The organism is Yoonia sp. R2-816, from assembly GCF_046762905.1.
GTDB lineage: Bacteria > Pseudomonadota > Alphaproteobacteria > Rhodobacterales > Rhodobacteraceae > Yoonia.
In genome coordinates this window covers 1-114505 of sequence record NZ_JBKQXN010000177.1, presented here as the reverse complement: position 1 = coordinate 114505, position 114505 = coordinate 1, and the positions used below count along the sequence as shown (strand labels likewise).

At 57.5% G+C, this 114505-nt stretch carries 106 protein-coding genes, 3 tRNA genes, 3 rRNA genes, 3 pseudogenes and 1 riboswitch (1 of these 116 cut by a window edge); of the genes and pseudogenes, 79 read left to right on the top strand and 36 right to left on the bottom strand.

Features of this window, described 5'->3' with window-relative positions:
- Positions 1-276, bottom strand: partial view of an ABC-F family ATP-binding cassette domain-containing protein gene (locus ACFWW2_RS07405; RefSeq protein ID WP_393927234.1) — the 5' end (the start) only. Its footprint begins 1239 nt before the window's first position; only the first 276 of its 1515 coding nucleotides appear in the window; it begins with the start codon at positions 274-276; its stop codon lies beyond the left edge, outside the window.
- Between ACFWW2_RS07405 and ACFWW2_RS07400 the strand changes: the two genes are divergently transcribed.
- Positions 275-436 carry a hypothetical protein gene (locus tag ACFWW2_RS07400; RefSeq protein WP_393927232.1) on the top strand — a complete coding sequence of 54 codons (162 nt, stop codon included), beginning with the start codon at positions 275-277 and terminating at the stop codon, positions 434-436. The genes ACFWW2_RS07405 and ACFWW2_RS07400 overlap by 2 nt on opposite strands.
- Before the next feature lie 55 nt (positions 437-491).
- On the opposite strand, the gene ACFWW2_RS07395 is transcribed toward ACFWW2_RS07400, so the two are convergent.
- The gene (locus ACFWW2_RS07395) at positions 492-1745 is read right to left on the bottom strand and encodes a DNA polymerase IV (RefSeq protein ID WP_393927230.1); all 1254 of its coding nucleotides are present in this window, start codon (positions 1743-1745) and stop codon (positions 492-494) included.
- 25 nt (positions 1746-1770) lie between these two features.
- Between ACFWW2_RS07395 and ACFWW2_RS07390 the strand changes: the two genes are divergently transcribed.
- Positions 1771-2208 carry an NUDIX domain-containing protein gene (locus tag ACFWW2_RS07390; protein WP_393927228.1) on the top strand — a complete coding sequence of 146 codons (438 nt, stop codon included), beginning with the start codon at positions 1771-1773 and terminating at the stop codon, positions 2206-2208.
- 159 nt (positions 2209-2367) lie between these two features.
- Here ACFWW2_RS07390 and ACFWW2_RS07385 read toward each other — a convergent pair whose 3' ends face one another.
- A complete protein-coding gene (locus tag ACFWW2_RS07385; protein ID WP_393927226.1) occupies positions 2368-3078 on the bottom strand; it encodes a cyclic nucleotide-binding domain-containing protein in 711 nt (236 codons plus the stop codon).
- A 244-nt stretch (positions 3079-3322) separates the two neighbouring features.
- Here ACFWW2_RS07385 and ACFWW2_RS07380 point away from each other — a divergent pair, with 244 nt between their 5' ends.
- The 11 genes from ACFWW2_RS07380 (at position 3323) to ACFWW2_RS07330 (ending at position 19254) form a co-directional block, all read left to right on the top strand.
- A complete protein-coding gene (locus ACFWW2_RS07380; RefSeq protein WP_393927224.1) occupies positions 3323-4732 on the top strand; it encodes an MFS transporter in 1410 nt (469 codons plus the stop codon).
- Positions 4733-4790: 58 nt separating this feature from the next.
- Positions 4791-6407, top strand: a complete 1617-nt coding sequence (locus ACFWW2_RS07375; RefSeq protein WP_393927222.1) for an antiporter — start codon at positions 4791-4793, stop codon at positions 6405-6407.
- A 63-nt stretch (positions 6408-6470) separates the two neighbouring features.
- Positions 6471-10211, top strand: coding sequence for a nitrate reductase subunit alpha (locus ACFWW2_RS07370; RefSeq protein ID WP_393927220.1), 3741 nt, complete (start codon positions 6471-6473; stop codon positions 10209-10211).
- Complete coding sequence (narH, locus tag ACFWW2_RS07365; protein WP_393927218.1) at positions 10208-11731, top strand: nitrate reductase subunit beta; 1524 nt, start codon at positions 10208-10210, stop codon at positions 11729-11731. Before ACFWW2_RS07370 ends, narH begins: the two co-directional genes overlap by 4 nt.
- 1 nt (position 11732) lies before the next feature.
- The gene (narJ, locus tag ACFWW2_RS07360; RefSeq protein WP_393927216.1) at positions 11733-12452 is read left to right on the top strand and encodes a nitrate reductase molybdenum cofactor assembly chaperone; all 720 of its coding nucleotides are present in this window, start codon (positions 11733-11735) and stop codon (positions 12450-12452) included.
- A 12-nt stretch (positions 12453-12464) separates the two neighbouring features.
- Positions 12465-13214, top strand: a complete 750-nt coding sequence (gene narI / locus ACFWW2_RS07355; RefSeq protein WP_393927214.1) for a respiratory nitrate reductase subunit gamma — start codon at positions 12465-12467, stop codon at positions 13212-13214.
- 5 nt (positions 13215-13219) lie between these two features.
- Positions 13220-14017 (top strand): peptidylprolyl isomerase, encoded by a 798-nt coding sequence (locus tag ACFWW2_RS07350; RefSeq protein ID WP_393927212.1) that lies wholly within the window; start codon positions 13220-13222, stop codon positions 14015-14017.
- A gap of 489 nt (positions 14018-14506) precedes the next feature.
- A complete protein-coding gene (locus ACFWW2_RS07345; RefSeq protein ID WP_393927210.1) occupies positions 14507-14719 on the top strand; it encodes a DUF2945 domain-containing protein in 213 nt (70 codons plus the stop codon).
- Entirely contained in the window at positions 14716-15675 is a 960-nt protein-coding gene (locus tag ACFWW2_RS07340) for a DNA topoisomerase IB (RefSeq protein ID WP_393927209.1), read from the top strand. The genes ACFWW2_RS07345 and ACFWW2_RS07340 overlap by 4 nt, the downstream gene beginning before the upstream one ends.
- A gap of 536 nt (positions 15676-16211) precedes the next feature.
- Complete coding sequence (gene gdhA, locus ACFWW2_RS07335) at positions 16212-17561, top strand: NADP-specific glutamate dehydrogenase (RefSeq protein ID WP_393927207.1); 1350 nt, start codon at positions 16212-16214, stop codon at positions 17559-17561.
- Positions 17562-17604: 43 nt separating this feature from the next.
- On the top strand, positions 17605-19254 hold the full coding sequence (locus ACFWW2_RS07330; RefSeq protein WP_393927205.1) for an acetolactate synthase large subunit: 1650 nt from the start codon (positions 17605-17607) through the stop codon (positions 19252-19254).
- 231 nt (positions 19255-19485) lie between these two features.
- On the opposite strand, the gene ACFWW2_RS07325 is transcribed toward ACFWW2_RS07330, so the two are convergent.
- Genes ACFWW2_RS07325 through ACFWW2_RS07315 form a run of 3 tightly spaced genes read right to left on the bottom strand, consistent with a single transcriptional unit; the run spans position 19486 to position 22630 of the window.
- The gene (locus ACFWW2_RS07325) at positions 19486-21141 is read right to left on the bottom strand and encodes an HWE histidine kinase domain-containing protein (RefSeq protein WP_393927203.1); all 1656 of its coding nucleotides are present in this window, start codon (positions 21139-21141) and stop codon (positions 19486-19488) included.
- Complete coding sequence (locus ACFWW2_RS07320) at positions 21111-22064, bottom strand: GAF domain-containing protein (RefSeq protein WP_393927201.1); 954 nt, start codon at positions 22062-22064, stop codon at positions 21111-21113. The genes ACFWW2_RS07325 and ACFWW2_RS07320 overlap by 31 nt, the downstream gene beginning before the upstream one ends.
- The gene (locus ACFWW2_RS07315) at positions 22061-22630 is read right to left on the bottom strand and encodes a biliverdin-producing heme oxygenase (protein ID WP_393927199.1); all 570 of its coding nucleotides are present in this window, start codon (positions 22628-22630) and stop codon (positions 22061-22063) included. The genes ACFWW2_RS07320 and ACFWW2_RS07315 overlap by 4 nt, the downstream gene beginning before the upstream one ends.
- A gap of 213 nt (positions 22631-22843) precedes the next feature.
- Between ACFWW2_RS07315 and ACFWW2_RS07310 the strand changes: the two are divergent.
- The 4 genes and pseudogenes from ACFWW2_RS07310 to ACFWW2_RS07295 form a co-directional block, all read left to right on the top strand.
- Positions 22844-23011, top strand: a pseudogene (locus tag ACFWW2_RS07310) (transposase); the annotation flags it as partial.
- 447 nt (positions 23012-23458) lie between these two features.
- Positions 23459-23556, top strand: a riboswitch (glycine riboswitch).
- Between the two features lie 118 nt (positions 23557-23674).
- On the top strand, positions 23675-24916 hold the full coding sequence (locus ACFWW2_RS07305; RefSeq protein WP_393927197.1) for a D-amino acid dehydrogenase: 1242 nt from the start codon (positions 23675-23677) through the stop codon (positions 24914-24916).
- A 42-nt stretch (positions 24917-24958) separates the two neighbouring features.
- A complete protein-coding gene (locus ACFWW2_RS07300) occupies positions 24959-25852 on the top strand; it encodes an SPFH domain-containing protein (RefSeq protein ID WP_393927195.1) in 894 nt (297 codons plus the stop codon).
- Positions 25852-26124: an NfeD family protein gene (locus tag ACFWW2_RS07295; protein ID WP_393927193.1), complete on the top strand. Its 273-nt coding sequence runs from the start codon at positions 25852-25854 to the stop codon at positions 26122-26124. Before ACFWW2_RS07300 ends, ACFWW2_RS07295 begins: the two co-directional genes overlap by 1 nt.
- A 144-nt stretch (positions 26125-26268) precedes the next feature.
- Here ACFWW2_RS07295 and ACFWW2_RS07290 read toward each other — a convergent pair whose 3' ends face one another.
- Both ACFWW2_RS07290 and pyrF read right to left on the bottom strand, forming a co-directional pair.
- Positions 26269-26454 (bottom strand): orotidine 5'-phosphate decarboxylase, encoded by a 186-nt coding sequence (locus tag ACFWW2_RS07290; RefSeq protein WP_393927192.1) that lies wholly within the window; start codon positions 26452-26454, stop codon positions 26269-26271.
- 60 nt (positions 26455-26514) lie between these two features.
- Positions 26515-27231: an orotidine-5'-phosphate decarboxylase gene (pyrF, locus tag ACFWW2_RS07285; protein ID WP_393927189.1), complete on the bottom strand. Its 717-nt coding sequence runs from the start codon at positions 27229-27231 to the stop codon at positions 26515-26517.
- Between the two features lie 20 nt (positions 27232-27251).
- On the opposite strand from pyrF, the gene ACFWW2_RS07280 reads away from it, so the two are divergent.
- A complete protein-coding gene (locus ACFWW2_RS07280) occupies positions 27252-27752 on the top strand; it encodes a hypothetical protein (RefSeq protein ID WP_393927187.1) in 501 nt (166 codons plus the stop codon).
- 87 nt (positions 27753-27839) lie between these two features.
- Entirely contained in the window at positions 27840-28295 is a 456-nt protein-coding gene (locus ACFWW2_RS07275; RefSeq protein WP_393927186.1) for a hypothetical protein, read from the top strand.
- Between the two features lie 113 nt (positions 28296-28408).
- Here ACFWW2_RS07275 and ACFWW2_RS07270 read toward each other — a convergent pair whose 3' ends face one another.
- Positions 28409-28549: a hypothetical protein gene (locus ACFWW2_RS07270; RefSeq protein WP_393927184.1), complete on the bottom strand. Its 141-nt coding sequence runs from the start codon at positions 28547-28549 to the stop codon at positions 28409-28411.
- Positions 28550-28755: 206 nt separating this feature from the next.
- On the opposite strand from ACFWW2_RS07270, the gene clpB reads away from it, so the two are divergent.
- Entirely contained in the window at positions 28756-31368 is a 2613-nt protein-coding gene (gene clpB, locus ACFWW2_RS07265) for an ATP-dependent chaperone ClpB (protein ID WP_393927182.1), read from the top strand.
- 141 nt (positions 31369-31509) lie between these two features.
- Here the strand turns inward: clpB and ACFWW2_RS07260 are convergent, their stop codons facing one another.
- Entirely contained in the window at positions 31510-32139 is a 630-nt protein-coding gene (locus tag ACFWW2_RS07260) for a TetR/AcrR family transcriptional regulator (RefSeq protein WP_393927180.1), read from the bottom strand.
- 78 nt (positions 32140-32217) lie between these two features.
- Between ACFWW2_RS07260 and ACFWW2_RS07255 the strand changes: the two genes are divergently transcribed.
- Both ACFWW2_RS07255 and ACFWW2_RS07250 read left to right on the top strand, forming a co-directional pair.
- Positions 32218-33174 (top strand): alpha/beta hydrolase, encoded by a 957-nt coding sequence (locus ACFWW2_RS07255; RefSeq protein ID WP_393927178.1) that lies wholly within the window; start codon positions 32218-32220, stop codon positions 33172-33174.
- A 460-nt stretch (positions 33175-33634) separates the two neighbouring features.
- Positions 33635-34207: a DUF2585 family protein gene (locus ACFWW2_RS07250; RefSeq protein WP_393927177.1), complete on the top strand. Its 573-nt coding sequence runs from the start codon at positions 33635-33637 to the stop codon at positions 34205-34207.
- On the opposite strand, the gene ACFWW2_RS07245 is transcribed toward ACFWW2_RS07250, so the two are convergent.
- From ACFWW2_RS07245 to ACFWW2_RS07230, 4 genes are all read right to left on the bottom strand, one after another.
- Complete coding sequence (locus ACFWW2_RS07245) at positions 34204-35325, bottom strand: aminotransferase (protein ID WP_393927176.1); 1122 nt, start codon at positions 35323-35325, stop codon at positions 34204-34206. The genes ACFWW2_RS07250 and ACFWW2_RS07245 overlap by 4 nt on opposite strands.
- A gap of 58 nt (positions 35326-35383) precedes the next feature.
- Positions 35384-36103: a hypothetical protein gene (locus ACFWW2_RS07240; RefSeq protein ID WP_393927175.1), complete on the bottom strand. Its 720-nt coding sequence runs from the start codon at positions 36101-36103 to the stop codon at positions 35384-35386.
- 130 nt (positions 36104-36233) lie between these two features.
- Positions 36234-38804, bottom strand: a complete 2571-nt coding sequence (locus ACFWW2_RS07235; protein WP_393927174.1) for a fasciclin domain-containing protein — start codon at positions 38802-38804, stop codon at positions 36234-36236.
- 67 nt (positions 38805-38871) lie between these two features.
- Positions 38872-39345 (bottom strand): fasciclin domain-containing protein, encoded by a 474-nt coding sequence (locus ACFWW2_RS07230; RefSeq protein WP_393927173.1) that lies wholly within the window; start codon positions 39343-39345, stop codon positions 38872-38874.
- 278 nt (positions 39346-39623) lie between these two features.
- Between ACFWW2_RS07230 and msrP the strand changes: the two genes are divergently transcribed.
- The 10 genes from msrP to ACFWW2_RS07180 all read left to right on the top strand — a co-directional run bounded on the left by msrP (position 39624) and on the right by ACFWW2_RS07180 (position 47670).
- On the top strand, positions 39624-40526 hold the full coding sequence (msrP, locus tag ACFWW2_RS07225; protein WP_393927172.1) for a protein-methionine-sulfoxide reductase catalytic subunit MsrP: 903 nt from the start codon (positions 39624-39626) through the stop codon (positions 40524-40526).
- The gene (gene merF, locus ACFWW2_RS07220) at positions 40526-40729 is read left to right on the top strand and encodes a mercury resistance system transport protein MerF (protein ID WP_393927171.1); all 204 of its coding nucleotides are present in this window, start codon (positions 40526-40528) and stop codon (positions 40727-40729) included. Before msrP ends, merF begins: the two co-directional genes overlap by 1 nt.
- The gene (locus ACFWW2_RS07215; RefSeq protein WP_393927170.1) at positions 40726-40929 is read left to right on the top strand and encodes a GDCCVxC domain-containing (seleno)protein; all 204 of its coding nucleotides are present in this window, start codon (positions 40726-40728) and stop codon (positions 40927-40929) included. The genes merF and ACFWW2_RS07215 overlap by 4 nt, the downstream gene beginning before the upstream one ends.
- Positions 40929-41540, top strand: coding sequence for a protein-methionine-sulfoxide reductase heme-binding subunit MsrQ (msrQ, locus tag ACFWW2_RS07210; protein ID WP_393927240.1), 612 nt, complete (start codon positions 40929-40931; stop codon positions 41538-41540). The genes ACFWW2_RS07215 and msrQ overlap by 1 nt, the downstream gene beginning before the upstream one ends.
- A 769-nt stretch (positions 41541-42309) precedes the next feature.
- Positions 42310-43771: ribosomal RNA gene (locus tag ACFWW2_RS07205) — 16S ribosomal RNA — on the top strand.
- 137 nt (positions 43772-43908) lie between these two features.
- Positions 43909-43984, top strand: a tRNA-Ala gene (locus tag ACFWW2_RS07200).
- Between the two features lie 3 nt (positions 43985-43987).
- A tRNA-Ile gene (locus ACFWW2_RS07195) sits at positions 43988-44064 on the top strand.
- 352 nt (positions 44065-44416) lie between these two features.
- Positions 44417-47273, top strand: a 23S ribosomal RNA gene (locus ACFWW2_RS07190).
- 111 nt (positions 47274-47384) lie between these two features.
- Positions 47385-47499, top strand: a 5S ribosomal RNA gene (gene rrf / locus ACFWW2_RS07185).
- The 16S, 23S and 5S rRNA genes sit together here with 3 tRNA genes alongside, the layout of an rRNA operon.
- Positions 47500-47593: 94 nt before the next feature.
- A tRNA-Met gene (locus ACFWW2_RS07180) sits at positions 47594-47670 on the top strand.
- Positions 47671-48167: 497 nt separating this feature from the next.
- On the opposite strand, the pseudogene ACFWW2_RS07175 reads toward ACFWW2_RS07180, so the two are convergent.
- A pseudogene (locus tag ACFWW2_RS07175) lies at positions 48168-48413 on the bottom strand (integrase core domain-containing protein); the annotation flags it as partial.
- A 105-nt stretch (positions 48414-48518) separates the two neighbouring features.
- Between ACFWW2_RS07175 and ACFWW2_RS07170 the strand changes: the two are divergent.
- The 7 genes from ACFWW2_RS07170 (at position 48519) to ACFWW2_RS07140 (ending at position 58550) form a co-directional block, all read left to right on the top strand.
- Entirely contained in the window at positions 48519-50804 is a 2286-nt protein-coding gene (locus ACFWW2_RS07170) for a type VI secretion system Vgr family protein (RefSeq protein ID WP_393927169.1), read from the top strand.
- Positions 50805-50839: 35 nt separating this feature from the next.
- Complete coding sequence (locus ACFWW2_RS07165) at positions 50840-51979, top strand: DUF2169 domain-containing protein (RefSeq protein ID WP_393927168.1); 1140 nt, start codon at positions 50840-50842, stop codon at positions 51977-51979.
- The gene (locus ACFWW2_RS07160; RefSeq protein ID WP_393927167.1) at positions 51976-52386 is read left to right on the top strand and encodes a DUF4150 domain-containing protein; all 411 of its coding nucleotides are present in this window, start codon (positions 51976-51978) and stop codon (positions 52384-52386) included. Before ACFWW2_RS07165 ends, ACFWW2_RS07160 begins: the two co-directional genes overlap by 4 nt.
- Before the next feature lie 12 nt (positions 52387-52398).
- The gene (locus ACFWW2_RS07155) at positions 52399-56718 is read left to right on the top strand and encodes an RHS repeat-associated core domain-containing protein (RefSeq protein WP_393927166.1); all 4320 of its coding nucleotides are present in this window, start codon (positions 52399-52401) and stop codon (positions 56716-56718) included.
- The gene (locus tag ACFWW2_RS07150) at positions 56715-57323 is read left to right on the top strand and encodes a hypothetical protein (protein WP_393927165.1); all 609 of its coding nucleotides are present in this window, start codon (positions 56715-56717) and stop codon (positions 57321-57323) included. Before ACFWW2_RS07155 ends, ACFWW2_RS07150 begins: the two co-directional genes overlap by 4 nt.
- Before the next feature lie 186 nt (positions 57324-57509).
- Positions 57510-58193: a hypothetical protein gene (locus ACFWW2_RS07145; protein ID WP_393927164.1), complete on the top strand. Its 684-nt coding sequence runs from the start codon at positions 57510-57512 to the stop codon at positions 58191-58193.
- Between the two features lie 111 nt (positions 58194-58304).
- A complete protein-coding gene (locus tag ACFWW2_RS07140) occupies positions 58305-58550 on the top strand; it encodes a hypothetical protein (RefSeq protein WP_393927163.1) in 246 nt (81 codons plus the stop codon).
- A 151-nt stretch (positions 58551-58701) separates the two neighbouring features.
- On the opposite strand, the gene ACFWW2_RS07135 is transcribed toward ACFWW2_RS07140, so the two are convergent.
- The 6 genes from ACFWW2_RS07135 to ACFWW2_RS07110 form a co-directional block, all read right to left on the bottom strand.
- Complete coding sequence (locus ACFWW2_RS07135) at positions 58702-59472, bottom strand: RHS repeat-associated core domain-containing protein (protein ID WP_393927162.1); 771 nt, start codon at positions 59470-59472, stop codon at positions 58702-58704.
- 141 nt (positions 59473-59613) lie between these two features.
- Positions 59614-59901, bottom strand: a complete 288-nt coding sequence (locus ACFWW2_RS07130) for a hypothetical protein (protein WP_393927161.1) — start codon at positions 59899-59901, stop codon at positions 59614-59616.
- Positions 59898-64484 carry an RHS repeat-associated core domain-containing protein gene (locus ACFWW2_RS07125; protein ID WP_393927160.1) on the bottom strand — a complete coding sequence of 1529 codons (4587 nt, stop codon included), beginning with the start codon at positions 64482-64484 and terminating at the stop codon, positions 59898-59900. The genes ACFWW2_RS07130 and ACFWW2_RS07125 overlap by 4 nt, the downstream gene beginning before the upstream one ends.
- A gap of 4 nt (positions 64485-64488) precedes the next feature.
- Positions 64489-64917: a DcrB-related protein gene (locus ACFWW2_RS07120; RefSeq protein ID WP_393927159.1), complete on the bottom strand. Its 429-nt coding sequence runs from the start codon at positions 64915-64917 to the stop codon at positions 64489-64491.
- Between the two features lie 6 nt (positions 64918-64923).
- Complete coding sequence (locus ACFWW2_RS07115; protein ID WP_393927158.1) at positions 64924-66825, bottom strand: type VI secretion system Vgr family protein; 1902 nt, start codon at positions 66823-66825, stop codon at positions 64924-64926.
- Between the two features lie 150 nt (positions 66826-66975).
- Complete coding sequence (locus ACFWW2_RS07110; RefSeq protein WP_393927157.1) at positions 66976-68571, bottom strand: GMC family oxidoreductase; 1596 nt, start codon at positions 68569-68571, stop codon at positions 66976-66978.
- Between the two features lie 105 nt (positions 68572-68676).
- On the opposite strand from ACFWW2_RS07110, the gene ACFWW2_RS07105 reads away from it, so the two are divergent.
- The 5 genes from ACFWW2_RS07105 to fnrL all read left to right on the top strand — a co-directional run bounded on the left by ACFWW2_RS07105 (position 68677) and on the right by fnrL (position 73660).
- Positions 68677-69906: a TRAP transporter substrate-binding protein gene (locus ACFWW2_RS07105; protein WP_393927156.1), complete on the top strand. Its 1230-nt coding sequence runs from the start codon at positions 68677-68679 to the stop codon at positions 69904-69906.
- Between the two features lie 155 nt (positions 69907-70061).
- Complete coding sequence (locus ACFWW2_RS07100) at positions 70062-70670, top strand: TRAP transporter small permease (RefSeq protein WP_393927155.1); 609 nt, start codon at positions 70062-70064, stop codon at positions 70668-70670.
- Positions 70670-72046, top strand: coding sequence for a TRAP transporter large permease (locus ACFWW2_RS07095; RefSeq protein ID WP_393927154.1), 1377 nt, complete (start codon positions 70670-70672; stop codon positions 72044-72046). The genes ACFWW2_RS07100 and ACFWW2_RS07095 overlap by 1 nt, the downstream gene beginning before the upstream one ends.
- Positions 72047-72059: 13 nt before the next feature.
- Positions 72060-72839, top strand: a complete 780-nt coding sequence (locus ACFWW2_RS07090; protein ID WP_393927153.1) for an IclR family transcriptional regulator — start codon at positions 72060-72062, stop codon at positions 72837-72839.
- A 101-nt stretch (positions 72840-72940) separates the two neighbouring features.
- Complete coding sequence (fnrL, locus tag ACFWW2_RS07085; RefSeq protein ID WP_393927151.1) at positions 72941-73660, top strand: transcriptional regulator FnrL; 720 nt, start codon at positions 72941-72943, stop codon at positions 73658-73660.
- A gap of 9 nt (positions 73661-73669) precedes the next feature.
- On the opposite strand, the gene ACFWW2_RS07080 is transcribed toward fnrL, so the two are convergent.
- Positions 73670-73996, bottom strand: coding sequence for a hypothetical protein (locus tag ACFWW2_RS07080; RefSeq protein ID WP_393927150.1), 327 nt, complete (start codon positions 73994-73996; stop codon positions 73670-73672).
- Between the two features lie 69 nt (positions 73997-74065).
- Here ACFWW2_RS07080 and ACFWW2_RS07075 point away from each other — a divergent pair, with 69 nt between their 5' ends.
- Together ACFWW2_RS07075 and ACFWW2_RS07070 are read left to right on the top strand one after the other, a co-directional pair.
- Complete coding sequence (locus ACFWW2_RS07075; RefSeq protein ID WP_393927149.1) at positions 74066-75226, top strand: Hint domain-containing protein; 1161 nt, start codon at positions 74066-74068, stop codon at positions 75224-75226.
- Between the two features lie 161 nt (positions 75227-75387).
- Positions 75388-75867: a pyridoxamine 5'-phosphate oxidase family protein gene (locus tag ACFWW2_RS07070; protein ID WP_393927148.1), complete on the top strand. Its 480-nt coding sequence runs from the start codon at positions 75388-75390 to the stop codon at positions 75865-75867.
- A 148-nt stretch (positions 75868-76015) separates the two neighbouring features.
- On the opposite strand, the gene ACFWW2_RS07065 is transcribed toward ACFWW2_RS07070, so the two are convergent.
- Positions 76016-76459, bottom strand: coding sequence for a universal stress protein (locus ACFWW2_RS07065; RefSeq protein ID WP_393927147.1), 444 nt, complete (start codon positions 76457-76459; stop codon positions 76016-76018).
- Positions 76460-76522: 63 nt separating this feature from the next.
- Positions 76523-77356, bottom strand: coding sequence for a universal stress protein (locus tag ACFWW2_RS07060; protein WP_393927146.1), 834 nt, complete (start codon positions 77354-77356; stop codon positions 76523-76525).
- A 199-nt stretch (positions 77357-77555) separates the two neighbouring features.
- Here ACFWW2_RS07060 and ccoN point away from each other — a divergent pair, with 199 nt between their 5' ends.
- Genes ccoN through ccoP form a run of 4 tightly spaced genes read left to right on the top strand, consistent with a single transcriptional unit; the run spans position 77556 to position 81037 of the window.
- Positions 77556-79154 (top strand): cytochrome-c oxidase, cbb3-type subunit I, encoded by a 1599-nt coding sequence (gene ccoN / locus ACFWW2_RS07055; protein WP_393927145.1) that lies wholly within the window; start codon positions 77556-77558, stop codon positions 79152-79154.
- A gap of 13 nt (positions 79155-79167) precedes the next feature.
- Positions 79168-79932, top strand: a complete 765-nt coding sequence (ccoO, locus tag ACFWW2_RS07050) for a cytochrome-c oxidase, cbb3-type subunit II (protein ID WP_393927144.1) — start codon at positions 79168-79170, stop codon at positions 79930-79932.
- Between the two features lie 11 nt (positions 79933-79943).
- Positions 79944-80168: a cbb3-type cytochrome c oxidase subunit 3 gene (locus tag ACFWW2_RS07045; protein WP_393927143.1), complete on the top strand. Its 225-nt coding sequence runs from the start codon at positions 79944-79946 to the stop codon at positions 80166-80168.
- Complete coding sequence (ccoP, locus tag ACFWW2_RS07040; protein WP_393927142.1) at positions 80165-81037, top strand: cytochrome-c oxidase, cbb3-type subunit III; 873 nt, start codon at positions 80165-80167, stop codon at positions 81035-81037. The genes ACFWW2_RS07045 and ccoP overlap by 4 nt, the downstream gene beginning before the upstream one ends.
- 209 nt (positions 81038-81246) lie before the next feature.
- Here the strand turns inward: ccoP and ACFWW2_RS07035 are convergent, their stop codons facing one another.
- Positions 81247-81648 carry a helix-turn-helix transcriptional regulator gene (locus tag ACFWW2_RS07035; RefSeq protein WP_393927141.1) on the bottom strand — a complete coding sequence of 134 codons (402 nt, stop codon included), beginning with the start codon at positions 81646-81648 and terminating at the stop codon, positions 81247-81249.
- 16 nt (positions 81649-81664) lie between these two features.
- On the opposite strand from ACFWW2_RS07035, the gene ACFWW2_RS07030 reads away from it, so the two are divergent.
- From ACFWW2_RS07030 to ACFWW2_RS07020, 3 genes are read left to right on the top strand one after another with little or no spacing between them, the layout of a single operon-like run.
- On the top strand, positions 81665-82033 hold the full coding sequence (locus ACFWW2_RS07030; RefSeq protein WP_393927140.1) for a nuclear transport factor 2 family protein: 369 nt from the start codon (positions 81665-81667) through the stop codon (positions 82031-82033).
- The gene (locus ACFWW2_RS07025) at positions 82030-82392 is read left to right on the top strand and encodes a DUF1801 domain-containing protein (protein WP_393927139.1); all 363 of its coding nucleotides are present in this window, start codon (positions 82030-82032) and stop codon (positions 82390-82392) included. The genes ACFWW2_RS07030 and ACFWW2_RS07025 overlap by 4 nt, the downstream gene beginning before the upstream one ends.
- Positions 82393-82440: 48 nt before the next feature.
- Entirely contained in the window at positions 82441-82872 is a 432-nt protein-coding gene (locus ACFWW2_RS07020; RefSeq protein ID WP_393927138.1) for a hypothetical protein, read from the top strand.
- Positions 82873-82876: 4 nt separating this feature from the next.
- Here ACFWW2_RS07020 and ACFWW2_RS07015 read toward each other — a convergent pair whose 3' ends face one another.
- Positions 82877-83113, bottom strand: a complete 237-nt coding sequence (locus ACFWW2_RS07015) for a DUF2892 domain-containing protein (protein WP_393927137.1) — start codon at positions 83111-83113, stop codon at positions 82877-82879.
- A 17-nt stretch (positions 83114-83130) separates the two neighbouring features.
- Positions 83131-83739, bottom strand: coding sequence for a carboxymuconolactone decarboxylase family protein (locus ACFWW2_RS07010; protein WP_393927136.1), 609 nt, complete (start codon positions 83737-83739; stop codon positions 83131-83133).
- 108 nt (positions 83740-83847) lie between these two features.
- Between ACFWW2_RS07010 and ACFWW2_RS07005 the strand changes: the two genes are divergently transcribed.
- From ACFWW2_RS07005 to ACFWW2_RS06945, 13 genes are all read left to right on the top strand, one after another.
- Positions 83848-84717, top strand: coding sequence for a LysR family transcriptional regulator (locus ACFWW2_RS07005; RefSeq protein ID WP_393927135.1), 870 nt, complete (start codon positions 83848-83850; stop codon positions 84715-84717).
- 194 nt (positions 84718-84911) lie between these two features.
- A complete protein-coding gene (locus ACFWW2_RS07000; protein ID WP_393927134.1) occupies positions 84912-85466 on the top strand; it encodes a hypothetical protein in 555 nt (184 codons plus the stop codon).
- Positions 85467-85676: 210 nt separating this feature from the next.
- Positions 85677-86279, top strand: coding sequence for a TetR/AcrR family transcriptional regulator (locus ACFWW2_RS06995; RefSeq protein WP_393927133.1), 603 nt, complete (start codon positions 85677-85679; stop codon positions 86277-86279).
- Positions 86269-86910 (top strand): hypothetical protein, encoded by a 642-nt coding sequence (locus ACFWW2_RS06990; RefSeq protein ID WP_393927132.1) that lies wholly within the window; start codon positions 86269-86271, stop codon positions 86908-86910. The genes ACFWW2_RS06995 and ACFWW2_RS06990 overlap by 11 nt, the downstream gene beginning before the upstream one ends.
- 305 nt (positions 86911-87215) lie before the next feature.
- Complete coding sequence (gene ccoG, locus ACFWW2_RS06985; RefSeq protein ID WP_393927130.1) at positions 87216-88631, top strand: cytochrome c oxidase accessory protein CcoG; 1416 nt, start codon at positions 87216-87218, stop codon at positions 88629-88631.
- A complete protein-coding gene (locus ACFWW2_RS06980) occupies positions 88628-89080 on the top strand; it encodes a FixH family protein (RefSeq protein ID WP_393927128.1) in 453 nt (150 codons plus the stop codon). Before ccoG ends, ACFWW2_RS06980 begins: the two co-directional genes overlap by 4 nt.
- Positions 89077-91224, top strand: coding sequence for a heavy metal translocating P-type ATPase (locus ACFWW2_RS06975; RefSeq protein WP_393927127.1), 2148 nt, complete (start codon positions 89077-89079; stop codon positions 91222-91224). The genes ACFWW2_RS06980 and ACFWW2_RS06975 overlap by 4 nt, the downstream gene beginning before the upstream one ends.
- Positions 91221-91379: a cbb3-type cytochrome oxidase assembly protein CcoS gene (gene ccoS / locus ACFWW2_RS06970; RefSeq protein WP_393927126.1), complete on the top strand. Its 159-nt coding sequence runs from the start codon at positions 91221-91223 to the stop codon at positions 91377-91379. Before ACFWW2_RS06975 ends, ccoS begins: the two co-directional genes overlap by 4 nt.
- A gap of 125 nt (positions 91380-91504) precedes the next feature.
- Positions 91505-91789 (top strand): co-chaperone GroES, encoded by a 285-nt coding sequence (locus ACFWW2_RS06965; protein WP_393927125.1) that lies wholly within the window; start codon positions 91505-91507, stop codon positions 91787-91789.
- Between the two features lie 48 nt (positions 91790-91837).
- Positions 91838-93484 (top strand): chaperonin GroEL, encoded by a 1647-nt coding sequence (groL, locus tag ACFWW2_RS06960; RefSeq protein ID WP_393927124.1) that lies wholly within the window; start codon positions 91838-91840, stop codon positions 93482-93484.
- Between the two features lie 221 nt (positions 93485-93705).
- The gene (locus ACFWW2_RS06955; protein ID WP_393927123.1) at positions 93706-94200 is read left to right on the top strand and encodes a GNAT family N-acetyltransferase; all 495 of its coding nucleotides are present in this window, start codon (positions 93706-93708) and stop codon (positions 94198-94200) included.
- Between the two features lie 3 nt (positions 94201-94203).
- Positions 94204-95040 (top strand): DMT family transporter, encoded by an 837-nt coding sequence (locus tag ACFWW2_RS06950; protein ID WP_393927122.1) that lies wholly within the window; start codon positions 94204-94206, stop codon positions 95038-95040.
- 52 nt (positions 95041-95092) lie between these two features.
- Positions 95093-95818: an esterase/lipase family protein gene (locus tag ACFWW2_RS06945; protein ID WP_393927121.1), complete on the top strand. Its 726-nt coding sequence runs from the start codon at positions 95093-95095 to the stop codon at positions 95816-95818.
- Here the strand turns inward: ACFWW2_RS06945 and ACFWW2_RS06940 are convergent.
- The 3 genes from ACFWW2_RS06940 to ACFWW2_RS06930 form a co-directional block, all read right to left on the bottom strand.
- Positions 95815-96888 carry a 5-(carboxyamino)imidazole ribonucleotide synthase gene (locus ACFWW2_RS06940; RefSeq protein ID WP_393927120.1) on the bottom strand — a complete coding sequence of 358 codons (1074 nt, stop codon included), beginning with the start codon at positions 96886-96888 and terminating at the stop codon, positions 95815-95817. The two genes, ACFWW2_RS06945 and ACFWW2_RS06940, sit on opposite strands and share 4 nt — an antisense overlap.
- Entirely contained in the window at positions 96881-97369 is a 489-nt protein-coding gene (gene purE, locus ACFWW2_RS06935) for a 5-(carboxyamino)imidazole ribonucleotide mutase (RefSeq protein ID WP_393927119.1), read from the bottom strand. Before purE ends, ACFWW2_RS06940 begins: the two co-directional genes overlap by 8 nt.
- 65 nt (positions 97370-97434) lie before the next feature.
- Positions 97435-97653, bottom strand: coding sequence for a YdcH family protein (locus tag ACFWW2_RS06930; protein ID WP_393927117.1), 219 nt, complete (start codon positions 97651-97653; stop codon positions 97435-97437).
- Positions 97654-97821: 168 nt separating this feature from the next.
- Between ACFWW2_RS06930 and ACFWW2_RS06925 the strand changes: the two genes are divergently transcribed.
- Together ACFWW2_RS06925 and ACFWW2_RS06920 are read left to right on the top strand one after the other, a co-directional pair.
- Positions 97822-98235, top strand: a complete 414-nt coding sequence (locus ACFWW2_RS06925) for an Hsp20 family protein (protein ID WP_393927116.1) — start codon at positions 97822-97824, stop codon at positions 98233-98235.
- A 3-nt stretch (positions 98236-98238) separates the two neighbouring features.
- Positions 98239-98463, top strand: coding sequence for a DUF1150 family protein (locus tag ACFWW2_RS06920; RefSeq protein WP_393927115.1), 225 nt, complete (start codon positions 98239-98241; stop codon positions 98461-98463).
- Between the two features lie 35 nt (positions 98464-98498).
- Here the strand turns inward: ACFWW2_RS06920 and ACFWW2_RS06915 are convergent, their stop codons facing one another.
- The 4 genes from ACFWW2_RS06915 to trxB form a co-directional block, all read right to left on the bottom strand.
- Positions 98499-100211, bottom strand: coding sequence for a bifunctional sulfate adenylyltransferase/adenylylsulfate kinase (locus tag ACFWW2_RS06915; protein WP_393927114.1), 1713 nt, complete (start codon positions 100209-100211; stop codon positions 98499-98501).
- 127 nt (positions 100212-100338) lie between these two features.
- Entirely contained in the window at positions 100339-101661 is a 1323-nt protein-coding gene (locus ACFWW2_RS06910) for a cytochrome P450 (RefSeq protein ID WP_393927113.1), read from the bottom strand.
- Positions 101662-101712: 51 nt separating this feature from the next.
- Positions 101713-102231, bottom strand: coding sequence for an RES family NAD+ phosphorylase (locus ACFWW2_RS06905; RefSeq protein WP_393927112.1), 519 nt, complete (start codon positions 102229-102231; stop codon positions 101713-101715).
- Positions 102228-103196, bottom strand: coding sequence for a thioredoxin-disulfide reductase (trxB, locus tag ACFWW2_RS06900; RefSeq protein WP_393927111.1), 969 nt, complete (start codon positions 103194-103196; stop codon positions 102228-102230). The genes ACFWW2_RS06905 and trxB overlap by 4 nt, the downstream gene beginning before the upstream one ends.
- Positions 103197-103360: 164 nt before the next feature.
- Between trxB and ACFWW2_RS06895 the strand changes: the two genes are divergently transcribed.
- Complete coding sequence (locus ACFWW2_RS06895; RefSeq protein ID WP_393927110.1) at positions 103361-103861, top strand: Lrp/AsnC family transcriptional regulator; 501 nt, start codon at positions 103361-103363, stop codon at positions 103859-103861.
- 217 nt (positions 103862-104078) lie between these two features.
- Here the strand turns inward: ACFWW2_RS06895 and ACFWW2_RS06890 are convergent, their stop codons facing one another.
- Complete coding sequence (locus ACFWW2_RS06890; RefSeq protein ID WP_393927109.1) at positions 104079-106124, bottom strand: putative bifunctional diguanylate cyclase/phosphodiesterase; 2046 nt, start codon at positions 106122-106124, stop codon at positions 104079-104081.
- A gap of 174 nt (positions 106125-106298) precedes the next feature.
- Between ACFWW2_RS06890 and ACFWW2_RS06885 the strand changes: the two genes are divergently transcribed.
- The 6 genes from ACFWW2_RS06885 to ACFWW2_RS06860 all read left to right on the top strand — a co-directional run bounded on the left by ACFWW2_RS06885 (position 106299) and on the right by ACFWW2_RS06860 (position 111140).
- Positions 106299-107528 carry an MFS transporter gene (locus ACFWW2_RS06885; protein ID WP_393927108.1) on the top strand — a complete coding sequence of 410 codons (1230 nt, stop codon included), beginning with the start codon at positions 106299-106301 and terminating at the stop codon, positions 107526-107528.
- 53 nt (positions 107529-107581) lie between these two features.
- On the top strand, positions 107582-108232 hold the full coding sequence (gene msrA / locus ACFWW2_RS06880; protein ID WP_393927107.1) for a peptide-methionine (S)-S-oxide reductase MsrA: 651 nt from the start codon (positions 107582-107584) through the stop codon (positions 108230-108232).
- Positions 108219-109058 carry a PhzF family phenazine biosynthesis protein gene (locus ACFWW2_RS06875; protein WP_393927238.1) on the top strand — a complete coding sequence of 280 codons (840 nt, stop codon included), beginning with the start codon at positions 108219-108221 and terminating at the stop codon, positions 109056-109058. The genes msrA and ACFWW2_RS06875 overlap by 14 nt, the downstream gene beginning before the upstream one ends.
- A gap of 8 nt (positions 109059-109066) precedes the next feature.
- Positions 109067-109789 carry an SGNH/GDSL hydrolase family protein gene (locus ACFWW2_RS06870; protein WP_393927106.1) on the top strand — a complete coding sequence of 241 codons (723 nt, stop codon included), beginning with the start codon at positions 109067-109069 and terminating at the stop codon, positions 109787-109789.
- 31 nt (positions 109790-109820) lie between these two features.
- Positions 109821-110702 carry a 50S ribosomal protein L11 methyltransferase gene (locus ACFWW2_RS06865; protein WP_393927105.1) on the top strand — a complete coding sequence of 294 codons (882 nt, stop codon included), beginning with the start codon at positions 109821-109823 and terminating at the stop codon, positions 110700-110702.
- Positions 110703-110795: 93 nt separating this feature from the next.
- Positions 110796-111140 carry a hypothetical protein gene (locus ACFWW2_RS06860; protein WP_393927104.1) on the top strand — a complete coding sequence of 115 codons (345 nt, stop codon included), beginning with the start codon at positions 110796-110798 and terminating at the stop codon, positions 111138-111140.
- 75 nt (positions 111141-111215) lie between these two features.
- On the opposite strand, the gene ACFWW2_RS06855 is transcribed toward ACFWW2_RS06860, so the two are convergent.
- Entirely contained in the window at positions 111216-111425 is a 210-nt protein-coding gene (locus ACFWW2_RS06855) for a DUF1127 domain-containing protein (RefSeq protein WP_393927103.1), read from the bottom strand.
- 308 nt (positions 111426-111733) lie between these two features.
- On the opposite strand from ACFWW2_RS06855, the gene ruvC reads away from it, so the two are divergent.
- From ruvC to ACFWW2_RS06835, 4 genes and pseudogenes are all read left to right on the top strand, one after another.
- A complete protein-coding gene (ruvC, locus tag ACFWW2_RS06850) occupies positions 111734-112240 on the top strand; it encodes a crossover junction endodeoxyribonuclease RuvC (protein ID WP_393927102.1) in 507 nt (168 codons plus the stop codon).
- Positions 112237-112896, top strand: coding sequence for a Holliday junction branch migration protein RuvA (gene ruvA, locus ACFWW2_RS06845; protein ID WP_393927101.1), 660 nt, complete (start codon positions 112237-112239; stop codon positions 112894-112896). Before ruvC ends, ruvA begins: the two co-directional genes overlap by 4 nt.
- A 9-nt stretch (positions 112897-112905) precedes the next feature.
- Positions 112906-113925, top strand: a complete 1020-nt coding sequence (gene ruvB / locus ACFWW2_RS06840) for a Holliday junction branch migration DNA helicase RuvB (protein ID WP_393927099.1) — start codon at positions 112906-112908, stop codon at positions 113923-113925.
- A gap of 22 nt (positions 113926-113947) precedes the next feature.
- Positions 113948-114379: pseudogene (locus ACFWW2_RS06835) on the top strand (hypothetical protein); the annotation flags it as partial.
- Positions 114380-114505: the final 126 nt, after the last annotated feature.

Below are 114505 nucleotides of genomic sequence, written 5' to 3'. Positions count from 1 at the left end.
AGGCAGGGCGGCAAGCACATGATCGTAAAGGGTTTTCTCCAGCGCGTGGGGTGGAACATTCTGTTCCACATGCCTCACACGCAGGCCCCGCGCGCGGGTGATATCGCCGGTGGTCGGGTCAAACGTACCAGCAATACACCCCATTAGGGTCGACTTACCCCGTCCATTGGCGGCAACAAGCCCGATACGGTCGCCCTTTGAAATGGTCAGGTTCAGGTCAGTGAAAAGCGGTTCGCCAAGGGTCACGCCCAGGGCATTGATGTTGAGAATGGTCATGTCGGTCTCTGATCAGGAAATGGCCGCGCAGGGGCGGCATGATGGGCAGACCGTTTCGGATCATGCCCTGCAAACGGATTTACAGGGCAAAGCGGGGACCATGCTGAAGTCGGCGGATGAGACGCATGTTCAGCACTGTCCTCCCGTTGTTGGTGTTTGACCGATAGGACGAAGCGTAGGGTTTCAACGGAGGATGGGTCAAGACCCATCTTACGTTACCGCAAAGCCCGCCCTTTGATGATCGCGTCTGCCCCAAACTTCTGACGGATCAGGTCTGCAGCCTTTTCGGCCTCGGCCCGTTTGATCGCGCCGGGGTCGAGCAGGTCGCCTTCGCGGTCGGCCCCGTCGGCTGATGTGATTTCTGACAGGCCCACGCCCAGCAATCGATAGGGCCCCTTGTCTCCCACCTGATCGAACAGCGCGCGGGCGGTCCGATAGATCGTGTCGGCGATCTGGGTGGGGTGCCGCAGGCTTAGCCGTTTGGTGATCCCTTTGAAATCATGGGTCTTCAGCTTCAGCGTCACGACCCGGCCCGCCTTATCCTTGGCCTTGGCCCGCGCGCTGACCTTTTCGGACATCCGCCAGATATGCCCATCCAGGATATCGACATTGCTGGTATCCTCGTTGAACGTGGTTTCGTTCGACAGCGTCTTGACCGGAGTATGGGCCGAGATGCGGCGCCCGTCTTCGCCCCGTGCAAGCGAATAAAGCCGCTCACCCGTGCCCCCGAACCGGTCATGCAGATCGCGCCGGTCCCAGCGCAACAGATCGTCAAATGTGCGGATGCCCGCAGCCTCCAGACTGGCCTGCGCTGCCGGGCCGATGCCCCAGATCAGGCGGACCGATTTGGGGCGCAGGAACGCGGTGGTTTCCGCCTTGCCGATGATCGAAAAGCCGCGCGGTTTGTCGAGGTCGGACGCCACCTTGGCCAGAAATTTGTTGTGGCTCAACCCGATAGACCCGGTCAGCCCTAATTCATCCTTCATCCGTTTCACCAGCCGCGCCAGCATGACCGCGGGCGGCGCATGATGCAGCCGGGCGGTGCCGGTCAGATCCATGAACGCCTCGTCCAGTGACAGCGGTTCGACCACCGGGGTCAGTTCATCCATCATCGCCCGGATCGCGCGCGATGCTTCGACATAGGCGTCGAACCGGGGGCGGACCACTACGGCCTCAGGGCAGAGCTTCAGCGCCTTGAACATGGGCATCGCGGATTTGACGCCCTTGATCCGGGCGACGTAGCAGGCGGTCGACACGACCCCGCGCTTGCCGCCGCCGATGATCACCGGCTTGTCGGCCAGGTCCGGGTTGTCCCGCTTTTCGACCGATGCATAAAACGCATCGCAATCCATATGGGCAATGGACAGATCGAACAGTTCCGGATGCCGCGTGACCCGTGGGCTGCGGCATTGCGGACAGCGGGTTTCGCTGTCAAATGTGGTCAGGCAATCGCGGCACAGGGCTGGCATGGTCCTATGATAGGGAGGGCACGAGGTGGAAACAACGGGGCCGCATCACGGATCAAAGGTCGCGCTGTTTCTGGGTGACCGGCTGGTCAGCATCCTGCGCGATGATTTTCCGCATATTCATTTTCCGAACCTGTGGGACCTGCCGGGTGGCGGGCGCGAGGGGGATGAGACCACGTTTCAGACCGTCGCCCGCGAATTGGAGGAGGAGTTGGGGCTCATCCTGCCACAAACTGCAGTGCTTTGGGAAAGCGCCTTTCCGTCCAGCACCGACGCTACCAAATGGAACGCGTTTTTCGTCGCACAGATGTCAGCCCGCGCGGTCGATGATATCGTCTTTGGCGGCGAAGGGCAGCGCTGGGCGCTGTATGGGATGGAGGATTTTATCGCACTGGACAACCGCGTGCCGTCCTATGGCGGACGGCTGGCGAAATGGGTGGCAGAGACGGGCGGGTTGGCTTTCTGACTGGCAGCGACATAATCATTAAGGGCTTACGACATTTTAATCGCTGACATGCCGTCAGCGCCGGCTTTCCCCTCTTCGACATAAGCACGCCAAAGATCCGGGTGCTTTCGGCCGGTTCACCGGCGGCACCGGGCTTTGTTTTGGTCACACGAACGAAATCTAGATTGAGTAGTCGTCTATGAGAGGTGATGGTTTGGCGAATTTCGTCAGGTCGTCTTTGTCAGTGATCCTAATACGGTTGCCATCCACCTCGACACCATAGGGTAGAAGGCCTTTGAAGGCGCGGCTCAGATTTTCGGGGGTCATCCCAAGAGATGAGGCCAACTTACGCTTTTCAAGCGTCAGTTCGAATTCACCGGTCCCATCAAGGCCCTTGTGCTGGCGTAGGAGATAATTGGCGAGCCTTTCCAGCGACGTGCGAAGCTTGAGATCTTTCTGCGATTTAATGACCGACCGGTAGCACTGCGCCAACTCAGTCACGATGGCCCGGGCGAAATCATGGTCGGTTGCAAAGATGTCACGTACATGTTGGCTAGGGATCAGTGCGATGCGGCTTTTCTCGAGTGTCTTTGCGGACATCAGATAGGGCGCGTCCTTGATCGTGGCGGCAAGGATAAAGGTAGACACGGGACGTACTGTCGCCATCACCGTCTCGCGTCCATTCCAACCAGATGACAGCTCTACCGAGCCTGACAGGATCACGTGCAGGAAATCGCTGGGATCACCTTCAATGATCAAATCAATCTGCGGAGGGAAGTTTTGAACATACGACCCACGCATTAGCGCGCTGAAGTTCAAATCCTCCATCTCCGAAAACAGATGAAGGCTGCGCACATCAGGATAATCTGACTCGGGCATAATGTGCGACATTCTGGACTCCTCATCCAGTTATCGTCTCGTCGTTTGATTTTTGTCAACTGCCCATTTGACACTTGCATAACCGGGTCTTGATCCCGCGATTTGTACCATTTGATAAAAATCGCTAAGTAATTTATTTCATTATGTAAATTACGGTTTCTTGATCTGCATCAAGAGGACTGTGCCGCGCGGCTGTCACCCTTTTCGCAAGGCGCTCGCAACTCTGTCCGAGCGCAAAAGCCGAAGGGGACAGTTGATGGAACTACAAAACAAGGCCACCGCCCTGTGGTCAAACTTTTTCAATGTAAAGATGGTGCAAATCAGGACCTTCCACATGACGTGGTTTGCGTTCTTTTCGTGTTTCTTTGCTTGGTTTGGGATCGCACCGCTGATGAGCGTGGTCCGGGATGAGTTAGGGCTAACGCCAAACCAAATCGGCTGGGCAATCATCGGCTCAGTCTCGATGACAATCTTTGCGCGCCTGTTCATCGGTTGGTTATGTGACCGGATCGGGCCACGGAAAGCCTATACTTGGCTTCTGCTGATCGGCTCATTGCCTGTGATGGGCATCGGCCTTGCGCAAAGCTTTGAGACATTCCTGCTGTTCCGCGTCCTGATCGGTGGGATCGGGGCCGCATTCGTTATCACCCAATACCATACCTCGGTCATGTTCGCGCCCAACGTAGTTGGTCAGGCGAATGCCACATCTGCCGGCTGGGGGAACCTTGGTGGTGGTGTCACACAATTTGTCATGCCGCTGCTCTTCTCGGTCATGGTGATCGGGTTTGGCTTTTCCGAAGCCGTGGGCTGGCGTTTGTCGATGGTGGTGGTGGGTATCATCATCTTCCTGACCGGTATCGCTTATTACTTCCTGACCCAGGATGCGCCTGACGGCAATTTTGATGACCTGCGTGCAGCGGGCAAGATGGAAGAGAAGGCGAAGGTCACTGGCAACTATATGCAGGCGCTGAAGGACCCGCGGGTCTGGGTGCTGTTCGTGATTTACGGTGCCTGCTTCGGCATTGAGCTGACGGTGAATAACGTCGCCGCGCTTTACTTCATGGATTACTTTGATCTGAACCTCGTGACAGCCGGTTTTGTGGCCGCGTCCTTTGGTCTGATGAACCTCTTTGCGCGTACTTTGGGTGGTCTCTTCGGTGACAATTTCGGTTCTCTCTGGGGTCTGAAAGGCCGAGCGTTCTGGCTGTTTATCTGCCTGTTCTTTGAAGGCTGCGCCTTGATGGTCTTTAGCCAGATGAGCGTGCTGTTTTTGGCATTACCCTCGTTGATCGTCTTCTCGCTGTTCACCCAGATGGCCGAGGGCGCCACCTACTCGGTCGTGCCGTTCATCAACAAGAAGGCGCTGGGTGCGGTTGCCGGTGTGGTCGGTGCAGGCGGTAACGCCGGCGCGGTTCTGGCGGGTTTTCTGTTCAAGAACGTCATCGACTGGTCGCAGGCCTTTTTCATCCTTGGCATCGTGGTGACTTGCGCATCATTCCTGGCCTTCTTTGTCCGGTTCTCGACCCGGCAGGAAGACGAAGAGCGCGCGAACTTTGCCGCCGCCAACATCGAGACCCTGCGCTTGCGCGCGCTCAAGGCGAATGCGGCACTTGAAGAGGGCCTGATAGCGGTCGCCAAGAAAAATGGCGCACAGGCTGCCGAATAGTGCTGAACAAGGCGGGCCAGAGCATGGCCCGTCCCACCCCTGAACTTGGAGAAATCAAGTGGGACAAGATCTGACAAATTGGAACATTGAGGACGACAGTTACTGGTCCTCTACCGGCAAATCGATTGCCACGCGCAACCTGTGGATATCGATCCCATCGTTGCTGTGCGGTTTTGCGGTTTGGTTGTATTGGGGCATCATCACGGTGCAGATGCTCAACCTTGGTTTTGAGTTCGCAAAATCCGACCTCTTCACCTTAGGTGCCATCGCCGGTTTGACCGGAGCAACGCTACGTATTCCATCCACGTTCTTTATTCGCATCGCGGGTGGGCGTAATACAATCGTCTTTACAACCGCCTTGCTGATCATCCCCGCTCTGGGCACTGGGCTGGCTCTACAAGACCCCAACACACCACTGTGGTACTTCCAGATCCTTGCATTCCTGTCGGGCATCGGCGGCGGTAACTTCTCGTCCTCAATGTCCAATATCAGCTTCTTTTACCCAAAGAAGATCCAAGGTTTTGCCTTGGGCATGAATGCCGGTCTGGGCAACTTTGGTGTGACCACCATGCAAATCCTGATCCCATTGGCGATGACAATGGGCATTTTTGGCGGCGAGAGCCGCACCTTGGTCAACACATCCGGTACCCTGATCGGCAAGATCCCTGCCGGGACCGAGACTTACATTCAAAACGCGGGCCTGATCTGGCTGGTGTTCCTGATCCCGCTGGTCATCATCGGTTGGTTCGGCATGAACAATATCCGTGATGAGCATGTCTCGCCAAACATCCCGAACCCGTTGGGTGCCTTTGCGACCATCACCGGGATGCTATTGATCGGCTTTGCAACCGCTGCCTTCGGTTTGTGGTTGCTGCTGCCAGGGACCGAGGCCGGTTTGCCGACATCCGGCATCGGCCTGTCGAAATGGATCGTGCTGCCAATCGTCATCGCGCTGACCGTCCTGGGTCTGAAGATGATCCCCGGTGCCGTGGGCCAGAACCTGAGCCGCCAGTACCAGATCTTTGGCAACAAACACACTTGGGCCATGACTGTGATCTACACCATGACCTTTGGTTCGTTCATCGGCTATTCGGCTGCTCTGGCACTTACCATCAAGGTCGTCTTCGGCTTCAGCCACCTCGAAGTGGATGGTCTGATGACCCATGACACTGTGAACCCCAATGGCCCATCGGCCTTGATGTTTGCATGGATGGGACCGTTCATCGGCGCGCTGATCCGCCCGATTGGCGGGATGATGGCCGACAAACTGGGCGGTGCACGTGTGACGCAGTGGATTTCGATCATCATGGTCGCTTCTGCACTGGGTGTCGCCTACTTCATTCAGGCGGCCTATGCCTCTGCGACACCGGAACAATATTTCTACCCATTCCTGGGCCTGTTTCTGATCTTGTTCGCAGCAACCGGCATCGGCAACGGGTCGACTTTCCGGACCATCGCCGTGGTCTTCAACAGAGAGCAGGCTGGCCCCGCCTTGGGTTGGACTGCCGCGGTGGCTGCCTACGGCGCATTCATTATCCCCAAAGTGTTCGGCGAACAGCTGGGCGCAGGGCACCCGGAATACGCGCTGTATGGTTTTGCGGTCTTTTACACCGTCTGTATCGCAATCAACTGGTGGTTTTATCTGCGGCCCAATGCCTACGTCCAGAACCCATAAACCTGACGCCTGCCTGTCCCGGCATTCGCGCCGGGGCAGGATCACCCTGACAGGAGAAAAGACATGAGCCATCTGCTCGATAAACTGAACTTTCTGGAATCAAAGAACCTTGAAGAATTCTCTGATGGCTTCGGCAAGACCACCAACGAAAGCCGCGACTGGGAAGACACCTATCGCAATCGCTGGCGGCACGACAAAGTTGTGCGGTCGACCCACGGGGTGAATTGCACAGGCTCATGCAGCTGGAAAATTTACGTTAAGTCCGGGATCGTAACGTGGGAAACCCAGCAAACTGACTACCCACGTACCCGCGCTGATCTGCCAAATCACGAACCGCGCGGCTGTGCCCGAGGTGCAAGCTATAGCTGGTATTTGTATAGCGCCAACCGTGTGAAGAACCCGCTGGTTCGGGGCCGTTTGATGAAGGTCTGGCGCAAGATGCGCGAGACCATGGAGCCGATCGAGGCCTGGTCCAAGCTGCAAGCCGATCCGATCCTGCGTGCGTCATACGTGGAGACACGCGGCAAGGGTGGGTTTGTGCGCGCCACATGGGATGAGGCGACCGAGATCACGGCAGCTGCCAACGCCTACACCGCCAAGACCTATGGCCCCGACCGTGTCTTTGGCTTTTCACCCATTCCCGCCATGTCGATGGTGTCTTACGCCGCAGGCTCGCGTTACCTGTCGCTGATGGGCGGGGTCTGCATGTCGTTCTATGATTGGTATTGCGACCTACCGCCAGCATCTCCCATGACATGGGGCGAACAGACAGACGTGCCGGAAAGCGCAGACTGGTACAACTCCGGTTACCTGCTGCTTTGGGGCTCCAACGTACCGCAAACACGGACACCTGATGCGCACTTCTATACTGAGGCGCGGTATAAGGGCACGAAATCCGCCGTCATTTGCCCCGATTACTCCGAGGCCGCAAAGTTCGGCGATGTCTGGCTGAACGCCAAACAGGGGACGGACGCCGCGCTCGCCATGGCCTTTGGTCATGTGATCCTGCGCGAATTCCACCTTGATCGTCAGGCCGAGTATTTTGAGGACTACACCCGCAAGTATTCCGACTTCCCCATGCTGGTGAAGTTGGAAAAAAGGGACGGTAAGCTAGTGCCCGGCCGCTTTCTGCGTGCCGATGATCTGGACGGCAAGCTGGGCGAAGACAACAATCCCGAATGGAAGACAGTCGCCTTTGATGAGATTTCGAACGGGCTGGTCGCGCCCAACGGTTCGGTCGGATATCGCTGGGGTGAAGACGGCGAATGGAACCTTGAGGAAAAGGCGAAAGAGGCTGACACCAAGCTGAAGATGTCGTTCGTTCTGGAAGAAGACCAGGATGATATCGTCGGCGTCGATTTCCCCTATTTCGGCGGTCAGGCCTACGGTCAGTTCGCGACCGATGCCGACCATCCCGACGTGCTGACCCGCAACATTCCTGTCAAAAAGATCAAGACTGCCGAGGGCGACATCAAAGTAGCGACCGTCTTTGACCTGTTCTGCGCCAACTACGGCCTTGACCGGGGTCTGGGCGGCGATTGGGTCACATCCGATTACGCAGACGATATGCCCGGCACACCGGCATGGGCCGAGAAGATCACCGGCGTGCCAGCTGACAAGATCGCCCATGTGGCTCGTGAGTTCGCGGACAATGCCGAAAAGACCCAAGGCAAATCGATGATCATCATCGGCGCCGCGATGAACCACTGGTTCCACATGGACATGAACTATCGCGGTGTCATCAACATGCTGGTTATGTGCGGCTGCGTGGGCAAATCGGGCGGTGGCTGGGCGCACTATGTGGGGCAGGAAAAGCTGCGGCCGCAGACCGGCTGGCAGCCGCTGGCCTTTGCGCTGGATTGGAACCGTCCACCACGGCATATGAACTCCACTTCCGCTTGGTACGCACATACCGATCAGTGGCGCTATGAGACACTGAAAGCCGAGGAGATTTTGTCACCTACAGCGCCCGAAGGTGATTGGGATGCGAGCCTAATCGACTATAATATTCGTGCCGAACGCATGGGCTGGTTGCCATCTGCTCCGCAGCTGAAAACAAACCCCTTGGAGGTGGCGAAGGCTGCGAAAGAAGCAGGCAAGGAAATCCCCGCATATGTGGCCGAGAACCTCAAGTCCGGCGATCTGGAAATGTCCTGCGAGGACCCCGACAACCCCGCCAACTGGCCGCGCAACCTGTTTGTCTGGCGGTCTAACCTGTTGGGATCATCGGGAAAGGGTCACGAATACTTCCTCAAGCACCTGCTTGGTACCGATCACGGCGTGCTGGGCAAGGATCTCGGCGAAGATGGTGGCCAGTTGCCGAAAGAAGCCAAGTGGCACCCCGATGCCCCACGCGGCAAGCTGGACCTGCTGGTGACCATCGACTTCCGTATGTCGACCACTGCGGTCTACTCCGACATCGTTCTGCCAACAGCGTCTTGGTACGAAAAGGACGACATGAACACGTCTGACATGCACCCGTTCATCCACCCGCTGCAGGCGGCGGTTGATCCGGCGTACGAAAGCAAATCCGACTGGGAAATCTTCAAATCCATCGCGAAGAAATTCCAGGAAATCACACCAGGTTATCTGGAGAAGGAAACCGATATCGTCGCATTGCCGATCCTGCACGACACCCCGGCAGAGATTGCGCAGGATCAGGTCAAGGATTGGAAGAAAGGCGAATGCGACCTGATCCCCGGAAAGACGGCCCCGGCCTATGTAGCGGTCGAGCGGGATTATACCGCGATCTATGATCGTTTTACCGCTCTTGGTCCGCTCATGGATAAGCTGGGCAATGGCGGTAAAGGCATCACATGGAACACGCAGGAGGAGATCGACAACCTCTCAGCCCTGAACGGTGTGCAACTGGATGGTGCGGCGGCGGGTCGGCCCAAGATCGAAACCGCCATCGACGCCTGCGAAGTCATCCTGATGCTCGCGCCCGAGACGAACGGCAACGTCGCCGTAAAAGCATGGGAAGCGCTGGAAAAAGCCACAGGGCGTGAACACGCGCATCTGGCCGAAGGCGAACACCACCAGAAGATCCGTTTTCACGACATCGCGGCACAGCCACGCAAGATCATTTCCAGCCCCACATGGTCGGGGATTGAAAGCGAGAAGGTCAGCTATAACGCGGGCTACACCAATGTGCATGAGTTGATCCCGTGGCGCACCCTGACCGGGCGACAGCAGCTTTATCAGGACCATTTGTGGATGCTGGCGTTTGGCGAAGGCTTCATGTCTTACCGTCCGCCGATTGATCTGAAAACCATCACCAAGGACGTGCAAGATGATGGCGACAACCTTGTGCTCAACTTCATCACGCCACACCAGAAATGGGGCATCCACTCCACCTATTCCGACAACCTGTTGATGTTGACGCTCAACCGGGGCGGGCCGGTGATCTGGATATCGGAGGTGGACGCCAAAAGCGCGGGCATCGTCGATAACGACTGGGTCGAGCTTTACAACACCAACGGTGCACTGACCGCGCGGGCGGTGGTGTCCCAGCGGATCAAGGAAGGCACCACCTTCATGTATCACGCGCAGGAAAAGATCGTGAATACACCCGGGTCGGAAAAGACAGGACACCGGGGCGGCATCCACAATTCGGTCACCCGCGCGGTGCTGAAACCAACCCACATGATCGGTGGCTACGCCCAACAATCCTACGGCTTCAACTACTACGGCACCGTTGGATCGAACCGGGATGAATTCGTCGTGGTCCGAAAGATGAAGAAGGTCGACTGGCTCGACAAAGAAGAAAGCTGGAAAGCGCCTGCACAGGAGGCAGAGACATGAGAATCCGCGCACAAATCGGCATGGTGCTGAACCTCGATAAATGCATCGGGTGCCATACATGCTCTGTCACTTGCAAGAATGTCTGGACGAGTCGCGATGGCGTTGAATACGCATGGTTCAACAACGTGGAAACCAAACCCGGCCTTGGCTATCCGACAGATTGGGAAAATCAGGACCGTTGGAAAGGCGGCTGGGAACGGACGAAATCCGGGAAATTGCAGCCCAAACAGGGCAGCAAATGGCGCATCCTGTCCAACATCTTTGCCAACCCCTCCATGCCGGAAATCGATGACTATTATGAACCGTTCGATTTCGATTACGACCACCTAAAATCCGCGCCCGAGATGGAGGCGTTCCCAACGGCACGCCCGCGTTCCAAGATCACCGGCGAGCGGATTGAGAAGATCGAAAAGGGCCCGAACTGGGAAGAAATTCTTGGCGGTGAGTTTTCGAAACGCTCTGGCGATTACAACTTCGAAGGCATCCAGAAAGAGATCTACGGGGAATACGAGAATACATTCATGATGTACCTCCCCCGACTATGCGAGCACTGCCTGAACCCGGCCTGTGCATCGTCTTGCCCATCAGGCGCGATCTATAAGCGCGAAGAAGATGGCATCGTTTTGATTGATCAGGAAAAGTGCCGCGGCTGGCGCATGTGTGTCTCGGGCTGCCCCTACAAGAAAATCTACTACAACTGGGAAAGCGGCAAATCCGAGAAATGCACATTGTGTTATCCCCGGATTGAAAGCGGCAACCCAACGGTCTGTTCGGAAACCTGTGTGGGGCGCATCCGTTATCTGGGCGTCATGCTCTATGATGCCGACAAGATCGAAGATGCGGCAAACATGGAGGATGAACAGGACCTCTATGATGCGCAACTGGGTGTGTTCCTTGATCCCAATGATCCCGTCGTGATCGAGACTGCGCGCGCGGACGGTATCCCAGAGGATTGGATCAAAGCCGCTCAGGAAAGCCCGATCTGGAAGATGGCGATGGAGTGGAAAGTCGCTTTCCCTCTGCACCCGGAATACCGGACGCTGCCGATGGTTTGGTATATCCCGCCGTTGTCGCCAATCCAGAATGCCGCTGAGGCGGGCGCGATTGGCACTAGCGAAGGCATGCCGGACGTCAAGGACCTGCGCATTCCGGTCAGATACCTCGCCAATATGTTGACTGCTGGCGATGAAGCCCCGGTTGTCACAGCATTGGAACGGATGCTGGCGATGCGGTCTTACATGCGCTCCAAAACGATCGAGGGCGTTATCGACGAAGGGATCGCCGCGCGCGTCGGCCTGTCGGGCCGCGTGATCGAGGACATGTACAAGATCATGGCCCTTGCCGATTATGAGGACCGCTTTGTCATTCCGACAACGCACCGCGAACAGGTCGAGGAAGCTTACGACCTGCGCGGCGGCTGCGGCTTTACCGATACCAACGGGTGCGGCGGCGGTTCATCGAAGGGATCGCTCTTCGGCGGCTCCAAGAAACCCCTGAAAATGCCAACGGAGGCAATGTGATATGGCCCAGCCAGTAGTAGATCGTACTCTCAAAGCATTCTCACTTCTTCTCAGTTACCCGACCTGCGCGTTGCAGCATGCCATGCCCGAGATCAGCGCCATTCTGGCCTCGGACACGCGATTGACAGCAACAGCCCGTCGGGCGTTGCGCCCGCTGGTGGAGGCGCTAAGCGGGCGCGACATCTATGACCTCGAAGAGCAGTATGTGCTGCTCTTCGACCGATCGCGTACCTTGTCGCTGAACCTGTTTGAACATGTTCACGGCGAAAGCCGGGATAGGGGCGGGGCAATGGTGTCACTGGTCGAAACCTACCGCGAAGGTGGTTTTGATCCTGTGACATCTGAATTGCCGGATCACTTGCCTGTTTTGCTGGAATTCCTGTCCACCTGCTCCCCTATGGTCGCGCAGGACACTCTGGCGGACGCGGCTCATATCTTTGAAGCCTTGAACGCCCGGCTGATCCGGCGGGAAAGCCCTTACAGTGCCGTATTCGCCAGCCTTCTTCAGCTGGCAGGTGTGAAGGCCGACAAGGACGCGGTCGCAGAAATGCTGGCCCAGCCTGACGATGATCCAACGGACTTGGAAGCCCTTGATGAGGTCTGGGAAGAAAGCGAAGTGCTGTTCGGCCCTGACCCCAATGCAGGTTGTCCGCAGGCCCGCGAGATGCTCGCCCAAATGGACCTGCCCACCAACCCACCACCGCAACACGCGGCAGAATAAGGAGACACCGAAATGCTTGAGAATTTCGATATCGACTTCATCATCTTCGGCATCATGCCTTATGCCGCGCTGACCATTCTGGTTATCGGCTCCATCGCCCGCTACGACCGTGATCAGTACACGTGGAAAAGCTCTTCCAGCCAGTTGTTGCGCCGCAAGCAGTTGATGTGGGGGTCCATCCTGTTCCATGTGGGGATCATCACCATCTTCTTTGGGCATTTGGTGGGCTTGTTTACCCCGGTTTGGGTGCTTGATGCGCTTGGCGTGCCTTATGCGCTCAAGCAGTGGATGGCCGTGATCATAGGGGGACCTGCAGGGATCGCTGCGCTTATCGGAGGCACCTTGCTGTTGCACCGCCGCCTGACAGAGCCGCGTATCCGCGCCACATCCAGCTGGATGGACATCACCATCATGGTGCTGATCTGGCTGCAACTGGCCATCGGACTGCTGACAATCACGCAGACCCTGCAGCATATGGACGGCTCTGAAATGGTCCGCTTTATGAGCTGGTCGCAAAGCATCGTGACATGGAACATCAACGCCTGGGTGACTGTGGTTGACGTGCACTGGCTCTATAAGCTGCATATCTTCCTGGGTCTGATTATCACCGCACTCTTCCCGTTCTCGCGGTTGGTTCACATGATCTCGGGTTTCGCGGCACCCGTGAAGTATCTGACGCGTCCGGGTTATCAGATCGTGCGGTCGCGTCGCGGCAAGGCACTGCCCAAGCGCAGCGCCCCCAAGACAACACCGGCGGAGTAAAGCAGATGAACGCAGCACTCTTCCCCGATCTGATCGTCAACGGTGAAACGGTGCCCCATCACTTGGTGGCGTCGGAAACCCAAAACCATGATGCCCCGGCTGGAAAGCCGGGCATCGCCTGGCGCAAGGCCGCGAACGCCGTGGCGATCCGCACCCTTCTGTTGCAAGAGGCGAGGGCGCGCGGACTGAAACCTGAGCGTAAAGAGGTGGCGCCGGACAAGTTCGAAACAGATGAGGAGGCCCAAATCAGGGGCCTTCTTGAAATGGTCGTTGATCCGGAAAAGCCGGAAGACGACGCGATCTATGCGGAGTGGGAGAAAGACCCCAGCCGTTTTCGCGCGCCGCCCTTGTGGGAGGTATCCCACATCCTGTGCGCTTGCGATCCCCGCGATGAAAAGGCCAAGCGCGATGCGATGCGCCGGGCTGAAGCTCTGATACCGCTCCTCGGCAAGGACGCCAAAAGCTTTGCCGCGATTGCGTCGCGTGAAAGCGATTGCGGGTCTAAATCATCCGGCGGCACCCTTGGCCAGCTTGGGCCGGGCGACACCGTGCCCGAGTTCGAAGCCATCCTGCGCCGTCTGGACGAGGGCGAAGTCACACCCCAACCGATCCTGACCCGCCATGGCTGGCATATCGTGCGTATGGATGCCGTGGCCCTTGGGGCCGTGCTTCCTTTTGCGGCAGTGAAACCAAAAATCGCCGAGGCCATGGAAAAGGCATCATGGGCACGGCAAGCCCAGAAATTCGTTCAAAAACTGGTCGCGTCCGCCGAAATCACCGGCGCGGACCTCCGATCCGTCTAGCCCCAAGGAGGGCAAGATCATGGGTAAATATACACGACATCTGAACAGGGGGGATTGCCTTGAACCAACAGCGCTTTCGCGGTTGGCCGAACCGCTGTTTTCCATGAAGACCACCTGCGCGAGCGGCGGATATGCGCGCTAATCGATGGAACCGCGCGCGGCAGCGGGTCTGATGAAGATACTGTGTTGACCGTCCTTAGCTTTCTGACCCGTGAACCGCCCGTGCACCTCGCCAAAACGTCCATCATGCAAAGAGCCTGTCCCAAGGCACATCCGCATGTTCCCTAGAAAGGCGGCCTCACCGCACGGTACGAACGTCGCATGATCAAAGCGACACGAGGAGCCAAGCGCTCTCAAGTTCAGGCCTCTCTTGGATCCATGGCGCTGAAGTCAGACAGAATAAGCCGAATTTCCCATGCGCCCGGCCGCCAAGATGGGAACGTTTGGCGGGAAGCGGCGTTATCATCTGTAGCTTAAGTAGGAGTCGATATGAGCTATCAATCAGGTGACAAAGTCAAATGGGACTGGGGACAAGGGACCGCAGAAGGTACTGTTGAGGCAGTTCATACCAAATCCATAACGCGCACTATCAAAGGATCTGACGTTACACGCAACGGGTCAGATGATGATCCGGCGCTTGAAATCAAGCAGGACGATGGCACAAAAGTGCTGAAGTTGTCTTCCGAGGTACGCAAAGAGTGACGCCGGCTGGTTTGGTCTACTACCCGGATAGTGAAGCGGGGATCAGCCGAAGGCGGCGTGGCCGGGGCTTCTCCTATTTGGATCCCAAGGGAAGTTTGATCACAGACCCCAACGAACGGCAGCGGCTTGCGGCACTCGCAGTGCCGCCCGCCTATGAAGATGTCTGGATGTGTCCGTTGCCCAACGGCCATCTATTGGCAACCGGGCGCGACGCCAAGCGGCGCAAGCAATATGTGTATCACCCCGATTGGACCACGTTGCAGGCGGAAGCCAAGTTCGACGATCTATCTTCATTCGGCCGCGCCCTCCCCCGCATTCGACGCCAATTGCAAGCTGATCTGCAAGAAGATGTTGGCGAAAAAAAGTTTGCTCTTGCAGCTGCTGTGACCCTGATAGATCGGACGGCGTTGCGCATTGGAAACCCGCAATACCTTGAAGAAAATGGCAGCTATGGTGCGCTGACCTTGCGCAATCGGCACATCGCTGTTTCGGGCAACGAAATAATACTGAAATATCGTGCCAAGGGCGGTCAGAAAGTGAAGACCAAGACTACGGACGCGAAACTCGCGCGTATTCTCGGTAAGATTGATGACTTGCCGGGCGCCACCTTATTGACATGGGTTGACGATGACGGCGCGCCGCAAACGCTGACCTCTGACGTGCTGAACAATTACATCGCAGACGCAGCGGGTACCGAAGGTGTCACGGCAAAGACGTTCCGAACCTGGGCGGGGACATGTGCCGCTTTCGAGGTTGCCCTGAAAGGGCACGCCACAATCAAGGACATGGCAAGCGCCGCTGCAAGCTTGTTACACAATACACAGTCGATTGCGCGCAACAGCTATATCCATCCCGACGTGATCGCACTGGCAGGGCGACAGCCGCCACACGTTCAACCCAAAACACTATCTGGACTAAGAGTCACAGAACAGCATCTGCTTGGATTCCTTACGTAGGTACACTTTCATGGGCTTCGATTAGCGTCCGCACGATGTCCTGTTTAGTTGCACTCAGACTGTGTTGGCTCGTGTCACTGGAGGTAGGCCACAAACTTTATGCAGATGTAAGAGTTTCAGTTTCGTGACCTTTCGCTGGCCGACGCGCGGGTTGGTCAACCTGTCCAGCGCATTATAACAAAATAATGGGATTTTTTGGGAACCGATTGGTTGTCTCGTCGCTTTGGCTAGACAAGCCATAGACAGTGCATGACACGAGAACGGGATAGATTTTGGGACATCATGACCAGCACTCCGGCTTGTATCGTCACGACGACCGCTGGGACATCCATGCGTCCGCGTCCAATGGCGTTTCTTGGTGAACGATAAGGGTAATCTAAAAAATGGCGTCTGAATTGATGAAAGCCTGCTTTGCCGATCATGGTCCTGAATTGGGCGAGAACGCGAAACTGCAGCTATAGCTTATCTGGCGGAATGACGCCCCACACCCTGGCTGGTCGATGACCGCCCGATGTTTCCCTGATTGGACCGTAATTATGACATTCTCACTTGCAGACGGCTATGACAGTCTCGAAGATTTTCTAGATGCTCGAGCGCCCAACCAGCCAGAATTCCACCAAGCCGTCACAGAGGTGACTGACGACATCAAACCGATCATTGATGCCCACCCGGAATTCAAATCAGCAAATATATTCGAGCGCCTTGTTGAACCGGAGCAGGTTATCTCTTTCCGCGTGGCCTGGCAGAACGACGCCAATGAAATCGAGGTCAATCGTGGCTACCGCGTCCAATTCAATGGCGCGATTGGTCCATTTAAAGGCGGATTGCGGTTTCATCCGTCGGTCAATACCTCTGTGCTGAAGTTTCTAGGCTTTGAACAGACGTTCAAGAATGCACTGACGGGCCTGCCCATGGGAGGCGGTAAAGGCGGCTCTGATTTTGATCCATCCGGGCGGTCAGATCAGGAAATCATGCGGTTTTGTAACGCGTTCATGCAGCAGCTTTATCGCTACATTGGCCCCGACATCGACGTGCCTGCAGGCGACATCAATGTCGGAGCACGAGAGATCGGATATCTCTTTGGAGCCTACCGTCGGATCACAAATCGCTTTCAGGGTGTGTTAACCGGCAAGGGACAGTCTTTTGGCGGAAGCGAGATGCGCACCGAGGCGACCGGGTACGGTCTCGTCTATTTTCTTGCCGAGATGCTGAAGCACGATAGTGACGATTTGGATGGCAAGTCGGTCATCATATCGGGCGCAGGCAATGTAGCCACCCACGCCGCTGAGAAAGCTGTAAGTCTGGGCGCAAAGGTCATCACACTGTCCGACAGCGCGGGATTTATTCACGATCCTGACGGTTTGACCCAAGAAAAAATCGATTGGGTCAGAGCCCACAAAGCGAAAAAGGGCACCACGCTTGAGGCATATGTGTCCAAGTTTGGTGGCGATTGGACAGCGGGCAAAGGCCCCTGGGGGGTAAAAGCGGATATTGCTGCGCCCTGCGCGACCCAGAACGAGTTGGACAAGGACAGCGCGAAGATGCTGATCGACAACGGTGTTCTGGCAGTCATTGAAGGGGCCAACATGCCATCAACGGCGGCCGCAAAGGCGGTATTCAGATCGGCCGACATCCTTTTCGCCCCAGGAAAGGCTGCAAATGCTGGCGGCGTTGCCGTATCCGGGCTGGAAATCAGTCAGGATCGGATGCGCCGGTTAAGCGATGCAGACCAGATTGATGAGACGCTGGAAGGAATTATGACTGATATCCACGCCGCCTGCGTTGAGGAAGGAACCCGCGACGGTCACGTTGACTATAGCAAGGGTGCCAATATCGCTGGCTTCAGAAAAGTAGCAGACGCTATGCTGTCACAAGGCGTCGGATGACGCTCGCTCAAGAACCTCGTCCACCACTAGAAAGGCTTCTTTCATGAAAGCATCAGATCTGTTCGTGCGCTGTCTCGAAGAGGAGGGCGTAACCCGCATTTACGGTGTGCCGGGCGAGGAAAATGCCGACTTTATGATGTCGCTTGAGAGCTCGTCCATTGAGTTCATCTTGACGCGCCATGAACAGGGTGCCGCTTTCATGGCGGAGGTTTACGGTCGACTAACCGGCACTGTCGGCGTCTGCCTGGGCACACTCGGGCCCGGCGCCACCAATCTGATCACTGGTGTGGCCGACGGCAACATGGATCGCGCTCCAATGCTGGTAATCACCGGTCAAGGTGCCCTGACGCGCCAGCACAAGGAAAGCCATCAGGTCATGAACGTGGTTGAGATGTACAGGCCCGTCACGAAGTGGTCATGCGCCGTCAACCACGCCGACAACATCCCCGAAATCGTCCACAAGGCGATTAAACTGGCTGTAACGGAAAAGCCGGGCGCATGTCACATCGAGTTACCAGAAGACATTGCCGCCGTTGAGACGGACGCCACACCCTTGCGCGCGGCCCGCGCTCGTCGTGCTGTGCCTGATGACAAGGTAATTGATGAAGCCTGGGATCGATTGAAGTCTGCCAAAAGCCCGCTGATCATTGCGGGCAATGGCGCCATCCGCACCCGTGCCAGCGCAGAGCTTCGGCGCTTTTGCGAAACCACAGGCATAGGTGCCTTGATGACGTTCATGGCCAAGGGTGCGCTGGATCTTGATGATCCACGGTGTCTCTTCACGGTCGGTATGGGTCAGCGTGATTATCCGCAACTGGCCATCGATGCCGCTGATCTGGTCATTACCATCGGGTATGATCCTGTCGAATACGGTCCCGAAAAATGGAACGCCGCTTGCGACCTTGATATCATTCATATGGATTTTCTGCCTGCGGAAAGCGATGCGCATTATCAGCCGCATATCGAAGTTGTGGGCGATCTCGCGCATGGTCTGGCGCAATTGAACGAACGTGTCGCGCGGGATGGGTCACCGACCTATGATGTGGCAGCTCAAGCCAAGCTGCGCGAGAAGATGTTATCAGAATTCGCAAAGCATGCTGATGATCACACACAAGGAAGTATTCGGCCGCAAAAAGCATTGGCTGATGTGCGCGCTGTTCTGGGGCCGGACGACCTCCTCTTATCCGGCGTCGGGGCGCATAAAATGTGGGTGGCGCGTCACTATCAATGTCATCAGCCAGGTACCTGTCTGATTTCAAACGGCTTTTGTTCCATGGGGATGCCGCTGCCCGGTGCGATCGCGGCGAAACACGCGCGCCCTGATACACGCGTTCTGGCTGTCGTCGGAGACGCCGACATCATGATGAATGTTCAAGAGATGGAAACCGCAAGTCGGCTCGGCTCGGACATCACCATATTGGTCTGGGAAGATTTTGAATACGGCCTGATCGCGTGGAAACAGGAACAGGAGTTCGGCTCTCACACGGATTTGTCGTTTGCCAATCCCGACTGGATGGCTCTTTGCCAATCGATGGGGTGGAAAGGTATGAGGTGCGAAAACGCAGATGACTTGCAGTCAGCCCTGAAATCAGCGTTGGATCACAAGGGGCCGGCCATGGTTGTCATACCCATCGACTATCGCGAAAACATGGCACTGACAGAGCGCTTGGGCAAAATTGAGCAAACTTTTTAGGAAACGGCCAAACCCGTGAAGCCAACCGCATCTGTAGCGGTCGTTTGAGAAGCGACAAAAAGCGGATGCACCAAATGTCTTCGGCCAAAACCAAGATTGAGCAGCTGCTGCGCTTAGCCCGGCTCCTGAAATCAGGCCATTGAGGTGTTAGTAATCCGTTCAAACAAAGAATGGACTATGAAACGCAGACTTTCAGACAGTCGTCGATGCGTCTCAAGATAGACCCTGTATTCACTCAACCATCGCCAGTGCCTTGTATATCTCCCTTGGCAAGCTTTCAGAGTTGAATGGCTTCTGTACAACCGGCGCCTTTGGGTATTCGGTGAGGATGCTTTCGACATCACCATACCCGGTGGCCAGGACGAACGGGATTTTCATGGCGTCCAATTTCTGAGCCACGGGGAGAGATGTTTGATCTCCCAGGTTAATATCCAACACGGCCAGAGCGATTTCTTCGTTTGCGATGATCTCAAGCGCATCAGCAACCGAACTGGCAAGTTTGACTGCAGAAGCTCCTTGCGCGGTGATGATGTCCGAAGCGTCAAGCGCGACCACCATGTTGTCTTCAAGAACAAGGACCGTTCCGGAAAGCGCCCCGCGACCTTTTGTGTCTACTGCCACCTCTGCGTCGGGACTTTCGACCTCCGCATGTGTCCCTTCCGAGACGAACTTGGACGGGATCATGATATCGGCTTCAAATCCTGCCAGCTTGAAACGCGTCTCGACCTTGCCGTTCAGTTCAAACGGAACTGTGCGGTCAATGATTGTTGAACCAAAACCCCGACGGGTCGGCGCCTGCACCGGGGGGCCGCCCTGCTCGCGCCATTTGATGAGGAGAGCCCCGTCGCCGGCGATCTCCAGATCAATGCTGACACGGCCAGAGCGGTCGGTGAGCGCCCCGTATTTGGCGGAGTTCGTCACCAACTCATGAACCACCAGCGCCATGGTTGAAAAGGCTTCCGGTGCCAACATCGGTGCGTCGCCAGAGATTGCCAAACGGTCCTTCTGGCCATTCAGGAAGGCGTTGACTTCGACTCCGATCAACTCCCGCAGAGCGGACGGTGCCCATGCCTGCCGCGTCAGTTGATCATGCGCGCGGGCCAGAGACTGGATCCTGCCATCGAGAACCTTCGTATAGGTCTCAATACTCGTCGTTCCGGCTTTGCTTTGCGAAACGAGGCCCTGGATCAGGTTCAGGATATTCCGAACCCGGTGATTGAGTTCGGCAATCAGCAATTCCTGTTTTTCCGCGGCGGCCTTGCGATCGGCATTGGCCTCATCCGTCAATTTCAGAACGATCTCGATCAGGGATATCCGTAGCGCTTCCGCAGCGCGGAGTTCGCTTTCAGACCACGGCGCGGCGGTGTGGCGCACCATTTCCGTCCACGCCTCAAAGCTTTTACGAGGTGTCAAACGCGTACCGTTCGGACCCACTTCAACAGGCTTTTCAGGGTTCCCGGCCCATCGGACCGAACGCGCGATCTCGTGGCGGAAGAATACGATATAGTCCCGCGGTGTCCGGGAAATCGGCACGGCAATCAGGCCAGCGACACGATCCCCTATGGCCTCTGCATCGGGATAGTTTTCGATCAGGCTATTCGTGGCAAAGATCGTCCCTGTCGGCGCGGTGTTCAAAAAACGCGCGAGGCGCTTGAATTCCTCAGCCGTGGGCGCCGAGCCGCGAGCGGTGTAGCGCCCTTCGGAAAAGACGGCGACACCATCGCTTGCGACGATCTGGGACAATTCGTCGGCGATGACTTCAAAGCTGTCGATAAGGTCGCTGCCCGCGGACAAACGCACCATAAGGCGGTCATGCAATGCGCGCGAGTCGCGCTCTTCCTCGCGTATTTCGGTTTCTACCTTGCGCTCAAGCTCATAGGAAAACATCTGCGCGAACAGCTCGATCGCCGTTCTGCGTTCATAATCAACATACCGGGCCGAGCGGTGGTGGCATGCAAAAAGCCCCAGAGCTCTCCGTCTTTCAGGATGGATACCGACATCGACGCCGCGACACCCATATTGCGCAGATATTCAAGGTGGATGGGCGACACCGCCCGCGTGACCGATAGGGAAAGATCCAACGCCTCGCCATTGGGATTCTTCTCCGGGACGATGGGCGATACTTCCCCGTTCACATCAGCAATCAGGCGAAGCGTGCTGCGTTTGTATAACTCGCGTGCCTGCTTGGGTATGTCACTTGCAGGATAGCGGAGCCCCAGAAACGGCTCCATTCCAGCGGCATGACGCTCTGCGATCACCTCGCCCGACCCGTCCGGTGCAAAGCGGTAAACCATCACGCGGTCAAAACCCGACATGATCTGCAGTGCCATCGCCGCTTCTTGCGCGGCGGAAAGGACATTGTCCTTCTTGTTCACACGCGCGATGAGGGGCTGCACCAGCGCCAGATCATCGCGATCCTCACCAACAATCTTTTCCTCGAACTCGAAGACGTAGGATTGGCCGGACACGTGGATGGAAATATCAAATAACTTTCCGTCGCCCTGGACATCATATCCAAAAAGACGGCTGATCGCGGCACCACCGCTGCTGCTGATCTGCAACTTCGTTCGAAAGTCGTGAACGGTCTGCGGCGGCAGCAGATCAATCAGCCGTCGTCCGACCGCCTCGTCCGGTTCAACGCCCAGAAGATCCGCACAGTTGGCTGATAGATGGTTGACCATCAGATCCGCTGAAGTCGAGATGAGACATCCGTATGCCTGTACGTTCCCAAGCAGATGGATTGGCTCTTGGTCACAATTCGTAAGATCCACGGACGGCGTGGTTGCTTCATTGAGGTCGTGCTTTTTCATGATGCAAGCTCCACATTCCGACGTTGTTCTGCGACCGGCTCACAAGCTGCGGCGTGAAATAATGCAAACAGCATCTTGGTATCCTCGATAACTGTTCCCGCACGCTCGCTGTGCACGGGGATGTTGGAAAGCTGATCACAAACATCTCGCCAGCGACCAGGCACCGGCGCAAGCGAAAAATATGCATTTGCCTGTCGGACGATAGGGTCGCTCGCTGTCAACCATCTGCGCTTGAGCATCTTGCTGCCAAGACGAGAACCCTCAATGACATAGTCGATCGCAAGCCTATCTGGCTTATGAATATCCGATACGACAGCTGTGGTCGCTGATGTGCCCATCGTTGCCAAGTCGGCGTCGATCCGGCGCACCATCTCATCAAGGCTGCTCCATGCGTCACTTTCAGTCGTCACAAGGTCACGCATAACGCGGAAACAACTCTGATGGATGGCGAGAAAGCGTACAAAGCCATCGAATGTCGCAAGATCGATCAACGAGATCAGCCCATCGACACGCTCATGGTCCGCCTGTGTCTCGTTCTTCAAAACCTGTCGAAAATCTGCACACATAAATGGCCGCCCCTCACCCGGTTATTATCGTTCTTAAGGTAAAGCGTTTGCTCCACCTACAATTCCAGCAGCCTTGGGTCGTCGATACCCGCATCCCTGTCAATTAACTATGACATAGCAAAGTGGGCCGCGGAAGTTTCGATCTTGTTGGGGAAGCAGGGCAGTCGTGAAGCTGGTGACTTGGATATGAACTACCGGATTGGCTATCGCTGGCCACGCGAGGACGACAGGCGTGTCTTGAGAGGCTTTGTCTGCACCAATCGTAATGGCTTACGATGGCGCGATTCGCCAAAATAGTATGGCCCGCACACGACGCTGTACAATCGCTGGAAGCGTTGGGCCGAGAGAGGTATCTTTGCCCAGATTACGACGGGCCTTGCCGTCACACACGGCATGCAACTTTGTATTCGTGCGACCAATCAGCTTCTTTGTCCCGGCAGGCTCGAGGACTGACGACGCGTTGCTACCCGCCATGACCGCTGCCCAAAAGTCTTCCTCTCCGCAATCGCTCTCGCCACAACCGTCATCGACTGGTTATGTGTCCTGATCCCAAGTTGCAGGCACAAGCATTTTTTTGCATCAGAAATTGCCGCAACTGCATAAGGCGGCTTTTGTCGCGCAAAGCAGCCTGTGTTAGTCTTGGACAGTCCGTTGGACGCGAACCGGGTCTCACTTCGTGGTCTTTTTGGAAGCTGCCCTCTGCATGGCCTTTTTGGAAGCTGCCCGCGGCGCGATGTGGCGGAGTTGCAGATGAATAAATATCAATATCGGACCGATTAATTTTTGTTGCTTTATGCCGCAATCCGTCTAAAGGGTTTCCAATAGGAAACACGCCAACCGGGAGAGAACGGCCCGATTCGCAAGCGTCCGTCGCCGAAGGAGCAACCGCCCCGGTCACTCTCAGGCAAATGGACCGGTTGGGGTGCAACACGCCGCAGAGTGGCCCGCAAGGCCCGCCGGAGGAGCAAGCCACCAAGGTGGTGAATCTCTCAGGCCCAAACACGGTGGGGGCAGCGCGCAAGCGCGAATGGTTAGGAGATGACCATGCCTCATATTGCCGTTCTGGGTGCCGGGATTACCGGTGTCACCACAGCCTATTCACTGCATGTCCGCGGGTTCGACGTGACGGTTTACGACCGTCAGCGTTACGCCGGGATGGAAACCAGCTTTGCCAATGGTGGCCAGCTCAGCGCGTCGAATGCCGAGGTCTGGAACCAGTGGTCGACCGTTCTGAAAGGCATCAAATGGATGCTGCAGGGCGATGCGCCTTTGTTCGTCAACCCGCGTCCCGGCTGGCACAAGGTCAGCTGGATGACCGAATTTCTGGCGAATATCCCCCGCTACAAAACCAACACGACCAAAACCGCAGCCATGGCCGTAGCCGCCCGTGCTGGACTGGCCGAAATGGCGGAAAAGTCCGGCGTTGATTTCGATTTCAGCCCGGCCGGTATCCTGCATTTCTACAAGACGGAAAAAGACCTCAAGCACGCTCGCATGGTCAACGGATTGCTGGCGGAAGGCGGGCTTGAGCGGCACGAACTGACCGTGGATGAGGTCATGGCTCGCGAACCGACCCTGCGCGGCGATATCATCGGCGGCTTCTGGACCGAAAGCGACAGCACCGGCGACATCCACAAATTCACCATGGGGTTGGCCGACTGGCTGAAAAAGCAGGGTGTGCAGTTCAAACTGGGCGCACCGGTGACCGACCTGCATGTGCGCGATGACGGTGTCTATGTCGAATGCGGGCATGAGGAACGGTATGACAGCATTGTCGTCTCGGCAGGGGTGGCCAGCCGCAAGTTTGCCCAGATGCTGGGCGACCGGGTGAATATCTATCCCGTCAAAGGGTATTCGATCACGGTCAATCTGGATGACGCGGCCAGTCAGGCGGCGGCGCCCACAACATCGCTTTTGGATGACAAGGCCAAGATTGTGTCATCCCGTCTGGGCAAGAACCGGCTGCGGATCGCAGGGACGGCGGAATTCAACGGCGAAAACCGCGATATCCTTGAACGGCGGGTGCGTCCTTTGGTGAAATGGTGTGAGGAACACTTCCCCGATGTGTCCACCGAAAACTGCGTGCCATGGGCCGGACTGCGCCCGATGATGCCCAATATGATGCCGCGCGTGGGACCCGGAAAAAGTGACCGCGTGTTCTACAATACAGGGCATGGGCACCTTGGTTGGACCCTCAGCCCGGCAACGGCGGATGCGATCGGCACAACTGTCGCAGAACGCTTTAAAATCAACGGTATACATTCGCATACATTGAAAGCGGCGTGATGTGTAACTATCTGTCCTTCATAACAATAGAGGGACAGATACATGCCGATTGAAGAACTGATCGCTGAATTCCTGGGGCAAAACCTGCTCTATCTCATACTCGCAGTGTTTCTTATCATCTGCGCAATGGCTGCGGTACGGATCGTACCGCAGTCCGAGAAATACGTGGTCGAACGGTTTGGCCGTCTGCGTGCCGTGTTGGGGCCGGGGATCAACCTGATCGTGCCGTTTCTGGACCGGGTACGCCACAAAGTGTCGGTGCTGGAACGCCAGCTGCCCAACATGACGCAGGATGCGATCACGTCCGACAACGTGCTGGTGCAGGTGGAAACAAGCGTGTTCTACCGGATCATCGAGCCGGAAAAGACGGTTTACCGGATCCGTGATGTCGATGGCGCGATTTCGACAACTGTCGCCGGTATTGTCCGGTCCGAGATCGGTCGGATGGAACTGGATCAGGTACAGGCCAACCGGGCCAGCCTGATTGACGCGGTGCGTGATCAGGTCGCACAGCAGGTCGATGACTGGGGGATCGAGGTGACGCGCGCCGAAATCCTTGACGTGAACCTTGATCAGGCGACCCGTCAGGCGATGCTGCAGCAGCTGAACGCCGAACGCGCCCGCCGCGCGCAGGTGACCGAGGCGGAAGGTCAAAAGCGGGCGGTCGAGCTGCAGGCCGATGCGGAGCTTTATGCCGCCAAGCAGGACGCCGAGGCGCGGCGGGTTTTGGCGGATGCCGAAGCATATGCGACGCAGGTGGTCGCTGTGGCCATCGCGGAAAACGGTCTGGAGGCCGCCCAGTATCAGGTTGCGTTGAAACAGGTTGAGGCGCTTAGCAAGCTTGGTGCCAGCGATGGCAGCCAGACGGTTGTGTTGCCGGCCAACGCGGTTGACGCCTTTGCCGATGCCTTCAAGATGCTGAAAGGGAGGAACTGATGCCACTTTGGACGGAATGGTGGGTCTGGATGTCCGGCGCGCTGGTGCTGGCAACACTCGAAGTCCTGATCCCCGGTTACATCTTTCTGGGCTTCGCCATCGGGGCCGGGGTCGTGGGACTCCTGATCCTGCTGGGCATATCAGCCTCTGGATTGGCCCTGACGCTGGTGATCTTCGCCGCCCTTTCGCTGGCCGCCTATATCGTCATGCGCAAGGTGTTCGGGCTGGAAAAGGGCCAGGTGAAAATCTGGGATACCGATATCAACGATTAGGTGGGGTGAAACCCCACCTTACCCACGGTGGGGTTCTTAACGACAAAAAAGGCCCGGCGCACAAGGCGTCGGGCCAGTCTTGATCAAGCAGGTTTCGCAACCGACCGGGACAGGGTAGCGCGTTGCGGACTTGATCGGGGTTCGTCAAAGTGGCGTGTCAGACATTTGCAGAGCTTTGTGACGCAATCTGTCGATGACAGCCGCCCTTTCCATATTTTGTGGTCCGGCAATCTCGCAGGGATAACGAAAAGTGCGACCAAATCGTTCAATATCGACCGAAGCCTGGAACACGCCATTGGCAGCATTGTAGCGTAAGTTCTTAATATGCATGGGACACCCTCCGTCGCTTGTATCACATCGTAAATGCGCGAGCGTCGGATTGGTTCCCGATTAATGATTAGGAAATGTCGCTTGCGGTGATCGCAATTCGGCCAGAATGTCGTTGGCCGCCGCCCGTGGATCGGCTGCCTGCCAGACCGGGCGCCCCACCACGACGTGATCGGCCCCGGCGGCAATCGCCTGTGCCGGGGTCATCACCCGCTTCTGATCGCCCAGATCGGCCCCGGCCGGGCGCACGCCCGGCGTGACAATCAGTTTGCCGTCAGCCTCGGGCAGGGCGCGGACCAATCCAGCCTCTTGCGGGGAACAGATGACACCATCCGCCCCGTTGGACAGGGCAATCCCGGCCCGTTCCTGCACCAGATCAGCCACATCCCCGGCCTTGATGCAGGAGGCATCCAGATCGGCCCGGTCAAGCGAGGTCAGGATCGTGACGGCAAGTATCTTCATGTCAGACCCACCAGCACCCTCGCGTGCCGCTCGCACCACATGCGGATCGCCGTGAACGGTCAGGAAATCCAGATCAAACTGGGCAACACCACGCACGGCAGCTTCAACCGTGGCGCCGATGTCAAAGAATTTCATGTCGAGAAATATGCGCTTGCCGTGGTCCTGTTTCAGCTCATTGGCCAGCGCAAGGCCACCGCCCGTCAGCATTCCCAGCCCGATCTTGTAAAAGCTGACCTTGTCACCCAGTGCTTCGGCCAGATCGAGCCCGGCGAGCACATTTGGAACATCCATCGCAACAATCAGGCGGTCATCGGACATCTGGGGCTCCTTCAAACGGTTTGGCGCGGTCTAACGGCTGGGCGGGGCAGGTGCAATCGCGCTATGCTGCGGCCATGGACATGATGACGGTTTTCCAGACATGGGACGGAAAGACGACCGCGACGCTCAAGGCGGTAGCAGATCAACTCGCGCCTGCCGACTATGATGCGTTACTGACCGCCTGCCGGGACCTTGATGAAACAACGGCGCGGGCTGCATCCTGGGTGCTGAAAGCGGCCTATGAGGCGGGTCACGACATCGCTCACCCAAGCGATTTGCTGGCGCGCGACCTGCATTGGGAAGTCGCCCTGCATCTTCTGCAATCGGTTCAGCATGTCCCGGTTGGTTTGCCTCCAGAGGTGGTGGCGCCCTATCTGACCCATGACAAACCAATGGTGCGGGCCTGGGCGTTGGACGCCTATGTGCGGCTGGGGGCACCGGATGCTGAGGCGGTGCTGGCACGCGCCGCGGATGATAAGGCCGCTTCGGTGCGCGCTCGTGCGCGGCGCTTGATGAATTAAGGCGAAAGGCTGGGTGCGGCAATTTGGTTAGGGAACCACCGCAGATGCCAACGGTTGTTTCGGTGAACTCAGATACAGGAGATTGCCATGTCCAGTGTGACCGAAAATCAAGGCCCAACCCAGCACCCGATGTTCATTTTCGGCGTGCTGAGCGTGGCGACCATTGCCATTCTCGCAGCCCTTTTGTGGGCAAGCCAGGAACCAACAGGTACGACGGTTGGTGCTCCCGCCGCGCCCGAAAATACCGAGATGAGCACGATCGAGGAACGGTCAACAGATACCTTGCAAGCCCCCGTCGTTGAAACAAGCGGCAGCTTTGTCAGCCCCGAAGATGTTGATCCGCTGACAACCCCGGTCAGTCGTACAGAAGCTGGCGAAACCCAGGCCGATATACAGACGTCGAGCGGATTGCAGACCGATCTGGTCGTCGATCCAGACCGTGGCGCCAAGGGCGGACCTGATCCTGATGGCGGGGCGGCGCCGTTTTATCCCACCCCGTCCGGGCCCGAGGGACGTGACGGTGACCCGTTCACTACAAACTGATCCGATTGAGCAGTACTACAAAATGAAAAGGCGCAGCCGTCCCGGGCTGCGCCTTTGTCATCCTGCTCGCATGGGGGTGGGCATGAAAAGCAGGATCAACGGTGAGTGGCGGTCTAGTTATTCTTTGAAGGCTCTTTTACCTTGGTGTCCGTGGCGACCTCCGGGCCGCGCAGACGGCGCACAGCATCGGGGCTGAGCGGGAAAAGCTGCATTGTCAGCGTCGCCCCCTCCGTGGTCATGATCACCTGGGTCATCTTCGTTTCCTCCATGGCTGTTATATGGCCCAAAGCGCTTTGGAAATCGCGGGGAAAACGCCCGAAAACCTCCCCCGTATGGAATTCCATACCTTTGGACTTGCGACGCAACGTTACCGACCCCATCTAGGCCTTGAGGCCCAGAAACAGGGTGTGCCGCCAAGCCGGGCACCCGCCAAATCGGGCGCTTAACAAAGGAGAGACCCATGAACTTAGACAAGTTCACCGAGCGGTCGCGCGGATTCGTACAAGCCGCTCAGACGATCGCAATGCGTGAGAATCATCAGAGATTCGCCCCCGAACACCTACTCAAAGCCTTGATGGATGATGAAGAAGGGCTGGCATCGAACCTGATCACCCGTGCAGATGGCAATGCCCCTGCCGTGATGGGCGCGGTTGAGGCCGCATTGGCCAAACAGCCCAAGGTCACCGGCGATGCGGCTCAAGTTTATCTGGACAACACCACAGCCAAGGTCATCGACGAGGCTGAACAGATCGCCAAGAAGGCAGGCGACAGCTTTGTCCCTGTTGAACGGCTGCTGACCGCGCTGGCTGTTGTGAAATCAAAGGCCAAGGATGCGCTGGATGCTGGTGGTGTGACCGCCAAGGCACTGAACGCCGCCATCAACGACATCCGCAAAGGCCGGACCGCAGACAGTGCGACGGCAGAGGATAGTTTCGAAGCCCTGGCAAAATACGCCCGCGACCTGACCGAAGCAGCCGAGCAAGGCAAGATCGACCCGATCATCGGCCGGGACGAAGAAATTCGTCGCGCCATGCAGGTCCTGTCGCGCCGGACCAAAAACAACCCGGTCCTGATCGGTGAACCCGGCGTGGGTAAAACGGCGATTGCCGAAGGTCTCGCCCTGCGCATCATCGACGGCGATGTGCCGGAATCCCTGCGCAACAAGAAACTGATGGCGCTCGACATGGGGGCTCTGATCGCCGGTGCCAAATACCGGGGCGAGTTTGAAGAACGGCTGAAGGCCGTCCTGAAGGAAATCGAAACCGCCGCCGGTGAAATCATCCTGTTTATCGACGAAATGCACACGCTTGTCGGTGCCGGCGCGTCTGAAGGCGCGATGGATGCCGCCAACCTGATCAAACCTGCACTTGCGCGGGGTGAGTTGCACTGCGTCGGGGCCACCACCCTGAACGAATACCGCAAATACGTGGAAAAGGACGCCGCCCTCGCGCGCCGGTTCCAACCACTGATGGTCGAGGAACCGACCGTCACGGACACCGTCAGCATCCTGCGCGGGATCAAGGAAAAGTACGAACTGCACCATGGTGTGCGGATCGCTGATGCGGCCTTGGTGGCCGCCGCGACCCTCTCGCACCGCTACATCACCGACCGGTTCCTGCCCGACAAGGCCATCGACTTGATGGACGAGGCGGCCAGCCGTCTACGCATGGAAGTAGACAGCAAGCCAGAGGAACTCGACGCGCTCGACCGCCAGATCCTGCAATTGCAGATCGAAGCCGAGGCGCTCAAGAAAGAGGACGACAAGGCCTCCATCGACCGGCTTGAAAAGCTGGAACGGGAACTGGCCGACCTGCAGGACCGCGGATCGGAAATGACCGCGAAATGGCAGGCCGAACGCGACAAGCTGGAAGGGACGCGCGCGGTCAAGGAAAAGCTGGATCGCGCCCGCGCCGATCTGGATATCGCCAAGCGCGAGGGCAATCTGGCGAAAGCCGGGGAGCTGTCCTATGGTGTCATTCCGCAACTGGAACGGCAATTGGCCGAGGCGGAAGAAAACGACGACCTGATGGTCGAAGAGGCCGTGCGCCCCGAACAGATCGCCGAAGTCGTCGAACGCTGGACCGGTATTCCAACGTCGAAGATGCTGGAAGGCGAGCGTGAAAAGCTGCTGCGCATGGAAGAAGAGCTTGGCAAGCGGGTCATCGGCCAGAGAACCGCCGTCACCTCGGTCGCCAACGCGGTCCGCCGCGCCCGTGCCGGTCTGAACGATGAAAACCGGCCGCTGGGGTCGTTCCTGTTCCTTGGGCCAACCGGCGTCGGTAAGACAGAACTGACCAAGGCGGTCGCGGAATACCTCTTTGACGATGACAGCGCGATGGTCCGCATCGACATGTCGGAATTCATGGAAAAACACGCGGTCGCCCGTCTGATCGGCGCGCCTCCGGGCTATGTCGGCTATGACGAAGGCGGGGTGCTGACCGAGGCTGTGCGGCGTCGTCCCTATCAGGTCGTCCTGTTTGACGAGGTCGAAAAGGCGCACCCGGACGTGTTCAACGTCCTGCTGCAGGTCCTTGATGACGGCGTGCTGACCGATGGTCAGGGCCGCACAGTGGACTTCAAGCAAACGCTGATCATCCTGACATCGAATCTCGGGGCGCAGGCGCTGAGCCAGCTCCCCGACGGGGCCGATGCGTCAGAGGCTAAGCGCGATGTGATGGATGCGGTCCGCGCCCATTTCCGGCCCGAATTCCTGAACCGTCTGGACGAAACGGTGATCTTCGACAGGCTCGCCCGCGAAGACATGGCCGGGATCGTCACGATCCAGCTCAAGCGGTTGGAGAAACGGCTCGCCGGGCGGAACATCACGATCAACCTCGACGAGGCCGCGCTGAAATGGCTGGCCGACGAAGGCTACGATCCGGTCTTCGGTGCCCGTCCTCTGAAGCGCGTGATCCAGCGCGCGCTCCAGGACCAACTGGCTGAGATGATCCTGGCCGGTGATGTCATGGACGGCGACACGATCAGTGTCAGCGCCGGTGCGGATGGATTGATCGTCGGCGACCGGCTCTCCGCCTCGAACAGGCCAAGGCCAGACGACGCGGTTGTACACTAAGCAAGGGCGCCTTCGGGCGCCTTTTTTTCACGGTTCTTTGGGAATGTTGTTTCGTGAAAGTCGGCATTGAGCCCAAAGTGCCAAATGCTGCTTTGTGATCGAATGGCGGGAGTGCCGGCATCGCTGCCAATCGATCCCTGTTCAGCGGCGCTCCCGCAGGCCATCCAAATAGAAACGCATCATGCACTGAAGCTGTTCGGCGAGCCGTTCTGGCGTGGCCAACGTGCCATCATCTTCAATAAACCATCGATGAACGGATGCGTCTGCTACGTCAAAAAGCAACTGGGCAGCAATGCGGTTCTGACCGATGTGATGCTTGAGGGCCCCGGCCAAGCTTTCGATGGCTGTGCTGCGCAGTATTTCGACCCGTTTGCGGATCATCGGTGAAATCGGCACCTCAGATGACAGCACGCGATGCAGGCTAGGATCGTCCTTGTGCAATTCGACAATGCCATTGACGAGGACTTTCACGATATCATCTGGCTCGGAAGTTGGTACGAATGAAGTGGAGGCAGCTGACATAAGCGCCTCACCTTTTGCCAAGTGATCGTCTGCAATCGCGTCCACAAGCGCCTGCTTGTTCGGAAAGTATTCGTAAAGCGATCCGATAGAGACGCCAGCGCGTTTTGCAATCACGTTGGTGTTGAACCCATCCCAACCGTCTTTGGCGAGAATCCGAGCCGCAGCTTCCAAGATGGCGGCGACAGTCGCTTTTGAGCGGCCTTGTTTTGGTTTGCGAACAATGGTTTGGCGTCGCCGTGCTGCCGTCATCGTCGGATCTCCAAACCCGAGTAGAAAATCTGAGCAGAAACTCAATATCATGGGTATCAAAACAAAGGAACCCAGATTGTGAACACCTATGAAAGCTCTAAATCATGGTCGCAGTACCGCGACATCCTTGCCGAGCGGTTCTATATCAATTTTGAAGGTCAACCGGTCGAAACCTGGCGGTCCATCCGCGGTCATCACATCCACATTGATGAGTGGCAACCGGAAGGTCCCACGAAAGGCACGCTGATCCTTGTCCATGGCGCGGGTGGAAATGGCCGCGTCCTTGCCCCATTTGCCGCGTTCGCTGCAAAACTGGGTTGGCGTATCCTCGCGCCAGATTTGCCTGGGTATGGTGTGACACAACCTGCAAAGGGCTTTCGGTGGGAGTATGAAGAATGGCCGGCTGTTGTTGCGGATTTGGCAGACGAATGTACCGGCCACGTGGTCCTTATGGGTCTCTCATTGGGCGGAATGACAGCGGTTTTTGCCGCAGAAGCTTCGCGGAATGTGTCAGGGGTCATCGCAACCACACTTCTGGATATGGGTGATCCTAGCATCTTCATCCGTGCCGCACGCTGGCGTTGGCTCGGCCTCGCAACGTTGTTGGGCTTTCGCTTGATGCCTTGGATTGTTGACCGTGTGGCGATGCCTCTCTGGCTCATTGCACCAATGAACAGGATGACGGACGATCCCGCAATGCGTGACTATTTCTCGAGTGATCCAATGCTGGGACGGCTGCGGGTACCATCCCGGTTCTTCCGAAAGATACACGCCAGAAAAGCATCTACGATCCATCTACATTGCCCACTGCTTCTCGTTCATCCCGGTGCCGACGCCTGGACTCCGACGGCACTCAGTAATCCGGCGTTTGGTCGTGTGAGGGGTGATAAGCGACTCCGGGAATTGACAAATGGCTCACACCTGCCTTTGGAACAACCGGCGCTACAGGAACTGCAGGATGAAGTGAGGTCCTTTCTCACCTCAGTCACCAACACATCGGACGGATCAGTATCCAGTAATGTCGCAGCAGAATAATGTAGATCTCTTATAGCTCCTTAACGTTGCAACGTTGTAACGCCATCGCTATGCGAACCAAATGGTCGTTGGGTGTAAAAGCGCAAAGGTCTGGTTAGTCCGCAAAGCAGCCTGTGTATTTCCAGCGGCCGTGTCAAAGTCCTCAGCCTGCAATTGCAACAGATCCTTAACACCACATTCACACTTCCACCGTGCGCTGCCTTAACCCCGCAAATTGCCGCTCAGGGGTCCGACGCAAGTCCGACGTTTTGCCGACGCGATGCCGACCGACCATTTTTGCAGGAAACGCTAGTGTTAACGGATGATTCGCGTGGTTAGGGCCGCCCGCCAATTCCGGGGGGTCGCGCAACACTACCGAACGTTGCGCGCCGACGCCTACATCATACCGCATTCAGGCCGCAAAATGATCTCATCCCATGGGTTAGGTGGCGCGGACCGATAACCAGATATGATTTTCAAGATGTCTCACAGATTGCTTTATCTTTTTGCACTGCTCGGTGTGCCTTTGATCGCCGGAACGCTTTATCTCTGGGGTCAGCCGCTGATCTGCACCTGCGGTGAGGTGAAGCTGTGGGTCGGCTCCGTTTTTGACGGCGGCAATTCGCAGCATATCGCAGATTGGTATACGCTCAGCCATATTCTGCACGGTGTTCTGATTGCGCTATTGGGCCGCTTGCTGTTTCCCTGGGTTGGCTTTGCCGTCCTGTTTGCCGTCGCCGTTATTACCGGGATCGGTTGGGAGATTATCGAGCATACCGATTTCGTGCTGAATGCGTTCCGGTCCACGACAATCAACGCCGGATACCATGGTGATAGTGTCCTGAACGCCGTGGCTGACTATATCTGGATGATGGGCGGGTTTTTTGGGGCCTATGCGATGCGCACCTTGCATGTGGTGGGCATGGTGGCGGCCTTGGAATTGTCGGCGGCGTTCATTGCCCGTGACAGTCTGGCGCTAAGCACGCTGATGCTGATCTATCCGCTGGATGCGGTTGAGGCGTGGCAGCAGGAGCTGAACCCGAACCGCGCCTAGGTCTGACGCGCGAGGAAGTCGGAGACCCGCGCCAGCCCTTCCTTGAGCACCTCTGGCGGGTTGGCGAACCCGATCCGCACGTAGCCTTCCATGCCGAAGGCCGATCCGGGGGTGAACATCACGCCGGTGTCTTTCAGAAGGTTCACGCACAAATCGCGGGACTCCATCGGCAGGTCATATTTCAGCAGCGTTGTGGTGCCTGACCGTGGTCTGACCCAGCTGATCCGGGGTTCGTTGTCTACCCAGGCTGCCAGTGTCGCCAGATTGCCGCGGGTGATCGCCTGGCTGCGTTCCAGCACGCGGGTATGGTTTTCAAGGGCGATGGTGGCGAAATGGTCGTCGATCTTGCCGACCGAGATCGTGTCGTAGTCGCGGTGGATCGACACGGCCTCGATCACCTCCTTCGGTGCGGCGATCCAGCCGAGCCGCAGACCGGCCAGCGAAAACGCCTTGGACATGCCGGCGGTGGCGATCCCTTTTTCGTAGATATCGGCGATCGATGCGGTGGTGCCGCTGCCCTGTTGGTCGATGCCGCGGTAGACCTCGTCACAGAGAATCCATGCGTCGGCGGCGCGGGCGATGGCGGCGATGTCTTCCAGCATGGGTCGGTCGATCAGCGCGCCGGTGGGGTTGTTGGGATTGTTGATCGCGACCATGCGGGTGTCGGGCGTGACCAGCGCCTGCAGGGCGTCAAGATCTGGTAGGAATCCGTCCTGTTCGCGCAGGTGCAGGTGCTGCACATCTGCCCCGAGGCTGGCGGGTATGGAATAGTGTTGCTGATAGGTGGGCACCACGGCCACAACCCGGTCGCCCCGGCTGATCATCGTCTTGTGGACCAGCATGTTCGCCCCGATGGTCCCATGGGTGACGATCACGTTTTCAGGCGACTGCCGGTCGTACAGATTTGCGATGGCGCGCAGCAGCCGTTCGGACCCCCGGATTTCGCCATAGGTCATTTTCATCGCCAGAATGTCGGACAGATCGCTGCCGTTCTTGCCAGCGAGGTCCATCAGTTCGGCGATGGTCAGGCTTTCCACGCAGGTTTCAGCGAGGTTGAGTTCGCATTTGAACTCCCATTCGTTCATCCAGATTTCGACGCCGAAGGGTTCAATATACATGGGGCCTGTCTTTCGCGTGGACCTGTTCTGATCTGACCGACCTTAGTTGACCTTGCCTTCAGATCAATCCGGGAAAGCGTCCTTGCCACCAACTGTCCTGCACGTTGATGAACGCATCGCTGTTTCGGAAGTTGTTGATGATCTGCCGGCGCATCGCTGTGCTGACCCCGCGAAAGCCCATTGTCATCGACACATAGGCATTCACCACCGCCCTGTTCAGCGCGCTGCCATGGCCACAGGCCTGCCCAGGCAGTTGCGTCGGGAATTCGCTCACCGCGAAGAGCGGTCCGGGACGCAACGGATCATGCGGATGACGCCTGCGATGCAGATGAAACTTGTGATCAACACCGTGCGCGCATTCATGGATCACCGTTGTCGCCCGGGCAGGGCGTTGCCATCGTTCCAACGGGATCACATGCAACCGCCGACCACCATCGTGACGTCCATATGCGGCAATGGCGGCTTCCAACACGTCATATGGGGCGCCCCATGCGGCATCATTGCGCGCACGGTTGGCCTCGTTTCTGGCACGCAAGCGGGTCAGGTCAGGATAGGTGCCACCGCCGGACCCACCCGATGGGCGGCCAACCAGCAGAAAAATCGGGGCAATTGCAAGTGCATGGACCGGTGGCATCCGGTCGAAAAAGGGCTGCATCTCGCGGATTTGGGTTGCGACCTCTTCGCGGGGCAGACCATTAAACGCGAAGAAATTGACTTCGTGCTGGCCCATGGTGACAGAAATGCGGAAGGTTTCGTAGTTGTCTAACGTGATGGTCAAAACAGCACCTATACTAACATCGGCAATTAAAAGAATACCGATAGTTTACGGGCGTTGTCCCAAATCGCCAAATCGCGTTGCCAAGACAAAAAAAATGCCCGGCCAACAGTGTGGCCGGGCATGGGTTGGGTTAAAGGATAAAGCTATCCTCGGTCAGGCTCCAGGACCGGACCCATGACAGGTCGATGCTGTTGCCATCGCCCAGATCGATATGGGTGCCGGACCAGCCGCCCGAGATGTCGAGATCTTCGATGCTGTCGAACCCGTAATCGCTGAGGTCGATCTGATCCACATGCACGTTGAAGTCGCGGATCTTGTCGTTTCCGTCACCTTCGGTGAAGATGAATGTATCGGCACCGCGCCCGCCATACATCACGTCGCGACCTTCGCCACCTTCGATGATGTCGTCGCCCTTGCCGCCGAAGATACGGTCGTGGCCTGTGCCGCCCTTGACCACATCGTTGCCTTTACCGCCATAGAGCCGGTCATTGCCTGCGCCGCCGTCGATATGATCATCGCCGCGCCAGCCGCTGATCAGGTCACGCCCATCACCGCCCAGGCCGACATCGTTACCGCTGCCCAGCAGGATGTAATCGTTCCCGCCTTTGCCGCTGACAAAATCGTCGCCGCGCCCGGTGTGGATGTAGTCGCGCCCGTCGGTCCCGATTTTCAGGTCAACGTTATCACCGGCCAAAAGGTCGACGGGGATCAGAACCTCATCAATCACATGGACGATGCCGTTATTGGCCTGAATGTCAGTTGCGATCAGGTTGGCGTCAAACGTATCCGGATCATTGTCGATCAGCGTTGTGCCAGACACTTCGACTGTGCCGCCTTGCAGGGTTTCGATGTTGTCCAAACCCAGCACCTGGCTGGCTTGCAGCGACTGACCCGATACATGATAGGTCAGCACATCGGTCAAAAGCGGGATCGGATCACCCTTGCCCACGACCGTCAGCACATCCACCAGATAAGACCATGCGCCAGCCTCGTCCGATCCGTGGAAACCCACATCCTGCGCCAGTTTGACGAATGCATCGTCGGTGGGCGCAAAGACGGTCAGGTCCACATTGGCGTCGGCAAGTGTTTCGGCAAGACCGGCGGTTTTGACCGCTTCCAGCAGGATATCGAAATCCGCCGGATTGTCGTCAAACCCTTCGCCAGAGGCGGCCACGATATCGGTAATGCTGGGCGCATCATTGCCAGGCAGATCGACAGGCAACAGAACCCGGTCAATCACATGGATGATCCCGTTTGAAGCTGCGATGTCCGTCGCAACCAGCGATGGGTTGATCAGATCCGGTTCCAGATCGGTCAGGGTCGGCAGTTCGCCTGCCCCGATTTCGCCCCCTTGCAGGGTCTGGATACTGCCAGCTGCGGCAATATCCGCCGCCGTCTGCGCCCCGCCAGACACGTGATAGGTCACAACCGCGTTCAACGTACCCACATCGACATTTTCAACAAGGAATGTGGTGACGGCATCAGTATCGGTGACATCGCCGTCAAAGCCCAGATCGGCCGCCAGTTGCCCGAAGGCTGCGTTGTTTGGGGCAAATACGGTGAACGATCCATCAGCGTTGTTGAGAGTGCTGACCAGTTCGGACCCGTCCAGATTGGCGTCGATATATTGCAGGGCTGCCACCAGAATGCTGAAATCGGGATTTCCGACTGCGATATCGACGATTGTCGGATCCGGCTCCGGTTCGTTGCCGGGCAGATCGACGGGCAGCAAGACGCGGTCGATCACATGGACGATCCCGTTCAGGGCCAGCGTATCGGTCGATACCAGTGTGGGGTCCGTCAGGTCGGGTTCTTGATCTTCCAGTGCGGGCAGGTTGCCTGCACCGATGGACCCGCCTTGCACAGTCTCCACCGAACCCGCGGCGGCGATATCGGCTGCGGTCAATGCACCACCGGCGACGTGATATGTGACCACGGCGTTGAGCGTTTCGACATCCACGTTTTCCACGAGGAATGTGGTCACGGCGCCAGTGTCGGCTGTGTCACCGTCAAAGCCCAGGTCGGCGGCCAGTTGGCCGAAGGCGGTATTGGTGGGTGCGAAAACGGTCAACGTATTTGCGGGATCGGACAGTGTGCCGACCAGATCGGACCCGTCAAGATTTGCATCGATGTACTTCAGGGCCGCCACCAAAATGCTGAAGTCGGGATTGCCAGCGGCGATTTCCACGATTGTGGGTTTTGGCGAGTTGCCGGGAAGATCGATGGGCAGCAGCACCCGGTCGATCACATGCAGGATGCCGTTGTCGGCTGCGATGTCGGTGGCCACAAGCGTTGGGTCTGTCAGGTCGGGTTCGTTATCGACCAGTGCGGGCAGGCTGCCTGCGCCGATGCTGCCACCCTGGATCGTTCCCACCGTTCCTGCTGCCGCGATGTCTGCTGCGCTGAGCGCGCCGCCGGCCACATGATAGGTGACGACGCTGTTGAGCGTTTCCACGTCGACATTTTCGACAAGGAACGTGGTCACCGCATCGGTATCAGTTTTGTCCCCTGCGAACCCGAGGTCCTGGGCCAGCAGCCCAAAGGCTGCATTGGTTGGTGCAAAAACCGTCAGTGATTGATCCGGATCGTTGAGTGTCTCAACCAGATTGGATCCTTCGCGGTTTGCGTCGATGAATTGAAGTGCTGCGACGAGAATGCTGAAGTTCGAGTCGCCCGTGGCGATGCCAACGAAAGTTGCCATTTTTGCCCCCTATTGGAATTGGATAGAAAAAGGGGCGGCCTCCAATGGCCGCCCCGTCACTTGTCAATTAGCTTGCTGGCAGGATGACTTTGTCGATCACGTGGATCACGCCGTTTGACGCTTCCACATCTGCGGTCACCACATTGGCATCGTTCACCATCACGCCGCCTTCGGTCATGATGGTTACGTCAGCACCGTTCACGGTTGCCGCTGACATGTCGTTGGTCAGGTCGGTCGACATCACTTTGCCTGGCACAACATGGTAGGTCAGGATCGCGGCCAGTGCTTCTGGATCTTCAAGCAGACCCTCGACTGTGCCTGCGGGCAGGGCAGCGAATGCTTCATCCGTGGGTGCGAATACGGTGAATGGACCTTCGCCTTTCAGTGTTTCGGCCAGACCGGCAGCTTCGACTGCAGCAACCAGTGTTGTGAAGGTGCCGGCTTCAACGGCGGTATCCACGATATCCTTTTCGCCCATGGCGAAAGCACTTGTTGCAACGGCTGCGGCGGCGGTCATGGCGAAGAAAGTTCTGCGTAGCATTTTGATAGACTCCCATTAAAGGATGCCTTCATTTGGCATCGTGGTTTTTACGCAGCAGAAAGGTCACGGATCACCGGGAGAAACCGCCGACCTGACTTGACGAAAAAACCGGGCGGCCTAAGCTACGTTGTTTCGCGATTTCCAGTCACAGTTCTGTGATCCGGCGTGACCAAACCGCTCGTTTTCTGGAACATTTCAATAATCTGGCGGCATCGTGAGACACTTTTCAGATCTTCTGACCTATATGCTGATCCGAACACGCTTGAACGGAGAGCTACATGGCATATCGCTGGACCAATGATCTAACCCCCGCTGACGTCACCCCGAAATCTGTCTATCTGAACCGCCGTCAGATATTGGCCGGGACAGTCGGCCTTGGCGCCATTGGTCTGGCGGGTGCCGCCACCGCGCAGGATGCGCTGGAGCCAAACACGCTGGAAGAAATCACGACCTATAACAACTATTATGAGTTCGGGACCGGCAAGAGTGACCCGGCCCAGAACGCATATAAGCTGGTGACATCGCCATGGTCCATCAAGGTCGATGGCATGGTCGACAATCCCGGTGACTATACCCTTGCTGATCTGCTGGACGGTTTGACCGTCGAAGATCGGATTTACCGGTTCCGCTGTGTTGAAGCCTGGTCGATGGTTATCCCGTGGAATGGCATTGAACTGGCCGATATCCTCAACAAGGTCGGCGTGCAGTCTGGTGCGAAATATGTGGCCTTTGAAACCGTCGTGCAGCCTGAAAACATGATCGGCGTGCAGCGCCGGGTTCTGGATTTTCCGTATGTAGAGGGTCTGCGCCTGGACGAGGCGATGCATCCGCTGACGATCATGGCGACCGGCATTTATGGTGAGCCAATTGCGAACCAGAACGGCGCACCGATCCGGTTGGTGGTTCCGTGGAAATATGGCTTCAAGTCGATCAAGTCGATTGTGCGGATCACGTTGACCGATGAGGAGCCGCCGATCAGCTGGAACAAGGCCAATGCGCGGGAATACGGCTTCTATAGTAATGTGAATCCGACTGTTGATCACCCGCGCTGGTCACAGGCGACAGAACGGCGGATCGGCGGCGGGCTGTTTTCGCCCCGGATCGATACGCTGATGTTCAACGGCTACGAGGACGAAGTGGCCAGCCTTTATGAAGGCATGGACCTGACGGAATTCTTTTGATGTCGACGAACCGAGCCCTTTGGATCGGCGGCATCGGCACACTTGTCGCGGCGATCTGCTGTTTCACACCAGCGCTTGTGGCGCTGCTGGGCGCGCTTGGGCTTTTGGCGTTGGTTGGTTATCTTGATCTGGTTCTGCTGCCGCTTTTGGGGATCTTTGCGCTGATCCTGATTTTCGGTGTGGTTCAAATGGTGCGCGCATGACCGAACTGATGTCGACAATCACATGCCCCGACTGCGGCACAACGAAGGTTGAGCAGATGGCAACAGATGCCTGCCAGTGGTTTTATGAATGCGCGGGCTGTCAAACACTGTTGAAACCAAAGCCCGGCGATTGTTGTGTCTACTGTTCCTATGGAACGGTGCCATGCCCGCCGATCCAGGATGGAAAGGCCTGCTGCTGATGGATGTTGCCGGTCGTTTGAATAGTGCGCTGCGCAAGGTCCCAGCGTGGACTATATATATAGTATGCGCAGCCTGGGTCGCGTGGTTGTTCTACTTGGCCCTGACCGGTGGTTTGGGGGTTGAGCCGATCAATGCGCTGGAACGGGAATATGGTGAACTGGGTCTGAAGCTTTTGGTGCTGGGTCTGCTGGTGACCCCGCTGCGCAAATGGACGGGCGTGAACCTGCTGAAGTTTCGCCGGGCGATCGGTGTCAGCGCGTTCTTTATTATCCTTGCCCATTTCACCGTCTGGGCGGTGCTGGATGTGCAGACATGGGAACGTGTCTGGACCGAGATCGTCAAGCGCCCCTATGTGACGGTCGGGATGCTGGGGTTGGTGCTGATGGTGCCACTGGCGCTGACATCGAACAACCTGTCTGTGCGCAAACTGGGTGCCGCGACATGGCGCAAGCTGCACAAGCTGACCTATCCGGTCGCGATTCTGGGGGCGGTCCACTATCTTTGGCTGGTCAAAGGCTTTCAGATCGAGCCGATCATCTATCTGGTGATCATCCTGGGGCTTGTGGCGAGCCGTTATGTATCGTCCGGATGGCGGCGACAGACGGCCTGAGCCTGAAATCTGCGGTGAATCGGGGGCCCGGCACGCAAAGTGCAGGGCCTTCTTGCATTTTCGATGGGTGAATCGGGGCGATTCACCCCGGCGAGTCGCCGGATGGAAGGTTAACAAAGTGTGAATCGGGCCGATTCCGGCCAAAATCAGGCAGTGAGTCTGTCCGGATAGCGGGGAGTCTTGTGGGAGACTCTGTGGATAACCCCAAATCTGGTATATTCTGTTTCTGTTCTGCCTAAGAAAATTGCGATCTGACCCCGCGTCCACGTACTGAAATTGCCCTAAACCCCCTAAAACATGGGAAAAATCGGGTTTGTCACAAAAAATGCATTTTTCTCGAAAAAAGGGGTTGCGGGTACCCGTCAGTAGCCGTAGAACCCCCCTCACCGGCGGCGCTGAGGCGCTCAACGGGGCGCCAAACGGGCCACACGGCAACGAGACGCAACTAAGAAAATCAGAGGTATTCGAGGCGGGGCGCGCCACAAAGTTAGGGCGCATCTAGTCTCTTTTGTCTCTACGCTGTTTGAAATTGATATATCTGAAGAGATATGTGGGCGGTTTGGTTCAGTTCGATGGATCAACGTCTGTATATCAACGCTCTTAGAATTTCGGTTCGATCATAGAGTGTCAGCTTCACTGTTTGGACGGTTTCTTGTTTTCTTATGAAAACCTGAAGCACGATAAACAGAGAAACGCCATATGGTTTCAGTAAGGCCATATGGTGATGTGCAGAGGTTCGAACGTCAAGGACAGCGTCGCAAGATGCTTTCAACTTGAGAGTTTGATCCTGGCTCAGAACGAACGCTGGCGGCAGGCCTAACACATGCAAGTCGAGCGCACCTTCGGGTGAGCGGCGGACGGGTTAGTAACGCGTGGGAATATACCCTTCACTACGGAATAGCCTCGGGAAACTGAGAGTAATACCGTATACGCCCTTCGGGGGAAAGATTTATCGGTGAAGGATTAGCCCGCGTCTGATTAGATAGTTGGTGGGGTAACGGCCTACCAAGTCTACGATCAGTAGCTGGTTTGAGAGGATGATCAGCAACACTGGGACTGAGACACGGCCCAGACTCCTACGGGAGGTAGCAGTGGGGAATCTTAGACAATGGGCGCAAGCCTGATCTAGCCATGCCGCGTGAGTGACGAAGGCCCTAGGGTCGTAAAGCTCTTTCGCCAGGGATGATAATGACAGTACCTGGTAAAGAAACCCCGGCTAACTCCGTGCCAGCAGCCGCGGTAATACGGAGGGGGTTAGCGTTGTTCGGAATTACTGGGCGTAAAGCGTACGTAGGCGGATTAGAAAGTAGGGGGTGAAATCCCAGGGCTCAACCCTGGAACTGCCTCCTAAACTACTAGTCTAGAGTTCGAGAGAGGTGAGTGGAATTCCAAGTGTAGAGGTGAAATTCGTAGATATTTGGAGGAACACCAGTGGCGAAGGCGGCTCACTGGCTCGATACTGACGCTGAGGTACGAAAGTGTGGGGAGCAAACAGGATTAGATACCCTGGTAGTCCACACCGTAAACGATGAATGCCAGACGTCGGGGGGCTTGCCCTTCGGTGTCACACCTAACGGATTAAGCATTCCGCCTGGGGAGTACGGTCGCAAGATTAAAACTCAAAGGAATTGACGGGGGCCCGCACAAGCGGTGGAGCATGTGGTTTAATTCGAAGCAACGCGCAGAACCTTACCAACCCTTGACATCCTTGGACCGCCAGAGAGATCTGGTTTTCTCGTAAGAGACCAAGTGACAGGTGCTGCATGGCTGTCGTCAGCTCGTGTCGTGAGATGTTCGGTTAAGTCCGGCAACGAGCGCAACCCACATCTTTAGTTGCCAGCAGTTCGGCTGGGCACTCTAAAGAAACTGCCCGTGATAAGCGGGAGGAAGGTGTGGATGACGTCAAGTCCTCATGGCCCTTACGGGTTGGGCTACACACGTGCTACAATGGTGCCTACAGTGAGTTAATCTCCAAAAGGCATCTCAGTTCGGATTGGGGTCTGCAACTCGACCCCATGAAGTCGGAATCGCTAGTAATCGCGTAACAGCATGACGCGGTGAATACGTTCCCGGGCCTTGTACACACCGCCCGTCACACCATGGGAGTTGGGTTTACCCGAAGGCCGTGCGCCAACCAGCAATGGAGGCAGCGGACCACGGTGAGCTCAGCGACTGGGGTGAAGTCGTAACAAGGTAGCCGTAGGGGAACCTGCGGCTGGATCACCTCCTTTCTAAGGATGTTCCTAGCAGATTGGCTTGCCAATTTCGTGGAACACTTAGCAGTCGGCATACAAAGCCGGCATATATAGAGCCAGGCCGTCCTCATATCTCTTCAGTTTTGTTCCACCCAGAGTGGGACGCACCTAATGGGGCGTTAGCTCAGCTGGGAGAGCACCTGCTTTGCAAGCAGGGGGTCATCGGTTCGATCCCGATACGCTCCACCAGATGGGTCGGTAGCTCAGGTGGTTAGAGCGCACGCCTGATAAGCGTGAGGTCGGAGGTTCAAGTCCTCCTCGACCCACCATCATCACATCAGATAGACGATTTGACCGTTAAGCAGTGCGCTGCTTTGCCGTCCAATCGGACGACTTGGCCTTCGGGCCATTTGACATCGTATAGAGAGATACAACATCAGAATAGAGGCGCCTCGCGTAAGAGGTTGCCAGACAGGCTGAGGTTCCGCATGGAACCATTGACGCCTTGAAAATCTATTTTGTTCCAAGTCAAGTACACTAACCGGAACAGCAGTAATGCTGTTCGAACAGTGTTTGTTGCGAACCAGCGGCAAGCACTGCAATGTATGCATTTTGATCTTAGAGTGGGTTTAATACACAAAAGGGCTCATTCATTGAAAAAGCCTTGCTTTTTCTGGATCAAATCAAGCGCGAAAAGGGCGTTTGGTGGATGCCTTGGCAGTAAGAGGCGATGAAAGACGTGATACTCTGCGATAAGCCATGGGGAGCTGAGAATAAGCTTTGATCCATGGATTTCTGAATGGGGCAACCCACCTGATACTTTGTTATTATTGCACACCGTTGAAGCGCAAGTTTCGACGAACGGTGCAGCTAATAATGAGGTAAACCAGGTATTTTTAACCTGAATACATAGGGTTAAAAAAGCAAACCCGGGGAACTGAAACATCTAAGTACCCGGAGGAAAGGAAATCAACAGATACTCCCCTAGTAGCGGCGAGCGAACGGGGACCAGCCGAGCCATGAGTGTGAATAGAATGTGTTGGGAAGCACAGCCATAGTGGGTGACAGCCCCGTATATGAAGCATGATTGGACGTATTAAGTAGGGCGGAACACGTGAAATTCTGTCTGAACATCGGAGGACCACCTTCGAAGGCTAAGTACTCCTTACTGACCGATAGCGAACCAGTACCGTGAGGGAAAGGTGAAAAGCACCCCGACGAGGGGAGTGAAACAGTACCTGAAACCGAACGCCTACAATCAGTTGGAGGGCCCTTGAGGCCTGACAGCGTACCTTTTGTATAATGGGTCATCGACTTAGTGTATCTAGCAAGCTTAAGCCGTTAGGTGTAGGCGCAGCGAAAGCGAGTCTTAATAGGGCGACTGAGTTAGATGCATTAGACCCGAAACCGAGTGATCTAGGCATGTCCAGGATGAAGGTAAGGTAACACTTACTGGAGGTCCGAACCCACACCTGTTGAAAAAGGTCGGGATGAGGTGTGCCTAGGGGTGAAAGGCCAATCAAACTCGGAGATAGCTGGTTCTCTGCGAAATCTATTTAGGTAGAGCGTCATCCGAATACCCTCGGGGGTAGAGCACTGGATGGGTAATGGGGCCCCACAGGCTTACTGATCCTAACCAAACTCCGAATACCGAGGAGTACTAGATGGCAGACACACAGCGGGTGCTAACGTCCGTTGTGGAGAGGGAAACAACCCTGACCTACGACTAAGGCCCCTAATTCATGGCTAAGTGGGAAAGCAGGTGGGACGACCAAAACAACCAGGAGGTTGGCTTAGAAGCAGCCATCCTTTAAAGATAGCGTAACAGCTCACTGGTCTAAATAAGTTGTCCTGCGGCGAAGATGTAACGGGGCTCAAGCCATGAGCCGAAGTCTAGGATGCACATAGTGCATGGTAGCAGAGCGTAGTGTGACATAACTCCATGCGTCCTTAGTACCGTTCGCGGTACATTGGACGCGAGGAGTTTTCGATGAAGCCGGCCTGTGAGGGATCCGGTGGAGAGATCACTAGTGAGAATGATGACATGAGTAGCGACAAACAGGGTGAGAGACCCTGTCGCCGAAAGTCCAAGGGTTCCTGCTTAAAGCTAATCTGAGCAGGGTAAGCCGACCCCTAAGGCGAGGCCGAAAGGCGTAGTCGATGGGAACCAGGTTAATATTCCTGGGCCAGGAGGATGTGACGGATCTCGAAGATTGTTTTCCCTTATCGGATTGGGAAGGCCGTTTAGAGGTTCCTGGAAATAGCCCTCCATGAGATCGTACCCTAAACCGACACAGGTGGACTGGTAGAGAATACCAAGGCGCTTGAGAGAACCACATTTAAGGAACTCGGCAAAATACCTCCGTAAGTTCGCGAGAAGGAGGCCCGATTAGTAGGCAACTATTGGTCGGGGGCACAAACCAGGGGGTGGCGACTGTTTACTAAAAACACAGGGCTCTGCGAAGTCGCAAGACGACGTATAGGGTCTGACGCCTGCCCGGTGCCTGAAGGTTAAAAGGAGGAGTGCAAGCTCCGAATTGAAGCCCAGGTAAACGGCGGCCGTAACTATAACGGTCCTAAGGTAGCGAAATTCCTTGTCGGGTAAGTTCCGACCTGCACGAATGGCGTAACGACTTCCCCGCTGTCTCAAATGTGGACTCAGCGAAATTGAATTTCCTGTCAAGATGCAGGATACCCGCGGTTAGACGGAAAGACCCCATGCACCTTTACTACAGCTTCGCATTGGCATCAGGCACAGTATGTGCAGGATAGGTGGTGGGCTTTGAAGCGGTGACGCCAGTCATCGTGGAGCCTCCCTTGAGATACCACCCTTATTCTGCTTGATGTCTAACCGCGGTCCGTTATCCGGATCCGGGACCCTGCGTGGTGGGTAGTTTGACTGGGGCGGTCGCCTCCCAAACGGTAACGGAGGCGCGCGAAGGTTGGCTCAGAGCGGTCGGAAATCGCTCGTTGAGTGCAATGGCAGAAGCCAGCCTGACTGCGAGACTGACAAGTCGAGCAGAGTCGAAAGACGGCCATAGTGATCCGGTGGTCCCGAGTGGAAGGGCCATCGCTCAACGGATAAAAGGTACGCTGGGGATAACAGGCTGATGGTGCCCAAGAGTCCATATCGACGGCACCGTTTGGCACCTCGATGTCGGCTCATCTCATCCTGGGGCTGGAGCAGGTCCCAAGGGTACGGCTGTTCGCCGTTTAAAGAGGTACGTGAGCTGGGTTTAGAACGTCGTGAGACAGTTCGGTCCCTATCTTCCGTGGGTGTAGGATACTTGAGAGGAGTTGCCCCTAGTACGAGAGGACCGGGGTGAACGATCCACTGGTGGACCTGTTGTCGTGCCAACGGCAGTGCAGGGTAGCTATGATCGGACAGGATAACCGCTGAAGGCATCTAAGCGGGAAGCCCCCCTCAAAACAAGGTATCCCTGAGAGCCGAGGTAGACCACCTCGTCGATAGGCCAGAGATGTAAGCGTAGTGATACGTTCAGTTGACTGGTACTAATTGCTCGATAGGCTTGATTTGATCCAGTAATAGTAAGACTGGTGATCAAGATACATACACAACACTACAGTCGTACACGACTTGGAATTTCGGTGAATGCTTCGGCATTCACCGGAGATGTTCTTTTTTTGGTTTGGTGATCATAGCGTGAGCAAAACACCCGATCCCATCCCGAACTCGGCAGTTAAGTGCCACAGCGCTGATGGTACTGCGTCTTAAGACGTGGGAGAGTAAGTCATTGCCAAACCTAATAAGGAACATCTCTGTCGAAAGCATGCTTTCGGCAAATGTATCTCTCTAACGATGCACCTCAATCTTCGATGTTTTGAGGTGCGCTTTGGCGCGGGATGGAGCAGCCCGGTAGCTCGTCAGGCTCATAACCTGAAGGTCGTAGGTTCAAATCCTACTCCCGCAACCAACTTTACCAATCAATTATAATACGTTAGCAGCCACCCGCGGGTGGTCGTTTGCGTTTGAAATTCCGCACTGGAAGCACTGTGAAAGTGACCTGCTCCCCATAGAGTCCGCTAATTAAGTTAGCTCTGTTCAGGTTTTGGTCGTAAGCGTTGCAACTGACCCCTGGTTTGATGGCTTACTTCGGCATTCAATAACGGCTATGTTGGCCTTACGGCCAATATGAAGAAGAAAATTAGACTGATTGCGGACCTATTGGGATTCGGCAAACCTGACTAAATGCAACGGTCGCGACGCGGTTGGCTTCCTTTCGCACCAGCCTTTTAGCGCCACCTAGTACTGATCGTCAAAATCTATATCTGGTTCTTGATCTGCCACATCTTCATCAAACTCCAGCAAATCAATATCAAAGTCGTCCAGGAAATCTTGGCGGAGAACTCTCGCTCTCGTGTTCTCAGCCCAGCGAAGTCGAAGTTCCGACCCCATTGAGGCGAAGCCCTTTTGGTCTTGCTTTGAACGGTTAGCATATTGCGTTGGTGTCATGCCAGGGAGGCTGTAATGCGGCCGGTGGTGGTTGAAGTCATTGCATCATGCCGCCACCAAATCTCGGGCATGGCGCAAGTTGTCGAAGAGGTGTTCGTTGAGGCATTCATCCCGCATCCGTCCATTGAACGACACCACCAACCCGTTCTGCATTGGCTTGCCGGGCGCGATATAGTGCCAGTTGACCTTGCGATCTTCCATATAGGAGTCGCGTCAACCGGCATTTCGCAACCGTTGATTGATCCTATCAGTAGATCGGTTAATGTTTCCGTCGAATGCTGTTGTAGATTTCTTGAGAGGTTGGCCACTATGAATGCCCCATTCAAACAAGATGCCCGCTTGGGTCGACTAACGACGGCCTTGGGCAGGGATGTTTTGGTTCTGCTCCGGTTTGACGGGACCGACTATGTCAACGGCTTGTTTGAATACCGGGTCGAGGCGCTGTCGACGGCGTCGAACCTCAACTTTGATGGGCTGATCGGCACCCACGCATCGGTTGAAATCGAAAGTCAGAACGATGGCACCCGCGCCTATGACGGGATTGTCACAGAGGCGAAATGGGCCGGTGTTGGCGAGAATGGCAACAAATATGCGCTGACCTTGCGGCCCTGGTTCTGGATCGCCGGTCGGCGGCGTAACCAGCGGATTTTCCACAATAAGACCGTTGTTCAGATCATTGAAGAGTTGCTCGCGCCTTATGCGGGCCTGGGCGATCCGGCCCTGCAGGTGAAGCTGACGGGCAGCTATCCGGAGCTGGAATATACGGTCCAGTATCGCGAGAGCGATCTGGATTTTGCCACCCGACTGATGGAGCGGTTCGGCATTTCTTATCATTTTGCCCATAGTATCGGGAATCATACGCTCGTGCTGACCGATGCCGTCGACCAGCATGATCCGGTCCCGGGCGGGAAGCGCGACTACAAGCCTGTCGATGGCGCGCGCCAGTCGGGGGCCGAGCATTTCTGGGAATGGCATCCTGAGCGGCGGATGACCACAGGTGCTATGCGCCTGACGGACTATAACTTCAAGACCCCGAACGCGGCAATGGAGGTCGACCGGACGGGCGATGCGGCCTATGCCGAAGGGCAGATCGAAAGCTTTGACTATCCTGGCGACTATCTGGAACAAGGTCAGGGCAAGGATGTCGTGAGTCTGCGGACCTTGCAGGAACGGGGCCAGGATGCGCGGCACCGGGCAGTGGGGGATTGTACCTCCCTGGGTGCGGGCATGACCCTGACGCTGACCGGTGATCAGGTGAACGGGGTCAAGGGTGCGGATTACCTCTGCCTTGTGGCGCGCCATTCCTATGTGTCGGACGCTTACGGATCAGGCGGTGCAGACAGCGATGGATATGCCTATTCGGGCGAATATGTGCTGATGCCCAAGGACGCGCCGTTGGCACCCGAACGCAAGACACATGTGCCAGCGGTGCAGGGCCCCCAGACCGCTGTTGTTGTCGGCGAGGGAGAGATTGACTGCGACGAATATGGGCGGATCCTGGTGCAGTTCCACTGGGACCTGAACAAGGCCTATTCGATGCGCTGCCGGGTCAGCCAGAACTGGGCGTCCAAAGGATGGGGCGGCATGGTGATCCCGCGGATCGGGATGGAAGTGGTGGTGGAATTCCTCGAAGGCGATCCGGACAAACCGCTGGTGACAGGCTGTGTATTCAACGGCAAAAACGATGCGCCCTACCCACTGCCGGAGAACAAGACGAAATCTGTGTTTCGAAGTGATAGCCATCAGTCCCAAGGTTTCAATGAATTGACTTTTGAAGATGCAACCGGCGAAGAAAACATCTCGCTCCATGCACAGAAAGACCAAACACTCAAGGTTCTCAATAACCGGATGAAGCGTGTCGATAATGATCAGATCGAAAGTGTTGGTCATAACAAATCAATCGACGTTGGCGACAATCATCAGGAAAAAATTGGTGGCTCGATGAACTTGACTGTTGGCGGCGGCGGTGCAGCTGGTGCGCTTGGCCTTATCGGCGGCCTTGGCAGTCTTTTGGGCGGCGGTGCAAAGGAAATGATGGCTGGCGCCGCCGAGGTCGGCGACGGCGCACTTACATCGCTTGTTGGTGGCCTTGTAGCAACTGCATTGGGAGGTGAAGCAGCATCTTCATCGGCGCATAGCAAATTTGCTGCTGCCGCTAAGAACAGGACCAGCGCAGGAGCCATTCAGGCCGCAGCTGGGACGGCATTGGGTGCGACAGTGGCAAAGATCCTGCCAGTCTCGGGGATCATGAATACTTTCGTTGAAAAGGCGAAATCGGACACGATTGGACTGGCGAGAACCGAGCAGATCGGCTTGTTGAAAAACACACTTGTTGGTCAAGTCCAGACCACCACAGTCGGCAACAAACAATTCATCAATGTTGGCGACACCCAATCCACAAAGGTGGGGAAAGCCCAGTCAACCGAAGTGGGTAAGACAAAGAAAACCGTGGTAGGTGAGGAGTATGTGATCGAGGTCGGGAAATCCAAACTAGTTATGAAATCCGACGGCACGGTGATTTTGCGCGGGGTGCGTTTCAACTTTGAGGCATCTGGCCCCGTCAATGTTGTCGGTAAGGTGATCGATCTGAACTGATGGCAGAGCTGCGTAACTTTACCCCCTTTCCTAACATGCAGTTTGCAAACTGGGATGCTCAAGGGCGCGAATTTGGTGTCTTCATGGTCAAGGTGGCGTGGGATATCAGCGAAAATGGCGACTGCACACTCTCAGAGGAACAGGAACCTTTTCACTTTACTGATCAGTTTGCGGACGCGCCAAACAGCTCTCCGCCGCTATACGCCTCTGATCTGGTGCCTTACAAACCACAAACCGATATCATTCTGAATGCCACGACCTATCCACCGGGCGGGCAACCGGCAACCGAATGGCACGCACAGCTGCGTGTTGTCGACGATATCAATAACGCAACCTTGATCGACAAGAAGTTAACCATCACTGGGCCAAGGCAGTGGATACCCCGCTGGCATGGCTGGAAACTGTCTGCACCTACAAAAGCTGCGGCGGTTGATCTGCGGTATGACAAGGCGTTTGGCGGCGTGATCCCGCAGGGAGAAGATGACGAAAGCGCGCCGATCCTGAAGGCCTGGGAATACAATCCGGTCGGCTGTGGGTGGGCTGACCGTAAACATACATCGGCTGAACATCCGCTGCCTGCACCGCAAATCCTGCTGGCCGATCAAAACCTACAAGATCCCTATACCACATTGCCCCCGGCAGGATTCGGCCCGCTTCAGGCCGCTTGGCTACCGCGCAGGCCCCGGGGTGGCACCTATGACAAAGCTTGGGAAGACAATGTCTGGCCCGGCTATCCAGCGGATTACGACTTTGCCTTCCACAACGCAGCATCCGAAGGGATGACCTGCGACCTGTCCATGGGTGCGGGGGTGCGGTTGACCATGACGCATATGCACCCCACCAAAGGCACATGGGAGGTTAGCCTGCCCTACCCCCCGATTGTTGCTTATCTTGAGATGGGAAACCGCGTTGTGCCAACCGCAATGATGCTGGACACGGTGCATCTGGATATCGACGCAGCCCACAGCAACGATATGCGCGCCTATACAGTGCTGCGATTGGTCTTTGATCGGTTGTCGGTCAAGGGGATCGTATTGGGTGGCAGGAAAACCAACATGCAACTCAGCGATCTGTATGCGCCGCCCCACCCTCATGATGTAGCACAGTACATCCCCGAAGAGGATGCCGAGATACCGCAATTCGACGAAGAAATAGGTGAAGAGGTGATCGCATGAGCATTCCGATTTCAGCGCGCAAGGACGGCGCGAACATCATGGTGACCAAGGGTCCGGACGTCTGCAAGACGCCGGTTGGATCATCAATGGTGCCGGTGCCTTACGTCACGATGGTGACGCTTGCCCCCTCGATCCGCACTGCAAAAACGGTACGCAACAATGGCAAGCATGATTTCAACCTGAACACCCGCACGCGACTTGTCACGGGGCATGAACCAGGAGTTGGAAAGGGGGTCAAGGATGCCGGTTACAAAGGTTATGCCCACGCCAAGAAAGGCAGCGCGACAGTTTTTTCCGAAGGCTGGGCTGTGGTGCGCAATGGTGATCCGTCTTGGATCAACGCCGCCAGCGCCGGTCCAAAAGAACCGCGTCGGGTCAAGTTCAAGAAACCAGTGAAGCACCACTAGGCGGATCAGATAATGCAAGACGGCGCGCCGGACGACGGTACTGTAGATCCAACAACTGCCAATAGCGGTGGCACCCCGACTTCGATCGATGGCGATAATGCCATGGGCGAAGAGATTTCTGGCGCTGGCGCGCCAGAGGTCACCGAAGAGGAACTGCGCGCTGAACTCGAGCAGGAAGTGGAAGAAGCAAATGCCGAAATCCGCGCTTTGCAAGAAGAGTTCAATGCGACGACAGACCCTGAAGCCCGTGCTCAGATCATGGATGACGTGCGTCATGCCCAAGCAGACGGCGTCATCGCCCAAACCGAACTGGACGCGCTGAACAATCACGACTTTACCGGCTCCTTTGGTGATTACGTCGAAAACAGCGCTGGTCCATTTGGAAACGGTTCGGGTGTTTTCATCCCGATGGACCAGCAGACGGGCCAACAACGACTTGAAACCTGGCGCCACTATCATGACGATTACATGGCCAGGGCATCAGGTTGGGATATTTTTGAGATAACACCGCTTGATATGATTCCCGGCGGACAGCTGCGAAGACTTGGCAGGGGCAGACGGTTGGTACGCGGTGCCAGCCGAGCTCAACGCGCGGCCGCGCGCCGCAGGGTGCAAGAACGCATCAGGGGCCGCCGCCGCCGCCGCAATCAGCGCCGTTGCCGTCGAACGGGGTCAAACCCGGTATTCCTGGATACTGGTGCTGTTCAACAGGCTGATCCACTTTTCGGGGTGCCGGGGCTGTTTACTGTGACAATCACCAGCACCTATCAAAGCGATATCGACCAGCGGTCAGTGCTGGGATGGGGCCGTGTCAGCGATCTTGATGCCTCGTTGGAGCGCATAGAAAAGGGCAAGCTGCGCTATCGCGATGGCGCGGGGTTTCACATCGACTTCGATCGGCCCACACCAATTCCCGGGGTCTGGAACGTTGGTGACCATATTCGCGTCATGGAAATCGCAGCTGGTCATGATCGAACTTTCATGGTGCGCGAAGAAGGGATAGTCCGCCATTTCACGAAATGCGGTCCCGGCCAATGGCACATGACCGCAATGGAGAACCGCAATGGCGTACGGTTGGAATTTGAGCGTGACGATGACGGGCTGCTGACCGCGATTGATCTGCCAGAGGGGCTGCGGCTCGAAATGACCAACGACACCAACCGTGGATTGCGTCTGCAGGTCGATTTGCTGGGCACGGATGGCAACCGTGTGACGGTCATGCGCTATGCCTATGACGCGCAAGATAACATGGTGCTGGCCGAATGCCCATTTGGCGACAGGCACGAGTACGCCTATGACGACAAACATCGCCGAGTCTGGTTCCGCAAGAACGACCAGTATGAAGCGCATTATGAGTTCGACTCAGAAGGGCGTTGCATTGCCGAAAAAACCAATGGCCCTTACGATGGCACTCGTTTCGATTACGACCCTGACCTACGCATAACTCGCCACATTCCGGGTGGCGACCCCGACCGCACCGAACTGATCTATTACAAAGGGGACGGCGGCGTTTTTGCAGAGGCGCACATCTCGGGTCGATTTATCCGCACCTATTATGACGATGACAACAACATCGCCGCCACGCAGGATGGCAATGGTCATCGGACGCATTTCAAATATGATCCAATGGGCAACGTTGCATCTATTGAGGACGCAGAGGGGCGTATCTCGGACTTCCGTTGGACCGAAGATGGGCAGATGGAGTTTGCTATCGATCCCAGCGGCGCGGCGTGGGAGGCTGATTACGACGAGAACGGCAACCTGATTGGTACCACCGATGCGCTCGGTTACACGACCGATATCAAGGTCAACCAGGTCGGCCAGCCTACGGGCGTTTGTCGCCATGATGGTATGATCCGGTTTCTTTCCTATGATGAAAATCACTGGCTGCGTGAGCTGATTGATTTCGACGGGCGGCAGTCGACATATGAACGCGACGCCTTTGGTCGATTGATCCGGGTTCTGGCCGGCGAAGATGTAACACATGCCTACGAATATGCACCGCAGACCGGGCAGGATTTCTGGACACCAACGACGGTGCGGATCGGTGGCGAAACCGTCGCAAGAGCAGAGGTTGCCAAACTGCGTCGCGAATTACGCCAGATTGACGGGCAAGGCAGAGCCACGACGTATCTGGTCGATGGTTTCGGCAAGGTTGAGGAGGTTCGCGACCCCAAGGGCGGGACGTTACGGTTTCGCTATGATCATGCTGAGGAACTGGCTGAAGTCGAAAATCAAGCCGGGCAAGTTTGGCGCTTTGAGCGGGACGGACGAGGCCGGATCGTGCGTGAGGTTGATTTTGGTGGGGCTGAGATCACATATGATTACGACGATGCGGACCAACTGATCGGCACGACATATCCCGACGGTACGGTGCATCGGCTAAAGCTGGATAAGTCCGGACTGATGCTGAAAGAGGCGGTGACGCCCCCGGGGCAAGACCCGCTGGTGACGGAATATGAATATGACGATCGCGGGTTGCTGGCCGAAGTGCGTAACGCCGATGCCACAGTCAGCTTTGAACGAGACGAAAATGGGCAGGTTATCACCGAAACCGTCAACGGCACGCGTATTGAAAACCTCTATGATTGTTGTGGGCAGCGGGTACGCCGACAGATAGACGGGCAATCCGTTACGTTCAGTTATGATCCGGCTGGCAGACTGAATGGCATGACTGTTGATGGCCATGAGGGGCTTGAGATCAGTCATGACGCCTTGGGCAATGAGGCCTCGCGGCAGTCATCTCAGGGCTTCGCGCTAATGCAGCGCTTTAATGCGCTGGGGCTTTTAGTAGATCAGCGGATCAAATCATCAATCCTCGTGCCTGACGGGACAGGCGAACAGCGCCGCATCGGATTAGGGCGCAGTTATGACTGGAGCGCAGCGCTCGAACCAACAGCGATTAAAGATCAGCTATGGGGCGATACGAAATATAGCTATGATGCGAACGGACAGATCACCGATGCCGCGCGGCAGGACGGCACGATCGAACAGTTCGCCTATGATGGCCGCATGAATGTGAATGCCAGCGCGACGCAAAGTCCTGCACTGTCACAGGCAGGTAAGATCGCAGCACAACTCGCAGGCTGGCACCGCGCGCCCGATGGGCGGGTTACGCAGGCGCGCGGACCAGACGGTGAGACGATCCGCCTAACCTATGACCCGAAGGGCCGCGTAATCGAACGACAGGTCCTGAGAGATGGGTTCCGTCCCCAGGTCTGGCATTTCGAATGGAACGGTCTGAACCGGTTGACCACCGCATATACGCCCGATGGTGCGCGCTGGACCTATAGTTATGATCCGTTCGCCCGGCGTCTGTGGAAACAAGAGTGGACTCGCAGCACGCGTGATGGGACGCGTGATGTGACGCAGATCACTTGGATCAAAGGCCGCCGCTACGATTTCCTGTGGGATGGCGATGTTGTAGCCAGAGAAGTTGTCACGACCGCCGATGATATCACGCGTACCGTTCACTGGATCCATGAACCGAACAGCTTCATCCCGCTGGCACGGTTGGAGGCGGGGCAACTGGCCTATGTGGTATGCGACCACCTTGGCACGCCCCGTGAACTGGTATCCGAAAGCGGCGATGTACTTTGGGCCGCCGGGATGCGCACATGGGGGCGGATCGACCGGCTGTGGTCTGTGCGCATGGGCAGCGCCGCGGGCAACACCGCCTCTGATGTGATGCTGACGGCGCAACTGGACGTCCCGATCCGATTCCAGGGCCAATGGGAAGACGCGGAAACCGGGCTCTATTACAATCGATTCAGGTATTACGACCCTGGGTCGGCAGGTTATCTTGCGCCAGATCCGATGGGACTGTCCGGTGGTCTTACTCTCTTTGGATATGTCGATGCCCCGACGATATATATCGACGTACTTGGCCTTCAGCCAACTGGAACATACAATTCCAGTCTGGGTCGCGCCATATTGGCGGCGCGTCGCGCTGACGGAAATATGGGTGCCAGCAATAATTATGCGGCCATGCGCATCACAAATAGTCGGACTAAATGTACCGAGATAATTATCTGTCGTAGTATCAGCGCTGATGGCAGAATGGGCCACTCCGAAATGCAACTAATGGGTCAGATGCGTAATGGGCTTCCGACTGGTTTGCTAACTGAACGGCAGCCGTGCTTTTCATGTGCAGAATCGCTCCAACCACTCAGCAGCGTCGTTTCCTATATTGTCCCTTATCGTGAGTCAGCAACCGCTCGAGCAGATGCCCGTTCAGCAATGCTTGCCGCACAATCACGTTCTGCAGGATTATCTTTGCCGCGTGTGAGCGCTCCGATACCGGGACAACCAAACTGCAGGAAGGTAAGATGACGATACTAGATGCCACCAAGCGGCTTGAAGTAATTGATGGATTGGTAATTTTAGATTCGGGTCAATTAGTTTCGATATCCAACAAAACCATCGCCGATCTGGCCGCTTCCGTTGAACTGATCAATGCACCAGAACGGAAACCTTTGGCAGGGCTCTGGGATATGCCGCGTTTGGGACTTCACTTCGCTGAGTTTTGGGAAGAATGCGCGCAGATTGAATTCGCCGGACACACTGGAGAAGTATTTGGTATCGGACGTACAGAATGCTTTCTACGAAGCCCTAACGGAATTCTTCACTTGGCATTTGATATGGAAACCCGGCGTATAGACGAGATCACCTATGTCGCGCCCGAAATGATGCAGTTCGTTAAGGTGTATCGTCGTTTCCTGGCCCTGATCCTGTCGCAGGATCTTGATGCCGCATCATCGGCTCAGATAGCCGCAGGTTTGTGTCGAGAGTTTCCTGACCTGACGACACGCGACGGGCCCAACGGTATGGTGAATTATTGGTGGGGTATCGCAGATGCTTTGACCCACGAAGAGCTGAATCTTGGCCCCGATTTCTTATACTTCCGTGATCGCGCAGCCTCTCAATGCCATACATGAAGTTGACAGTATCCTTTTTCATATTTACGAACGCGACTTCGCAACTGATGCGATTGATGGTCCATATTTGATGATCCGGCGGCGGCGAGGGCCGGAGCCACGATTGAAGCGCAAGGCAATGCTAGAGGTTTTAGCTCCCATACCGAGCAGCTGCTCAAACATGGCGTGAACGGTATAGCTGGAGACATGAATGCCATCATACCACTGATTGAAGTGGGCGATCTGGGTAGGAGACTTACGCATTTAAGTCTGGGGGACTACGACGACGACGGGTTAAATTACCTTTCCAAACTACCCAATTTGACGGCGCTGATGCTCGAGGGTGCCGGGCCAAAGCGCCCACTAGGCAATGTCGTGCCCAAGCTGTCTTTTCTGACTGTAGGCAAGATGCAGAAGACGACATTAGGAGGGCTTGCGCAACTACATGGATTGCAACTGACGGCGGGCTGCGGACACCTGGACACCTGTGAGAGCCCCGGACTAAAAACGCTGTTCGTAGCTGGCGCCGCCCCGCAGTGTCTCGACCACATTAACCGATTTCAACAACTTCAAACACTAGCATTGTGGTCCCGCAAGAAAGGTTGGTCTTTTACTGCATTGACGCAATGCCCTTTACTAAACGACTTCGCCTTCGAGGGGCCAGCGCACCAATACTGGGACAGCCTCCCTCAAACGCTAAAACGCGTATCTATCGAAAAAACTAATGGGTCTGCACGACTAGCGGACCATCTATCGGACGTGCCCGTGCTATCAATTGGATACAATCCAACGGATTCCGGAGATGACGGCTTCTATCGTGGGGATCTGCTTGAAGTCGGCGATCCTTTCCGCACCATAGAAGGTGACGTCTTTATGGCTGATATCGTGTAATATTTTTCTGGAACACGTAATGAAGCAAAACTGACATTCGGATGTGGCGACGTGTTGTGCGCCGCCGGAATGCGCACTTGAAGGCGGATCGATAGGTCGTGGTCGGTGAGCATGGGTGCCGCAGGCAATACCGCGCCTGATGTAATGCTGACCGCGCAATTGGACTTCCCAATCCGGTTTCAGGGGCAGTGGGAAGATGCAGAGACCGGGATCAACTACAACCGGTTACCTATTGCCCATGGTTTATGTCGTTTCTTCGTCAATCCGCAACCGCTGGGGCTGATGTGCGCGCTGCCATGCTTGCCGCCCAAAAGCGCTCTGCCGGTTTGCCATTGCCACGTGTCAGTGGTCCTATAACGGGACAACCGAATTGCAGGAGGGTGCGGTGATGATACTGGAAGCGGCGACACTGCTTGATAGGTTCAAGGGGCTAACGGTGGTGTCAGTGGGCAGTCGGTACAAATTTCCAATGGCCCGACGACAATCTCGTTAAGACTGCGCGTCAGCGTTATTGAGAATGCCGTGTCAGTTCAGTGGGAATATCCATTCGTAGATATTCCTCCACGTCGATGAACGCGATTTGTAGGCGGGGGTTCTGGATCGACCTTATCTTATGGTGCAGCGACGGCAGGGTCCCCGGGGCTGTGATCGAGGCGCGGAGGGGGAATGAGCGAGGGTTTGCAGCCCGTGCGGACACGTTGGCGTCTTGGGTGTAAATAGTCTGGCTGGCGACTTGGATGCAATCGTCCCACCCACCGGTCTGAGGATCTCTCATCTCGACCACGCCGGTCCTTACGCCGTTGCGATCTGCCGGAGCGGTGTATTCTACCACCCTTACGTTTCCAGATCTCGTGTAATGACCTCCAGACCCTTGACCACGACCATTGATATTTCCGTCAAGAATTTGGTCGAAATTGATGTTACTACAGCCTACAAGTCCAAGCCTGTCGACCCATCCATTTGGGCCGACAACATACGCCTGAGGTCTTGGACCGCCTTGCAACCCAATCGGATCCCTCGACAGGTACTGCCCAGCCTCCGCGTCATAGTGCCGGAACCGGTTGTAGTGCAGCCCGCTTTCCTCATCTGCCCATTGCCCCTGGAACCGAATGTTGCAGGCGGCCTCGGCCTTCCAGATATCGATCTTTTCTTCGTTGCCCCACCGCCCGAACTTTGCCCGCCAGACCGGCCGCTTGCCGTCTTCCGAGAAAATCTCGCGCGGGGTGCCGATGTGGTCGGTGACCACATAGTAGAGGTCATCCCCGGCCAGCTTTGCCATGGGCCGGAAGGTGCTGGGTTCGTAGATCCAGGCCTCTGCCGCCTCCCAGGCGAATGACCCATCTGCATAAACGGGTGCGTCGGCGACGATCTGGTCGCTGTCCCATTGGTAGGCAGCTCAATTCCAAAGAGGCAGAGTCTGCTAAGTAATGTTTAGAAAGATGACCAGCTTATCAAAAAAGTCGTCCAAGTACATCGTCTCTTCGTCTAGCTTTAGCGACTTGGCATGCTCTAGAATTAGCTTTCTTTCCTCTGTACCAAACTCAGTCGATTGCTGAATGTAGCATAGCATTGCGCTTTCAAACGCGATTTCTGTTTCACCCACACCCAAGAACTTTCTTATTTCGTCCAAAGTCTCGGGCTGTGGAATAGGGTATTTATCCAATATTTCCGTCAAAAAGACTTCTGACTGCTCCAAAGTAAAACTCATTGTACTGGATATCCGGTAGATATTTTACCAGCGTGAGTATGGCCAGCTGGATAGTCGTAGACTTCAATATTCACGCCGTCACGTTGACCCCGATAATAGGTTGCTCCATGTGCCCCAACGCCCGTTGAGGTCGGATTGTCCTTTACATCTTGAATGTTGTGTAAGATGCGGTCGTCGCTCCAACTCTTGGGAAACTGAGTTTTGCCCGGTTTACTGGTTCGCGCGGCCCAATTGTGCCGGTTGAGGATATGAGGTCCCCGATGACTATCCAACGTTTTTGGAGTAGCTGGCAAGGTAGGCGGCGTTGGCTCAGCGGCAATTGTACCGTCTGCGTTCCTCCATCTTCGCATCTTTGTGGTGCCGGTTGCCGGACCTGGATCCCAAGTTGGGCCGCAGCCACTTAGACCAAGTGGGTCGACCCATCCGTTGGGATCGTGGACATAGCCATGTGGCCTAGTTCCACCACCGATGCCCAACGGGTCAGGGGAAATGTACTGGCCAGCATCAGGATCGTAGTATCGGTTTCGATTGTAGTGTAGTCCGGACTCTTCATCGAACCACTGCCCCTGGAACCGCATGTTGCAACCCATGGGGCTTTCGGCTTTGGCATCGGTCTGCCAAACATCGATCTGCCTAGCTTTTCCCCACAGCTCGTGACAAGCCCGCCATGCGGTGATACGTCCATCCTCAGAAACGAGTTCTCGCGGTGTGCCCAGATGGTCGGCGACCACGTAGAATAAAGCGTCGCCCAAGCGTTTGGCTATCGGCGTGAATTGACCAGGTTCGTAGATCCAATCCTCGGCATGGGACCAACCGATAGTTCCGTCTGCATAAATTGGCGCATTGGAAACAATTCTGCTTCCTTCCCACTGATACGCCCGGCCTTCGCCCGGCTGCAGATCAATCTCTTCGTCGCGCCGTCCGGCCACGACCTTCAGTCGCCGCACACGGCGCCCAAGCGCGTCATAGCCATAGTGCCAGACCGACCCGTCGGGGGCGGACAGGCGGACCAGCCGGTCTTCACCGTTCCAGGCCATGCGCCAGGTGCGCGGGCGGAAGCCGGGTTCTTCGACCCGCTTTTCGATTACACGTCCGCAGGCATCGTGGATGTAATAGGTCCGGCCGCGCGATTTGACACGGCCCCCCGGTGCCTGCTGGATCGGGGCGAAACCGCTGGCATCGGTCGTGGCTGACAGGTTCCGGGCGGGGTCATAGCTGTAACCCATGCGCGCAACTTCGGCACCGGTCCGGTCGATCTGGCGGGTCGCGGCGACCTGGCCGCGTTTGTCATAGTTGAACTGGGTCTGGCCCCAATGGGCATCGATCTGGGAAATCGCCCGCCCGGCTTTGTCCCAGTCATAGCTGCGATGCGCGCGCACCAGCCCGCCACCGCGTGTTGACAGCCCGCCAGGGCCGGGCAGCGCGTCGCTTGGTCCCGCCATCTGGGTACGCAGGAAACCCGCGGCGGTATAGTCCTGGGCCAGCGCAAAGCCCGTCGCACTTTGGCGCAGGGTTTCCAGCCCTCGCGCGTCGTGCTGCATGGACAGGGGCGCATGATCCCCGATCCTGATCCGGGCAGGCAGACCGGCAGGGGTATAATCGGTGGTCAGCGGCAGGACATCGCCTGCCCGCTGCGTGCGCAGCCCTGATCCCGGGGCATATGCCGACTTGATCTCGCGCCCGTCCACCTTTTCACTTATGATCCGGCCCAGCGCGTCATAGGCATATTCGACCGTGGCCATGTCGTTCTGCGCCATGGTCATCAGGCCACGCGGATCATAGGTGAACCGGGTCACGGCAGGCCCGTCCGCCCCTATCACCTGCATTTCGATCAGGTCGCCTCGTGGGGAGTAGGTATACTGTGTCTCAACCCCGTCAGGGGCAATCTTGCGGGTCACCCGGCCGCCGACATCGCGGATGTAACGTGTTGTCAGACCGCCGAAATCCCGCTCTGCGATCAGACCGCCCGCAGCATCGTAATGATACTCGTACCGTTCCCCCAATGCGTTGATCACAGCGGTCAGCCGCATCTCGCTGTCATGTTCCAGCCGCATGGTGTTGCCCATCGGGTCAGTGACCTCGGTCGGCAGATCAAAGGCCCCGGTGACGAAATGGCGGGTGTTGCCTTCGCCATCGGTGACAGAGGCCAACTGCCCTTCGCTGTCCCATGTCATCTGCATGGTCGCGTCGTCCGGCATGTTGATCCGCTGCACGGCGCCGCGCGGGTTGGTCGGGCCGCGCTTGACGTCATAGCGCGTGACGGCCCCGGCGGCGTCTTCGACAAAGGTCAGCCGACCCTCGCGGTCATAGCGCATCCGCTCTTCGTGCCCATCGGCATTCGTGCGCATGCGCGGGCGCATGAATTCATCGTAATAGATCCGTTCCTGCGCGCCGCCCGGCATCTCGATCCGCAGCACCTCGCCCCGGTCACCCCGGCGAAACGCCACATCATCCCCCATCGCGTCCGTGATGCGTTTCAGATTGCTCTTGTCGTCATAATGAAAGGTCTCGGTCGCCCCGGCCGCATCGGTGCGCGCGGTCAGCAAACCGTTGGCGTCATAGGTCCACGACAGCACCGCCCCGTCCGGGTCAGTGACAGAGGTGATGTTGCCCAGATCGTCATAGGTGTATTCCGACCGGTGCCCTAGCGGGTCGATCCGGACGACAGGGTTATACTGGCTGTCCCATTCGGTCAGCCATTCCGCCCCGTTGGCATCCACCTCTTTCCAGACCAGCCCATCGGCATTGTAATGGTGATAGCTCTTATGCCCAAAGGTGTTGGTTTCCGTGGTGATCCGGTTTTCCAAATCATAGGACAGCTTGCCGCCCGCCTGCCCGGAAGAGGTCTGGACCTCAACAATCCGGTCATTGCTGCCATAGATGTAAGTGGCCGAGGTCGCCTTGGTATCGGACCAGCCCACAACCCGGCCTTCACCGTCATATTTGTAGAACAGCGTGCCAAACTGTGACGACCGCGCCTCTTTCAGCCGGCCCGCATCGGTGTAGTCCCAGGTGAAATTGCAGTCACCATGTTCGTGATCAATCAGCGATGCCGCCCGGATCAGCCCGTTTTCGCATTTGATATCAAGAGCAAAGCCGTCCGAGTGGGTGACCTTGTAAAGATTCTCTGCGTGGTAGAGGAAGGTGATCTTGTTGCCATTGTGATCTTCGATCTCTGACAGCAGGACCTTGTTGTCATGCCGATGGGCAAACTTGTAAAACAGCCGTTCGCGCCGGTTATAAAGAAAGATGTCGCCATCCTTGCGCCCCATCAGTTCCAGATGGGGAAAACGGGTATGGTCACTCAGGATCTCGGGGTCGGGGGTGTGGAAGATGACACCGGGACCCTCGGGATCGAAATAGGTCGTGGTCTCATCATCGATCACCAGATGCTGCGACCATGTGCTGACCCAATCCTTGCCCATTTGCCCTGTGGCGCCACGCCGGTAAAGCCGGGTCAGTTGCAAGGGGATCGTGCCGGGGATCGCGATATCGGTGCGCAGATCAAAGAACTGGCCGGTCGCATAGGCCACAGGGTCACGCCCGCTGGCGCAGCGGGTGCAGGGCGGGGTGTTGTCCCGCGTCGCGTTCGATCGTCTAGGGCGCGGGTTGCTGCGGTTGTTGCGGGCCTTGCCCCCGCGCGGGATCGGCAGGAAGTTCAGCACACCCAGCCCGATCCGGGTCCAGCGCTGGGCCCAGCCGCCATCGATGTCCAGCGCGATCGGACTGGTATCCATGTCGATGGCGATGGATTTGCAGCCGTCGTTGATGACCCCGGCACAGGTCGTCTTGTGGCCGATCCGAGACATCGGCATCCCGTTGACGGCCACGGTTTCTGCCCCTTCGGCAACCGCCATCACCTTGTGCACGCTGCAAAGTACGGGCGCCCCGACAAAGGCCACCGGCTTGCCCTCGAAGAAGACGTTGGGTGATCCAAAACTGATGATGCCCTGGTTCGTGCCGTACTGACCGGCGGCCGAGGCAAAGCCAGCCCCCAGACCCGCCACGGCACCCGCCGCCAGACCGGCGGCTGCAATCACGATCAGTGCGGTGCCGCCGCTGGCCACGATCAGGGCGCCGACGGCAACAGCCGCCACCGCGCCAAGCGCAATCGCACCCAGGGTGGCCCATGGGCTGGTATGGGCGATCGGGTGCCCCATGGTTGCGGGCATCTCGCCCTGCTCCGGCAGGCGTTGCCAACCCAGCAGATCACCCATGACCGCATGGCCCAGCTTGTCGCCAACCCATGCGCCCGCAATGCCGCCTGCAATCCCGGCGGCAAGGCCCACAGCAACTGGGGCGGCGGCGGTCAGGGCCCCGGCAGCAACGCTTGTTCCAGCAGCTGAGGCCGCCATGCCACCAGACACGGCGGCATATCCCATCATCCCGCCGCTGACGACGTAGTTGAACGTGTCGCCTTCGACCACGTTCAACGTGTTGTCGATGAACATTTCCGATCCGCTGCGGTCGAACTCACTGCGCAAGGTGCCGCGCGGGGCGGATTCAGTGACGCTGCTGCCGGACCGGGCGTGACGGCTTGCGTCCTGCCCAATGGTCATGCCTGTCAGCAAGCCACCCGCCATCGGATCAGCTCGCCGGTTCGGTCAGTTGCAAAGTGGCAGTGATCCGGCGCACCTCGGATTTCTGGGTGTCGCTCATCTTGCCGGGCATGGAGGCGGTCAGCACCATCGCATGGGCGGGCGCATTCACCGTTGTGATGATCTGATGCATCGGACCCTGCTTGGCGTTCCATGTGCATTCCAACTCAACTGCCTGACGGCCCGAGATATGCAGGCCGCTTTGGTTGATGATGGTGAAATCGGTCAGCGCCTCACTGGCCTTTTCGATCTCACCGGTCACATATTCATCAAACTCCATCCCCCAGGGCACATCATCGCGGGTCACGGTAAATGACAGGCCCGGCACCGCGCCGGTCCCGCCGCTGGCGATGATGTTGATGGTCTGATCTTTCCAGCTGTCAGGCAGGTCGATGCTGCCTTCGTTCATGTGGTACATATGTGATTATCCAGCGCTATCTTTATTCAAATGGATCATGCCCGCGACCTGATCGATGAAGCCTTCGTTCAGCAGGATTTGCGAACTGCCATGCTTGATCACGACCGCAGTGGGGGTCAACTCGATGGTACTGGCGCCCACGGTCAGCGTGATCTTGTCGGTGGCGGTGTAAAGGATTTCGCCCTTTCCGGCATCGCCCGCATTGGCGTTCGCCTTCACGACCGTGGCCTTAACGGCGCGGGTCTTTGCCACGTTTTCTGTCATATCGCCTGCTACAACATTCGTCGTCTTGTTGCCTGCAGTCAGGATCTTCAGCTCGTCCCCGGTCTTCAGCTCGACTTTGCGGTTACCGTCGCGCAGGAACGTGGTTTCGTTGTCCAGGATTTCTCGATTGAGGTCCTTTTGCGCGTGGACACGGATTTCTTCCTTGCCCGCCTCATCCTCGAACATCATCTCGTTATAGCCGCTGCCGCCATGGGTATTGGTGCGGAACCCGCTTTGGGTCTTGGCGGCGGGCAGGCCTGCGCTGGGCATGCTTTTCTGGTTATAAACACAGCCGGTGACGACCGGATTGTCCGGGTCACCTTCCAGAAACTGGACGATGACCTCCATCCCGATGCGGGGGATGACCATGCCGCCCCAGCCGCCACCGGCCCAGTTCTGCGACACCCGGCATCGCATGGATTTTGCCCCGCTCAGGTCCCAGTGAAACCGGACAAGGATGCGCCCGAATTCGTCGCAGTCAATCTCGCCTTCGCCCACGACCATGGCGGTCTGAGCGCCCTGAATGACGGGGGGCTGCGTCTTTCGTTTCGGGGCCAGTGGGGCGGTGTCGGGCATCAACACATACGACCCCGAATAGGCCATGCCGTCGCTTTCGGCGCCGCCTGATCCATAGGAATCCGAGACATAGGAATGGGTCGCGGCGAGGCAGATAAATGTCTTGCCGGTCACGCCCTTTACGCGATCACCGGTGATCGCGACCTTCATACCCGCCCCAAGGCTGGTGCAGTCACCAACCGCACGGTGGCGCACATCGCGCCCGCGTTCCTGGGCCGTGCGCAGCGCGGCGACCTCTTTCCCGGCGCCGGCATCCTGAAATCCACCGGGGAAATCGAAACTTTCGATCTGACCATGGGCAAAGGCCGCGTCGCCCATATGTTCCACTTCCATCGATGCGGTTGGATTCTTAAAGTTGTAGTCGATCATCCGGACCGCACCCGTGGTCATGTTGCGCTCCGGGGCCCATTCCCAGAAATGTTCTTCCGCCGCCTGCGATGCACCCTCGAACGGTTTGTAGAGACGGCCTTCACCAGCCACGCTGTCATGCTGTTCCAGCGTGTCCGTCAGCACCAGCGTGTGCGAACCCACCGTATGGGTGAAATGATATGAAATGCCGAATTTTTCCATCATCCGCGTGGCGAAATCCAGATCGCTCTCGCGATACTGCACCGTGTATTCCAGCTCCGGGTAACTCTTGGTCAGGCGGTTATCGACCGCCGGGTTGCCCATGCCGCCATAGGTGGCGAACAGCTCGTCAAGGATCTGCACCACCGTCTTTTCGTGAAAAATGCGCTGGTTGCGGCGCTTGCTGGCCACCCAAAGCCAGGGACGCAAGGTTAGCGTATAGCGGAACCCGTTTTCGCCGACACCTGCCCATTTGGCATTCGTCACAAGCCCGTCAAAGACCCGAGGTTCATGATTCTGGGTTTCCAGTTCGACAGATGCATGGGTACCCACCAGCTTGTCAAAATCCAGATCAGGTTCGGGGCTCAGCGCGTCGACAGTGTATTCGAACAGCTTGTTAACATAGTCAGACCCGCCAAAACGCAACATGACCAGGGTTTCAGGGCCAAGTGCAGTCGTCAGGCGACCCGCGCGGGTCTCTTGCGAAAAAGGAGCATTCATAAATTATCGCCTTTGGTGCAGACGTTTGAAAACATTGCAATCATACTGACATTACCAGCGATTGTCATGCCGGAATCCGGCACTTGACAGACGGGCGCAAACAACTGCCTACCTTGGACGAAGGTTCGGATCAACAGTTTGCGGCGTCAGTCACATGTCCTGCAGGATCAGATCAGACGCCTTTTCCCCGATCATGATCGCGGGGGCGTTGGTATTGCCCGAAACGATTTCCGGCATGATCGCGCAATCCGCGACCCGAAGCCCGGCGATCCCGTGCACGCGCAGCCTGTCATCAACAACGGCGTCCTTGCCCTGACCCATCTTGCAGGTGCCCGTCGGGTGATAAATCGACGCGGTGTTACTACGCGCCCAGTCCAGCGTCGCGTCGTAGTCATTGATGTCGAGGTCTTTGTAAGGCCGGAATTCTTCTGAAATCTTCGAGGTGAGCGGCGCATGCCGGGCGATGGTGCGCGCGATGTTGACGCCAGCAACCACAGTCCGGCAATCGGTTTCGGTGGACAGATAGTTGGGGATGATCTTCGGATAGGTGCGCGGATCGCTGCTTTGCAACCTGATCTCGCCCCGGCTTTCGGGGCGCAACTGGCAGACAGACATCGTGAAGGCCGAGAACTTGTCGGCCCCTTTGCCCGGATTTTCTGCCGACAGGGGCTGCACATGGAACTGGATATCCGGGGTTTCCACATCCTCACGGGTTTTCATGAACCCTGTGGCCAGGCTGGCGGCCATCGTCATGGGGCCTGCCCGGAACATCAGGTATTTCAGACCGATCCGGGCCTGCCCCCAAAGTGAGCTGACCTCATCATTCAGGGTGGGTTCGTTGCATTTATAGACCAGACGCGCCTGCAGATGGTCCTGCAGGTTCTTGCCCACGCCGGGCAGGTCATGCACCACCTCGATCCCGTGTTCGGTCAGTTGCGCGGCTTCACCAATACCTGACAGCATCAGGATCTGGGGGGAATTGATCGCGCCACCAGACAGGATCACCTCCTTGCCCGCTTTGACGGTGTGCTTGTTGCCGCTGCGGTCTGTATAAACGACACCGGTCGCACGCTTGCCTTCGATCACAACCTTGTCGACCTGCGCATGGGTGATGATCTGCAGATTGTCGCGGGATTTGACCGGGTTGAGATAGGCGACAGCCGCACTACACCGCCGCCCGTTGCGCGATGTCAGCTGGAAAAACCCGACACCTTCCTGCTCGGCCCCGTTGTAATCGGGGTTGAACTTGTAACCTGCGGCCTGTGCTGCGGCGACCCAGGCATCGGTAATCGGGCGCTGGATTCGCATATTCGACACCGAAAGCGGGCCCTGATCGCCGTGAAATTCATCTGCGCCGCGTTCGTTCTTTTCGGCCCGTTTGAACAGGGGCAGCACATCGTCCCAGCCCCAACCGGCATTACCCATCTGGCGCCAGCGGTCGTAATCCTGCGGTTGGCCGCGCACATAAAGCAACCCGTTCAGCGATGATGAGCCACCCAGCACCTTGCCGCGCGGCCATTCGATGGAACGACCGTTAAGTCCCGGATCAGGCTCGGTTTTATAGCACCAGTCGACCGATGGATTGTGGATCGTCTTGAAGTAACCGACAGGGATATGGATCCACGGGTTCAGGTCGCGCCCACCAGCCTCAAGCAGGATCACTTTGTTGGCGGGATCAGCGCTCAACCGGTTGGCCAGGACGCAGCCCGCCGAACCGGCGCCAACGACGATAAAATCGGCTTCCACTTCTATTCCTCCCCCGAAGTGAAAAAACTCTATGCAGAACGCCCGGACTATACTAGTGTTTTTTGAAACTAAAAGTCTCAATAATCGACATCATGGGAGGAAAACATGAAAGTCAGCAACAACCTGAGCCGTATTTCGCGGCGGGATTTATTCAAGGTGGCAGGAACTTACGGGATGAGTTCGACGCTTTTGGCGGCGGGCACATTCGGGGGGGCGATGAGTCTTGCGAACCTGGCGAGGGCCGCAGAATCGACTTATGAAAAGCGCTTTGCGAAAGAACCAAAGTTCACGCTCAAGCTGGGGGCAGCCGGTTTTAACGAACGCAACCTTCTAATCGAACGCGCCGGGGTTCTTGAATTCGCCCGTGATCTGGAAAGCCGGACAGACGGTGAAATCCGCGTCGAATTCATCGGTGACAACGCAATCTGCAACCAATTGTCCTGCGTGGAAAAGACCCAGCAGGGCATCGTGGATATGTACTCCGCCTCCACCCAGAACTCTGCCGGTGGTGCGCCTTATCTGAACGTGCTGGACTATGCCTATATGTTCCGCAGCCGCGCTGACCAGTATTACTTCCTCTACAGCCCGAAAAGCCAGGAAGTGCTGCGTGATCCGTTCGAAAAGATGCACGGTCTGAAATTCCTGTTCAGCCACGCCGAACTGCGCGGTATCCAATTGGGTCTGTCTTGGGCTGACCGTGAAACGGTGACGAGTGTCGAACAGCTTGCCGGCACAAAGAACCGCGTCACCGGCACACAGCTGGGCCGCATCGCGATGCAGGCGCTGAACCTGAACCCTGTGCCGATTGCATGGGAAGAAACGCTCGATGGGCTCAAGCAGGGTCTGATCGACGGGGCCGAAACATGGGCGTCCGCCGTGGCCTACGCCAACATGTCGCCCGTGGTCAGCCAGTGCGTCGACCTGCGCTTCTTCTGCGGTACTGAACATACGGCGATGAATGCATCGGTCTTTGACAGCCTTGATGGCTATCTGCAGGACGCCGTGATGGAATCAGCTTATCTGACACAGGTCCATGTGCAGGCCGCAAACGAGGCTGCACTGGTCAACACTGTCGGCTTCTCGACCCCGCAACTGCCCGAGACGATCTTTGCACAGAACAACGTGCGGATCGCCAACCTGTCGGATGATGAGATCAAGAAGGCCGAGGAAATGTGTTCGCCCGAATATCAGCCTGCCCTGTGGGAAGAATGGCGCGAGCGGATCAACGGCTGGGCCGGTGGCATCGACACCTACCAGGAGATCTACGACGAAGTACGCAACAACCCACACTCCCTGGCCGAAAATGTCGAGCCTCGGCGGTGGTGGAAAGCGTAATGACCGCCTAAGCTATCAAGGCCAGCCCAACCTACTGGGCTGGCCTTTTTATCGGACGAGCCGGGCAAACCGGCCTGATATGGACGGGGGAGGCCATATCCATGTGGAGCGATTTTCTATCTATTTTCAGCGCGTTGATGGACCAGGATACGTTCATGATTCGCACCGCATTGCGCACGGATGCGGCCTGGCTGTTTGGGGGGCTTGTCACTGTCGTGGGTGGGTTGCTGGTGATGTTTATCTACCGGCATGTCCCCTTTATCGATAGGCATCTGGAAAAATCCATCATGGTCTGGAGCTATCTGGCCATCGCTTTCATCATCTTCTGGGGTGTGATCGACCGGTTCATCTTCAATGATCAGGAACCATGGTCGACAACGATCCCACCCTTCCTGTTCATGATCATGGCATGGTTCGGGGCCGCCTATAACGTGCGCCTGCGCACCCATCTTAGTTTCAACGAATTTCGCACACGCATGAGACCGACCGGTCAAATGGCCTGCCTCTGCCTTGATTCCGTCCTATGGCTTGGCCTGTCGGTGATCGTGGTGACCACGACATTGCGGCTGACAGTCAATTCGGCAGCCAACTTCCAGATCGTGCTGGGCACGGACAATGTGATGCAGTGGTGGTTCATCGCAACGATACCCCTGGCCTTCGTGATGCTGGCGGGTCGTGTTTTCGAAAACCTGGGCGATGATATCGCCCGCTACCGCAGTGGCGAGCCGCTGATCCAGCAAGCCGTCATCGGGGGGGATGTGTAATGGATACCGGAACATGGGTCACACTCATCTCGATCGGGGTGACATTATTTTTCATGCTGGGCGTGCCAGTGCTGCTGGTCATCGCCTATTGGGTCATCGGCTGTTCCTTCGTGCTGGGTCTGACGCTCGACAATCTGGGCTCGGAGCTGCTGAACGTGTTCAACAAGGGCTTTGCCCTGCTGGCCATGCCGCTCTTTATTCTGACTGGTGACCTGATCAACAAATCAGGCATTGCGCGACGGCTGTCTGACTTCGCCTATTCCTGTCTGGGCTGGATCAGGGGCGGCTTGGCGATGGCGTCCCTCGGGGCTTGCGGTCTATTCGCTGCGATCTCCGGCTCCAACTCCGCCACCACGGCCACCATCGGGTCAATGTTGCACCCGGAAATGGTCAAGGGCGGGTATGACGAACGGTTCTCGGCCGCAACGGCTGCTGCCGGTGGTACGGTCGGGATCATCATCCCGCCATCCATCATCTTCATCGTCTACGGCTTCCTGATGAACCTGCCGATTTCGGATCTGTTCATCGCAGGGATCATCCCCGGCACGCTGATGGTGCTGGGTATGCAACTGGCCTGCTTCATCATCTGCTGGCGCAATGGGTGGGGTTATCTGATCCCGCTGGAACTGGTCCGCGTGTTGAAAACGGCACTGGGTGCCTGGCTTGGCTTCTTCGCCATCGGGCTGGTGCTTTGGGGCATCTACACCGGCAAGTTTTCCCCGACCGAGGCGGCAGGCGTCACCGTTGGCTTCTGCATCATTGCCGGATTGCTGAGCTATCCGCTGAACAAGATGATGGGAACGCGAGCCGACACACCAATCGAGAAAAAGGGCTGGGCCGAAATGATCACGGTCGAGGGTTTCAAGCTCCCAGAGGTGCCCTCCATCGTCGTGCGTTCCGCGCAGATCTCGGGCATTCTGGCCCCGCTGATCGCGATTTCGGTCGTGATGCAGCAGATCTTGTCGCTGCTCGGGGCGCAGTCGGTCATCAGTGACTTTGTGACCTCAATGGGCGGGCCGACAGCGGTGCTGCTGACCGCCATGGTGATCGTGTTCGTTTCGGGCATGATCCTCGAAAGCCTGCCGGTCACGATTATTCTGGCACCCATCCTTGCGCCAATCGTCACATCAACGGCACTGTTCGGGGCCGACGCGATTGATCCGGTCCATTTCTCGGTGATCTTCCTTGTGGGTGCGTCCATCGGTTTCATCACGCCGCCCTATGGCCTGAACCTTTATGTTGCATCCGGGGTGACGGGTGTTCCCTACTTCCGGCTGCTGAAGTACACGGTGCCGTACCTTGTAGCATTGATCAGCGTTTGGTTCCTCGTGGCTTTTGTTCCTGAAACCGCGTTGTTCCTGTTGCCGGACAGATAAAAGCGGAGAGTAGATGACAGACCAGGATACTGTCGAAACTACAGGGCAAATCCCCACCAACCTCCGGCTGCTTATGCTGCTGGAGGAAGTGGCAAGGGCAGGTGTGCCTGTGACCCCATCGGCAGTGAACGAGGCGCTGGGGCTGCCCAAGCCCACGATCCATCGGCTGTTCGCCACGGCAGAGGCCGAAGGGTTCCTGCAACGCGATATCGACGGGCGGTCCTACAGCCCGGGGCGGCGCATGCGGCTGCTGGCGGTCAACACGCTGTCATCGGAACGGGTCCGCACCGTGCGTCTGGCGGTGCTGAAAAACCTGGCGACCACGGTGGGCGAGACCTGCAATATCGCCGTTCCCGAACGCGAAGGGATGTTTTACCTCGACCGGGTCGAAACCCATTGGCCGCTGCGCATCCAGTTGCCGGTGGGCACGCAGGTGCCGTTTCACTGTACCGCCAGCGGCAAGATGTATCTGTCCACGCTACGGCCCGATTATCTGGAACGGTTCCTCAAGAACTACACCCTGACCAAGCTGACAGACAAAACCATAACCAGCCCGGCGAAGCTGCAGGATGCGCTGGGCGTCATCCGCGAGCAGGGATATTCGACCGACGATGAAGAGTTCATGTCGGGCATGACCGCCGTCGCGGTGCCCATTCTGGACAATCGCGGCAGGCTTCTGTCGACGCTGTCGATCCATGCCCCTGAACAGCGCCGCACCATCGCGGACCTGATTGCCCATCTTGATGGCCTCAAGGCGGCGGCGGCTGAACTCTCAACCATCGCAGGGCAATAGGCCGCCGACAGCCTGCGACATTGTGCAGGGCGAAGACCCTTGGTATTCCGCGCAAAACTACGCAATACTCGCGCCAACCAACATCGCAGGGGGACAGATACGTGACGCTTGCCGTTCCAAAACTCAAATCCTGTGAGGATTGCCCGATCCGCTACAACGCGGTCTGTTCCAAATGTGAACCGGATGAGCTCAATAGCCTCGAAAGCATCAAATATTACCGGTCCTACTCCGCTGGGCAGCCGATCTTCTTTGCCGGTGACCCGCTGGAATTTGTGGCTTCGGTTGTCTCTGGCGTGGCCAGCCTGACGCGGACAATGCCCGACGGGCGGGTGCAGATGGTCGGGCTGTTGCTGCCTGCCGATTTCATGGGGCGACCGAACCGCGACACGATTGACTGCGATGTGGTGGCTGAAACCGATGTGATGCTGTGCTGTTTCCGGCGTAAACCCTTCGAACGGATGATCGAGGACACGCCTCATGTTGGCCAGCGCCTGCTGGAAATGACGCTGGATGAACTGGACGCAGCCCGCGAATGGATGCTGGTGCTCGGACGCAAGACGGCACGGGAAAAGATCGCGTCGCTCCTGCATATGATCGCGACCCGGATGGCCTCGCTCAAACCAGGGCAGACGGCGCAGGCCACATTTACCCTGCCGATCACCCGCGAAACCATGGCGAACTATCTTGGGCTGACCATCGAAACTGTCAGCCGCCAGATGTCCGCGCTGAAAAAGGATGGGCTGATCGCCTTTGACGACCGGCGCGACATCACCGTACCCGACCTTGAGGCGCTCAAGGCCGAAACCGGCGAACAAGAATAGCAAAGTAACTCAGGTCGAACCGTTGGCGGTTGTGCTGGACGTTTGACAAAACGGGTCAAGTCGCGCGATTGCACGACTGTTCTTGACTTCTATGTAGTTTAAGACGCCATTTTCAGACGATGGGATAACCTCTGTAAGGTTTGATATCTCCTCGATTGCCACAACAATTGCAGGTCCTGTGGCATTGCCAAAACGCTTTCTCTCGGTATCGGTGAATTGCAACTCCAGCACCACATCATTCGCTCTGAACATCTTGACATCATGACACTGACCAAGCGCTAGGAGCCTGTCTTTTAAACGTAACGCTGTTTCTGTTGGCATGACGACAATCGGCATTGAGTCTTCCAATCCTGCACGTTTAGGTTTACAGTTTCACATCGTATATATTGGGGGTTGAAGAAACAAATGCCATTTGTTTTCGATTGGGCAACCTTGGGTTCGGCAAATGGCACGTCAACGATTGTTGACGGTGCCAATACGACTGATCTGACGGTCGTGTCTGATCCAGCGTTTTTTTTCACGAACTTCGCCGGTGGCAACCTCTTTATATCTCCGGGTGAAACGGCACCGGTCACATCCAATATAACTTTCACGACACCGATAAGAAACGGCACTTTCGAGATACTCGATCTTGATAGCAACGAAACTGGATTTGACGATAAGGTCACGATACTCGCGTTCGACAAAGACGGTGCCCCCGTACCGGTAATGTTTTCCAATCTCGAATCTTACCACATCCAGGATGGCAATTCGGTAGAGGCCGAAGGTAACACTTCGACAGGCATTGAAGGACCAGGAGCCCCGGATTCGATCACGGTCAGTTTCGGAGGCCCTGTCGAAACCATTTCAGTGATATTTGAGGCTGGCGACAGCGGCGCCCCCACCGGGTTTATCGGCATCGGCGATATCTCTGGCGACGTTGTCTGTTTCGCCCGCGGCACCCGCATTATGTCCGCTTCTGGTGATATCGCGATCGAAGATCTCAACTTGGGGGACTCCGTTTCGACAGCGCAAAACGGATATCAAACTATCCGTTGGATTGGGAAGCGCAGGCTCAACGCCGAAGAGCTAAAGAAGAATCCAAAACTTCGCCCGGTTCGCATCCGAGCCTGCGCTCTTGGTGCCGGCTTACCGACGCGCGACTTGCTGGTCTCGCGCCAGCATAGAATGCTGGTGTCCTCCGAAGTCGCGGAACGTATGTTTGGTTTGGATGCCATACTGGTTTCAGCAATCAAGCTTACTGGATTGCCCGGTGTGGAAATCGACGAAGTGGCAGCTGAGGTCGAATACATCCATTTGCTGTTCGACAAACATGAAATTATATATGCAGAAGGGGCGCCTTCAGAAAGTCTCTTTACCGGTCCTCAAGCGCTCAAATCTGTCCCGAAAGCAGCACGCGATGAGATCCTCTCACTCTTTCCAGAGCTAAAAAATGAGGATTATATATCTGAGCCGGCCGCGCAAATTCCTGAAAACAAAAGACAACGTAAACTGGTGATGCGTCTCGCGAAAAACAACAAACTTCCGCTGGAAAGGTATGGCCTTTCGCCTGTCAGTCATCTGTAAAATTTCTATTGCTAAAACACCATTTTCCTCATTTAGAACGCTTGTTTGTGGCGTACGCTGATAGGCTCTGACCTTCGTTTCTTGGTTTCGAGCGCGTTTCCATGGAACGCCGTCTCATCTTTCCCGTTGTCCTTCAAACCACCTGAAGAAGGACGACGATAATGACTGACCTGAAGAAAGAGTTCTGGAAGCGGATCGACGATGTGCGTGCGGGCATGTTGGGGGTAAAGGGGCAGGGACGCCTCGTCGCGATGTCGCCGCAGGTCGATGATGACTATCGCGACCAGATTTTCTTTATCACCGCCAAAGGCACCGATCTGGCAAAGGCCGTTGAAACGGGTGATCAGACCGCTCAATTTGTTGTGGCAGACGCCGATTCGGGTCTCTACGCCGATGTCGAAGGCACCCTGCGCCGGTCAGTCGACCGCGAAGCGCTGGACGAAGTCTGGAGCTTTGTTTCAGATGCGTGGTTCGAAGGTGGCCAGCATGACCCTGACGTCTGCCTGCTGCAATTCACCCCGGCGCGTGGTGAGGTATCGGTCACCAACACGAGCGGCGTGAAATTCCTGTATGAAATCGCAAAGGCCAATCTGACCGAGGAAAAGCCGGACGTCGGATCGCAGGGCACTGTCACATTTTGACGGCACCGGCACAATCAGCCTGACATCAGGATCGGGCGATCCGCAATCTTGGACAGACCGTGGGTCGCCCTGCTGAACACCGCGTCGCGCGGGCGCTTTTCAAATTACATCAAAGGTGGGCCAGGCGGCCTGCCTGGCAACGACTGTGCTAAACCACTGTCAGACAGGCGCAGTGGGCGTGATGCTGGATGCGTTGCGAGGTGCTGCCCAGAAACAGGCTAGCGACTGATCCGAGGCCGCGCCTGCCTGTGACAATCAGATCGGCGCCACTCTCTTTGACGACTTTCAGCACCTGACGCACCGGATCGCCGATATGCAGGTCTGTCTGCGCCTCGCATCCGGCCTCCTTGGCGATGGCCGTTGCTTCATCCAGGATCTTCTGGCCTGCTTTCTCAAGTTCATCATGGCTCGGGGCCGTCAGCAATTCGTGATAACCGGCAGGTCCACCAACGATAAACGCTGTCGTTTCGGCCTGCGGCGCATGTACAATGATCAGCTTGGCCTGGTTCGGCTTGGCAATCTGGCAGGCTGCTTTGACGGCGTTCTTGGCGCAGTCAGAGCCATCCACAGCAACGACGATTGTGTCAAACATAGTGGTCTCCTTGGTTATTGTTGTCTGGCGGGACGCGTGCAGATGCATCCTGCTCCCCGGCGATCAGCGTGACATCAGGATTGGCCGGTCCGCCCTTTCCAGCAGACTGCGGGTCGCCCCGCCGAAAACGGCCTCGCGCAGGCGCGAATGGCCATAAGCCCCGCTGACGATCATCTGCGCGCCAACTTCGCGGGCGCGTCGCAGCAGGATTTCACCGACATACGGTTCGGTCTTGGCCAGAACGACCACTTCCGACCGTGTGCCATGACGCATCAGATACTGGGCCATTGCCCCGCCCGGGTCTGACCGGTCGGCGGCATGGGTGGGTGGGTCGATGATGCAAATATCGGCCACTTCGGCCTGTTCCAGCAGGGGTAGGGCGGCGCGGGCGGCGGCCAATGCCTCTGCCCCGTCATTCCAGCCCATCAGCACGTGACCACCCGCATCCGGGGCTTTGCAGCCTTTGGGGATGATCAGCACTGGCCGTTCAGCGGCAAACAAACACGCTTCGACCAGGGTAGAGGCTTCGGGATTTTCCTGATAGGGGCGGGGCAGAACCACCAGATCGGAAAATCGCAGCTTGCGTGCAAGAAAGCCGGTCAGTTCCGGCCCCTGCACCGTGGCGGCATGCATGGCCCAGCGGACCAGCTCACCTTGCATCCGGTCTTTCAGCCAAGCCTCCAGCTTGTCGCGTTGTTCCATCGCGTCGCGGGTCTGTTCGGCCACCAACAGGGCCTCGGTGCCCATATAGTAGTTGTGATTTTCGGTGTGACTGACCGTCACCACATAGATATCCAGATGCGCCCCCATCCTGTCGGACAGGGCTATCGCGGCATCAAGGCCTTCGGTCGACTGATCGGTATCGGTCAGAATCGTCGCAATAATTTTGTACGCCATAATCGGCACTCCCCAAGCAGGTCGTTTCGGGGGGCGATCGTTCGCGCAAAACCGCTCCTTATAAATCAACATGGCAGAGCAAGGCGCGCCCTGTCTTGATCCACATCAAAGACTGGGGGCACCGCAGGATTCCATAAGACCCTCACGAGTTATCAGTCGGACCCTTGGTATTGGTGCGGCGAAGGAAGGGAAATCTCTTATGGGGAACTACATCAAGCTTGCAGCGCTGGGGTGCATCACCCTGTTCGCTGCAATCGCGGCGAATTGGGGGCGTGACGTATCCTATGTCGTGCATGCCGTCATCATCATGCTTGTGGCCGGCTTTATGTTCTTGCGCGTGCTGCGCCAGACAGATGATCCGGTCAAAGCCGTTGCAACCGATGGGTACATGGATGACGTCATCCGCGCGGGCGTGATCGCAACAGGGTTCTGGGGGGTCGTCGGCTTTCTTGTCGGGGTGGTCATTGCCTTCCAACTCGCCTTCCCCGCACTCAATTTCGAGGTTCTCCAACCATACGGCAACTTTGGCCGCTTGCGCCCGCTGCACACCAGCGCGGTGATTTTCGCATTCGGGGGTAACGCCCTGATCATGTCGTCCTTCTATATCGTACAGCGCACCTGCGGCGCGCGGCTTTGGGGCGGGAACCTGGCGTGGTTCGTCTTCTGGGGCTACAACCTCTTTATCGTACTGGCGGCAACGGGTTACCTGCTGGGGGCGACCCAATCCAAGGAATACGCAGAGCCTGAATGGTATGTCGATCTCTGGCTGACCATCGTCTGGCTGGCCTTCCTTGCTGTCTACATGGGCACGATCTTCAAGCGGACAGAAAAGCACATCTATGTGGCCAACTGGTTCCTTTTGTCCTTCATCATCACCGTGGCGATGCTGCATGTCGTCAACAACATCTCGATCCCCGTCAGCATCTGGGGTAGCAAATCGGTGCAGCTCTTTTCCGGCGTGCAGGACGCCATGACCCAATGGTGGTACGGGCACAACGCCGTGGGCTTCTTCCTGACCGCGGGTTTCCTGGGAATGATGTACTACTTCGTGCCGAAACAGGCCGGCCGTCCTGTCTACAGCTACAAGCTGTCGATCATCCACTTCTGGGCGCTGATCTTCCTGTATATCTGGGCCGGTCCACACCACCTGCACTACACAGCCCTGCCTGACTGGGCCTCGACCCTTGGCATGGTGTTCTCGATCATCCTGTGGATGCCCAGCTGGGGCGGCATGATTAATGGTCTGATGACCCTGCAAGGGGCCTGGGACAAGCTGCGCACCGATCCGATCATCCGGATGATGGTCATCAGCCTCGCGTTCTACGGCATGTCCACATTTGAAGGGCCAATGATGTCGATCCGGGCCGTCAACAGCCTGTCACACTACACAGACTGGACTATCGGGCACGTGCATTCCGGGGCTTTGGGCTGGAACGGCATGATCACATTTGCCGCCCTTTACTTCCTCACACCGAAACTGTGGGGGCGGGCGCAGATGTATTCGATGTCCGCCATCAACTGGCACTTCTGGTTGGCGACCATCGGCATCATCCTCTACGCCGCATCCATGTGGGTGACCGGCATCATGGAAGGGCTGATGTGGCGCGAAGTCGACGCCAACGGTTTCTTGGTCAACAGCTTCGCCGACACCGTCAGCGCCAAGTTCCCGATGTATGTGGTCCGTGGGCTCGGCGGGGTGCTCTACCTGACAGGCGCGCTGATAATGGCCTGGAACATGTGGATGACGATCCGGGGGGGACAAAAGGTCTCTGCCCAGGTCGGCGTCCCCGCAGAATAAGGAGGGCTGAGATATGTCTGATACAACACCAAACAGTAGCGGCCCTGCCAAAGGCTTCCTTGCCAAACACAGCATCCTCGAACGCAGCCCGACGCTGTTGCTTATCTCCTCTCTTCTGGTGGTGACAATCGGCGGAATCGTGGAAATCGCACCGCTCTTCTACCTTGAAAACACAATCGAAGAGGTGGACGGCGTGCGGCCCTACAGCCCGTTGGAACTGGCCGGGCGCGATATCTACGTCCGCGAAGGGTGCTATGTCTGCCACAGCCAAATGATCCGGCCCATGCGGGACGAGGTTGAACGCTACGGGCACTACAGCCTCGCGGCGGAGTCCATGTATGACCACCCGCACCAATGGGGGTCCAAACGGACCGGGCCAGATCTGGCCCGGGTCGGTGGCAAATACTCTGATGACTGGCACGTGGATCACCTGATCAAACCGCAATCGGTTGTGCCGGAATCGATCATGCCCGGCTACGCCTATCTGCTCGACACGATGATTGACGCACAGATGGCGGCAGATGTGGTCTCGACCCATGCCTTTATCGGGGTGCCCTATACCGAAGAAATGGTCGAAATCGCCGCCGCCGATGTGCTGGCACAGGCCGACCCGGAGACCGATCTTTATGACGATCTGCTCGAACGGTATCCGGGCGCACAAATCCGCAACTTCGACGGTGAACCGGGGGTCTCCGAAATGGACGCGCTGATCGCCTATATGCAGGTGCTGGGCACGATGGTCGATTTCTCGACCTTCACCCCAGACGCCAGCCGGTAAGGAGAGAAAAGATGGATACCTATTCACTCCTGCGCGAAATCGCCGATAGCTGGGTGCTTCTGGCGCTGTTTCTTTTCTTCCTTGGCACGATTGTCTGGGCCTTCCGGCCCGGCAGCCGCAAGGTCCACAGCGACATTGCCAACATCCCCTTCCGTAACGAGGACCGGCCAGGCTGCGCAAACGATTGCGCCGACTGTGCGTGCAAATCATTCAACATCGAGGAGCTGCAACCATGAGCAGCCAGGACAAAAAAGACATTGACGATGTCACCGGCATCGACACAACCGGTCACAGCTGGGACGGGATCAAGGAACTCAACAACCCGCTGCCGCGCTGGTGGCTCTGGTGCTTTTATCTGACCATCATCTGGGGGATCGGCTATACGATTGCCTATCCGGCATGGCCGATGATCAGCGGTGCGACCGCCGGGGTTCTGGGCTACTCCACACGGGGCGAAGTGGCCGAAGACATCGCGCGGTTTGAAGAGGCGAATGCCGAAATATCCGCGCAACTGGCCTCTGCAGACCTGACCACGCTCAGCGACAATCCAGAGCTTCTGCGCTACGCCAGTTCCGCAGGTGCGGCTGTCTTTCGCAACAATTGTTCGCAATGCCACGGGTCGGGTGCGGCGGGTTTCACGGGTTATCCCAACCTTCTGGATGATGACTGGCTGTGGGGCGGGGATTTCGACAACATCGAATACACGATCCGCCACGGCATCCGGAACGAAGAAGACTGGGATGCGCGCTATTCGGTCATGACCGCCTATGATGAAATCTTCACCGATGAAGAGGTGGACGCCACCGTGCAATATGTCCGCCAGATCTCTGGTCAGGACCACGACGCCACACTGGCCGCAGCGGGGGAAGAACTGTTCCTGAACAATTGTGCGGCCTGCCATGGCGACAACGGCATGGGCAATCACGACCTTGGCGCGCCCAACCTGACCGACGCAATCTGGCTTTACGGCGGGGATGAGGCATCGCTTGAGGAAACCGTGCGCTATGCCCGTTTCGGTGTCATGCCGCCCTGGGGCGAACGGCTCAGCGAGGCCGAGATCAAGGCGGTCACCGCTTACGTCCACCAGCTTGGCGGCGGTGAATAGGATCACCCACGTACCATCTGTTCGCGCATAGGTACGGAAAGTGAAGGGAAGGGCGCCCAGCACCAGGGTGCCCTTTTCTTATGGCACATGGGTGACGACCGGCAGCAAATCCTCTCCGAGGATTTGGCTTCGGACTTTCGGCGAAAGTCTGACACCGCGCGCCGCACGGCCTCCATCCTTGGATGGATTGTGCCATGTTAAAACGCCCCCTAATCTGGCTGCACTTTATGTGCTGCAGCCATCACCGATCTGCGCGATGGCAGTTGCAGCGCCTGCAATATCGCATGAACGTGGTCCTTTACGGTGGCAATGGAAATCCCGAGATCTGCGGCAATCGCCTTGTTCGACATCCCGTCGATCAGAAGCCCGGCAACCTCGCGTTGGCGGGCCGTCAAACCCGCCAGAAACCGCGTATCCCGCGCAGGCTCTGTCACCGTCACCAGCGGTGCGCCGATCACATCGCTTGCCGCCAGATCGATCCGCAGGCGCATACCCGGCCGGGCAATCGGTGCCAACGCATCCAGTGCACCTGCAGGTATCGCACCCGTCTCGCTTTTCATTTCCTCCAGCGCCTTCGCCAGCGCGGCCAGAACTGCCGGTTCCAACGCCATCTTTTAAGGGCCTCCCATGACCCAAATGCCGCTTGAGATCACCAATTTCTTCCTCGCAATGCAAGCCGGGCCGCACGGGCTCGAATTGCTGGCCGAGATGTTCGCCCCCGACGCCGACTATTGGGAACCTTTCTCGGGGCAAACCGCGCCGCACAATGGGCGCGCTGCCATCATTGCCGCCTTCGCGGCCAGCCGCAGCGACGCTTTTGACGACGCGGTGATCACCCTCGGCGCGGTCGAGGTCGACGGCAATCAGATTACCGTCCAGTGGACCTGTATCTCGAAAGCCATCCCCGGCGGGCGCGGCAGCGGGACCAACGTCTTTCAGATGAAGGACGGCAAGATCGCCTCGCTGAAAACAACGCTGGATCAGGGGCAGCCATGAAAAACCCAGACGTCGACACCTGGCTCGCAGCCTATGACAACCCCATGAAACCGGTCGTGGCCGCCATGCGCGACGCCATCCTCGCCGCCGATCCGCGCGTCGGTGAATGCATCAAATGGCAGGCCCCTACCTTCACCTACAAAGGCAACATCGCCAGTTTCTTCCCCAAATCGAAAAAACACACCTCTCTGATGTTCCACAAAGGAGCCGAAATCGCAGGGAACTTCCCCAACCTGACCGGCGACGGGAAAGAGGCGCGCAGCTTCAAAGTCAGCGACCTCGACGATCTCGCCACGAAGCAGGATGAACTCCAGTCCATCATTCGGGCTTGGTGCGATCAGAAGGGCGCGGTTGGCTAAGCAGGCGACCATCAGCTAGGCTGGCAGCGCCCAACACAGGAGGCCGCCATGTCGACCGAAGAAAAGATCAAACTGACGACTGCTATTGTCGGGATCGCCGGGCTGCTCTTCGGGATCATCCAGTTCATCCAGGTCCAGTCCATCGCCGCCGCCCGGCCTTATCTTGAGAAGAAGCTGGACTGGTGCGAAAGGGCTGTCGAAACCGCCGCAAGGATCGCCACCGTTCCCGAGCCTGCCGCCGAAGATCTGCTGCAGTTCTGGCAGCTTTACTGGGGGGTCATGGGCCTGATCGAAAACGAGGCTGTGACACAGGCGATGGAGGATTTCGGCGAGGCCCTCAATACGCCCGCGCTTGCGCCGTCGCGCGCAAAGGACGCCCCCGACCACCAAGAAGCGCGTACAGGCCGGTCACTCGCACTCGCCCATGCCTGCCGGGCCGAACTGGCCGCCGAATGGTCGACCAGCTGGACACGGCAATAGAGCCTCAGACCTTCTTGCTCGACAGCCCCAGCATGTAGTACATCCCGCAGCGGCTGACGGCGCCGGTCATGAACCAGGCGGCGCCGAACACCGTCATGACAATGGCCGCCACCTGCGGAACGGCAATCACGCCGATCCACGGCAGGACTGCAAGGGCGGCGCCAGAAATGATGCGGAATACCCGGTCAATCGGGCCGACATTGGGGTCAAAGCTATAGGTAAAAAGTTTCGAGATTTTCATGGGTTTTCTCCTTGGGGTCAGGCTGCTGTGCTCGTCCGGTCTTCGCGGTAGGGCAGGTCAACCGCCATCGGGGCAAATGCCTCATCCACAGGGGTCAGCGCGATTTGGTTGGCATAATTGCTCATCACCTTGGCCGCGATACAGGCCACCACATCCAGCGCCTGCGCCCGGCTGTAGCCCGCATTCAGAAACGCATCGAGCTGGCTTCGGGCCATGCGCCCCTGATTGCGCAGAACCAGCAAGGTAAAGTCGCGCAGCGCCTCATGCTTGGGGTCCTCAAATGCCAGGTCCTTGCGGATGGCCTCCAGCTGTTCATCGGTGTTTTCGAAGAATTCCATCTTGCCGATGACGGTATGGGCGGCCACGCAATACTGGCAGGCATTGGCATGGGCGACAGTGGTTTGCACGATGTTGATCGCCTGCCGGTCCAGCGTCCCATGACCCAGCAGGTTCTGTTGCAACTGCCAGTATGACAGCAGCAAGGCAGGGCTTTCGGCCAGAATGCCGGCCAGATTGGGCACCATGCCAAAGTTGTCATGATACCAGTCCAGCGCAGGGCGTGACACTTCCGGCGCGCTGGCGAGGTCATGAATGGTAAAGTTGCGTTCCGTCATATGCTGAGTCATCGGATGGTCCTTTCGGTTGATGCAAATTCAAGCTAAGTGGACCGTCACTGGATCAAAACACGCAATACTGCGTTGCATGCGGATCAAAATTGCACCACGCTGCGGCCCATGAGAAACGACTGGAACGACCTTCAAATCTTCCTGGCCCTCGAACGCGAAGGCACGGCACGCGCGGCCGCCAACCGGCTGAAATGCAGCCATTCAACCATCTCGCGCAGGCTCGACGCGCTCGAAACCCGCTTTGGAACCAAACTTTTTGACCGGACGCCTGATGGCTTTACGGTCAACGCCTCCGGCGCGCGCATCCTCGCCCGCGCGCAACAGATCGAGGCCGAGATGCTGGAGCTTGAACGCTCCGTCATCGGCGATGATATCCGGCTGCAGGGCGACATCCGGCTGACCGCCCCGCCACCCCTGATCGAATTCCTGCTGTTCCCGATGCTGCGGGACTTCCGCGATCAATATCCGCTGATCAACATCGAACTGGTCCCCAGCTACGGCTATGCTGATTTATCTCGACGCGACGCCGATATCGCGATCCGGTTCTCTGACAAACCGGACGATCACCTCGTCGGGCGTCGCCTGCCCCCATTCCGCGACAGCATCTATGCCACCCCTGATTACATCGCGGCCCATTGGCCCGATGGTCAGCCGGAATGGATCAGCTGGGCGGACAGCGCGGCCTTTGCCAAACATATCAAGGCAACGCCGTTTCCCAAGGCCCCCATCAACTGGCGCGTCCCTTCGCTGCACCTACAGGCAGAGGCTGCGGCTCAGGGCCTCGGCATGGCCTCGCTGCCAATCATGATGGGCGACAACAACCCACGCCTCACCCGCGTTCCCGACGCCGGGGTACAGGATGGGCGGCCAGCATGGTTACTGACCCATCCTGACCTTAGGCGCATGGAACGGGTGCGCGTCTTCGCGAAATTCCTGGCCGAGGCCATCGTTGCCAAATCCGATTTCATCGGGGGATAGGCCCGGAGCGGATCGTGGAAAGTCAAAGGTCAGATGATTTCGGCTTTCATTTCATCAGCCTATTGTGGCTGCACCCATCGCATCACATGTCCGCTGTGAGCCCACAATGACCAGTTACGGCCGCAGGATTATACGTTGAGTTTTCGGCGGTCTAAGACAAGAGTGGGCGAACTATTTGTAACCGGAGTGTTTCATTGTCCGACACGAGCCTAGAGCCTCTTTTCATTTGCACCGAGACGTTTGGTCCGTGGCTCGGTCAACGCTGGTACGACTATATAAAGTATTCAGGTCTCACCCAGCTGAAGGAATTGGTTTCACTCGATGCTGCACTTTGCGGTCCCATACTTGAGGAAATCAAAGATGAATACTGGCCACATATCGTCAATGAAGATTTCATGCTCGACTACTTCAAGGACTTAGATTTCTTGCTGGCACAAGTTTCTGAAACAAAGCGAAAAAACACTCTTTGCGTTTTCAGGAATCCACCTTTACATCCGGTAGCACCTACAGACACTCTAAAGTTTGCATTTCTCGGATACGACTTGGTCGATTTGTTTGGGTCTGCAAGTGCCCTGTCAAATTGCGGAGGGTTTTCCAACGCATTCTCTAACACTGAAATCAATAGCTACGGTCTGCTCGACACCTACGAACGTGCGCTTGAGGTTCAGGCGGCATTGCGCGCCAACTACCCAGATGAAGACCATGCTGACTGTCACAACTGGGCGCTCTTTCGGGCGGTCGAACCCTGATTTTTCATTTATCTCGCCGCGCACGCAGAACGGCAGCATAGTCCGCACAACAACCCTTCACCCAAGAAAAACTAGGAAAACACGACAGGCTGGCCACACTGAAAACGTCCAGGAAACTGCCTCGTTTTAGTCAATGATCCGCGACGTCTCACGGCGACTCAAACGCCTTGCCATTTCTAAACACATGTATATAAATACACCTGTATAGAAATGGCACGTCCCAAATCATATAACCGGCAAGACGCCATCACCCGCGCCTGCATGGCGTTTTGGGAGCATGGCTACACCGCCCTTGGCGTACGCGCGTTGGAAGCACAGACCGGCCTGAACAAATTCGCCATCCGCACCGAATTCGGCGGCAAGGAGGGGCTGTATCTGGCCGCCCTCAACCATTATCACACAGCCGCCAAAGACACGGTTCTCGCCCCTTTGAAAACCGGGGATATCGCCGCGATTGCCCAGTTCTTTCAGGGGCTTGTCACGGCGGGCTCCATCAACTCCAGCGCATGGGGATGTCTGATGGTCAATACAGGCATCGAAAATGCCGAGATCAAACGCGCCGCCTTGCAACAGGCGTCCGACGCCTATTGGACCGACCTCCAGGACCACTTTTGCATGGCTTTGACCAACGCGCGAACAAAGGGTGAGATTGCGCCGACGCGCGACATTGATAATGCAGCACGGGGCCTCGTCTCTGCCGTGATGGGCATTCACACCGCGAACCGCGTCGGCAAATCGCATGACGCTGGGCGGCACCTCGTCGCCCTGGTCCTTGATCTGCTCAAAACATGGGAGGTCGCGGATGCCGACTGAGCTGACCGCGTTCACACCGATCACCGGGTTGGATGGTTTTTACACCGCAACCAGGGGCGGCCTGCGCTGCACAGCAATCCGGCTGAACACCGGCGATCTGTGCCTTTACAGCCCCGTTGCGGGTCTGGGTGACACAGCAATGGCAAGCCTTGATGCAATCGGCAAGGTCGCGTTCCTGTTCGCGCCGAACCAGTACCACAACAAGGCGCTCGTGGAATATGAGCGCCGGTTTCCCGATGCGCGGCTGATCGCACCGCAGGCCTGCCATGCGCGGCTGAAAAAGATCACCGGCCTGACGTTTGAAAGTACATCAGGTATCGAACAGACCTTGCCTGAGGACATTCGGCTGGTGGCGCCCCCAGGGTTGAAGACCGGCGAGGTCTGGGTCATCGCCCCCGGCGCATGGCTGGTCGTCGATGCCTTTGCCGGGGCGAAGGGCGATGGCAGCAGGGCGCAATTGCTCAAGACGTTCCCCCGATATGGCGTTGGTGATCGCGGGATTTATGCGTCTTGGGTGCAGGATTATCTCAAGGTCGCACCACCCGAGCTACTGGTGCCTTGCCATGGCGGTCTGGTGCAGGCGGCGAACCTGCCGGACCAATTGATGCAATTGATCAATCAGATCACATGACCCGTTGCCACAAAGGTTAACGGCATCTTCAGATTCAGACCGTGCGCCGCGTTAAACCCCCAAAGTCGCCCAAAAGGGTCCGACGCAAGCCCGACGTTTTGCCGACGCGATGCCGACCGGCCATTTTGGCAAAAACCCCTGTATTAACTGATGATTCGCGAAAACGGGCTGACGGGGGTGTTGCATCCGCTGCGACACCCCACCGCACGTTGCGTGCCCTCGGGGCTTGATCCACATCAAAGACCTATACGCCCCGCCCCTTACAACCGATCCTGCGAACAGAAGTTATCCGTCAGGCCGCCCACATGTCCTCAGCCGAAGACCAGCCTCTCTATGCCGCGCGCGAACCGATTTTTCCGCGCCGTGTCAAAGGCGTCTACCGAAACCTGAAATGGTGGGTGATGGGCATCACGCTTGGCATCTATTACCTGACGCCCTGGATTCGGTGGGACCGTGGTCCCAACCTTCCCGATCAGGCGGTGCTGGTGGACATGGCGCATCGGCGCTTTTACTTCTTCTGGATCGAAATCTGGCCGCATGAATTCTATTTCGTCGCGGGCCTGCTGATTATGGCCGGACTGGGCCTGTTTTTGTTCACATCCGCGCTGGGCCGCGTCTGGTGCGGCTACACCTGCCCGCAGACAGTCTGGACCGATCTTTTCATCCTTGTCGAGCGCTGGATCGAAGGTGACCGGAACGCGCGCGTCCGCCTTTGGAACGCCAAATGGGATTTCCGTAAGTGGCGGCTAAGATTGACAAAATGGACGGTCTGGCTGCTGATCGCCATCGCCACAGGCGGCGCATGGGTGTTCTATTTCGCCGATGCGCCAACGCTCGCCTACAACCTCGCCACGTTCCAGGCGCCCTTCATCGCATGGGCCACAATCGGGGTGCTGACGGCCACCACATTCATCTTCGGCGGCTTCATGCGCGAACAGGTCTGCAACTACATGTGCCCTTGGCCGCGCATTCAAGCCGCCATGATGGACCCCGAGACGCTGACGGTCGCCTATCGCGAATGGCGGGGCGAACCACGCGGCAAAAAGCATGACAACACCACTGGTGACTGCATCGACTGCATGGCCTGCGTGAATGTCTGCCCGGCAGGCATCGACATCCGCGACGGCCAGCAGATGGAATGCATCACCTGCGCGCTCTGCATCGACGCCTGCGATGATGTCATGGAAAAAATCGGTAAGCCACGGGGATTGATCGATTATCTGGCGTTGTCGGATCAGGAGGAAGAAGCAAAAGGCAAACCTGCCAAGAAGCTTTGGCAGCACGTTTTCCGCTTCCGCACTATACTTTACACGACGCTCTGGGCGCTGATCGGTGTCGGTCTTGTCTTTGCGCTCTTCATCCGGGCCGATATCGAATTGACGGTCGCTGCCGTGCGCAATCCGACATTCGTGACACTGTCAGACGGCACGATCCGCAACATCTATGACATCCGCCTGCTCAACAAACACGGCGAAGATCGCGAATTCCACCTCTCGCTCAGCTCTGATGAAATCCTGCGGATCGATCTGGAAGGCACGGCGCAACGCAGCATCACCGTGCCCGCGAACGAAACCTATCTGCAGCGCGTCTATGTCTCGGCCCGCCCTGGTGATCCGGCGGCCAGCATGGACCGGGTGGACCTGCGTTTCTGGGTCGAGGATCTGGTGTCAGGAGAGCGCGCGCACAAGGATACAATCTTTAACGGAAGGACAGCACAATGACTCGCGAATTCACAGGCTGGCACATGCTGGCCCTTATGGTCGGCGGCTTTGGCATCATCATCGCGGTCAATCTGACGCTCGCCTATAACGCCGTCGCTACATTCCCGGGGTTGGAAACCCGCAATTCCTATGTGGTCAGCCAGAAGTTCGAGGCGGATCGCGCGGCACAGAATGCACTGCGCTGGGACATGACATCAACATTGGAAGGTGGCGTTCTGACCGTCGCCATCGCGGATAAAGACGGCAATCCGGTCCAGCCCAAGGTCGTTGATGCGATCCTAGGTCGTGCCACACATACAGGGCAAGACGAGGTGCCGCAGTTCACATGGAATGGCACTGCCCTGACAGCGCAAGTGGCCGCCAACGAAGGCTACTGGAACCTGCGTCTGGCGCTTGAGGCACCGGATGGCACACCGTTCCGCCGCCGCATCCAACTGACTGCGAAATGACCGATACGGCTGCCTGCCCGGCCTGCGTCGGCCTGCCCGAGGCGCCGCTGAAACAAGCGGCAGCCAAGGGGACCGATCAGATCGTTCTGTCCCTGCCGGGCATCCATTGCGTTTCCTGCATCAACGGTGTCGAACGGGCGCTGTCGGGCATGGAAGGCGTCGCATCGGCCCGCGTGAATCTGTCGATGAAACGGGTCACCGTTGGCACCAACAGCCCCATCGCGCCGGAGGCGTTGATCGACACGCTGGAACTGGCTGGTTTCGAGGCGCGCGTGCTGGATACCTCCCTTTTGGACGCGGGAACGGACACATATGGGCGCGGCCTGCTGACCCGCATCGCGATATCCGGCTTTGCAATGATGAACGTGATGCTCTTGTCGGTCGCGGTCTGGTCCGGGGCCGTGGGCGCAACCCAGCACCTGTTTCACATCATCAGCGCCAGCATCGCCATTCCCGCCGTAATCTATGCAGGGCAGCCATTTCTCCAGAACGCGTGGCGGGCTTTATCAGCGCGCAAGCTGAATATGGATGTGCCGATTTCGCTAGCCATTGTCCTTGCTGCGGCGATGTCGCTTTATGAGACTTTCGTAGGTGGCGCGCAGGTCTATTTCGACGCTGCTGTATCGCTAACCTTCTTCCTGCTGATCGGGCGCTATCTGGATTATCGCAGCCGCAAGGCCGCCGCTTCGGCTGCGGCACAACTGTCAGCGCTGGAGGTACCGCGTGTGATGCGACTGACCGATGGCGCGCGACAGATGGTTGATTTTGCCGATCTGGCCGTGGGTGACCTGATCCAGGTCCTACCCGGCGGGCGTATCCCGGTGGACGGAGTAGTTGCCGAAGGAAGCAGCCAAATCGACCGGTCACTGCTAACCGGCGAAAGCAAACCGATTGCCGCCAGAACAAGCGCCGCTGTTACGGCAGGCGAGGTCAACATGACCGGCCCCCTAACGATCCGCGCAACCACCGTGGGGGCCGATACGACCCTGCGGAAAATGGTGACGATGGTCGATCAGGCCGAAGCCGTGCGCAACCGCTATACCGCCATCGCTGACCGGGCGGCGGCGGTTTACGCACCTGTTGTGCATCTGCTGGCGCTGGCCGCGTTCATCGCGTGGCTGGCCTATTCCGGCGACGCACGCCTGTCGCTGAATATCGCCGTGGCGACGCTGATCATCACCTGCCCTTGCGCACTGGGCCTTGCCGTGCCTGCGGTGTCCACGACGGCCGCCGGTCGCCTGTTCCGGGCCGGTCTGCTGGTCAAGGACGGGACCGCGCTGGAACGTCTGGCCGAGGTCGATACGGTGGTCTTCGACAAGACTGGCACGCTGACCATGCCTGCCGCCGCGCGCGACGCGCTGGATGGCAAGGCGCAGTCCATCGCGCTGGCCTTGACGCGGAACGCGACCCACCCGGTGTCGCAGGCTATCGCCGCTTTGCTTGACGGCGTGTTGCCAGCCAAGCTGACTAACCAAAAGGAGCATTCCGGCAAGGGGCTGAGTGCGAACTACGAGGGTCAAATCGTGCGGCTTGGCTCGGGCGCGTGGCTGGGAATGAAACCCGGGACGTATCTTCAGATTGGCAGCGAAACGCCTCAGAAAATCACCCTGCAGTCCGATTTGCGAGAGGGCGCGCGCGATCTGATCACAGCATGGCAGAACGCGGGCCTGAACGTTCATCTGGTCTCTGGTGATGAGATCGAGGAAACCGCGCGGATTGCGGAGGCCCTTGGCATTGCCAACTGGAAGGCTGCAACGCGGCCAGAGGAGAAGGTCAGCTACATCAATGCCCTGAATGATGCCGGGCTGAAGGTGCTGATGGTTGGCGACGGGCTGAATGACACTGGCGCGCTGGCGGCAGCGCATGCATCCGTGTCACCCGCAACGGCGGCGGATGCGTCGCGCGCGGCCTCTGACATTGTGCTGCTGAATGACAGCCTGACACCACTGATCGAATTGCCCTTGGTGGCACGCAAGGCGCGCAAACTGGTGATGCAGAATTTCGCCATTTCGGCGGCCTATAACGCGGTCGCCATTCCCATTGCACTGGCCGGTTTCGCAACGCCGCTTCTGGCTGCAATTGCGATGTCGACCTCATCCATTACTGTTCTTTTGAACGCGTTACGGCTAAGAGGGCGGGTATGAATATTCTTGTGATCCTGATCCCCGCGTCACTGATCCTGGGTGGGCTGGGGCTGCTGGCATTTCTATGGAGCCTGCGGGCCAATCAGTATGAGGATCTGGATGGCGATGCGTGGCGCATACTGTCCGATGATGACCAGCCCCCCGCCGCCGACTAAAATTTTTGCCATTGCCGTCTTCGCAGCTGTTGACTCGCTCCGGCGTGGTCCCTAACTACGCTGCGTTATCACTCTCTACCGATGAGTGCTAACATGGGAGAAACACGAACTGGAGAAGTTCTGAAATGGCATTTACACCACTTCACGACCGCGTACTCGTTCGTCGCATCGAAGGCGACGAAAAGACTGTTGGCGGCCTGATCATTCCTGACAGCGCCAAAGAAAAGCCCGCTGAAGGCGAGATCGTCAGCGTTGGCGAAGGCGCGCGCAAAGACAGCGGTGAGCTGATCGCGATGTCTGTCAAAGCAGGCGACAAAGTGCTGTTTGGCAAATGGTCCGGCACCGAGGTCAAGATCGACGGCGAAGAGCTGCTGATTATGAAAGAAAGCGACATCCTCGGCATCATGTAAGCCGAATGATCGCAATCACATCTATTCTTAAGCAAGGAGCACATGAAAATGGCTGCTAAAGACGTCAAATTCGACACAGATGCGCGCAACCGCATGCTCAAAGGTGTCAACACCCTCGCCAATGCGGTGAAGGTTACGCTGGGCCCCAAAGGCCGCAACGTGGTTCTGGACAAATCGTTCGGTGCCCCCCGCATCACCAAGGACGGTGTGTCGGTTGCCAAGGAAATCGAACTGGAAGACAAGTTCGAAAACATGGGCGCGCAAATGGTCAAAGAAGTGGCCCAGCGCACCAATGACGAAGCCGGTGACGGCACAACGACCGCCACTGTTCTGGCCCAGGCGATTGTCAAGGAAGGCATGAAATCTGTTGCCGCCGGCATGAACCCCATGGACCTCAAGCGCGGCATCGACCTGGCCACTGCCAAGGTTGTCGAAGCAATCAAAGCAGCCGCCCGCGACGTGACTGACAGCGACGAAGTTGCACAGGTCGGCACGATCTCTGCTAACGGCGAAGCTGAAATCGGTCGTCAGATCGCTGATGCGATGCAGAAAGTCGGCAACGAAGGCGTCATCACCGTTGAAGAAAACAAAGGTCTGGAAACAGAAACTGATGTTGTCGAAGGTATGCAGTTCGACCGCGGTTACCTGTCGCCTTACTTTGTGACCAACACAGAGAAGATGACGACAGAGCTGGAAGACGCGATCATCCTACTGCACGAGAAAAAGCTTTCTTCGCTCCAGCCAATGGTCCCACTGCTCGAGTCGGTCATTCAGTCTGGTAAGCCCCTGCTGATCATCGCAGAAGACGTCGAAGGTGAAGCGCTGGCAACCCTGGTTGTCAACAAGTTGCGCGGTGGTCTAAAAATCGCTGCCGTCAAGGCACCTGGTTTCGGTGACCGTCGCAAGGCCATGCTGCAGGACATTGCGATCCTGACCGGTGGTCAGGTTATTTCTGAAGACCTCGGCATGAAGCTGGAAAACGTGACCATCGACATGCTGGGCTCTGCCAAGCGCGTCGCGATCACCAAGGATGAGACAACCATCATCGATGGTGACGGCGAAAAGGCCGAGATCGAAGCACGCGTATCCCAGATCCGTGGCCAGATCGAAGAAACGACATCCGACTACGACCGTGAAAAGCTGCAGGAACGCGTGGCCAAACTGGCCGGTGGTGTTGCCGTGATCCGCGTTGGCGGCATGTCCGAAATCGAAGTCAAAGAGCGTAAGGACCGCGTTGACGATGCACTGAACGCGACACGTGCCGCTGTTCAGGAAGGTATCGTTGTCGGCGGTGGCGTTGCTCTGGTACAGGCTGGCAAAACACTTGCAGACCTCAAGGGTGCGAACTCTGACCAGGACGTCGGCATCGCGATCATCCGCAAGGCTCTTGAGTCTCCGCTGCGTCAGATCGCCGAAAACTCCGGCGTTGACGGCTCTGTCGTGGCTGGCAAGATCCGCGAAAGCAGCGATGCGGCCTTTGGTTTCAATGCGCAGACCGAAGAATATGGCGACATGTTCAAGTTCGGCGTGATTGACCCTGCCAAGGTTGTGCGGACTGCCTTGCAGGACGCCGCATCGGTTGCTGGCCTGCTGATCACCACCGAAGCCATGGTTGCTGACAAGCCCGCCAAAGAAGGCGCCGGTGGCGCTGGCGGCGGCATGCCCGACATGGGCGGCATGGGCGGCATGATGTAAGTCGAAACGCTTCGCGTTTCGACGCGGGCAGCAAAGCGGCAATCGTTTCGCCAGAAACGATGAGAGCTTTGACCCCGCATCGGCCTCATGAGGGGCGGTCCAATTGGGCCGCCCTTCTTGCGCAAACAGAATTTCGCAGAAATTCTGATCACAAAACCTCATCGAGATTTTGATATTGTCAGCCACTGGACGGCTACCGCCCCCACCGATACCGTCCGCCAATGATCTTATCCCAGTCGCCCCAGTTTGCCCGTGATCTCCGAGCTGGAGAGGAAGGTGCTGTCGACGCGCTGCTCCGTGCTGCGTTTGGGGGTGAGGATGAGGTCCAGCTTGTTCACAAACTCCGCAAGTCCCGCGCAATGGCGGGTGAGGTCGTGTTGCCGATGGATGATCGGATCATCGGTTATTACGCCCTGTCCACATTTGTGAAACCAAAGGGCTGGCTGTGCCTGGCCCCTGTCGCGATCCACCCTGAAATGCAACGGCGAGGGTATGGCAAACGGATGATGGGTATGCTGACCGAATGGGCGCGGCTGACGCAGACGCCGGTCGTCGTCCTGGGTAACCTGGAATTCTATGAAAAGGCGGGGTTTTCGCGCGAAAAGGCGACAAGGCTGCAGACGCGATATCCGATAGAGAACACCATGCTGGCCGGAGTTGATGCCGCTGTTCCGGCGCAGCAGCTGGCCTATCCGGCTGCTTTTGACGGGCTCTGACAGATGCAGTTGTTCCTGCTTGTCGCCTTGACGATGACGGCCTTTGCAGCCAACTCCATTCTCAACCGTATCGGCGTGGCCGAATTCGGGATGGACCCGATAGATTTCGCGGCCATCCGGGTCGTCGCCGGGGCTGCTATGTTGTGGCTGTTGATCCTGATCCGCAGTGCACCCCGGCCCGCTATTTGGGTTCCGAAACGCTGGGCGGGGGCGATCATGTTGGCAATCTACATGGTTGGGTTTTCCTGGGCCTATATCAGCCTTGGGGCGGGGTTGGGGGCGCTGATCCTGTTTGGCGTCTTGCAGGTCGTTGTCTTTGGCTGGGCTGTGATCGAAGGGCAAACCGTGCCCCTGATGCGCTGGATCGGTGCCGGGATCGCCCTGATCGGGTTATGCGTGCTGCTTTGGCCCGGTGGGCAGGCAACCGTGCCTTTCGCCGGTGCAATGTCGATGGCGGCGGCGGGCGTTGGATGGGCCGCCTATACTCTTCTGGGGCGCGCCGAAAGTGACGCACTGGGGGCGACAGCGGGTAATTTCCTGCTCTGTGTACCACTGACCGGACTAGCAATGGTGGTAGCCGGTGGCGGGCCCATGTCCGTGATGGGCGTTTTGACGGCAGTTGTCGCTGGGGCCGTAACCTCTGGACTGGGCTATGCCCTTTGGTATCGGGTTTTGCCATCATTGCCGACGACAGTGGCAGGGATTGCGCAGCTAAGCGTGCCGGTGATTGCTGTCGCTGCGGGCGCTGTGCTGCTGGCTGAGCCGTTGACACTGCGTCTGCTCTCTGCGGGTGCACTGGTGCTCGGTGGCATCGCGCTGTCGCTCCTTGTGCGACGTTAGGTTTTTCGTGAAAGGGTATTCCGTCGCGGCAACACAATGCTAACTAACACGCATGAGATACGTTTTGGCCGCCCTTCTGTCCCTGATGGGATCAGCTGCAGCAGCGCAGGAATGCGTCGTGATGCTGCACGGTCTGGCACGTACCGAAATATCGTTCACCCCGCTGCAGATCGTCCTTGAGAACGAAGGCTACAAGGTCATCAACCGCGGCTATCCATCGACCGAGGCCACGATACCGACATTGGTCGAGGAACATCTGGCCGAAGATGTGGCCGCCTGCGGTGACGCCCGTGTGCACTTTGTCACCCATTCCATGGGCGGAATCCTCGCCCGTGCATGGCTGACCAATAACCGGCCCAAGGTGATGGGCCGTGTTGTCATGCTGGGGCCGCCCAATGCAGGGTCTGAACTGGTGGATATCTTCGGCGATTTTGAACCTTTTCAATGGGTGAACGGCCCGGCGGGCCTGCAATTGGGCACTGGCGATGCCAGTTTTCCAAATCAGTTGGGCACACTTCCAGAATACGAGGTGGGCATCATTGCCGGTAACCGCACGCTGAACCCAGTTTATTCTGCCCTGATCGACGGACCCGACGATGGCAAGGTTTCGGTCGCGTCCACCCGGCTGGCGGGGATGCATGACCATATCGAACTACCCGTGACCCACACCTTCATGATGAACAATCCGCTTGTGATGGAAGAGGTACTGATCTTCCTGCGCGACGGGCGCTTTGACCGCAGCCTCAACATGACCGATGTGATCCTCGGCACGGATTAAGAGGCGGGCGCGACGACCCTGTTCACATGCCCCATCTTGCGGCCCGGTTTGGCCTCGGCCTTGCCGTAAAGATGGATCGCTGCATCGGTTCTGGCAATTTCCGGTATCCGGTCCATATCGTCGCCAATCAGGTTTTCCATCACCACATCCGAATGGCGCGTGCCATCCCCCAGCGGCCAGCCCGCAACGGCGCGGATATGCTGTTCGAACTGGCAGATGGTGCAGCCGTTCTGGGTCCAGTGGCCGGAGTTATGCACACGCGGTGCGATTTCATTGACGATCAGACCACTGCTGGTCACGAACAGCTCAACCCCCAGGACGCCCACATAATCCAGTGCGTTCAGAATACGCGCGGCGATCAACACGGCATCGGTCCGCTGGTCAGGGGTCAGCCGGGCGGGGACGGTGGTTGTCCGTAGTATTCCGGCCTCATGCACGTTTTCGCCCGGATCATAGCAGGCCAGAGCCCCATCAGCGCTGCGCGCCCCGATGACTGACACCTCATGGCTGAAATCAATGAAACCTTCCAGGATCGCCGGGGTACCCGCCATATCGGCAAAGGCTTTTTCTGTATCGCCCACGTCCATGATGCGGGCCTGCCCCTTGCCATCATAGCCCATCCGCCGGGTTTTCAGGATGGCTGGCGTGCCGATGCCATCAATGGCGATAGTGAGATCATCTAGGCTTGTGACATCGGCGAAGGGTGCGGTTTGCAAGCCCAGATCCTGCAGGAAAGATTTTTCGTTTAGCCGATCCTGACTGGTCGCCAATGCAAGCCGCCCGGGATGGATAGGTACATGATCTTCGATTAGATCAAGCGCTGCGGTCGGGATGTTTTCGAATTCATAGGTGACGACATCGACGCTTTTAGCGAAGTTTTCCAACGCGGCCTGATCGTCATATCCTGCTTTCATATGAAAATTGGACACATGTGAGGCGGGGCAATCGCCGCCGGGTTCAAAAATGCATGTCTTGAACCCCAGACGGGCCGCCGCGACCGACAGCATTCGCCCCAGTTGGCCGCCGCCGAGTATACCGATTGTCGCCCCGGTGGGCAGTGGATCAGTCATCGCTTGGCTCATCAGGGATCGAGGCAGACAATGCACTGCGCCACTGGTCAAGGCGCGCAGCCAGATCGGTGTCTTGCAGGGCAAGGATACCGGCCGCCATCAGCCCGGCATTCGCCGCCCCTGCGGCACCAATCGCCATTGTCGCCACGGGATAGCCGCGCGGCATCTGCAGGATGGAATAAAGACTGTCGACACCCGACAGCGCCTTGGTCTGCACGGGGACACCAATCACCGGCACCCGAGTTTTCGAGGCCATCATGCCCGGCAAATGGGCCGCCCCACCTGCACCGGCAATAATCACCTGCAAACCACGATCCACGGCTGTCTTACCATAGTCCCACAGACGGTCCGGTGTACGATGGGCCGACACGATCTTGGTCTCGTAAGGAATACCCAATTGGTCAAGCATTTCAGCGGCTTCGCGCATGGTGGGCCAGTCTGATTGACTGCCCATGATGATACCGACCAAAGGTTGGGCCATGACGCACCCCTGCTGCCAAAATAAAGCGGCACTATAGCGGCGACACAGGGCGCTGCAACGCCCTATCAGGCGATAATATCAGGCAAAATACGATCTTCGAGGGCGACAATCTGGTCTTTCAGGGCCAGTTTTTGTTTTTTGAGCCGTTTGATTGTCAGCATATCCGCAGACCCGCGCTCCTGCAGAGCGTCGATGGCTTCGTCCAGATCCCGATGCTCGCGCCGCAGCACCTCCAGCTTGACGCGCAGGACCTCAACCTGTTCCATTTGTGCAGATTTGTTCATCTGTGGCGTGTCCGATTGCTTGTGATCTTATCACTATAGATAGGGGTTTAGTCACAAAGTTCCTAACACTTCCTCTTGATCACAAAGGCTTGCAGACCCATATTTTCAACAACGGTCGCCGAAATCGGGGCCAGAACTGACAGTCGCTTGACGAAAAGGGCATGTCTTATGACGAAATTGGCTTTGGGAACGCATCCGTTCCTGTTGGGTTTCGAACAGCTTGAACGGCTGGTCGAACGTACCGCGAAAAGCGGAAATGACGGCTACCCGCCGTATAATATCGAACAAACCTCGGATCATTCCTATCGGATCACGCTGGCTGTGGCCGGTTTTGCCGAAGATGATCTGGCGATTACCGTCGAAGATAACTCTTTGGTCATTCGTGGGCGTCAGAATGAAGATGACGCCGGGCGTATCTATCTGCATCGCGGCATTGCCGCGCGGCAATTCCAGCGTTCTTTTGTGCTGGCCGATGGTGTCGATGTGGGTGAGGCGGTGATGGAAAACGGTCTGCTGCATATCGATCTGACCCGGGCGATCCCGGATCGCATCGTGCAGACGATCAATATACGGAAAGGGTGAGTCATGAATACCAAGTTTGATCTGAAATCAATGGGCGAGGATATCGTCTATGTGAAAGCCATCGCCGTGACTGAACTGCCGCAGGAATTGCAGCAGCAGGCAGGTGATCTGGACACGCTCTTCTCGGTCCATAATGCCCAGGGTGAGCAGTTGGCGCTGGTGGCTAACCGCAAACTGGCCTTTCATCTGGCGCGCGAGAACCACATGCGCCCAGTGACTGTTCACTGACAGATGACACGGCGTAAGATGGGTCTTGACCCATCCTACGCTTTGATCAGCCCCATGCTTTCGAGCTTCAATATCACCTGATGGGCGCAGTTGTCGACCGGGACATTCTCGGTCTCGACGCGCAATTCAGGGTTTTCGGGAACATCATAGGGGTCTGAAATCCCTGTAAACTCCTTGATCTTCCCTTCGCGCGCCAGCTTATACAACCCCTTGCGATCCCGCCTTTCGCATTCCTCGATGGATGTGGCGACGTGGATTTCGAGAAATGCTCCGAACTGTTCGATCTCTTCGCGTACGGCCCGCCGTGTCGCCGCATAAGGTGCGATCGGTGCACAGATCGCGATGCCGCCATTCTTGGTGATCTCAGAGGCCACGAATCCGATCCGCCGGATGTTCAGGTCGCGGTGTTCCTTGCTGAACCCCAGTTCCGACGACAGGTTCTTGCGCACGATATCCCCGTCCAGCAGTGTCACAGGCCGCCCGCCCATTTCCATCAGCTTGACCATTAGCGCGTTGGCGATGGTTGACTTGCCGGACCCTGAAAAGCCGGTGAAGAACACGGTAAATCCTTGTGCGGCCCGTGGTGGCCGCGTTCTGCGCAGCTCCTCAACCACGGCAGGGAAGGAAAACCATTCCGGTATTTCCAGCCCTTCCGACAACCGCCGCCGTAATTCCGTGCCAGAGATATTGAGGATCGTGACTTTATCACGGTCGTGTATTTCATCGGCAGGTTCGTACTGCGCCCGGTCCTGCACATAGACCATGTGCTGAAAATCGACCATCTCGATGCCCATCTCGTCCTGATGTTCGCGAAACAGGTCCTGCGCATCGTAAGGGCCATAGAAATCCTCGCCCTGGCTGTTTTTGCCGGGTCCGGCATGGTCGCGACCTACGATGAAATGGGTGCAGCCATGGTTTTTGCGGATCAGCCCGTGCCACACGGCCTCGCGTGGGCCGGCCATGCGCATGGCGAGGTTGAGAAGCGACATCGTGGTGGTGGATGACGGGTACTGATCCAGCACGGCCTCGTAACAGCGCACACGGGTGAAATGGTCGATATCGCCAGGTTTTGTCATGCCGACAACCGGGTGGATCAGCAGGTTCGCCTGCGCCTCTTTCGCCGCCCGAAAGGTCAGCTCCTGATGGGCGCGGTGCAACGGATTGCGGGTCTGAAAGGCCACCACCTTGCGCCAGCCCAGTTTGCGAAACAGGGCGCGGAGTTCATTGGGCGTATCGCGGCGACCCCGGAAATCGTAATGCACGGGCTGCTGGATTCCAGTAACAGGGCCGCCCAGATAGACGCTGCCTGCTGTATGATGCAGATAATTGACCGCCGGATGCGCCATATCATTGGCACCAAACACCTTTTCCGCCTCGCGCGCCTTGTCCGGCGACCATTTGTCGGTCACGGTCATGGTCGCCAGGATCACCCCTTCCTGATCGCGCAGGGCGATGTCCTGACCCAGTTCAACCGCCTCGGCAAAGCGCTCTGACACATCCAGCGTGATCGGCATGGGCCACAGCGTACCGTCGGCCAGCCGCATGTTTTCCACCACGCCGTCATAGTCGGCTTGCGACAAGAACCCTTTCAGCGGATTGAACCCGCCATTCATCAACAGTTCCAGATCGCAAATCTGGCGCGGGCTCAGATCATGGCTGACCAGATCGGCCGCCTCCATCTTCATCTTCTGGGCGCTCTCATACGAAACAAAGAGTTCCGGGATCGGGGCCAAATCCTGTGCCATCATAACGACCTGACGTTTGTGATTTTCAATTGCGTGGTGGCATAGACCCGGCTTTGGCCCGTGTCTAGCGACCACTGGCAGTTAAGACCGGGGTTCGCGCGAAACGGCTGAAGCGGGAACCAACACGTGGCTAACGCGGGATCAGACGGACAGGCAGACCACCCTTTGGGAAGGGGATCGGAACGCGCTGCCATTTGACGGGTCCACCATCGGCCCGTTCGACCCGGTAGCGGCGCAGCAGCAGCGCCATGAACACCTTGACCTGCATCGTGGCGAAATGCAGGCCGATGCATTTATGTGCCCCGCCACCGAACGGCGCCCAGGCGTAACGATGGCTTTGATCCTCGGCACGGTTTGGTGAAAAGCGGTCAGGGTCGAAAACCTCGGGGTCGGTCCAATGATCCGGCGATACCAGAACCATGCCGGGCATGGCGGAAACGGATGTGCCCGCCGGGAAATCCATGCCGCCATAGCTGAAATCGCGCACCGCCAGGCGTGGGATGAACGGCACTGGCGGTAACAGGCGCAGGCTTTCGCGAAACACCCGGTCGGTCACATCAAGTGCGTCCAAGGCAGTGTCATCCAGCGGTGCACCGCCAAGGGCGTCGACCTCTGCCACCATCAGGTCCTGCCAGTCTGAATATGTCGTCATGGCCCAGATCATTTTGGTCAGGGTGGCGGCCGTGGTGTCATGTGCTGCCATCAGCAGGAAATTGAAGTGATCGACGATCTCTTCATCTGTCCAGACATTGCCGTCATCATCGGTGGCGAGGCACATCTGGCTGAAGAAGTCATCGCCGCCTGTCTTGCGCCGCTCCGGGATCAATTGGCGGAACGTTTCGGACAGATAGCGGCGCGCCAACATGCCCCGCCTGATCTTGGTATAAGGCAAGGGTTTGCGGATGATCCCGAGTGAGGCTGCAACCTCGGCCTGGAAGGCTTGATTGAGTTCAGGCACCCTATGATCGTGGATCGAAAGCCCCATGAAGACCGCACCGCCCATCTGCAAAGTCGCTGTCTTGATGGCGGGAAAAAACGCGAAATCGGTTTCGGCTGGCCAATCCGTGATCAGACTGTCAAGCGCAGTCGCCATGCTGTCGCGATAGGCGTCCATCACTGGCTTGCGAAAGGCTGATTGCATGATCCGGCGATGCGCGCGGTGATCGCCAAAGTCGCGCAGCATCAGCCCCCCGCCGAACAGCACATCCAGCATGTCCCAGCCGCCGGCGCTGGAAAACAGGTCATCCTTGTCGCCAAGTATGAATTCCAGCGCATCTGCACCGTTCAGGGCGACACGCCATTTCCCGAGCACCTTGACCTTGTAGATTGGGCCATATCGTTTAGCCGCGTTGCCATGAAGGCGATAGCTGTCGATCAGAAGGTCAAGCGTATGTCCGATCAGTGGTTTGGGTCGGGGCCCCGGTACATGGGCCAGCGTATCAGCGTTGGCCATCTGCCCTCCGATCACTGCGATAACGAAACTCTACCGCAGATTGCAGAAACGTCAAAATATAGATGGAGTCCAGTCAGTTGGGCTAGCCGCGACACGCAGTTGCGCCGCGCCCGGGGCATTCCAGCGAAACAGCACCAGATGCCACCGTTCCGGCGCCCGGCGCGAGGCATAGATCATCCCATCCGCGCCACTGGCCCGCACCGCGTCTGATGCTTTCCAACTGGTGGCGGGCTGGCCGTTTGCCCGCTCGTCCGCCCATGGCACGCTGGGCCAACGCGGGTCTATATCGAGCTGATCACAAGTCGCCGGGTCGCGCAGATCGGCAAGCCTTGCGTCGCTCACTTGCAAGGGGATCATGACGCGTGGCGGATCGTCGGCACGCAGGTAGATGTCAATCGCGATGGCTGCTGTTTCCGGCGTAGGCGAAGCATAGAAAGCAGGCTGCCCGCTATGGTGAAACCGGCCTTCAGGGTGGATCACCCCGTCCAGCACCTTGTCGGCATATCGCGCAAAGGCGATGCGAAAAGTAGGTCCCGAAAACAGTGTCAGATTGGTATTGCTGGCAGTCATTCCACGGCAGCAAGAACGGGCGCATCTTCCTGTTCTGCAAGGAATTTTTCGGCATCCAATGCTGCCATGCAGCCCATACCGGCGGATGTGACCGCCTGACGGTAAATGTGGTCGGTCAGATCGCCCGCGGCAAAGACACCTGGAATGGCCGTGCGGGTGCTGCCCGCCGTGACTTTGACATAGCCGCCATTGTGGGTTTCCAGTTGGTCCTTGACCAGTTCGGAGGCGGGCGCATGGCCGATGGCGATAAAGACGCCCTTGCACGGGATTTCGGTGATCTCGCCGGTTTTGGTGTGTTTGACACGCACGCCTTCGACGCCAAGCGGTTGGTCGGTGCCGTAGACCTCATCAATTTCGTGAAACCACAGCGTTTCGATTTTCTTGTTGTTAAACAGTCGGTTCTGCAGGATTTTCTCGGCCCGCAATTCATCGCGCCGGTGGATCAGCGTGACCTTTGAGGCGAAGTTGGTCAGAAACAGCGCTTCTTCGACGGCCGTGTTGCCGCCGCCGACCACGACGATTTCCTGACCGCGGTAAAAGAACCCGTCGCAGGTGGCGCAGGCGCTGACGCCGAAGCCTTTGAACTTGTCCTCGGTTGGCAGGCCAAGCCATTTCGCGCGGGCCCCGGTGCAAAGGATCACGGCGTCGGCGGTATAGACCGTGCCGCTGTCGGATTGGGCGGTGAAGGGGCGCTTTTGCAGGTCGAGCGATGTGATGATATCGCCGATGATTTCGCAGCCCATTTCGCGTGCATGGGCCTCCATTCTGACCATCAAATCAGGGCCTTGCACCTCGGTGTCGCCGGGCCAGTTTTCAACTTCGGTGGTGGTGGTCAGCTGGCCGCCGGGTTCGATGCCCTGCACAAGGATCGGTTCCAGCATGGCACGCGCCGCATAGACGCCTGCGCTGTAACCAGCGGGGCCGGAGCCGATGATCAGGACTTTGGTGTGGCGGGTGTCGGACATGGCGGGCCTCATTACGCTGCAATGAATCCGATATAGACCCGCCTGCACGAGGATAAAAGGCCGGGGCAAGTGGAAGTGATACGTTATTTTATTGCTGTTTGGTGAAATATTGTTGCGTAGGCGCGCGCTGTTTCGTAGTATTCGCAAAAATCACAGGGAATATGATGCCAGGAACGAAACTTGATGACATCGACCGGATGATTCTGGCCGAATTGCAGGCCGATGGTCGCATGACCAATGTGGAACTGGCCAAACGCGTTGGAATATCGGCCCCGCCATGCCTGCGCCGGGTGCGCACTTTGGAAGAGCAGGGATTTATTCAAGGATACCATGCAGATGTAAATGCCCGCGAGCTTGGCTTTGAGGTGCAGGTCTTTGCCATGGTGGGTTTGGTCAGCCAGGCGGAGGTGGACCTGAGCGCGTTCGAGCGCCGCTGCCAGGAATGGCCGCTGGTGCGCGAGTGTCATATGCTCAATGGCGAAGTGGATTTTATCCTGAAATGTGTGGCGCCGGATTTGCGCACCTTTCAGCGGTTTTTGACAGAAGAATTGACGAGTGCAGACAATGTGGCGTCGGTCAAGACTTCGCTGGTCATTCGTGGCGCCAAGGACGAGCCGGGGGTGCCGTTTGACGTGCTTGAGGCGCGGTTGGCGCAAGAGGCCTGACGCAACGTTCGGTGGGGTGCGGGGGGCGGCGCAACACCCCGATCAGCCCATTTTCGCGAATCATGTGTTAATACAGGCCTTTTCGCCAAAATTGGCGGTCGGCATCGCGTCGGCAAAACGTCGGACTTGCGTCGGACCCTTTTGGGCGATTTTGCCGGATTAACCCGGCGTACGGTCGAAATATGAAGGCGTTGTTAAGGTTTGAGGTCGTCTGACTTCAGGACGCGCGGGCCAGTGGTTTTTGCCCCGCGATCTGGCGCGCCTCTTGCAGCGTTTTGGGTTTGCCGAAATAGAAACCCTGCGCATAAGCGCAGTTTTCAGAGCGCAGGAATGTCAGTTCTTCCTGCTGTTCGATCCCTTCGGCCAGCACCGGAATCCCGAGGGCGGTGCCAAGCAGAAGTGTAGACCGGACAATGGCCGCGCGCTGATGATCGCTATGCACATCAGAAATGAAACTGCGGTCGATCTTAATCTTGTCGAAAGGGAAGGCCTGCAAGGTCGAAAGCGAGGAATAGCCGGTCCCGAAATCATCCATCGCGATGCGGATACCCATCGCCTTGAGCGCGTGCATGGCTTTCAGGGTACGGACCTGATCGTCGATAATTGATGCTTCTGTCACCTCAAGCTCAAGCCGTTCAGGCGGAAAGCCGGTTTCTGTCAGGATGGTGGAGACTTTTTCCACAAAGCAGGCCTGGACCAATTGTTGTGGGGCGACATTGACGGCGATGCTGAATTCGGTTGGCCAACTGGCGGCCTCAGTGCAGGCGGTGCGCAGGACCCATAGACCGATATCACGGATCAGGCCGGTTTCTTCGGCGATGGGGATGAATTGTGCGGGAGAAACCGGGCCGCGTTGGGGGTGGTTCCAGCGCAACAAAGCCTCGAACCCCACGGGTTGCAGTGAGTTCAGATCGTTCTGCAACTGATAGACCAGTTCAAATTCGCCGTTTTCGACCGCGTGCCGCAGATCGTAGATCATCAAGGTCCGTTCCTGCGTTTCACGATCCATTTCGGCATTGTAAATGCAGATAAAGTTTTCGGGGTCCGATTTGGCCCGGTACATGGCGATGTCGGATTGCCCCAGCAAGTCGTCCATCTTGATGTCATCGCCGCATGCGATGGCAACGCCGATGGCCGCCCGCACGCTGACCGGGGCCGCAGGCAGTTCAATCGGCTGGACGACGGCGTCGTTCAGGCGTGTGCCAAATGCGATCACGTCATCTTCGCTCTGAAAGCCGCGTTTGAGGGCGACAAATTCATCACCGCCAGTCCGGGCGATGAATTCATCGTCTTCGATGGTCCAGCGGAGCCGTTCACTGACCACCTGGAGCACCTGATCGCCGGTGGCGTGGCCATAAAGATCATTGATTTCCTTGAAAAGGTTGAGGTCGATGGTCAGGACGGCGACCCGAGCGCCGGGGTTGGTCTGCAGTTCTTCGGCATACCGATCAATCCGGTTGGCCAGTTGCAGACGGTTGGGCAGCCCGGTCAGCGGATCGTTCAGGGCGGCGATCTTGAGCTGCTTTTTTGCCTCTTCCTCAATATTGGTTTCGATGCTGACCGAGGCAAATCCGATCAGCAGGATGACGACCATGATCGCAAGGATCAGAAAGCCAAGCGCTGTGTCCGAGATTAGCTGCGGCGGCACCTTATTGAGCGTGTTGAGTTCGATTGTAAACGCGCTCATCCCCGTGAAATGCATGGTGCAGATGGCGGTCACCATCAGTATGGCCCCGCCCAGCCAGCAGTAGCGCGTAACCGGAAAGGCGATGCGGTGAAAGGCAGCCGTGCCTAACCCCATGCCCAGCAGAACAGAGGCAATGACCGGCCCCGTATGCCAGATGACGTCCCCCGGAAACAGATAGGCCGACATACCGACATAGTGCATGATGGATACGGTCAGGCCGAAGGTGGTGCCGGCCGCGATGGTGTCGCGCAGGCCTTTGCCGCGCCCGAACACCGCATTCGCTGCCAATGTGCCAAAGATGGCGATAACCAGCGACAGCCCGGTTGTGAACGGTTCGTACCCGTGTTCGACGCCCGGATCATAGGCCAGCATGGCGATGAAATGCGTGGTCCAGATGGTCGTGCCGGTGATCAGACCGGTCAGGGCAAGCTGGACAATCCGGCGCAGGCCGTGGGCCCGCAGCATCCGCCGACTGAGCAGGACAGCCAGACATGACCCCACAATACAGACAAGCGCCGCGACGGCGACCAGCCCGTAATCGTGTTCATAGACCAGACATGCGATTACCCGATACATTGACCCGCTTTGTCAGTGAAACCATCACCGCACCGTTTCATCTGACAATGAAGAGTTGGTTAGGTTTCGCCGCATAATGGTGAGTAAGTCGGTTCAATTTTAATCGTTTTGTCGGCTTTGACAGGTCTATGACACCTCTCGCCATCATCCCAAAACAGGCGTAAGTCGGTAATCATGAAGATTGTTCGTCTCGAAGATGCGCGCCATCTGCCGCTGTGGCGCAGGCCCACGTCGTTGCTTTTTGTGATGGCGATGGCCATGCCTGTGGCGTTTGCTACGTGGTCGGCGCTGCTGAACAACTTTGTGATCGAGGTGGCGGCATTCGATGGATCTGACATCGGCTGGCTGCACACCGTTCGTGAGATACCGGGGTTTTTTGCCATTGGGGTGATCGCCCTGATCATGTTCATTCGCGAACAGGTGCTGGGCCTCGTGGCGCTGGCCATGCTGGGGGCGGCGACGGCGGTGACGGCACAGTTTCCAAGCATGGCGGGTATTCTGACGGTGACCATGCTGTCATCCATCGGATTTCATTATTACGAGACGGTCAACCAGTCGTTGCAGTTGCAGTGGATCGAAAAAAAGCGCGCACCGCAGACGCTGGGCTGGCTGATCTCTGCCGGGGCGGGGGCCACGATTGTGGTCTATGTGCTGATCGTGCTGAGCTGGGATCTGCTGGGCCTGACCTATTCCATCGTCTACTGGCTGTCGGGCGGCTTTACGGCGTTGGTGGCGTTGTTGTGTCTGTTTGCCTATCCGCAGTTTGAATCGCCCAATCCACAGTTGAAGACCTTTGTGCTGCGCCGCCGCTATTGGCTTTATTATGCGTTGCAGTTCATGTCGGGCGCCCGCCGCCAGATCTTTGTCGTCTTTGCCGCATTCATGATGGTCGAACAGTTCGGGCTCGAGGTCGATGAGGTGACCAAGCTGTTCCTGCTGACCCTTGTCATCAACATGATCGCCGCCCCGTTTCTGGGCAAGCTGGTGGCCGTGTTCGGTGAGCGCCGGGCGCTGGTGTTTGAATATACCGGCCTGTGCCTGATCTTTTTTGCCTATGGGGGCATTTATTATTTCGGCTGGGGTGTGCTGTTGGCGACGTTTCTTTATGTGGCCAACCATATCTTTTTCAGCCTGGCGTTGGCGATCAAAACCTATTTCCAGAAGATCGCGGACCCGCAGGATATCGCGCCCACTGCCGCGGTCGCCTTTACCATCAACCATATCGCGGCTGTGTTTTTGCCGGCCCTGCTGGGTTATATCTGGCTGCAATCGCCGGGAACGGTGTTTTTGATGGCGGCGGGCATGGCGATCATTTCGCTGCTGTTGTCGCTGTTGATCCCGCGCCATCCTGCCCCGGGTCACGAGACCGTGTTTCAGTTCCGTTTGCTTGCAGCGGCGGAGTAGAAATTGCGCCGCCGGGCATTATATTCTGCCCTGACCCCCAGAGGAGAGTTCAGATGTTTTTCACCAAGAGCCCGAAGTCCGAGATGGTGACCAAGGATGCCGCCCTGCCGGGCCGGTCCGCGCCGATCCCGACAGCCCCGACCCATTTCGTTTATGGCACGCCGCTGACTGGCGAGGTGCCGCAGGGCATGGAAGAGGCCATGTTCGGCATGGGCTGTTTCTGGGGTGTGGAGCGGATGTTCTGGAAGCTAGATGGTGTGCAGTCGACGATGGTGGGCTATGCGGGCGGCTATACCCCGAACCCGACCTATGAAGAGGTCTGCACCGGCAAGACCGGCCATAATGAGGTGGTCCGCGTGATCTATGACCCGGCGGTCATTTCCTATGATCAGCTGTTGCAGGTGTTCTGGGAGGGTCATGACCCGACACAAGGCATGCGGCAGGGGAATGATCGGGGTACGCAGTACCGGTCTGGCATTTATGCCTATTCGGCCGCACAACGCGAAGCAGCTGAGGTGTCCAAGGTGGCGTTTGCACCGCGGTTGTCGGAGGCGGGGTATGGTGCCATCACGACCGAGATTGTCGATGCGCCGGAGTTCTATTTCGCCGAGGATTATCACCAGCAATATCTGGCGAAGAACCCGAACGGCTATTGCGGCATCGGGGGGACGGGTGTGACCTGTCCGATTGGTGTTGGCGTCTAGGCGATTTGTCCAATGTGATGTGTTCAGTGCTGTTCCCTCCAAAGGGAACGGGCTGGCTGTGGTTGTCGATGCCGATGGTCTGACTGATGACCAGATGCAGGGGTTTGCCGCCTGGACGAATCTGGCGGAAACCACGTTTCTGACCAAACCGACCGCCCCGGGGGCCGATTATGCCGTGCGCATCTTTACCCCCGGTCGCGAAATGCCGTTTGCAGGGCATCCGACGCTGGGGAGTTGTATGGCGTGGCTGCATACCGGTGGTGTGCCCGCCGAAGCCGGTGTCGTGCGTCAGCAATGTGCGATCGGTATTGTTGAGATTGATGTGACCGGGCCGGTGCCCGCATTTGTTGCCCCGCCGACCAAGGTGATCCCGATGGCCGATGCGGACCTGACCCGCTATGCGCAGGCGCTGGATCTGCGGCCCGAACAGGTGGTCAGGGCGACCCAGTTGGATAACGGCCCGGTCTGGCAGGTGCTGGAACTGGCATCGGCAGAGGATGTGCTTGCGATTGATGCGTCCCGCGTCAGTTGGCCTGATTTTGTCGCGCTGTCGGTTGTGGGGCCTTACCCCGCCGGGGCAGAGGCGGATTATGAGGTCCGTAACCTTTCCCCGTCCAGCGGTATGATCGAGGACCCGATCACCGGATCGCTGAATGCCGCCATTGCGCAGTGGATGCGGGCCGAAGGGCGGTTGACCCGTGATCTGGTCATGTCGCAAGGCACACAGATTGGCCGGGTCGGCCGCGTATTTGTGCGCCCGGATGCCGACCGGGTGATGATTGGCGGGCATGTGAATGTTCTGATCAAGGGGACCGTCGATCTGTGATCGTCAATGTGCTGTCACATACTGTTCTGCTGCCGATCCTGCTTGCGCAGGCGGCCTATGTCCGGCGCCATGTCATCGAACTGCCGGAACCGCCGGGGGATCGTAGTGGCGCTGTGGGTGATGGTCCGCCGCTCCGACTGCTGATCATCGGGGATTCGTCGGCTGCCGGTGTCGGCGTGGCGACGCAGGCCGAGGCCCTGCTGGGGCGTATCACGGGACGGCTTGCGGGTGTCGCGCGGGTTGAGTTTGATCTGGTGGCCCGCACAGGGGCCAAGACCGCAGAGGCCGTGGGTTGGCTGGATGACCTGCCGAGTGATCAATATGACGTGGTCGTTACTGCTTTGGGCGTCAACGATGTGACCAAGGCGACCCCGCTCAGCCGCTGGCTGTCGTTGCAGGCCCGGTTGCTGGACCGGCTGAAAAATGATTTCGGCGCGCGGCGCATTGTTGTCTCTGGTCTGCCGCCGATGGGGCAATTTCCATTATTGCCGCAACCCCTGCGCTGGGCGATGGGCCGACGGGCGCTCTGGTTCGACAAGCATCTGCATCGGTTGGTGGCGGCACGGCCTGCCTGCACCCCGGTCACCATCAAGCTGGGTCTGAACGATACAAATATGTCAGCGGATGGATTTCACCCCGGCCCGTCGGTTTACGCCGCCTGGGCGGACGAGATTTGCGGGGTGATCCTGTCTGATCCCGGTCTGCTTGACGCAGCACGGCGCAAGGCCTAACCGGTGGCATCCCTGACAAGGCATTGACGCGATGACCACCTATTCCGCCCTGACGACGATCCCCGGCGAAGATGCGGCATATCTTTTGGCCGATGATCTGGAAGCGCTGGTGCCGGAACCGACCGGTGTGGGTGTGTTCGAGATCGAGGATGGGTCCGGGTTGTGGGAGGTTGGTGCCTATTTCACCGAAGCGCCTGATCAGGCGGCGCTATCAGTGCTGGCGGCCTTGCATGGTGCCAAGTTGTTCGCGGTGTCCGACATCCCCGAACAGGATTGGGTATCAAAGGTGCAGCGCGAACTGGCCCCGGTCGCGGCAGGCCGGTTTTTCGTCTATGGCGCGCATGACGCCGATAAGGTTCCCGACGATGCGATTGCATTGCTGATCGAGGCGCAGATGGCCTTTGGCACGGGTCATCATGGCACGACATTGGGCTGTTTGCGGGCGTTTGACGCGTTGCTGACGGACGGGTTTGTTGGCGAAAAGGTGGCCGATATCGGCTGTGGCACGGCTGTTCTGGCGATGGCAGCGGCGCATGTTTTGCCCGGTCAGGTGCTGGCCAGCGATATTGATCCGGTGGCGGTTGATGTGGCGCAGGCGAATGTGGCGGCGAACGGTCTGGACGGGCGGGTTAACTGCGTCGTGGCCGCTGGATTTGATACGCCTGCGCTGTCCGATGCGAGCCCCTTTGATTTGATTTTTGCCAATATTTTAAAGGGACCGCTGGTCGGTCTGGCACCTGCGATGGCAGCCCATACCACACCGGGCGGCTATGTGATTCTGTCCGGTATTTTGAATGAACAGGCCGACGAAGTAGTCGGCGTTTATCAACAAAACGGGTTCAATCTGGTGCAATCGGACAGTATTGTTGACTGGACAACCCTGGTAATGAGCAAAAACACACCGGTATTGTGAGATTTCGCACGTTCAACAGTGAAATGTCTTGTTATAGCCAGATTTGTTAGCGATCTTTGATAGACCGTAGTTGGTAATTTAGCGGAGGATGGCATGGCTCAAGCCAATGTTCCTTTTGATAAGAGACTGAAGCGTATCGTGCGCCGCCATGATCGTATGGCACGTGGCGTTGTGAAAACGGTGAATGCCGATGGCCTGATCGTGGCGCGTCCACGCATCTATAAGCCGCGCTTTCCGCTGAAAGGGCTTCTTGCCCTGATTATCACCGGCTTCCTGTTCAAGGGCTTCCTTTTTGCCTATCTCGGCGAAGCTGCTTACGCCGACCGTGTGACCTCGCTTCAGCAAGGTTCCATGATGGAGCAGGCGGGCGCATGGGTGATGCAGGCTGATCCTGCAACTGTATTTATCTCAGGTGCGATCCAGAATATTCTTCCTTGATCCTGCTAGGGTGACGGAAACAAAAAGGCCGCTTCCAGATGGAAGCGGCCTTTTGCGTTGATGCCTCGCGCGGGTTCAGCGAATGCCGCGTGTCGCGATGTTGTCGATGTCGCCATAGGACAGACCGATGTCTTCCAGTTCACGGGCGGAGAGTTTCGACAGCGCGTTGCGTGTAACGCGCGCATCGTTCCAGGCTGCCAGAGAAGCGAAAGAGCGTGCAACGAAAGCGGAGAAAGCGCCGGCGGAGAGGCCAGCAGCGGGGCGGGTGGTGTCAAATGCGGCCATGGCCTTGTTCCTTGATTTGTGCTGCGATGCAGCGTTGTCTGATAAAGCGCATCTAGGAGGCTTTGATTGGTGTTACCAGTGACGTTTTTGCATGACTCATATGCGTTTTCAGAATGCCTTATTTTTGTGCGGATTACGCCGTAAATTGTTTATTTACAAATAGTTAAATCTGTCGCCTTTAGGCCCCATTCCGACGCATTCAGGCCGTTGGTGTCATGCCGTAGCGTCATGGCTCGGCTGAAAGCCTCTTGGTCTTTGTTCGCGTTTTGTGCTAGCAATTTTATGACAATAAGAAGAATGGGGCAGTGATGCGTGTTTTGGGGATCGATCCGGGCTTGCGCAACATGGGCTGGGGCGTGATCGAAGTGACCGGATCGCGTCTGAGCCATGTGGCGAATGGCGTGTGCCATTCGGTTGGCGATGATCTGGCTGCCCGGTTGCTGTCCCTTCATGCCGGCCTGACAGAGATGATCGCGGCCCATCGCCCTGATGCCGCTGCCGTTGAGCAGACCTTCGTCAACAAGGATGGTGTCGCGACGCTGAAGCTGGGACAGGCGCGCGGGATTGCCATGCTGGTGCCTGCACAGGCAGGTCTTGCCATAGGCGAATACGCCCCGAACGCGGTCAAGAAGGCTGTCGTCGGTGTGGGCCATGCCGACAAGTGTCAGGTCGACCATATGGTGAAACTGCAGTTGCCCGGTGTGCAGATCGCCGGGCCGGATGCGGCCGATGCTCTGGCGATTGCCATTTGCCATGCCCATCATCTGCAATCTGCGGGCACTTTGGCGCAGGCGCTGGCGAGGGCTGGCGCGTGATTGGCAAGATTGCAGGGCGGCTGGAATACCGCGCCGCCGATCATGTGCTGATCGATGTGCGCGGCGTGGGCTATATCGTTTATGTGTCGGACCGGGTGATGGCGGGCTTGCCCGCCAATGGGGAAGCGGTCGCGCTTTATACCGATCTGCTGGTGCGCGAGGATAATCTGCAGCTTTTTGGTTTCACGACCTTGGTCGAAAAGGAATGGCACCGCTTGCTGATGTCAGTGCAGGGGATCGGGGCCAAGGCCTCAATGGCAATTCTGGGGACGATCGGGGCTGACGGCGTCAGCCGGGCGATTGCGCTGGGCGATTGGAACGCTGTTGCCAAGGCCAAGGGCGTCGGCCCCAAAACGGCGCAGCGGGTCACCATTGAGTTGAAAGACAAGGCGCCGGGTGTGATGGCGATGGGCGGCACAGTGGGCGACGCGCTGGGCGACGTTGTGATCGAGGCTGAGACGCCGGATCAGGTCCGGCGTGCCCCTGCACCCAAGGCAAACCCGGCGCAGGCGGAGGCCCTGTCGGCCCTTGGCAATCTGGGCTACGCGCCCGGCGAGGCGGCAAGTGCCGTGGCAGAGGCGGCTGGCACGAACCCTGATGCGGATACCTCTGCCCTGATCCGTGCGGCCTTGAAGCTGTTGGCGCCGAAAGGCTAGGGAGGGCGTATGACCCAGCCTGATCCCACCTTGCGTCCTGATCCGCAGCCTGAGGATGCTGATCGCGCCTTGCGTCCGCAGACGCTGGATGAGTTTATCGGGCAGCGCGAGGCGCGCGCGAACCTGAAGGTGTTTATCGAAAGTGCGCGCAGACGTGGCGAGGCGATGGATCACGCGCTGTTTCATGGCCCCCCCGGTCTGGGCAAGACGACGCTCGCGCAGATTATGGCGCGGGAGTTGGGGGTGAACTTTCGCATGACCTCTGGCCCGGTGCTGGCCAAGGCGGGTGATCTGGCGGCGATCCTGACCAATCTTGAAGCACGGGATGTGCTGTTCATCGACGAGATTCACCGGCTAAACCCGGCGGTGGAAGAGGTGCTGTATCCGGCGCTTGAGGATTTCGAGCTGGATCTGGTGATCGGCGAAGGCCCTGCTGCCCGCACTGTCCGGATTGAGTTGCAGCCCTTTACCCTTGTCGGGGCGACGACGCGCATGGGGTTGCTGACGACGCCCTTGCGGGATCGCTTTGGCATTCCGACGCGGCTGGAGTTTTATACCGAGGACGAGTTGCACGAGATCGTCACCCGTGGCGCCCGGCTAATGGGGGCGCCTGCCGCCGATGCAGGCGCGCGCGAAATTGCACGCCGCGCGCGGGGGACGCCGCGCATCGCGGGGCGGTTGCTGCGCCGGGTGGTGGATTTTGCGATTGTCGAGGGCGATGGCACCGTGACCCAAGCGATTGCCGACCGGGCGCTGACCCGGCTGGGTGTGGATCATCTGGGGCTGGACAATGCCGATCGGCGCTATCTGCGCCTGATTGCAGAAAGCTATGGCGGCGGCCCTGTCGGGGTTGAGACGATGTCGGCGGCCTTGTCGGAAAGCCGCGACAGTCTGGAAGATGTGATTGAGCCTTATCTGTTGCAGAAAGGGTTGATCCAGCGGACGCCGCGTGGCCGGATGCTGGCGCAAGCGGCCTGGGCGCATCTGGGGATTGCGCCGCCAAAATCTCAGACGGATTTGTTTGGCTAGGCTGCCTCCGGCGGGAGTATTTATGGAAGAAAGAAATCAGGATATTGCCGCGCTCTTCACTCGTGCCGACGGGAATTATGTGTTTGCCCGCTGGGGCAGGCCGATTGTGCCGGTGGTATTCGGGGTGGATGATGCGACCCTTGCGGTGTTCAAGGGCGCGATTGAAGCGGTCGTGACCCTGGCCGGGCATCAGATGGCCGAGACTGATCCGGAACTTGGTGCCAATTTCATGATCTTCTTTTGTCGCGAATGGGCTGAGTTGCCCCAAGTGCCGCATCTGGATGCTTTGGTTCCTGATCTGCTTCCGTTGGTGGCCAAACTGCAGGAGGCGGATGCCAATCAGTACCGGATTTTCCGTTTTGACGCGGCAGGTGCCATTCGCGCGGCATTCGTGTTTTTGCGCATGGATGACCATCTGGCGGCCGTTTCCGCTGATACGCTGGCGCTAAAGCGTTTCGGGATTAGTTTGAGGCATATCCGGCAGCCTTGAAGTAGTTCCAGCACTCTGTGGGATCGTATAAGTCGCAGATTTGGCCGATGGCTTCGAATACAGCAGTGAACGAGCGGGCACCGACGCGGC

Coding starts and splice junctions, on each gene's coding strand:
- ACFWW2_RS07400 (WP_393927232.1), top strand. CDS start 275: ATGTCGGTCTCTGATCAGGAAATGGCCGCGCAGGGGCGGCATGATGGG.
- ACFWW2_RS07395 (WP_393927230.1), bottom strand. CDS start 1,745: ATGCCAGCCCTGTGCCGCGATTGCCTGACCACATTTGACAGCGAAACC.
- ACFWW2_RS07385 (WP_393927226.1), bottom strand. CDS start 3,078: ATGTCGCACATTATGCCCGAGTCAGATTATCCTGATGTGCGCAGCCTT.
- ACFWW2_RS07380 (WP_393927224.1), top strand. CDS start 3,323: ATGGAACTACAAAACAAGGCCACCGCCCTGTGGTCAAACTTTTTCAAT.
- ACFWW2_RS07370 (WP_393927220.1), top strand. CDS start 6,471: ATGAGCCATCTGCTCGATAAACTGAACTTTCTGGAATCAAAGAACCTT.
- narH (WP_393927218.1), top strand. CDS start 10,208: ATGAGAATCCGCGCACAAATCGGCATGGTGCTGAACCTCGATAAATGC.
- narJ (WP_393927216.1), top strand. CDS start 11,733: ATGGCCCAGCCAGTAGTAGATCGTACTCTCAAAGCATTCTCACTTCTT.
- narI (WP_393927214.1), top strand. CDS start 12,465: ATGCTTGAGAATTTCGATATCGACTTCATCATCTTCGGCATCATGCCT.
- ACFWW2_RS07350 (WP_393927212.1), top strand. CDS start 13,220: ATGAACGCAGCACTCTTCCCCGATCTGATCGTCAACGGTGAAACGGTG.
- ACFWW2_RS07345 (WP_393927210.1), top strand. CDS start 14,507: ATGAGCTATCAATCAGGTGACAAAGTCAAATGGGACTGGGGACAAGGG.
- gdhA (WP_393927207.1), top strand. CDS start 16,212: ATGACATTCTCACTTGCAGACGGCTATGACAGTCTCGAAGATTTTCTA.
- ACFWW2_RS07330 (WP_393927205.1), top strand. CDS start 17,605: ATGAAAGCATCAGATCTGTTCGTGCGCTGTCTCGAAGAGGAGGGCGTA.
- ACFWW2_RS07325 (WP_393927203.1), bottom strand. CDS start 21,141: ATGTTTTCCTATGAGCTTGAGCGCAAGGTAGAAACCGAAATACGCGAG.
- ACFWW2_RS07320 (WP_393927201.1), bottom strand. CDS start 22,064: ATGAAAAAGCACGACCTCAATGAAGCAACCACGCCGTCCGTGGATCTT.
- ACFWW2_RS07315 (WP_393927199.1), bottom strand. CDS start 22,630: ATGTGTGCAGATTTTCGACAGGTTTTGAAGAACGAGACACAGGCGGAC.
- ACFWW2_RS07305 (WP_393927197.1), top strand. CDS start 23,675: ATGCCTCATATTGCCGTTCTGGGTGCCGGGATTACCGGTGTCACCACA.
- ACFWW2_RS07300 (WP_393927195.1), top strand. CDS start 24,959: ATGCCGATTGAAGAACTGATCGCTGAATTCCTGGGGCAAAACCTGCTC.
- ACFWW2_RS07295 (WP_393927193.1), top strand. CDS start 25,852: ATGCCACTTTGGACGGAATGGTGGGTCTGGATGTCCGGCGCGCTGGTG.
- ACFWW2_RS07290 (WP_393927192.1), bottom strand. CDS start 26,454: ATGCATATTAAGAACTTACGCTACAATGCTGCCAATGGCGTGTTCCAG.
- pyrF (WP_393927189.1), bottom strand. CDS start 27,231: ATGTCCGATGACCGCCTGATTGTTGCGATGGATGTTCCAAATGTGCTC.
- ACFWW2_RS07275 (WP_393927186.1), top strand. CDS start 27,840: ATGTCCAGTGTGACCGAAAATCAAGGCCCAACCCAGCACCCGATGTTC.
- ACFWW2_RS07270 (WP_393927184.1), bottom strand. CDS start 28,549: ATGACCCAGGTGATCATGACCACGGAGGGGGCGACGCTGACAATGCAG.
- clpB (WP_393927182.1), top strand. CDS start 28,756: ATGAACTTAGACAAGTTCACCGAGCGGTCGCGCGGATTCGTACAAGCC.
- ACFWW2_RS07260 (WP_393927180.1), bottom strand. CDS start 32,139: ATGACGGCAGCACGGCGACGCCAAACCATTGTTCGCAAACCAAAACAA.
- ACFWW2_RS07250 (WP_393927177.1), top strand. CDS start 33,635: ATGTCTCACAGATTGCTTTATCTTTTTGCACTGCTCGGTGTGCCTTTG.
- ACFWW2_RS07245 (WP_393927176.1), bottom strand. CDS start 35,325: ATGTATATTGAACCCTTCGGCGTCGAAATCTGGATGAACGAATGGGAG.
- ACFWW2_RS07235 (WP_393927174.1), bottom strand. CDS start 38,804: ATGGCAACTTTCGTTGGCATCGCCACGGGCGACTCGAACTTCAGCATT.
- ACFWW2_RS07230 (WP_393927173.1), bottom strand. CDS start 39,345: ATGCTACGCAGAACTTTCTTCGCCATGACCGCCGCCGCAGCCGTTGCA.
- msrP (WP_393927172.1), top strand. CDS start 39,624: ATGGCATATCGCTGGACCAATGATCTAACCCCCGCTGACGTCACCCCG.
- merF (WP_393927171.1), top strand. CDS start 40,526: ATGTCGACGAACCGAGCCCTTTGGATCGGCGGCATCGGCACACTTGTC.
- ACFWW2_RS07215 (WP_393927170.1), top strand. CDS start 40,726: ATGACCGAACTGATGTCGACAATCACATGCCCCGACTGCGGCACAACG.
- msrQ (WP_393927240.1), top strand. CDS start 40,929: ATGGATGTTGCCGGTCGTTTGAATAGTGCGCTGCGCAAGGTCCCAGCG.
- ACFWW2_RS07170 (WP_393927169.1), top strand. CDS start 48,519: ATGAATGCCCCATTCAAACAAGATGCCCGCTTGGGTCGACTAACGACG.
- ACFWW2_RS07165 (WP_393927168.1), top strand. CDS start 50,840: ATGCAGTTTGCAAACTGGGATGCTCAAGGGCGCGAATTTGGTGTCTTC.
- ACFWW2_RS07160 (WP_393927167.1), top strand. CDS start 51,976: ATGAGCATTCCGATTTCAGCGCGCAAGGACGGCGCGAACATCATGGTG.
- ACFWW2_RS07155 (WP_393927166.1), top strand. CDS start 52,399: ATGCAAGACGGCGCGCCGGACGACGGTACTGTAGATCCAACAACTGCC.
- ACFWW2_RS07150 (WP_393927165.1), top strand. CDS start 56,715: ATGACGATACTAGATGCCACCAAGCGGCTTGAAGTAATTGATGGATTG.
- ACFWW2_RS07145 (WP_393927164.1), top strand. CDS start 57,510: ATGAATGCCATCATACCACTGATTGAAGTGGGCGATCTGGGTAGGAGA.
- ACFWW2_RS07140 (WP_393927163.1), top strand. CDS start 58,305: ATGGGTGCCGCAGGCAATACCGCGCCTGATGTAATGCTGACCGCGCAA.
- ACFWW2_RS07135 (WP_393927162.1), bottom strand. CDS start 59,472: ATGGCAAAGCTGGCCGGGGATGACCTCTACTATGTGGTCACCGACCAC.
- ACFWW2_RS07130 (WP_393927161.1), bottom strand. CDS start 59,901: ATGAGTTTTACTTTGGAGCAGTCAGAAGTCTTTTTGACGGAAATATTG.
- ACFWW2_RS07125 (WP_393927160.1), bottom strand. CDS start 64,484: ATGGCGGGTGGCTTGCTGACAGGCATGACCATTGGGCAGGACGCAAGC.
- ACFWW2_RS07120 (WP_393927159.1), bottom strand. CDS start 64,917: ATGTACCACATGAACGAAGGCAGCATCGACCTGCCTGACAGCTGGAAA.
- ACFWW2_RS07115 (WP_393927158.1), bottom strand. CDS start 66,825: ATGAATGCTCCTTTTTCGCAAGAGACCCGCGCGGGTCGCCTGACGACT.
- ACFWW2_RS07105 (WP_393927156.1), top strand. CDS start 68,677: ATGAAAGTCAGCAACAACCTGAGCCGTATTTCGCGGCGGGATTTATTC.
- ACFWW2_RS07100 (WP_393927155.1), top strand. CDS start 70,062: ATGATTCGCACCGCATTGCGCACGGATGCGGCCTGGCTGTTTGGGGGG.
- ACFWW2_RS07095 (WP_393927154.1), top strand. CDS start 70,670: ATGGATACCGGAACATGGGTCACACTCATCTCGATCGGGGTGACATTA.
- ACFWW2_RS07090 (WP_393927153.1), top strand. CDS start 72,060: ATGACAGACCAGGATACTGTCGAAACTACAGGGCAAATCCCCACCAAC.
- ACFWW2_RS07080 (WP_393927150.1), bottom strand. CDS start 73,996: ATGCCGATTGTCGTCATGCCAACAGAAACAGCGTTACGTTTAAAAGAC.
- ACFWW2_RS07075 (WP_393927149.1), top strand. CDS start 74,066: ATGCCATTTGTTTTCGATTGGGCAACCTTGGGTTCGGCAAATGGCACG.
- ACFWW2_RS07070 (WP_393927148.1), top strand. CDS start 75,388: ATGACTGACCTGAAGAAAGAGTTCTGGAAGCGGATCGACGATGTGCGT.
- ACFWW2_RS07065 (WP_393927147.1), bottom strand. CDS start 76,459: ATGTTTGACACAATCGTCGTTGCTGTGGATGGCTCTGACTGCGCCAAG.
- ACFWW2_RS07060 (WP_393927146.1), bottom strand. CDS start 77,356: ATGGCGTACAAAATTATTGCGACGATTCTGACCGATACCGATCAGTCG.
- ccoN (WP_393927145.1), top strand. CDS start 77,556: ATGGGGAACTACATCAAGCTTGCAGCGCTGGGGTGCATCACCCTGTTC.
- ccoO (WP_393927144.1), top strand. CDS start 79,168: ATGTCTGATACAACACCAAACAGTAGCGGCCCTGCCAAAGGCTTCCTT.
- ACFWW2_RS07045 (WP_393927143.1), top strand. CDS start 79,944: ATGGATACCTATTCACTCCTGCGCGAAATCGCCGATAGCTGGGTGCTT.
- ccoP (WP_393927142.1), top strand. CDS start 80,165: ATGAGCAGCCAGGACAAAAAAGACATTGACGATGTCACCGGCATCGAC.
- ACFWW2_RS07035 (WP_393927141.1), bottom strand. CDS start 81,648: ATGGCGTTGGAACCGGCAGTTCTGGCCGCGCTGGCGAAGGCGCTGGAG.
- ACFWW2_RS07030 (WP_393927140.1), top strand. CDS start 81,665: ATGACCCAAATGCCGCTTGAGATCACCAATTTCTTCCTCGCAATGCAA.
- ACFWW2_RS07025 (WP_393927139.1), top strand. CDS start 82,030: ATGAAAAACCCAGACGTCGACACCTGGCTCGCAGCCTATGACAACCCC.
- ACFWW2_RS07020 (WP_393927138.1), top strand. CDS start 82,441: ATGTCGACCGAAGAAAAGATCAAACTGACGACTGCTATTGTCGGGATC.
- ACFWW2_RS07015 (WP_393927137.1), bottom strand. CDS start 83,113: ATGAAAATCTCGAAACTTTTTACCTATAGCTTTGACCCCAATGTCGGC.
- ACFWW2_RS07010 (WP_393927136.1), bottom strand. CDS start 83,739: ATGACTCAGCATATGACGGAACGCAACTTTACCATTCATGACCTCGCC.
- ACFWW2_RS07005 (WP_393927135.1), top strand. CDS start 83,848: ATGAGAAACGACTGGAACGACCTTCAAATCTTCCTGGCCCTCGAACGC.
- ACFWW2_RS06995 (WP_393927133.1), top strand. CDS start 85,677: ATGGCACGTCCCAAATCATATAACCGGCAAGACGCCATCACCCGCGCC.
- ACFWW2_RS06990 (WP_393927132.1), top strand. CDS start 86,269: ATGCCGACTGAGCTGACCGCGTTCACACCGATCACCGGGTTGGATGGT.
- ccoG (WP_393927130.1), top strand. CDS start 87,216: ATGTCCTCAGCCGAAGACCAGCCTCTCTATGCCGCGCGCGAACCGATT.
- ACFWW2_RS06980 (WP_393927128.1), top strand. CDS start 88,628: ATGACTCGCGAATTCACAGGCTGGCACATGCTGGCCCTTATGGTCGGC.
- ACFWW2_RS06975 (WP_393927127.1), top strand. CDS start 89,077: ATGACCGATACGGCTGCCTGCCCGGCCTGCGTCGGCCTGCCCGAGGCG.
- ccoS (WP_393927126.1), top strand. CDS start 91,221: ATGAATATTCTTGTGATCCTGATCCCCGCGTCACTGATCCTGGGTGGG.
- ACFWW2_RS06965 (WP_393927125.1), top strand. CDS start 91,505: ATGGCATTTACACCACTTCACGACCGCGTACTCGTTCGTCGCATCGAA.
- groL (WP_393927124.1), top strand. CDS start 91,838: ATGGCTGCTAAAGACGTCAAATTCGACACAGATGCGCGCAACCGCATG.
- ACFWW2_RS06955 (WP_393927123.1), top strand. CDS start 93,706: ATGATCTTATCCCAGTCGCCCCAGTTTGCCCGTGATCTCCGAGCTGGA.
- ACFWW2_RS06950 (WP_393927122.1), top strand. CDS start 94,204: ATGCAGTTGTTCCTGCTTGTCGCCTTGACGATGACGGCCTTTGCAGCC.
- ACFWW2_RS06945 (WP_393927121.1), top strand. CDS start 95,093: ATGAGATACGTTTTGGCCGCCCTTCTGTCCCTGATGGGATCAGCTGCA.
- ACFWW2_RS06940 (WP_393927120.1), bottom strand. CDS start 96,888: ATGACTGATCCACTGCCCACCGGGGCGACAATCGGTATACTCGGCGGC.
- purE (WP_393927119.1), bottom strand. CDS start 97,369: ATGGCCCAACCTTTGGTCGGTATCATCATGGGCAGTCAATCAGACTGG.
- ACFWW2_RS06930 (WP_393927117.1), bottom strand. CDS start 97,653: ATGAACAAATCTGCACAAATGGAACAGGTTGAGGTCCTGCGCGTCAAG.
- ACFWW2_RS06925 (WP_393927116.1), top strand. CDS start 97,822: ATGACGAAATTGGCTTTGGGAACGCATCCGTTCCTGTTGGGTTTCGAA.
- ACFWW2_RS06920 (WP_393927115.1), top strand. CDS start 98,239: ATGAATACCAAGTTTGATCTGAAATCAATGGGCGAGGATATCGTCTAT.
- ACFWW2_RS06915 (WP_393927114.1), bottom strand. CDS start 100,211: ATGATGGCACAGGATTTGGCCCCGATCCCGGAACTCTTTGTTTCGTAT.
- ACFWW2_RS06910 (WP_393927113.1), bottom strand. CDS start 101,661: ATGGCCAACGCTGATACGCTGGCCCATGTACCGGGGCCCCGACCCAAA.
- ACFWW2_RS06905 (WP_393927112.1), bottom strand. CDS start 102,231: ATGACTGCCAGCAATACCAATCTGACACTGTTTTCGGGACCTACTTTT.
- trxB (WP_393927111.1), bottom strand. CDS start 103,196: ATGTCCGACACCCGCCACACCAAAGTCCTGATCATCGGCTCCGGCCCC.
- ACFWW2_RS06895 (WP_393927110.1), top strand. CDS start 103,361: ATGCCAGGAACGAAACTTGATGACATCGACCGGATGATTCTGGCCGAA.
- ACFWW2_RS06890 (WP_393927109.1), bottom strand. CDS start 106,124: ATGTATCGGGTAATCGCATGTCTGGTCTATGAACACGATTACGGGCTG.
- ACFWW2_RS06885 (WP_393927108.1), top strand. CDS start 106,299: ATGAAGATTGTTCGTCTCGAAGATGCGCGCCATCTGCCGCTGTGGCGC.
- msrA (WP_393927107.1), top strand. CDS start 107,582: ATGTTTTTCACCAAGAGCCCGAAGTCCGAGATGGTGACCAAGGATGCC.
- ACFWW2_RS06865 (WP_393927105.1), top strand. CDS start 109,821: ATGACCACCTATTCCGCCCTGACGACGATCCCCGGCGAAGATGCGGCA.
- ACFWW2_RS06860 (WP_393927104.1), top strand. CDS start 110,796: ATGGCTCAAGCCAATGTTCCTTTTGATAAGAGACTGAAGCGTATCGTG.
- ACFWW2_RS06855 (WP_393927103.1), bottom strand. CDS start 111,425: ATGGCCGCATTTGACACCACCCGCCCCGCTGCTGGCCTCTCCGCCGGC.
- ruvC (WP_393927102.1), top strand. CDS start 111,734: ATGCGTGTTTTGGGGATCGATCCGGGCTTGCGCAACATGGGCTGGGGC.
- ruvB (WP_393927099.1), top strand. CDS start 112,906: ATGACCCAGCCTGATCCCACCTTGCGTCCTGATCCGCAGCCTGAGGAT.